Genomic DNA, 108,970 nt, shown 5'->3' with positions numbered 1-108,970 from the left:
GTCGTTCTTGCATTAGGACCAGACTGATAATCCATGGTCTATCACACAACTGTCAGATTGCCTCGTAACTACTTCACTTTAATATAGGGATTCAGGCGATTTTAAAGTGGTGGGTCGACTGGGACTTGAACCCAGAACCAATTGCTTAAAAGGCAACTGCTCTACCGATTGAGCTACCGACCCATTGGCCGTGTTTCCGCGATACGGATCCAGCGTAAAGTTGACTAAAAAGGAGCCGATCGAAGCCAAGCGCAAGCACAAATTTGAAACTAACACTACAATGCTCGATCCCTCACTCAACTAGGGTCAGCCTCAGGCTTGGGCTTGAACTTCGCTGCGGTTTTCGTCTGAATGTGAGTTTCACTCATGGTCTTCAATTTAAAGAAAATCCTGCGCGCGCTCCTGCTGTCGACTTCTGATCCGCTGTCTATTCGGGACATTCAAGCGGTTATCACCCGCTACCACCAGCAGGCCTCAGACGACCCAGAAGAGTCGCCAACCAACCCACCGCCCGGATCACGCCCGCCGTTTGAGCCCGAGCAAAGCGAGTTGAACGACATCATGGACCAGGTGCCGGCCCTCCTCACCGCCACACAAATTCGCGATGCCATGGACGCGATTTCCGCCGAGCTAATCGAAAAACGCGAGGTTTACCGCGTCGTTCAAGGCCCCGCGGGCTACCGCATCACCACCGCGCCCGATTACGCAGATTGGGTGCGCCTGCTGCGCAACGAAGCTCGCCCCATGCGCCTTTCACAGGCCGCCATGGAAACGCTCGCCATCGTCGCCTATCGTCAACCCGTTACCCGCGCTGAATTGGAAGCCATCCGTGGCGTCTCGGCCGATGGAGCCATCAATCGCCTCCTCGAGCACGAGCTGGTGGTCGTCACTGGCCGCGCGGACCTACCCGGTCGCCCGATTCAATACGGCAGCACGGACAAATTTCTAGAGTTCATCGGTATTCAATCGATTGAAGAACTCCCTGCCTCGGATGTGCTTTCGCCGAGCCAGATAACGGAGTGGATTCGCCAGGCAACTCAGGGAGAACAGGAAGTCACCGAGCAAGATGTCGGCCTGCCCAGTGAAGAACCACAGCAACAGCTGCCAGTGGATGACGGTGAGTTCGACGCGGAGCCGGAGCCCGCAGTCGCTGAAAGCGAAGCACCAGAGGATCCGGCCATCAATCCATCCGCAGAGGACGAAGCCCCGAAGCTCGCTTAGCACCCTGGCCTTTCCCTTCCCAAGCTAGCATTTGCATCAGGTGCAAATCTAACGGTCCAGCGGGACACTGGAGCCCCCCAGGGGGGGGGAGTAAATAGGCAGACCCTAAACTGTCAGAGAACAAGCAACCCGCCCAATCGCCGGCTTTGGGCGTAGGTCGGGCCATTGCGGTCCGTAGGCCACAATGTGGACGTCGCGCGGGCTTTCGCTTGCTGGCATAGACTGGCCATTGCTGCGGAGTGGAAGCGCGTCGCCGCGCATCGGTCCAGCCAAAGAACTTGGCTGGCCTGGGGGCGTCGTCCACCAACCGGCTGTCACCCGGCAGGCGTCGAATAAGCCCCGTCCAAGAACGCTTTTCCAAGCGCTCCAGCGGTCCACTGACAAAGGGCAGTCGCAAAGCGTCCACGCTGCGCGACTTAACTACGACGCCCCAGCTAAGGCGGCGTTTCAAACTGGCTGAGAGAGTGATTCATGGCGGTATTTGGCTTGGGAAAATGCTGCCACTCGGACAGTTAATACATAAACAAGAAAACACTAAACATTTGCGCCAATTCCGCAACCCAAAAAGTGAACGCGCGAGCATTTTTTTAAGACAAATTTAGCCTGCGCCTCGCAAGTTTGGAGTGCGCCAGCCCACTGGCGCTTTTAGCATTTTTCGAAAACGGAGAAGGTTCAAATCCGCACAGTTCCATCCTAAAGCGCCAGAGGACTGGCGCACTCCATAGCCCAGCAAGCGTGAGCCTGAGGCGTCAAAGCTCCTCATCCACGTTGACAAACCCGTCCAATGATAATACTGGTTATAATTCAATGGACGCGCCTCAATACCGACCGCCAACACCTCCCCGTTGCAAGCGGTGGGAACTGCCGCCATCGGCGCGTTTTCCGACTGGCCGAGAACGGGATCGGCGCACGGAACCGCGCAAAATGAGCTTCTGGAAGACCTTAGCGCAGATTGAATTCACCTTGGAGAGCATCCTTGGCATCACTGCCTATATCGTCGTTTCAATCGCTTTACTCTGCACCCACTGGATATGGGGCTTGGCAATGACGCTCGCTTTCGCGCTTGCCCTACTCGCCTACCGCACCCAAACACGGCGACGTAAGCGTTAGCGAGCCCACCGCCCCTGCCCTTTTTCCTTTAATCTTTGTCCTTTTTCCTATCTCCTCCACCGCATGTCGATCGAAGCACGCCTCACTGAACTTGGTTATGAACTGCCGGCCGCGCCGGCGCCTGCGGGCAGCTACGTGCCCTTCGTCCGCGTGGGCAACATCCTGCACCTCGCCGGTGCCATCTGCCTGCAAAAGGGCGAGATGACGCACACGGGCAAAGTCGGCAAGCTCCGCGACATCAAGTATGGCCAGGACGCCGCCGCCGTGTGCGTGCTCAATTCGCTCGCCGTGGTGAAGTCCGCCGTCGGCAGCCTGGATGCGATCAAGCAAGTGGTGATGGTCAACGGCTTCGTCAACGCCGACGAAGGCTTCACCGACAGTCCGGCCGTGATCAACGGCGCGTCCGACCTGCTGGTCTCGCTCCTGGGCGACAAGGGCAAGCACGCCCGCGCCGCCGTCGCCGTCAGCGGTTTGCCGAAGGACACGACCGTCGAGATCCAGATGATTGTCGAGGTGGAGTAAGAGGCACGCGGCTACTCAATAAAGGTCAAGTCATGAGACATGCTTACATACTTGTGATGTTGGCCTTAGTCTGCACTGGTTGCACCCAAGAATGGGGAAATTTGCCACCTTCCACATACTCTGGAATCGTTTATAATGAAGTAACCGACCAGCCAGTCGAAAATGCCACTGTCACCTTTGAGCGCTCAGCGCTCAAGTTCTCATGGTGGCCGATGGTAAAGAATGAGACTCTGGCAACGACAAAGACAAATTCCAGCGGAGAGTTCTTCGCAACGACCGAAACCGGCTACGCCCAATTCATCCGAGTAAATTCTGACAACGTAAAATATTGGGGAACGCTCGAAGTCGACTCCGACACCGAAGGGCCGCTGGCCATAGCAGTCAGGCCCTCATTCGCAACCAGTGACGTACGGATTTTTAATCGCGAAGAATCTCAAAAGCAATATGCCCTATTAGCTATCGCCACCAAGATCGTTCATTATCATGAAAAAAAGGGCGGCGCTTATCTCAGCTTGGCTGACTATCGCCAAAGAAATGTGATTAGTGAGGAAGATTATGAATTCATCTCAGAGAATTTTGATTTGTTTTCATTTCCTACAGAACCCGGATTTTCTAAAGTCTTTGTCATATGGGGCAATGGTCTGCCCGGAAGCGAGTATTTTGCTATCGACAGCATGACCTCTCCGATTCGCTTTACAACAGTCCCCAAGGACTTCACCTACCCTCCTAAAAAGCCTGAGTGAAACCTTTACAGCGCTGCGGCTTGTCTGGAGACTGCGCCCTACCTCTAGTCAGATGGCATCAAAAAAAGCCCGGCGCTTCCACCGGGCTTTAATTTTAAATTTGCTTACTTCAAACTCTTTCAGCGCGACGCGCTGAAAGCCGTTTAGCGCTCCTCCATCTTGACGTAAGGACGCTGCGTGTGGCCTTGGTAAATCTGGCGCGGGCGGTGGATGCGGGCGCCGCTCTCGGCGAGCTCCTTCCAGTTGGCGATCCAGCCCGGCATGCGACCGATGGCGAAGATAACCGTGATCAACGGCGCGTCCGACTTGCTGGTCTCGCTCCTGGGCGACAAGGGCAAGCACGCCCGCGCCGCCGTCGCCGTCAGCGGTTTGCCGAAGGACACGACCGTCGAGATCCAGATGATCGTCGAGGTGGAGTAAGAGGCAGCCCTACTGAAGGAAGCGTTGGAAATCAGCGTCCTGATCCCAACCATCGTAGTAGTATCGCACCGAAAAATCATCTGCCTTGACCAATGAAGCGATAAGATCAGAGCGAAGTAGTCTAGTTGCCGCCCGGAAACATGCCTGCCGAAACTCTAGTCTCATTTGATCCATAATTGCCTCTTTCTCGTAATACTCATCATCTTCGTAGCCTTTCGAATCCAACTCCACTTCGATGCGCTCAAACATAGCCAAGTGGTATCGGTTATAGTCGATAATTGATTGCTTTAGTCGCGTATCCATTGGATAGAAATCCCAATAGTCGAAAGACCATGGCCACTCATCATGACCATACATTGCAATGATTTCCTCATCAGATTTCTCGCCATGCCATTTCTGGTTTTGATTGCGAAATGACTCAGTCATCATTTCTAAACCACCTATGGTATTCAGACCGAGATTCAAATCCCAATCGGGCCCTTCATAAAAAAGCATTGAGCAAATCTCTTCGTCAGGATGTTTCGCCAAAAATGCGCCTAATTGAGCATCGAGAATATAAAATAAATTTTCTTCGATGATCGTCCAAACAATGTCAGTTGCGAACGTCCAAGACGCAACAGCATCAATCGAATTCAATTCACATTGATTCATCCGATCGCGACGAACCTGCTCTTCGCACTCGACACAATAGTAGGGCCCTGGCGATTTGCTTGAAACCCATGCCAAAGGGGCTGCACACCTTTCGCAGTTGGCTGCCGCCTTTTTACAGCGACCACAAAGCCCATCATTTACACGATGAGTCACTTCAAGAATCATTGCGCCGCATTTTATACAAGGTATTCGATCTGATGCCATATGTCAGTGAAATGTAATAGATTTCATGAGAATGGGAATCATACAAAACGCAAAAAAAGCCCGGCGCTTCCACCGGGCTTTAATTTTTAATTTGCTTACTTTAAACTCTTTCAGCGCGACGCGCTGAAAGCCGTTTAGCGCTCCTCCATCTTGACGTAAGGACGCTGCGTGTGGCCTTGGTAAATCTGGCGCGGGCGGTGGATGCGGGCGCCGCTCTCGGCGAGCTCCTTCCAGTTGGCGATCCAGCCCGGCATGCGGCCGATGGCAAAGATAACCGTGAACATGTCCAGCGGAATGCCGATCGCGCGCAGGATGATGCCGCTGTAGAAGTCGACGTTCGGGTAAAGGTTGCGGCTGACGAAGTAGTCGTCCTCGCGGGCCTTGGTTTCGAGGCGGCGGGCGATGTCGAGCAGCGGGTCATTGATGTTGAGCGCGGCGAGCACCTTTTCAGCCGAGGCGCCGAGGATCTTGGCGCGCGGGTCGTAGTTCTTATAAACACGGTGACCGAAGCCCATGAGACGGGTTTCGCCGGTCTTGGCGCCTTCGATGAACTTGGTGCCGTCGTCGCCGGAGTCGTAGATGTCCTGAAGCATCTTGACCACAGCCATGTTTGCGCCGCCATGCAGCGGGCCCCACAGGGCGCAGACGCCAGCGGACACGGAGGCAAAGAGGTTGGCGCCGCCGGAGGCCACCATGCGAACGGTGGAGGTGGAGCAGTTTTGCTCGTGGTCGGCGTGCAGGAGGAAGATCAGGTCGAGCGCCTTGGTCACGTCGTCGTGGAAGACATAGTCGTGATACGGCTCGGAGAACATCATGTGGAGGAAGTTCGCGCAGTAGCCGATGTTGTGCTTCGGGTAGATGAAGGGCTTGCCGGTCTTCATCCGGTAGGACATCGCGGTGACGGTGCGGACCTTGGCCAGCAGAGTCGCGGCGGCGTCGTCAAAGTTTTCGAGGTCCTTCTCGCGGTCGTTGGTGGCGAGCTCCGGGTAGTAGCTGCCGAGAGAGTTCAGCAGCGCGGAGAGAATCGCCATCGGGTGCGCGGTCGACGGGAAGCCGTTGAAGAGGTTCTTCATCCCCTCGTGAATCGGCGCGCCGCGCAGGATGCGACGGGAGTAGGTGCGAAGCTGCTCAGCGCTGGGCAGCTCGCCGTAAATGGTCAGGTAGGCGGACTCGATGAAGTTCGAGCTCTCGGCCAGCTCTTCGATCGGGTAGCCGCGGTAGCGCAGGATGCCTTTCTCGCCATCGATGAAGGTGATCTTGCTTTGGCAAGAGCCGGTGTTGCCGTAGCCCTCGTCGTAAGTCACATAGCCAGTCTGGGCGCGTAGCTTGCGCGTATCAATCGCGCGCTCGCCCTCGGTGCCTTCGAGAATGGGGAGGGTATAGTTTTCGTTTCCAATGCGAATAGTGGCGGTATCGTCCATAATAGAAATAAGCTGTGCTAACGGGAGCGAACAGAATCCACAAAGTTGCGATAGATTTGCAAGCCTTTGGATTGGCTTTTCTCCGGATGGAACTGCGTAGCGAAGCAATTGCCGCGCCGGACCGCGCTCACAAATCGCTCACCATACTCCGTTTCACCCCAAACCAGGTCGGCGTCGTCCGTCTCCACGCGATAGCTGTGGACGAAATAAAATTGATCGCCGTTTTCGACGCCAGAAACCGATTGATCCGCCGAATCCTTGAATTCAACGGCGTTCCAGCCCATGTGCGGAATTTTATACTCCGGCGGCAACTGGAATTTTTTTACCTTTCCGGAAAAAATTCCCAGCGCGGGCGAGTCGCCTTCTTCGCTGTATTCGAAGAGCGCCTGCATGCCCAAACAGATGCCAAAGTATGGCTTATCCGCATTAATCCATTCACTAATAGTTGTCGCAAAGCCGGTTTGGCGGAGCGCTTCCATGCAATGCGGCATGCCCCCCTGCCCCGGAAAAATGAGCGCAGCGGGGTCCCCGACCTTCTCCGGAGAGTCGGCCAGATAGACGTCCGCGCCCACGTGCTCCCACGCACGCATGACGCTGCGCAGGTTGCCCATGCCGGGGTCGATGATCGCAAGTTTCGGCGCCATAAATTATTGTCCAGAGTTCTGAGTTTTCAGTGCGCCAACGCGCCTGCGGGTAGGGACGGTTGCCCTCAACCGTCCGCTTTCCATTCTGATAAATGTAGGGCTCGCGCTTGCATGATGCCCGACATGACAACGCAGCGGACGGTTGAGGGCAACCGTCCCTACCCGCAGCATCAGAGAATTACTCCCCAGCTTCGTCATTACAAAGCTTCCTTCGTGCTGGGCAAGCGGTCGCCCAAGCGCGGATCGATCTGCGTCGCGACATCGATGGCGCGGGCAAAGCATTTAAAGAGCGACTCGGCGATGTGGTGCGGCTCCTCGCCGTATTCGAGCTTCATGTGCAGGTTAGCGCCCACGGCGTTGGTGAACGCCTGGAAGAACTCCTTGACCAGCGCGATGTTGAAGTCGCGGATCATCACATTGCTCGCCTCCACCTTGTAGCGGAAGATCGGGCGGTTGCTGAGGTCGATCGCCACCTGCGCGAGGCACTCGTCCATCGGCAGGATGAAGAACCCGTAGCGTTTCATGCCGCGCTTGTCGCCGACGGCCTGCTTGATCGCTTCGCCGAGCACGATGCCCACGTCTTCCACCGTGTGGTGGTAGTCGATCTCGATGTCGCCCGTGGCCTTGACCTGGAGGTCGAACAAGCCGTGGCGCGCGAACAGGTCGAGCATGTGGTCGAAGAACGGCACGCCCGTGTCAATGGACGACTCGCCCACACCATCAAGATTGATGGTGAGCTCGATCTGCGTTTCCTTCGTGTCGCGCTTGATGGTCGCGGTGCGCGCGGTGTTGGTTACTTCTTCTGCCATTGGTCCAAAATTTCGCCGAGGCGGTTCATTTCTTCAGCGCTGCCCACGCTGATACGGAGGAATGATTGAGTCAAGGCGTGGTTCGGAAACGCACGCACGAGGATTTTGTTGTCCGTGAGGAACTGGAAAAGGTACTGCGCGACGTCCTTGCCCGTCTCGCCCACCGCATTCTTCGGCTCCACAAAGTGAAAATTCGCCTCGGTGGGAAACGCATACCAGCCGCGCTGCGCGTAATCCGCCGTCGCCGCGTCGCGGAGCTGCTTGATCTCGGCGATCTTGCCGTGGTAATACGCCTGGTCGCCAATTGCCGCCACCGCCGCAGCCTGCGCCAAGCGGTCGAGGTTGTAGCTGTCGCGCACGCGGTCCAGCAGATCAATGACCTCGGGGCTCGCCATCGCGTAGCCCACCCGCATGCCCGCGAGCGCGTAAGCCTTGGAAAAGCTGCGGACGATTACCAAGCGCGGGTTGTCCGCGAGCAAGGACACGCAGTCCTCTTCCGCAAACGGCGCGTAGGTTTCATCGACCACGAGGATGCCAGGAAACTTGTCCAGCAGCGCCTTGACCTGCGCCGGCTTGAACGCGACGCCCGTGGGCGCATTCGGCGAAGTCAGGAAAAAGATGTTCGCGCCGGAGTTCGCAATGGCGTCCATCGGCAGCGCGAAGCTGCGGTCGAACTCGACCTCGATCATCTCCGCGCCCTGGATGTTGCGCAGCACCGTATATAAAGAATAGCTGGGCACGGTCATCCCGGCCGGATTCGTCTTGTCCACGAACACGCGCATCAGCAGGTTGAGCACGTCATCGCAGCCGTTACCGGCAAGCACCTGCTCCGGCGCGAGGCCATGATGCTCCGCGAGCGCCTTGCGCAGCGGCGCGCTGGTCGGGTTCGGGTAAAGCCGGAGGCCCTTGGCCGCATTGGCCAGCTCGGCCTGAATGCCCTCAATGACTTTCGGGCTCGGCGGGAAGGGATTCTCGTTCGTGTTGAGTTTTACCCAGCCGGAATCGGTCGGCTGCATACCGGGCACGTACGCGTGCATCGCCGCCACATGCGGCAGCGCCAGGGATTCGATGGAGACGTCGGAGTTCATGGAAAAACCCTGTGTCGTAGCCGGTTGCAGGCCCAGCGGCAAGAATATTGGGAGGTGGTAGGGACGGTTGCCCTCAACCGTCCGCCGCGTTAGCTGGGCCATGTAACTGAAACCGGACGGTTGAGGGCAACCGTCCCTACCCTTTGCAAGGCAAGTATGTGATCTAACTCAATTGCCTTCCTTTGGGCACAATATCGCTTCGCCCCAACCACTCGCCGTGCTCAGATATTGCCCGAAAACGCGTCGGCTCGACACCACCCGGCACGAGAGCGCGGTCACCGTTAAGGCACCGAAGCCCGCAAACGCAAAGTGCGCCGCCGTCAGCCAAGTCCACGGCGCACCAAACCCGAGGAACGTCGATCCACTGAGAAACACGCCCAGCCAGAATAAGCTACCCACCACGAAGACCCACGCCCCCGCGAGCGCAAACTCCTCGGGCAGGCGGGCGGGAAGCAAGATCGCACGCCTAAGCAGCAATGCCCCGGCCCCGATTGCCAACATGGTCGGCCACGCAAGCAGCAGAATGACGCTTAAATCTGACATAAATACAAAATGACAATTGCCCGCGCAAAAGCTTTTGTCCAGCCGCGTTGCGCTGGGCTCGGCAAGGTTTATTGGTAGCCTTCGAAAAGCGTTAAATCTTTCGCTTAAATCTCCGCTTCTTCTTTGCCGAAGCCAAAACCGCATCCACCTTCATAGTAAAATCGCCGTAGATATCGAGATCAGCATCATACCAACATTGCCGCTCACGGATGTAACTCAAAGCGTCAGAAACCGCCTCCCAAACTTCAATCAGAAACCGGCTTTCATTCTCTAGCTTGAAATCAATGAGAGAAATGAACGCACTGGCGGCGCCAGAATCATTCTGACTACGCTCACTCTTAAGGTAATTTATAAATGCCATGATGTAGAATTGAAATGGTTTCACCGGCATCCACATCAAGTCTTCCTTATAAATATGCGCGTTCTCTGCAAAAAGCTCTTCTGCCCTCTCCAATGAGCGACCATAGAAATGCTCCATCGCTCTTTCTTCATCCAGCGCAATGTCATTCCGGCCGTAGCCCCAGTCCCACTTATTTGGTATATCCATAAATTGAAAACGGAGAAAAACCGCTCCTCCCTTTAGCTCTTCCGGCCCTCGTCGTATTCGAAGTATTCGATCATGGTTTGGATTTCGTCGCGGTCGGCGAGGCCGCTCTCTGCTTTGCGGCGGGCGACGATTTCTGCGGCGGGATCGTTTTGACCACGCTTGCTTAAGTAGTCGTTCCAGATCGCGATATCGAGTTCGTTGAGCTCGCGGCCGGTGGCAAAACACCAGTCGAGCACGGCCTCGTCCGAGCCGCCGTCCAAAGTTTTGGCGACGAGTGCGTCATAGGGCACACGGAGAAAGCCCGCACAGCGTTCGTCGAAGCCTTTACCGAGGTTGTCGACGAAGTCTTCGCGCAGCTCGCCGCGCGCGTGCTTGCGGATCTTGTCCAGCATGCGCGGGAAGTAGATCATGCCCTTGGTCGTTTCGTATGCGGAGATCGGTGTTTCTTTCATGATGTTCTATTTTGGAAATTTCGTAATCGTATGCTGCGTAAACATTGCCCCTCAGCCCTTTCGCACAGTGTGCGAAACATCGGATGCAACGGCACGTTGCTGCTGCTGCCGCTGCCGGACGACGATGCCGCTGCCGGCAACGATAAGCGTGCTGCCCAGGATGATTGGCAGGCCGTAGGTTTCGTGGAAAAACGCCATGCCGCCCACCGCATTCATGATCGGCAAAATGAGTTGGATCGACGCGCCCTTGGCCACGGACAGGTGTTCGTAGGCAACGGTCATCGCCATCTGGCCGCCGGCCACCAGCACGCCGCCGCCAATCATCATCGCGACGTAACCATAGCCCGGCGCGAAGTCCGCCAACGCCATAAACGGCACAACCGTCAGCATGCCATAGACCGCCTGCGCCGCGTAGATGGTCGTGCTGCGCTCCGTCCGCACGAGCAGGCGAATCATCACGACCACGATCCCGGCAACCATCGCGCCAGCAATCGCAACCAGGTGGTAAACGCCCACGCCGTCCAGCGAGAAGCCGCACAAAATCGGGATCCCCGCAAACGCTACGACGAGGCCCACGATCTGCATGCGCCCGAGCCGCTCGCTCAGAAACAACGCCGCAAACAGCGCGGCCCAGAGCACGTAGGTGAGGTTGATCACGCTCGCGGTTCCGAGATCCATGTGGAAGACCGTGGTGTAAAACAAGGCCAGCCCAATGGCGCCCAGCACCCCGCGCACGATCAACAACGGCCGATGAAAAATCCGCAGCATCTGGCGCGAGTTGCCTCCGGCCAGCATCACGGCAAACGCCGTGCCCGCGACGCCGCGGTAGAAGTTGACCGCCCAAAAGGACACCTCGCCGCTCGCGCCCACGTATTTGACGATGAGGCAGTTCGCGCTGAAAAGCACGACGGACAGGAGCATCAGGGAGACGCCCTGCGCGTTGGCGCTCAGGTTAAGTGCGGGTATTCGTATGTGTTTTGCGATCATTGGTCGAGGAAGGCCCCGAACCGAACAGCTACTCTGAAAACACGCGTTTTGCAATCCACAGAGGCCATCCAGTTAAGGCCTCTGTTTGGTGTTCGTTAAACACGCACAACAGACGCCCCGTCGTTCCAAATTCGAACGACGACCATCCAAAGGTTGAGGTGTTTTGTGCTAAACATTGCAAGTTGGAGCATGGGAGCGGAGCGCTTCATGTCAATGCGTATTATTTTTTAGCCACGGATGGACGCGGATTAAACACGGATGCAAGTCAAACGCTTTGCTCTCTCACAAAGGCACGAAGACACAAAGAAATATTACATTCTTAAATCCTTCGTGTCTTCTTAAAAAATCCTAATCCTGCCTCACTGCATCCGCGTTTAATCCGCGTCCATCCGCGGCTAAAAATCGCGCCCTACAGCCTACAGCTTCGCCACGGCTTTCGCCATACGATCGAGCGCCTGCTCGAGGATCGAGCGCGGGCAGCCGAAGTTCAGGCGCAGGTAATTGCCGTCGGCAAAGTCCGAACCCGGCGAAAGGCCCACACCGTTTTCAACAAAGAATGCATGCGGGTTGGCAACGCCTTTGGCTTTCAAGCCTTCCACGTTCATCCACGCAAGATAGGTCGCCTCCATCTTTTGCTGGAACTCAATGCCCGGCAAACTTTGCGATACAAAGTTATAAAGGTAGTCGCGGTTCGAAGTCAGCTGTTCGATCAACGCCTGGCGCCACGGCTCGCCGTGGTTGTAGGCAGCGGCGCAGCCAGCGTAGCCAAATGGATTCACCTCGGTGATGAAGCCCCGCGCGGCGCGTTGGAACTTGGCGCGCAGTTCCGGGTTTTTAATGACCGCAAACGAGCACGCGAGGCCGGGGATGTTATACGTCTTGCTCGGCGCATTGAGGGTGACGGTCATGTCGTCAATCTCGTCGCTGAGCGTGGCCGTCATGCGGTGCTTTTTGCCGTCGTAAAGGAGGTCGCAGTGAATCTCGTCCGAGATCAAGATGAGGTCGTGGCGTTTGCAGAAATCCACCAGCGCTAGGAGCTCGTCGTCGCGATAAACGCGGCCCACCGGATTGTGCGGATTGCACAGGATGAAGGTGCGCGTCTTGGGCGTCACCTTGGCTTCGAGGTCTTCGAAATCAAAGGTCCACTCGCCATCGGTCAGCTTCAGGTGGCTGGTGATGCACTCCTTGCCTTGCCAGGGGCCACAGGAGAGGAACGGCGGGTAAACTGGCGTGCAGGTCAGGATCGCATCGCCGGGTTCGCCATAGGCACGGGCCGCTACGTTGAGCGCGGGCACCACGCCGGGCAGCCAATGTAGCCACTCGGCCTTGGCCTCGTAGCCATGCACGCGGGACAGGTAGCCCAGCACGGAGTCGACGACTTCGGCAAACGGCTTGGTGTAGCCCATCACGCCGTGGTTCACGCGATCGGTCAGCGCGCCGAGCACCTCGGGCGCGGACACGAAGTCCATGTCGGCCACCCACAGGGGCAGCACATCGCTGCCGGCATATTTGTCCCACTTGAGGGAGCCGGTGTTGGAGCGGTCGAGGATGCTGGTGAAGTCGTAAGCCATGACGAAAAGAGGAACAGCACACGCCGAAATTCAACTGCGGGCAAGCGTTTTCAGCGGGATTTGAAAGTGGCCAGCCTCGCACAATACCGACTCCAGGAAGCACGCTACCCCTCAACTGGCAGTTCCAGCAGAATCGCCCCAAAACATCGCCGTTTCGTCTACCGGGCGATGATTTGCAGAACGCCGGTTACGACGCTACGAAGCTGCTCAGCGACGGAGGCTTCCGAGGCTTTTTCAAACTGCGACAGTAAGCTGAAGGGCGGGCGCGTGGGGGCGCCATTGGCCTGCAAAATTGGTGATGAATACCCTCGGCTCTGGGTCTCATTGATGCCGGAGCCCACCGTGACGTGGCTCCAGTAGCCAGACGTTTTCCACGTCAATGCGCGCTCTAGGTAGCACAGCTGAAAACCGGTTAGCCGTTCTTCGGCGTCATACCATGCGGTGAATTCCAAACCGTCGCCGCCCCACCACCGGCGTTTGCCAGCCCCGGGTTCCTGCTTCACGTATTTGAATTCACGTAACATGATACCCGGTAAACTACCCATTAACACCCGCTAGAGCAATCCAGCTGTGATAACCCCACTCTTTTTTACAATTTCCTCACCACCAGCGTCCCGCTGGACCGTCGGATGCGTTGCATCCGGATTGGCGCATTGCGCCAATGGGGTTGAGGTCGGGCGAAGCTCGCCTTTGCCACTACAATGGAACTGCGGATCGAGGACGCGCCTGCGCTACCTCAGTCAGCTCGATTGGCCATTTGCCCACTGGGCAAATCCATGGATGCAACCGCAGGTTGCTAGCGGTCGAACTTGAAGATGAGTTCGCCTTCGCGGGAATAGCCGAGGCGTTCGCGGACGGCGCGCTCGACCATGTCGGGATTGCTCTGCAACTCCGCGAGGTAAGCTTGCTGCTCGGCATTGCGCTGTTTCAACTCGATGAGCTTGGCCTGGGCCTGCGCATTGCGGTCGTTGAAGGCATTGTATTCGCGCCAGGACTGCATCAAGATCACGCCAAAAATCGCGCAAGCGCCCGCCAAGGCGAAGGCCAAGGCTGGGAGGATCATCTGATATTTACGCATTTCGTTCATGGCGCGACAGGTTACGACAAGCAGACTTTGCAAAACAAAGCTCGGCATGCCAAGGAAAAAACCCTCGCCATCACGTAACATTTAGCTAGGTCTAGAGGCCTCGAAGGGCGCACGAATGCTGCTACTGGCCGTTTTCATGACGGTTACGCGCGCCTCAAAACGTCATCTGCTGGAAGTTTGAAAATTTTGGAAAAAAATTACGCGCTATTGTGCTCGGCGGATTCTTCCGCTTAAACAACCCTTCGATAAGCCACCGCGTGGCGACACTCCCAAGACCGTAACAGAATTTGTAAGCCAATCGATGTATCAGGATTTTTTCGGACTCAGCGAAATGCCGTTCAACGTGACGCCGGACCCGAAGTTTCTCTACTTGAGTCCCACTCACCAGGACGCGCTGGCCCACCTGCGCTACGGGATTCAGGAGAAGAAGGGCTTCATCGTGCTCACGGGCGAGGTCGGTTGCGGTAAGACCACCCTCTGCCGCACGCTGCTGGGTGAGCTCGACGAGAAGCCCGAAGTCGAAACGATCCTTATCCTCAACCCGCGCATCTCGGAGCAGCAGTTGCTGTTTAATATCCTGCACGAGTTGGGAGAAGAAATTCCGGAAAGCAGCCACATCGACCTGACGGCCCGGCTCAACGAAGCGCTGCTCAAGCGGATCCTCAACGGCAAGGAAATCGTCATGATTATCGACGAGGCGCAGAATTTATCGTTCGAGGTCATGGAGCAGTTGCGCTTGTTGTCCAACCTCGAAACGCACGACCAAAAGCTGCTGCAAATCATCCTCATGGGCCAACCGGAGCTCAACGAGAAGCTGCGCGAAAAGCGTTTGCGGCAGTTTCGGCAGCGGGTGCTGGTTTACTTCGATTTGCAACATCTTAACCGCGCGGAGTGCCAGGACTACATCCAGCATCGGCTGACCACCGCAGGCAGCAACGGCCGCCCGCGCTTCACTTTCTGGGCCCAGTGGCGCATCCACCGCTACACCCGCGGCACGCCGCGCCTGATCAACAATCTGTGTGACAAAGCGCTGCTGGCTGCCTATATTCGCGACTCCGAAGAAATCGGCTACGGCGATGTCGCCCGCGCCATTAAAGACCTTAAACGCCTTGGCTAAACTCAGCACTCTCTAGTCATGTCTCTCATCAACGAAGCACTGAAAAAGGCCCAGCGCGAGCGCGAGGGCGGCGATAAACCCGCCAAGCAGAACATCCCCAGCGTCGGTGGCTCCCACCCGCGCAAAAGCGGCAACCCAGCCGACAAGGGCAGCTTCAAGCTGATGCGCGCACTCGTGGTCGGCGGCATGGTGGCGGCAGTCTTCATTGCGGCGTTGGGTATCTTAATCAATGCGCTGAAGAAAAGTCCCGAGCCCGAGACGCCCGCGATCACCGAAGTGCCCGTCACGATTAAGCCCGCGAATGCGGAGTCCGCCCCGCAGCAAATTTCCTCCACGAAGCCCAGCGCGCCAACCGTGGCCAACGCCACTCCGCGCACCGCAGACCGCATTGCTTCCGAGCCTACGCCCGTCAGCCAAACCTTAGAAACACCTAGCGTGGCGCCACAAGTTGCTCCCGCGCCCAAACCAGCGCCAGCGCCGGACCCCACTCCTGCGCCTGTCGTTGCCCAAGCACCGGCACCCGTAATGCCTGAGCCAACTTTGCCTGAGCCCGCGCCGGAACCGGTCTCGCCCAAGCCATTGCCCAAACCAACTGTAGCCCAGGCAACACCCCCGGCTACCCAACCAGCAGCAACAACAGCGCCAACACCAAAGGTTGCTCAACCTGCACCCAAGCCTGTCGTGGCACAACCAACTCCCGAACCAGCAACCACTGCTGCACCCGCGCCAGTTTCAGTTGCATCAACACCCACACCAGCGCCACAGCCCGTGGCCCCTACTCCAACGCCAGCCAGCACTCCTGAGCCCGCAGCATCCGCACCGACCGTTTCCCAACCAGCGCCCGCCCCGGTCACGGCGCAACCAGCCACGACACCCGCTCCAAAGCCCGCGCCGGTCGTCATTCCGAACGAGCCAATGACCGTGAACCTGGACAACACGCCCGCGCCACAGCCCGCCATCCAGCCCATGCCACAGCAGCCGGTCACCACGCCGGAAACCACGGCGCCAACACCGGCGCCCACGCCAGCCACTCAAGGGGCCGATCCGAAAATCATTGCCTTTCTGCAAGCTTCCCGCATAACAGGCATCAAGGTTGCGGGCAGCAAAAGTCGCGTGCTGATGAACAATCAAGTGTTCAAAGTCGGCTCGATTGTTGAGGCGCAAAATCAATTGAAAATAACTGCTATTAATCCTAACGAAATTCAGTTCGTCGATGACTCAGGAGTCGAATACCGGAAGCAATTCCAGCGGTAAGCGTAAGCTGATTCTCCGCAAAAAGGGAGAGCCTGCACCAGCCACGTCACCCGCTGATTCCCCCGCCGAACAGCCCGCTGAGGAACCGGCGGAAAAGAAGCCCATTCGCATGAGCTTCAAGCGGTCCAGCGAAGAACCCGCGGAGGAAGCCACACCTGCCGCCGAGCCAGCAGCCTCAACCACGCCCCCCATTCCCACGCCACCGCCAGCTGCGGCCACGCCTCCCCCGGCTCCCGAGCCACAGGCCAACGAGTCAGAAAAGCCCAAGGTGCGCCTGGGCCTCAAACGTGGTTCGCAACCCGCTCAACCAAGCGATAGCGCCCCCACCTCTCCACCAGCCACGACTGAGCCTGAGCCGCCAGCGCCACCGGCGGCGGAGGCCCCTCAAGCTCCTTCGTCCGGGCCCGAAGAACCACCCCGTAAAAAGGTCAAACTCGGCCTAAAGCGCACCGCTTCCAGTGACGACGCGACCACCAGCGAGCAACCCAAAAGCGACATGAGCTGGGGCCTCTCTGAAGAGGAGCAAGCCACCAACAATACCTTTACCCCACCTCCACCAACAGGCGCGGCTCCGGCTGCGGCACCACCGCCGCCACCCCCCACAGGAGCCCCACCTCCACCGCCACTTGGCGGAGCGCAGGCTGGAGGTCCGCCACCTCCCCCCACTGCGGGTGGTCCACCACCAATTCCTGGCGCAAGCACACCGCCTCCTCCACCACCAGCAGGTGGCAGCATGCCACCCCCTCCTCCGACTGGCGGTACGAAAGCGCCACCCCCTGTCGGCAAACCGGCGCCCAAGCAAGATTTAGTCGGCGAAGAACTGGATAGCAAAAAGGGCCACGCCAAACACATCGTGATGGCAGTGGGCATCTTACTTGTGCTCATCGTGGGCATCGCCTTCGTGGGCATCATGCTCTTTACCGGGGGAGACCAAGAAGACCCCGCGCCACCACCAGCAACCGCAAGCGCCGAGCCCGAGTCTAAGCCCAAACCGACCAGCATTGCCGATATACCCAAGGAGTCCATCGACAAGGCCAAAGCCGCCGTTGCACAAGTGAATGAAAAATCGAACACGGATGAAATCCTTGGCGATTCCAAGCCAGCGGATTCAACTGCCGTAGTTGCGCCGCAGCCTGCACCCACGCCAACTGCTAAGCCCGCAGTAGTCGAAGGCCCACGCGCCGTCACCTATGGCCAGCAGGACCCGAACATTCTCGACTGGGTGGAGAATCTGCGCGGCATTCAAGTGGGTCGTGGTAAAATGATCCTCGATGGAACAACTTACCCAGCCGGTACCATTGTCAATCCCGAGCTAGGCATCCGCTGGATCGGTGAAGATAAGGCCCTCGGCCTGCTCTACTTCGAAGACGCCAACGGCGTGCGCTACGAAAAAGAATTCTAACTTCGTCGAGGTGAAGAAATGGAATGTTGACCACGAAGACGCGCTTCAAGGAAGGTCAATTGAGTTTTTAGAGAGCACTTTTCATCTAACTTGGCCGATCAGGCCGCAATGATTTTTCGTGTTCAGCAAGGCGGCTTGAGCGGCTGCGGGCTGTAAGTAAGTGCGTCAGAGAAAAGCCAACGAAGCTGACGCGGAAAAGCGCTCGGTTAAAGGCTTGGGGCCAGATTGGAAGGTCGCGGCGCTGGCATTTCAATCACGGGCTTACAGCCCGCTCAATCAATGCCGCCTTGCGCTGCTTACAATCTCATCCCCACCTGATTGGCCAAGTTAGATGAAAAGTGCCTTACAAGTGCGCCCTACCCGTTTCAGTTCGATAGGCCATTTCCGCAATGCGGAAATCCGGATGCAAGGCATCCGCCGGTCCAGCCGGAGGCTGGGGTTAGGGAGTATAGGGGCCGTTTTCGTTGAAGTACCAACGACCGAGGCCCGTCATGCTGCCAGCGCGGTAGTCGCGACCGTTGATGCGAACCATAATGTTCTGAATATTCTGCGCCACGATCATGATCGGACCATTGGCAGAGAAGGACACTTCTTCGCCGGCTTGCAGAGAACCGGACGCTTCGACAATGCGCTGATTGCCCTCCACCGTATTGACGACCACACTGGTGTCACCGAGCCCAACGAGGACCACATTCATCGATCCGGCGGTAGCAACCGTGGAATCCGTGTCGGTGGTGTCCGTGATGGCGGTGTCGGCAGGCGAATCATCCGGAGCATCGGAGTCACCGGGGAAAATCGACTGCACGAGCAGCGTCAGCAAAGTGAAAATAATGAAGACGCCCACGAAGATCGCGCCGATCTTCCAGTATAGCGAGGTGTCAGCCTGCTGCTCCATGCGCTCGGCTGGCTTGCCTTCGCCGCGATTGGGGCGGCTGCCTTCCTCGTCGTGGGTGCCAAAGGGCGGCGTGGACTCACTGCTGCCGAGCGGCGTGGTGCGCTCGGGCAAATCCATGCGGCCGAAAAATTCACGCGAATCACTGCGCTTTACCTTGCTGCGCCCGAGCATGACGGCCTCGAAGTCGGCCATGATTTTATCGGTGTCGAGCTTGAGGTAGCGGGCGTAGAGCTTGAGGAAGCCGCGCTTGTAAACATCGGGCAGATCGAAGTCGAAGTTATTACTCTCCAGACTCAGCAATAGGTCGCCACGGATTTTGGTAGCCTCAGAGGCCTCCCGTATCGATACCCCCTGACGCTTCCGCGCTTCCTCCAATCTGTCCCCGATGTTCGGCATTAACACCTAGAGTTGTTGGGAAATATTGGCAGGGCGCAAGACGGAATTAATCATACTCATGTTTACAGGGGATAAATTCGCGAACTTTTTAATGTTCCCCCCCGCCCCAAACCTATCCCACAGCGGATCAGCAGCTTGTGAGGTCGGCGCAGGTGCGCCGAAGATTAAAGGAAAAAGATTAAAAATTAAAGTTTCAGAGTGGTGGATTGAGCTGAGGACAATCGACAAAAGCCTGATACGCAACAGGCAGGCATCCCCACTTTTTCCTTTTTCCTTTAATCTTTTTCCTTCCACCTAATCCATCGGCTCGAGGATCTCGCGCGGGCTGGAGCCGTTGTCCGGGCCGACGATGCCTTCGTCCTCGAGGATTTCCATGATGCGGGCTGCGCGGTTGTAGCCGATCTTGAGCTTGCGCTGGAGGAAACTGGTCGAGGCGCGCTGATGCGTCTTGATGATGTTGATCGCCTCGGGGACGAGCTCGTCGTCGAAATCGCCCTCTGGGCCGCCACCACCATCGCCGTCCCCGGCCTCGATCTGCTGCTGCACTTCCTCGGCGTATTCGGGCTCGCCATTTTGCTCCTTCAAGTAATCGACAATGCTGTTGATTTCGTCGTCGGACACAAACGCGCCCTGCGCGCGGACGAGGTTGCTCGTGCCCGGCGGGATGAAGAGCATGTCGCCCTTGCCGATCAGCGAGTCCGCGCCCTGCTGGTCGAGGATCGTGCGGCTGTCCACCTTGGACGCCACCTTGAACGAAATACGCGTGGGCAAATTCGCCTTGATGACACCCGTAATGACGTTTACCGACGGGCGCTGCGTCGCGAGGATCAAGTGAATGCCGGCTGCGCGGGCGAGCTGCGCCAAGCGGGCGACGCCGGTTTCGATGTCCTGCGGGGCGACCATCATGAGGTCAGCCAACTCGTCGATAATACAGACGATGTAAGGTAGCTTCTTTTCTGGAATTTCGAACACGCCGTCGTCGCGGGGGACTTCCAATGTGGCTTGCGCGGCGCGCTCCTCGGGGGTCATATCGCCGCCCTGCTCACGCTCGAGCTGCTCCAGCTTGGCCTGCTCTTCCTTGTCCTTGGCGAGCTTCTTATTAAAGCCGGCAATGTTCCGGACGCCCACCTTGGCAAAAATCTGGTAGCGGCGCTCCATCTCGTTGATCAAATATTTCAGCGCGCCGGGCACCTTCTTCGGGTCCGTCACCACGGGGATCAACATATGCGGTAGGTCGTTGTAAACCTGCATTTCGACGACCTTCGGGTCGACCATGATGAAGCGCAAATCTTCCGGCCCCGCGTGGTAAAGCAGCGACGCAATAACTGCGTTGATACAGACCGTTTTACCCGAACCGGTGGAGCCCGCGATGAGCATGTGCGGCATCTTGGTGAGGTCCTCAACGATGGCCTTGCCGGTCACGTCCTTGCCGAGCACGACGGGGATTTCCGCCTTGGAATCAGCCCAGGACTTCGACTCGACAATCTCCTTCATGCAAACCGGCTTCGGGAAGCGGTTCGGCACCTCGACGCCCACTGTGCCCTTGCCGGGCACCGGCGCAATGATGCGCACCGCGTCCGCCTTGAGGCCAAGCGCGATGTTTTTATCCAGATTGAGAATTTTTTCCACGCGGACGCCGGGCGCCGGCGTGACTTCGTAACGCGTAATGACGGGGCCGGTGAGCACCTCGGCCGGCGCGACCTTCACGTTGAACTCTTCCAGGGTCTGGACCAGTTGGTTGGCCATCTCCTCGTAGTTCTGCGGGTCTTCGTGCGCATTGGAGGGCGGGTCGGCCAGCAGGTCAAGCGGCGGGAAAATGTAGTCGCCGCGACGATCCGGGCGATTTGAGTCGGCCTTTTCCGTTTTTTCACTTTCGACAATGGTAATGCCCGCCACGCGGCGCACGACCTTGCCGTCATCTTCGCCATTGGCCACTTTGCGGAACGGCGGTGTAGTCTTTTTGGCAAAAGGCGCATTCGTGCTGCCGTCCTTGTTTTTAAAGGGCGGCGTCGTGGAGTTCGGACGCGGCGGCAGCGAAAACGGCGTGCGAGTTTCGCCAGCTTTGGGCTTCGGCTTGGGCGGGGTAGGCGGCGCGTCGATGATCTCTTCTTCGATCTCAATCTCTTCTTCCTCCAGCGAAAATTGCTCCGCCTCCGGCACATAATCATCCACTGCCGGCTCCGGCTCACCCAAAATAGACGTCCCCAGAGCCAAGGGCTTACGCGGGTTTTTGGGACCATCGTCTGCGAGAATGGCCTTCTTAGTCGTCGGGGGCTTCTTCAGCGTCTTCTTCTTCTTTTCCTCTTGTTCGACAACACGCTTGGCCTCCAGCTCGTCACGCGCACGTTGCTTTTCGAACGCGGCCTTTTGCTTGGCCTTGGCATCGGCGCGGGCGGCGGCATTCACCTGCCGATTACGCAAGTAGGCCGATATGTTATCCGTAAAGAGGAACAGCGAGCTGAAGAACATTGTCGCCGCAAGTAAGAGCGCGTTGCCAAAACTGCCCAGGTATTGGACCGTGTAGCTGTTACACAAAACCTGCCCCAACAAGCCGCCCAGGCCCTGCGGATACGAACTAGACTCCGGCGCTTCAACGACCTTCGCCACCTGCACTCCAGTTGACGCGTCATCCGGCGGCACTGCGCCCCACTGCTCAAAGAGCATTGCGATGCCCGTTACCGACAGAAAAAACAACGCCATCGACAGATAAAGGCGCAGGCGAACCCGATGGGCGCGCTTAAAAATCAACAGATACGCCACCCAGATGAACGCCACCGGGACCAGCCAGGAAACCAGACCGAACATCCGCAGCATGAGGGCGCTGGTCTTCACACCGATTTCACCCGCAAGGTTCGTGGACCCCTCACCCACGTCGCCCACCACAAACTGGTCGGACTGTAGTGGCTCGAAGTCGATCATCGCCACCAACAAAAACAGCCCCACCAGCAGCAGGACGATGCCTAATAACGGGCGCGACTTCTCACGTGGTGCGAAGGACTTCTTTTGCGGTGCAGGTTGCTTTTTTTTGCCAGATCCGGCCATAGGTTAGTCGAAAGATAAGATACCGAGTAGGATTGCGAAAACAAGCCATTAGGCGAAAACGCTACAAACTATGGATAGCATGACCACCAAAGGCGAAAGAGAAAAAGCTTCTTTTTGCCTCCCACTGAATGATTTAGCCCACAAACTGACAGCGTCAGCCCCTGCAATCAACTGGAAATGTAAGGTAGCCACAAGCCCCCGGCAATTGCGCACCGGTTTCACTCGCAAGTAGCGCGCACCGCAAACGCCCTATTGACCCACTTGAGGACAGGGGTAAAGTCTAAGCTGAAATGCGATTCATTACCTTCCAGCCAATCTACCAGCAACGCGTTTGGGGCGGCCGAGGCCTCGAAGCAAAACTCGGGCGCACCCTCCCCGACAACGAGCCCTACGGCGAGTCGTGGGAAGTCGTTGACCGCCCCGAGGCCCAAAGCGTCCTTCAAGGCGCCGGCCTCGATGGCCTCACCATCCGCCAGGCCCTCGAAAAGAACGCTGCCCAGATCATGGGACCCCAATGGGACCCCGCCACCCCTTTCCCCATCCTCGTCAAGTGGCTAGACTGCCAGGAACGCCTGAGCCTCCAGGTTCACCCGCCGGCAGACATCGCACCGAGCCTCGGCGGCGAGCCCAAGACCGAAAATTGGTATGTCGCCGAAACTGATGGCGACGCCGGCATGATCGTGGGCCTCAAAAACGGCGTCACCCGCGACGAGTTTGAAGAGCGCCTCAAAAACGGCACGCTCGAGGAATGCGTCCACCGCATGTCTGTGCAGCCCGGCGAGTCGATGTTTGTCCGCAGCGGCCGCATGCACGCGATCGACGGCGGGAACCTCATCCTCGAAATCCAGCAGAATTCCGACACCACTTACCGCGTCTATGACTGGGGCCGCGTCGGCCTCGACGGCGTTCCGCGCCAGCTCCACATCGACGAGTCCCTCAAGTGCATCAACTTCGACGACTTCGAGCCGGAAACCATCAAGCCCGCCCCCGGCAAGCAAGACCTCGTCGAAAGCGAAATCTTCAACCTGACCAAGTTTGAGCTCAAGGCCGGCGAGCGCCTGGAATTTGCCGCCAACGAGCAGCCCCGCCTGCTCAGCGTCACCCAAGGCAGCGTTCGCGACCTCGAAGACGGGGCCAAGGTGGCCAAGGGCGCCAACGTCCTCCTGCCCTACGACACGGCCTTCACCTTTGTCGCCGCCGAAGACAGCGTGGTGCTGATCACCGACGCCTTCGCCGGAGCCTAATCCCACTTAGTTATAAAGAATAGATCGCCACAAGAAGGCGCAAAAGAGCGCAAGACCAGTAGGCAGCGCAGCAAGTATTTGTGTTTTTTGAGCCTTTTTGCGGCCATTTCCACCTCATGAACCTTCCTGAGGCGGTTCTAAATGAATTTAACGAAGTAGTCCTAAACCTTCCCACCGCGCTGGCCGAGCATGCCGGTTGGCGCGGTTTTTACCCGGCGGACAAACGATTCCCGCACGAAAAAGCTGGCCTGCCGACGCTTCAGCCACACACAATCTACCACACTGCATGGGCCTCTTTAAAATCGTTACCAAGCCGATCGGCTGCATCCTATCCCTCATTGGCGGGCTCGTCGTGCTGGCGGTATTGCTCATCATTGGCTTCGCCTGGGCCGTCGACGAAATGGCCCCGCAGATTGCCGAGTCCGCGATCACCGAGGCCACTGGCTTCCCGACCAGTGTTAAAGACGGCTCCGTCAGCTTCCGCAAACAGTCCTTCACCCTGAAGGACATCACCATCGACAACCCGGAAGACTTCGCCGACCGCGACTTCATGCGCATCGGTGAGCTGACCGTCGGCCTCGACCGCAAAAGCTGGGACGCCGACCACATTGCCCTCAGCGAGATCACGCTCATCATCGACGAGCTCAGCTTCAGCGAAGGCAACTTCGACATGTCCAACCTCGACGCCTTTATCGAGGCCGCCGAGGAAAACTGGGCCCTCGTCGTTCAGCAAATCCACGCCGCAGCCGCCGAGGAAAACCAAACCGTCCCCGAAAAGATCGTCATCAACCAGCTCAACTTCGCCCTCAAACGCGTGAAGCTCGTGGCCTCTGCTGGCGATGAAACCCTTTACCGCGCCATCGACCTCAACTACGACAAGTCGTTTGACAACGTCGACAGCCTGCGCCCGATCATCGAAGCCATCGCCGCCGACCTCAACCAAAGCGGCCTGCCCCAAGTGGCCGGCGACCTCGAAAAAGCCGCCTCCGAGATCGAAAACGACCTCACGCTCAAGCTCCTCCAAAAGCACCTCGAAGAACAATACAAAACCAGCAAAGACACGGAAAACTAAAGCTGCTCAAAGCGGTCGCATTGAAAGTTGTCTGCCACCAGACGACGTGAGAACAGACCAAGTAGAACCCCATTTGAGACTGGAGGGGGGGGGTAAAACCCGATTTTTTAACTAAGAAAGAACACTGCCCCGCCCGCCCGCTCGCCGCAAACGAGGCGCAGGTGGAACGCAGACGGCTTAGGGGCCATCGGCTGGAGCGCGCCGCAACTGGCGTCCGCTACGACAAAGGAAAAATTCCGAACGAAACAGCAGATCAGTTGGGACACGACTCACACGTCGACACGGCGCTGGACAGGCTGGCATAGAGCGTCACGCAAGGCAGCGGATGCGCACAAATCTGGGCGTCGGGCGCCTGCTTGCTGTCACCAAGGCAGGCGGCGAATGGGCCCGTTTGCAAGCGGCCGCCAAGCGCGCGGTCGGATGACCCCGCATGGCGTCGACTGGGATACCCGCAGCGCAAGGCTACGTCGGGCAGCGTGGAATATCAGTAGAGTCATTCATGGCGGTGGATGGGTTAAATGCGAGTGATTGATTGGAGCTCGCCGACCACAGAAGCGTGATCAATTTAACACTAGCAATTCCACGGCCGACGCCAAGCAAAAACATGAACGCGCGAGCATTTTTTTATATATTACACTGCGCCCGCTAACATAAAGTCGCCCTGCTGCATTGCATGGGCGGCGGGTTCCCGCTTTAGTAGACGCGATGGCTGAATTTTTCACCGCGCTGCTGATCTATGAGATCGTTGGTGTCGTCGTGTGCTACCTGCTGACGCGGGGGCGGAGCGCAGACGAGAATCCGCTCAGCATGATGCTGGATGGCGACAGGCTCTACCTGCTTGCTTTTTGCGCGGCGTGGCCGTTGTTGGCTGTTGGTTTGGCCCTGAAGCCATTAAAAAATCAGGCACCGCTCGTGGACCCCACCAAGGCTCAACCGCCCAGTGAATTGATTGGCAAAACCGGCACGGCAATCACGCCCATGCTGCCGATGGGCAAAGTGAGGCTCGATGAATGTCAGCAGATTATTACGGCCAAAAGCGAGCGAGGCGGCATCGATAAAGACCAGCGCGTGACGGTGACTCGCAACCGGACGGGGACTTACGAAGTCAGCGCCCAACGGTAGCGTAGCGCGTTGAAGGGGTGATGGAATAGGGCTGAGAGGCAACGTGGCGGCTTGTCTGGAGACTGCGCCCTACCTCACCACTCCAATGAGGTGCGGCGCGAGGACGCGCCTGCGCTACCCTGGAGTGATGGATTAGGGCTGAGAGGCAGCGTGGCGGCTTGTCTGGAGACTGCGCCCTACCTCACCACTCCAATGGGGTGCGGCGCGGGGACGCGCCTGCGCTACCTGGAGTGATGGATTAGGGCTGAGAGGCAGCGTGGCGGCTTGTCTGGAGACTGCGCCCTACCTTAGGCAGTTCGATTGGCCATTTGCCCATTGGGCAAATTTATGGATGCAACGGCACGTTGCCTAGCGGTCCAGCGGGACGCTGGGCCAGGACTTGGAGCGCGAGACGGCTTCGCGCCAGAGGGACATTTTTTCGAGCGCCTGCGCGCGCTCCATTTGGGGCTCGAAGGTGCGGTCAATTTTCCACTGGGCTGCGATGGCTTGCTCGTTCTTAAAGACATCCGTCGCGAGGCCCGCGAGGTAGGCCGCGCCGAGAGCGGTCGTCTCGGTATTTTGCGGGCGGACGACTGGCGCGCCAAGGAGGTCGGCTTGGAACTGCATGAGGAGATCGTTGTTGGAGGCACCGCCATCGACGCGCAGCTCCTTGAGCGGGATGCCGCTGTCGGCGTTCATGGCGTCGAGCAGCTCGGTGCTTTGGAAGGCGATGGACTCCAGCGCGGCCCGGCAAATGTGCGCGGCGGTCGTGCCACGGGTCAGGCCAACGATTGTGCCGCGGGCAGCGGGGTCCCAATGCGGGGCGCCGAGGCCGGTGAACGCGGGCACCAGCATCACGCCGCCGGTGTCTTTCACGCTGGCCGCGAGGGGCTCGCTTTCGCTGGCAGTGTGAATCATGCGCAGGCCGTCGCGCAGCCATTGGATCACCGCGCCGCCGACGAACACACTGCCTTCGATGGCGTATTTGCGGCGGCGGCCTTTGACCTGCCACGCTACCGTCGTGAGCAAATTATTCTCCGAAGCCACAGGCTTTTCACCGGTTTGCTGGAGCAGGAAACAGCCGGTGCCGTAGGTGTTCTTGGCCGTGCCTTTTTTGAAACACGTCTGGCCAAAGAGCGCGGCATGCTGGTCACCCGCGACACCAGCGATGGCGGCGGCGCCGAAGTCCGCGCATTGCCCGAAATCTCCCGACGACGGGCGCACCTCGGGGAGCATGGCGCGGGGCATGCCCAGCCACTTGAGCAGCTCGTCGTCCCACTCGCCGGTGTGGATGTTGAACAGCAGCGTGCGGCTGGCGTTGGAGGGGTCGGTTGCGTGGACCTCGCCACCGGTCAGGTTCCAGATCAGCCACGTATCAACGGTGCCAAAACAGAGGTCGCCACGCTCGGCGGCAGCGCGGGCACCATCGACGTTGTCCAGAATCCAACGCACCTTGGTGCCGGAAAAATACGGATCGAGCACGAGGCCGGTTTTCTCGAGAATGCCCTTGGCCTTGCCGGACTTTTTCAGCTTCGCGCAGAAGTCGGCGGTGCGGCGGTCTTGCCACACGATGGCGCGGTAGATCGGCTTGCCGGTTTGGCGGTCCCACACGATGGTGGTCTCGCGCTGGTTCGTGATGCCCACGCCGGCGAGGTCGCGCCCGCGAAGACCGGCCTGCCCGAGCGCCTCGGCGGCCACAGCGCTTTGCGAAGACCAGATTTCGAGCGGGTCGTGCTCTACCCAACCCGACTCCGGGAAGTATTGCGGGAACTCCTTTTGCGCGGAGGCAACGGCCTGGCCGTCGGCGTTAAAAACAATGGCTCGGGAACTGGTCGTTCCCTGATCGAGGGCAAGGAGGTAACGTTTCGGCATATCGGGGATAAGTTTGCCTACAGCCTATCCGCTTCCCCTAGCGTGTCAAATTCCGGCGACGTCGAAATCAGCCAATCAGCGCCTGATAAACCAAGCGTTTATAGACGTCCATGACGCCGGTGGGGACTTCTGCCCGGACCTGGATCATGATCATCACGACCATCTCTTCCTCAGGATTCATCCATACTTGCGTGCCCGCGGCGCCGCCCCAACCAAAGTCGCCCAGCGAACTCAGACAGCGCGTTTTGGCGACGTCGGTCACGACGGATACGCCGAGCCCAAAGCGAAATTGCTGGGTGCCGATTTGCAGGTCCGGATGCGCCTCGGGTAGGTGGTCGAGTGTCATCAGCTCCACGGTTTTCCGGCCAAGGATGCGCACGCCATCAAGCTCCCCCTGACGCAACAGCATCGTGGCGAAGCGCAGGTAATCGCGGGTGCTGGACACCAGGCCGCCGGCCGCGCTGTGGAATGTTTTTTCGCGCACAAAAAGACTGTCCGCCTCGTTGCCCATGATCGGGGTCAGCGAGCCGTCCTTGGCGTAACGGTAGCACACCGCGAGGCGCTCGCGTTTTTCCTCTGGCACGTCAAAGCCGGTGTCGACCATGTCGAGCGGGTCGAAGATGCGGTCGCGCAGGAAGTTGGCGAAAGGCTGCTCGCTGACGATCTCCACGATGCGCGCGAGGACGTCGGTCTGGTAGCCGTAGATCCACTTTTCGCCTGGCTGGGAAATGAGCGGGCGCGCGCCGAGCTCGTCAGCAAAGGTCGCCAGCGTGCGGTCGGACTCGATCAGTTTTTCCAGGTTGTAATCGTTGGGCAAGCCGCCGGTGTGGCGGAGCAGGTCGTAAATCGTGGTGGGGCGGTTGGCGGCGACGAGTGAGCCATCTTCGAGCTGCACCTGCTGGTCGGCAAAGGCAGGAATGTATTTGCTGACGGGATCGTTGAGATCGATCAGCCCCTCTTCGTAAACAATCATTGCCGCGACCGAGGTGATGATCTTCGTCATCGAATAAATGCGGAAGAGCGTGGTGTCGCTCATCGGCGTTTGCTTCTCGCGGTCGGCATAGCCCTGGACATTGAAGTGGCAGAGCTGGTCTTTGCGAGTGACGAGCGTGACCGCTCCGACGAGTTTGCCGTCCGCAATGAAGCGGGCGATGTGGGCATCCGCGCGTTGAAGGCGGGCGGAGCAAAGGCCGAGCGATTCGGGAATGACAGGTTTTGGATCAGACATGGCGTTGTTGGGGGATGGCTAAATTAACCCCCAGTCAAACGCGATTGGTCAAGCGCAAAGGGCATACACCAAGTCGTCGAAAATGATTTACGCAGGCGAGCATGCCTCGCAACCTGACATTTCGCATGGCCAAAAAATTATCCACCGACGCAGTCATCATCCTGAGCATCGTGCTGTTTGCCGCAGCGATGTTTGTCATGAAAATGCGGAGCATCGGCAACGCGAAGGCCTACCACGAACAGACCCTCATCTGCGAATACGAGAGCGGCGGTGTGGCGTGTATGCTCTCCATGACCGAGGGCCAGCTGACCTACGCTGTGCTGGTGACGGCCGAAGATTTCCGCCTCACCGACAGCTCCGGCAAGTGGCGGGAAAAGGACGACGCCCCGGCCGACTACACCGGCTATGTGCGCTTTCAAGCCGAGGGCGACCAGCTAAAGCACTTCGTGCCGATCAAGCGCCGTGGCGAGATTTCCATTGTCGCAGTTGACGGAGCGATCACCACTGCGCCCGACGCATTCGTGCTACCCAATGGCGCAACCAAGCTGGAGGACGGCCACTTCGACCTGGAGCGCTACCCGCAGTTCAAGGAAATCGCGGCTACTTTTGCGCATAGCCAACAGCCCAGCAAGCCAGCATCTGTTAACTGATCGTAAAAGGTTTCAGGGGGGCAAAAGCAGCATCGCCATTGCCAGAATGCTTTGGCGAAATGCGTTACCTAAAGTGATATATTGAAAACGCACTCAAATCCCCCTATGAGTCATTTCCTACCAAACTGCCACCACTGGCGGACGCATCTTTGCGTCGCCGCGCTGCTGTGTGCGTCATCCCTGATGCCTGCGGCCACGGTCCCAACGACCGATCCGACAATCGATCCCGCCGACTACGCGCCCTTTGATGACGCGCTGATCGGCGAGCATCCGCGCCTGTTGTTTGACGACATTGGGCTCGCCGAAATCCAGGCCAACCTCGGCAGTGAGCCACTGCTCACGCACTACAACAAGCTGCTCGGCTACCTCGGCGCATCGAAAGTTCCAGCGAGTTCCAGCTTCCAAACCGACGCCACCGAAGCCCAGCGCCAAGGGCTCTGGCGAATGCCCACCGTGGCCCTCCACTACGCGCTGACCGGCGACACGACCTCCCGCGACCGCACCCTCGCCTACATGCAGTGGCTCGACAGCTACACCGATTGGGAAACGGGCACGGAGGCGAACTCCGGCATGGCCGCGGCGAACATGATGATCGGCGCCGCCATTTGCTACGACCTCATGTATGACTACCTGGGCACGGCTGACCCGACTTTCCGTGAGCAGTTTCGCCAAAAGATTTTTTACCACGCACGCGCGCTGTATCACCTTGGGCACCTCGGCGGCCAAGGCGGCTACTGGCAGGTGGACCCGCAAAACAACCACCGCTGGCACCGCAATGCCGGGCTGGCATTGTGCATGCTCGCCGCCTACGAGGGCGACCCCGACGAAGAATGGCTGCTGCGCGAGGTCTTTGACGAGTTGGCCTTCGTGGCGGAGTATTTGCCCGACGATGGCACGTCCCACGAGTCGCCGAGCTACCAGGTTTTCGGCGGCACACACCTGACCCTCGCCCTCGATGCGGCGGACCGCTGCTTCGGCACCAACTACCTCGACCTGCCCTTCTATCAAAACGTCGTGTCATTCCAAATGCACACCATCGCGCCGGGCTTCGGGCATTACTTCATGTTTGGCGACGGCGGAGACAGCGCCGGCAACTATGGCCAATTTGAAATGCTTGCCGCCGCGCGCCACGGTCAGGCCGATCTGCAAAACGCCATCGACTACCACCTCACTCAAAACAGCAATGCCTACGCCTACGGCTGGATGGGCCTCATCTGGCGCGGCACGAGCGACCTGGGCGGCGATTATCACAACCTGCCACTCATTGCGCATTTCGAAGACCTCGGCCTCACCTACATGCGCGAGGGTTGGGATAACAACGACGCCGGCGCGATGTTCATTGCCCCCGTGTTCGGCGGCCTGCGGCTCAACGACTATCGCAACGCCAACGGAGGCGCCTACGTGAACGTCGCCCACGACGACCCCAACGCCAACAGCTTCATCCTCTTCAAAGAAGACGAGTGGGTCGCCGAAACCGACCGCTATTCATACAGCAAAAAATCCTCCAACCACAACACGATCCTCGTCGACGGCGTGGGCCAGCGTTCCCAGGGCCGCGCCGAGGGCATGACCTACACCCAGCCGGGAACCGGCGGCCAGGACATGACCGAGATGGCGCACATCACCTGGATCGAGGACAACGGCGATGTGGTCATTACCGAAGGCGAGGCCGAGGGCGGGTATCTCGGCGCGCTGAGCCGCTACCGGCGCTCCTTCATTTGGAAGCCCGGCGATTACGTGCTGGTGCTGGACGACATTCGCGCCGACGTCGACCGCCAGATCGACTGGCTGATTCAGTCCAGCGGCATCACCACCCGCGACGCCGCCAACCTGCAATATACGCTCGTGAAAAACGCTGCCAGTTGCGAGTTCGACATCGCGGCCACGGAATCTCTCAGCAGCGCGATCACGACCTCCACCGCTGACAACCGCAACAGCTCGCTCGGTTGGCAGCAGCTGCAACTAACCGCCGCCGCCACGCAAAACCTGCAACTGGCCAGCGTTTATGATTTGTGGGATCACGGCGCGCTGACCGTCACCCTGAGCAACGTCTCCGTCAGCGGCGCCACCGTGACCGTGTCTGGCAACGGCATCAGCGACGAGTGGAGCTGGGCTTTTGCGCCCGATGCCGCCACCGCCTCGGACATCGCTTTGAAAGCCGCGCCCACCATCTACGAAGACCCGACCGGCGGCGATGTCGGGGTCAACGAATCCGCCACGCTGACCGTGGCCCGCGGCGGGCTGGGCCCCGTCAACTACGAGTGGTATCAAGGCGCAGTCGGCGACACGAGCACGCCCGTGGGCGGCGATTCGCCAACACTCGACACGGGCTCACTCTCGGCCCCCTCCTCGTTTTGGGTGCGTATCACCAGCGACTACGGCTCGACCGACAGCGCGGCGTTTGTGGTCAATTTAACCAGCGGCTTCCTGCTGTGGGTCGACAACAACATCAGCGCCGGAGACACCGGTGAGGAAGGCGACCCCGACGGCGACGGCTTGGCCAACTTTCTCGAATACGCCCTGGGCATGGACCCCGCGCAGCCCACCCAACGGCGGCCAGACGTCACGACGAATGCAGGGCAGATAGAGCTGCAATTCTCCGTGCCAGAAACCGCCTTGATGGATGTGCTGTACGAAGTGCAAACTTCGCCCGCGCTCAATGGCGTCTGGACTACGGTGCTCACCAAAACCACCAACAGCGACTGGACCGGCAGCGCCAATTTCAGCGTGGACGCCCTTGCAGATGGCTATCGCCCGATCACGGTCGAGCTAGCGGCGGGTCAGTTTATCCGCCTGAAGGTTACGCGTATTTCCTACGAATAATACAGCCGGTATTGGGGCACAAAAAATCCCCAAAGAACCCGGGGAACGGCCAGGGGGAGAACAAGTCTCCCCCCGGCATGATTGCAGCAGCAATAATAGTTATAGTAGCGTCTATTATAGACTTAAGAATTGCACAGTATAGAAATCGGATCGATCTAAGCAAGAACGTATCAGCGCCTAGGGTGAATTCGCCGATTCTGCCGCCATACAGCCCTATTCAGATTTGAACCAGTGGATTGCTCTTTTTCTCGACGCCAACGGAAGTTGACGGCCCATGCCCCGGATAGAGTAAGGTATTGTCCGGTAGGGTGTATATTTCGTTGAGGAAAGTTTGACGCAGGACCTCTGTGCTCCCACCAGGCAGATCAGTGCGACCATAACTGCCAGCAAAAATCACATCGCCCACGAAGGCAGCAGCCTCATCAGCAAAGTAGAAAGTGACGTTGCCCGGGCAATGACCCGGCGTGTGGCGTACCTCGATTGAGTGGCCCAGCAACTCCAGCGGCTTGGTAACATCATACCAGTGGTCAACCTGCGGGACTTCCACCTTGCCCGGCATGCCAAACATCGCCATCTGCTGCGGCAGGTAGTTGAGCAGCTCTCGGTCGTCCTCGTGCGCGTAAACGGGGATGCCCTGTCGGTTAAACTCCGCAGCGCCGAGCACGTGGTCGAAGTGCCCGTGCGTGAGCAGCACCGCCTTGAGCGTGAGGCCGTCGCCATCGAGCCGCGGAGCAATCGTCTCCCAGGCAGAAAGCGGAGCGTCGATTAGAACGGCCTCGCCGCGGCTGGCGTCGCTGAGCAAGTAGGCATTGGTGCCGATGGGCGGAAGTTCGAAGACATCGATTTGCATGCCCCTTCCCTACCGCAAATTTCGCCATCGGAAAATTTTTTTCGTCGAAATTCGAATAAACCTCCGCCGCCGCTCGTTCAACCAGCGAACATCAACACCCAGCAAACCATGAAAAACATCCTGAAATTCGGAGCAACCTGCGCGCTCATCCTGGGCATCAGCGCCCTACCCGCCAAAGCCCGCGGCGGCCACCACAACCACAACGACGAAGCTCTGGCTGCCTTGGGCGGCTTCATCGGCGGCGTCATCCTTTCGGAGTCCCTCCACGATCACCAACCCGTGCGCGAGGAAGTCTATGTCCACTATGAGCAAGACCACGGCCGCTACGACCAGCATCGCAACCTTGACCGGGGCCCCAAGGACCGCTTTAGCAAATACTCCCCCCGCCCTGGCAAAAGCTACGACAAGCAATGCCGAAACAACCGTGGACACGAAAAATGCGGCTGTGGCGGCGGCCGCTGGAAAGTTGTCGAACGCCGTGTCTATGTGCCCGTCTCCTACACCTGGCGCTACAACTCCTGCGGCGTGAAGATCCGTGTCCGCCAAGGCGGCTGCTATAAGACTGTCCGCGAACGTATCTGGATCGGCCGCCACCGCAGCAACTGCCGCTTCGGCTGAGCCGCCGCTAGTTGCTTCCCCAAGTGACCACAAGGCGGGCGAAGGGAGACATCCTTTCGCCTCGCCTTTTTCTGTCATCCGCAGCTAACCTTTACCCTGATGAAAGACGCCGACGCACAATTGCTCATGCGCTTCTACGACGGGGAATGCTCCCCCGCCGAGGAGGACGCCGCCGGCCGTCTCATCCGCGAAGAGCCCGAGGCGATGCCGTGGCTCGACGCATTGGCCGCACAACAGGAGCGTTTTGAAAACCTGCCCCCCGTGCTGAGCGAGCTTGCCATCGAGCAGGATTGGCAATCGCTCAAAGAGCAGCTCGCGCCCACGGCCACACCGAGCCAACCCAAGAAATCGAACCTGGTCTGGCCACGCTTTTGGACGGCCAGCGCGGCGGCGGCCATCATTTTATTCGCCGCCATTGCCTTCCTGTTGCCCGGCAACGATGCGACTGCTCAGGCCGTAACGCCCAACATCGTGGACTCCGTGGAAACGGATATCGAGGGCGCGACACCGATCATTTACGTGGACCAGGAGTCCGGCTGGTCCGTGGTCTGGGTTGACGAAGCCGCTGCGACCGCGAGTTAAGCTCCCGACGCAAAGAGCTATTACTCACTTAGCCAATGGCACTAAGCATCTGCCGTTGAGCGGCAGGCACGCGCTGGATTTTTGCCCTGATCAGAATACTCCAATAGGCAAAAAACTTCATTCAGACAGTAAAAGCCTACCTGAATGCGCCCTGTTTTACGTATTTTTTCTTTGCATTCTATGATATTCGCATAGTCCTAGCTGTTGCTTAGATAAGCCCGGCTGCGATGCTATTTAACTCTTACGAATTCATACTCGCCTTTCTGCCATTGGCGGTGATCGGCTATTACCTGCTTGCGCGCTTTTTCAATAAAGAGACGGCGCAAAGCTGGCTGATCGCAGTGTCGCTGTTTTACTACGGTTGGTGGAACCCGATTTATCTGGGCCTCGTGTTGGGCTCGGCGCTCGTCAATTTCGGCATGGGCGCAGCGATTAGCTACTACACGCGCGGACGACGGCCGAACCTCTTGGTCACGCTGATCGGCGTGTTCATGAACCTCGCTCTGCTCGGCTATTTCAAATACGCGAACTTCTTCGTGGATAACATCAATGCCGTGCTCGAAGTCGGCTGGACGCTGGATAAAGTCATCCTGCCGCTGGCGATCTCGTTTTTCACCTTCCAACAAATTGCCTACCTGGTCGATTGCTACGAGGACAACGCGCCGCTGTATGAATTTCGCGAATACCTGCTGTTTGTGGTGTTTTTCCCGCAGCTAATCGCTGGCCCCATCGTCCACCACAAGGAGATGATGCCGCAATTTGAGCACGAAGACACTTATCGTCTGAAGTGGGATAACATTGCCATTGGCCTAACCTTTTTCGCCTTCGGGTTGTTCAAAAAAGTCGTCATCGCGGACGCCATTGGCGCACAGGCCAGCGAGGTCTTTGCCGCAGCGAACAACGGGCTGCCGCTCTACAGCTGGGAAGCCTGGGCCGGCGCGCTGGCCTACACGATGCAGATCTACTTCGACTTCTCCGGCTACACAGATATGGCCATCGGCCTGGCGCTACTCTTTGGCATTCGCCTGCCGCTGAATTTCCTCTCCCCCTACAAGGCTGCCAGCATCATCGACTTCTGGCGTCGCTGGCACATGACGCTTTCCCGCTTCCTGCGTGACTACGTTTACATCACCCTCGGTGGCAACCGCAAAGGCCCCGTCATGCGCGACGTGAATTTGATGGCAACGATGTTCCTGGGCGGCATCTGGCACGGCGCGGGTTGGACCTTCGTGCTCTGGGGTGTGCTTCACGGCGCTTTCCTCCTGATCAACCACCACTTCCGCCGTCTCCAGAGTAAGCTGCCCTTCACAGGCAAACTGGCAGGCGGCAAGTTCCCCGTTGGTAAGATTGCCGGAGTCGGCTTAACGTTCTTGTGCGTGGTGCTGGCTTGGGTGCTCTTCCGCGCGGAAGACTTTTTTGCCGCATCAGCAGTTTATCAGGCGATGTTTGGGCTGGCCGATGTCTCCGAGCACACCGCCTTGTTCAAGCCACAGATTTTCGGTTTCCTGGCCGCCTTGACCGCGTTCTGCTGGTTTAGCCCGAATCTCGCCCAACTGATGGCCAACTACTTCCAACCACCCGAGGGCGACAGCGCACCCAATGTTGAGCCAGCCAAGCTGGCCTGGCAACCCACGGTCATCTGGGCCGTGGTCACCGCGCTGCTCTTCCTGACGGCGTTCCTCTCCCTGTCCAACCGCAGTGAATTCCTCTACTACCAATTTTAGGACCGGCGATGAGTGAGCATAAGAAAACTTTTGGCAAATACCTGGCGACGCTCGCGATCGTGATCGTCACCGGGCTGCTCCTCGATGGCGGGATCAATTACTTCATCGATCCCTATGGCATCTTCGGCCAGAACAGCCTCGGCATTTACACCAGCCAGGACCGCCATACCAAGCCTCCGCTCTACCAGCAGGGTAACTTCAATGCGGTCCTGCTTGGCAACAGCAAACCAGGCATGATCCCCACGGAAAAGGTAAAAGGCTACAATGTATTCAATGCCAGCTTTGGCGGGGCAACCCCGGAAGAACTTTACTACTTTGCCGATCACTACATCGACAGCGGAGACGTCGCCATCCTGATGCTCGACTTCTGGAGCTTTCGCGAAACCGAGCCCCTCAAGCCAGACCCCTTTCAACCACCCGGCTTTACCGAGACGCTTGACCACATTTTCAGCATACAATCACTGGATGACTCTATTAAAACAATACGCCGCAACCTGCAGGGCTCCGATCCCACCTTCGCCCGCAATGGTGCCTTCATCGCAAACCGCTGGTTCGTCCAGAAGTCCACGCCCAATCCCGTCATGGCTGAGCGCGAGTTTAATAAGCACGCAGAATGGTTCAAGGACTTCGCCGTGCTTCCCGAGCGCATGACCTATCTGGCGCAGCTGGCTGAGTTCTTACACGGTCGCGGCATGGTGGCCATTGTCGTCTTCACTCCGATGCATGAGCAGAGCCTGGAGTTGATTGAAGATGCCGACATCCAGCCCGTGGTCGACCAATGGAAAGCTGACGTCAAAGCACTCTTTCCCTACACCATCGACTTAATGGACAGCAAATATTCTAAGCCGGATAAATTCTTTGCCGCTGACCCCACTCACTTCTTGCCGCAAACTGGCGTAGACATGCTCAACCACGATGTCCTTCCCGTCCTCCAGCCACCAATGAGGCGCGATGAATTAGCAACAGAGCCGGAGCTCTCCGTAGACTAGCCGCACCAGAGTTTATTTTTCAAGAGGCAGCACTGCCCCGCCGCCATTTGCCCAATGGGCAAATCTCTGGGTGGAGCCGCAGGCTCCTTTGAGAGTTGACCTAGCGCGTGTGGGCTTCTTAGTTGGCTGGTCACTACAGAAAACACACACTCGACTACCATGTCCGCACCCACGATTATCTACACGAAGACCGACGAGGCGCCCGCACTGGCGACTTACTCGTTCCTGCCTATTATCGAAGCTTACGCGAAGCCCGCTGGCGTCAATTTTGAGACGCGCGACATCTCGCTGGCTGGCCGCGTTTTGGCTGTCTTCCCCGAGTTCCTGACCGAAGAACAACGCATCGGCGACCACCTCGCCGAATTGGGCGCGATGACCCTCACCCCCGAGGCCAACATCATCAAGCTGCCGAATATTTCTGCTTCCGTGCCGCAGCTCAATGCGGTGATCAAGGAGCTTCAGGAAAAGGGCTACAAGCTGCCCGACTACCCGGCCACCGCCTCCACTGACGAGGAGAAGGACATCAAGGCCCGCTACGACAAGGTAAAGGGCTCCGCCGTGAACCCCGTCCTGCGTGAGGGCAATTCCGACCGCCGCGCGCCGAAGGCCGTGAAGGACTACGCCAAGAAGCACCCGCACTCCATGGGCGAGTGGACCAGCGCGTCCAAGACCCGCGTCGCCACTATGGGCGCGAACGACTTTTACTCCAACGAGCAGTCCGTCACCGTGCCAGCTGCGACCACCGTGGACATCGTTTTCGAAGGTGCCGACGGCTCCAAGGAAGTCCTCAAGGGCGGCCTCAAGCTCAAGGCTGGCGAAATGCTCGACGCCACCAAGATGAGTGTTGCCGCACTGGAAACCTTCCTCGCGGAGCAGGTTGCCGCGGCCAAGGCCGATGGCGTGCTCTTCTCCCTGCACATGAAGGCCACCATGATGAAGGTTTCCGACCCGATCATCTTCGGCCACTGCGTGAAGGTCTTCTTCAAGGACCTCCTCGCCAAGCATGCGGACACTTTTGCCGAGCTCGGCGTGAACCTGAACAACGGTTTCGGCGACCTCGTGGCCAAGATCGCCACCCTTCCCGCTGACAAGAAGGCGGAGATCGAAGCCGACATCGAGGCCGCTTACGCTGCGGGCCCCGAGCTGGCCATGGTCAACTCCGACAAGGGCATCACCGGCCTCCACGTCCCCAGCGACGTGATCATCGACGCCTCCATGCCCGCTATGATCCGTATCGGCGGCAAAATGTGGGACACCAAGGGCGGCACCCAGGACACCCTGGCAGTCATCCCGGACAGCTCCTACGCCGGCGTTTACCAAGCCACGATCGACTTCTGCAAGCAGAACGGCGCACTTGACCCGGCCACTATGGGCTCGGTGCCGAATGTGGGCCTCATGGCGCAAAAGGCCGAAGAATACGGCTCGCACGACAAGACTTTTGAAATCCCTGCTGCCGGTAAGGTAAAGGTCGTCGACGCCGACGGCTCGGTCCTCATCGAGCACGACGTGGAAGCCAACGACATCTGGCGCGCCTGCCAAACCAAGGACGACCCGATCCGCGACTGGGTGAAGTTGGCTGTGAACCGCGCGCGCGCCACCGGCGACCCCGCCGTCTTCTGGCTCGACGAAGCCCGCGCGCACGACGCCGGCCTCATCGCCAAGGTCAACGAATACCTGAAGGACCACGACACCAGCGGCCTCGAAATCCTGATCAAGAAGCCGGCCGACGCCTGCCAATACAGCCTAGAACGCATCGTAAAGGGCCAGGACACGATCTCCGTCACCGGTAACGTCCTCCGCGACTACCTGACCGACCTTTTCCCGATCCTCGAAGTCGGCACCTCGGCGAAGATGCTCTCCATCGTTCCTCTGATGAACGGCGGTGGCCTCTTCGAAACCGGCGCCGGCGGCTCGGCTCCGAAGCACGTCCAACAGTTTGTTGCTGAGAACTACCTGCGTTGGGACTCTCTGGGCGAATTCCTCGCACTGGCCGTTTCCCTCGAGCACCTCGGTGAGACCTTCAACAACGCCGAAGCCAAGGTGCTCGGCAAGGCCCTCGACGCTGCGACTGGCACGTTCCTCGAGAACGACAAGTCCCCGACGCGTCGCGTAGGCGGCATCGACAACCGCGGCTCGCACTTCTACCTCGCGCTTTACTGGGCGCAGGAGCTCGCTGCGCAAAACGACAATGCCGACATCAAGGCCGTCTTCACGCCCATCGCTGAAGAACTAGCCGCGAACGAAAAGGTCATCGTCGAAGAGCTGATCGCCGTGCAGGGCAAGCCCGTAGAAATCGGTGGCTACTTCCAGCCGAACGACGCCCTGGCCTCCACCGCCATGCGCCCGAGCGCCACGCTCAACACCATCCTCGGCAAGATCTAAGCGAGGCGTAGGAACATTGATTTAACCGAAAGGCCGTCCCAATGTGGGGCGGCCTTTTGTTATTGCTAACTGCAACGTGCTACAGTGGACATCAAACCCAATCGCAAATGATGCATCCCGGCTTAGACGCCCTCTGAGAACTTCTTCCGCCCCTCAAGCGCATTGCGGAGAGTTGCGGCGTCGGCGAAGACAATGCCCCCGCCGCTGGGCAGCCCGAAGCCGATGCGGCTAATCGAGATGTCGCCCCTGCCAGCCAGAATTTCGTCCTGAATAAAGTGGCAGGTCGCCTCGCCTTCGATGTCGTTCGAGAGCGCAAGGATGATTTCGTTGACCTCGCCGGCTTCGATGCGCTTGGACAACGGGCTAAAATTCAAATCGTTCGGGCCAATGCCATGCAATGGCGACAACTTGCCATGTAGCACGTGATAAACACCTCGGTAGGCGCCCGAGCGCTCGATGGCCATCAGATCGGGCACGGTCTCCACGACGCAGACGATCTCCTTGCGACGCGTGATGTCCGCATAGATTTCGCACACCTCTTCCTCAGTCAAGTTTCCGGTTATCGGGCAGCGATGAAGCTTCTCGGCCGCCTCTTCCAAAGCGTCGCACAGCGGCTGCAAACGCTCTGGTTTTTCCACAATGAGGTGCATCGCCACGCGCTCGGCGGAGCGGTGGCCCAATCCTGGCAACTGCTTGAGCAGTTGGTGAACTTTTTCGAAGGCCGGCGACATTAGAAACTTGCGCGCGGCAAGGCGCTTACATCATCCCCGGGAACTGGAAGCCCGCAGTGGCGTCGCCCATCTTCTCTTCGTTGAAAGCCTTGGACTTCGCGGCGGCTTCCTTGATCGCTTCAAGCAGCGTCTCTTCCACGAACTCGGCGTCTTCCTTCAGGAACTCCGGGTCAAGCTTGATGGACTGGAACTCGCCCGCGCCATTGATCTTGATTTGGATGGCGCCACCGCCGCTGGAAACGTCCAGCTCGGTCTGCGCGAGTTCTTCCTGCAGCGCTTCAATTTTGCGCTGCATTTTCTGTGCTTGTTTTAAAAGTTTACCGACTCCGGCCATAATCAACTAGCGTTTGCGAACCTTGCCCCAAGTCAAGCCAACGTCCCGTTGGATCGAAAGATTTCCCAGCGTCTCGCTGGACCGGAGAGTTTGCCCATTGGGCAAATGGCGAAACGGGCGATAACTTAACACGAGCTTACGGACTTTACAGCAGCCCTGCGTAGCCAGCTTTGAAATCTGGAAACTTCGGGGTCCAGCCGAGTTCGCGACGGAGCTTTTCGTTGGACACCCGGCGGTTCGGCAAGCTGCCTTGCGCGTTGGTGCGCATGGGACCACGGCGGCCTTGAGCGCTGGGGTCAAAGACCGGCTTCGGCGCGCCAATTTGCTCGGCCAGCCATTCAACGACATCGGCCTTCGTCGGGTAGTCGCCATCGACTACGTTGAACGCGCCACCCGGGGAATCCGCCGACGCAAATGCCGCCAGCACCGAACTCACGATGTCGTCGAGGTGAATGTAATTTAGATAGAAACCACCTTCGCCGGGGAAAGTGGTCGTCCCACGCTTGAGGGCATCCAGCAGGTGGTGACGGGTTGGGCCATAGATCGCGCCCAGGCGCAAAATGAAGGCGCGGTCCCACGAACCAGCGGGCGCGTTTTCGATCAGCTCTTCGGCTTCACGGAGCACATCGCCACTCGCGGTGAGGTCAGCTGGCACGTCTTCCTCGGTCACGATGCGTCCATCGCTGTGCGGGTAAACACTCGTCGCGCTGGTGTAGGCAAACGTGCCGATGGACTTACTCTGAGCCCAGGCAATGACCGACTCCATGCCACCAATATAGCTCTTGCGGTAGCCCTCCATGCCGTTGCCCGCCGAGCTCACGCAGTTGAGCACGAAGTCGTACTGCTCGGCTACCTGGCTATGCCATTCAGCGGAGTCGAGATCACAGCGGTAGACTTGCCGCGCAAACCCATTGGCTTCCGCTGCTCGGTCGACATTTCGGGTTAGCGCATCCACTTGAGCGCCAGCAGTGGCCAGCGCTTTGCCCACGGCTACTCCCACGTAGCCACAGCCTAAGATCAGTACTGAACTATCTTGAAAAACTTCACTTCCCATGCCTCGCCATTAGGGAGACGCAGCATGGGAGGTCAACCCTTAGCCGCAAAAGGCGCTGAGAGGGTGACTAGCATTCCTAGAAAGTCAGCGAGATGAATTTGAGAATGGAATATCGACCTCAAAGACGCTCACCAGCAAAGCTCAACTAAGATTTAAAACGCCCTCTTAGTTGTTACTGAATGAAGGCGGACGCTTAGGCTTTTTAAAAGAAGGCTTGGGAGCTGATGGAGCAGCTGGCTTGGAGTCGCGTGCAACAGAGAACTCTTCCTCTGCTTCCTTTTCCTTGGGAGCATCTACCGTAAAGGGCGACTTTGAAGCCTTGGCTGCTTTACCAAACGACGGCTTGAAAAGAATGCGGTCAGTGCGCGAAGACATCGTTTCCCACAACCCGTAGGTAATGCCCGCCAAGAGCACAAGGTCCAAAATATTCAGCGCAAAGTTATAGAAAGTCATGTTCTCGGTCAGGTGCGACAGCAAGTTGATCACCGGGTAAAGGAACCAGCCACCGATAATCATAAAGACCACAATCGACACCCCCTGCTTGAGCTTACCACGGAGTGCGCTGGCACCCTGCCCCAAAGTCATGAACAGCAGCATCGTTAGGCTGGCTGAAAACAGGAACGGGAAAACCGACAGCCCCAGTTGCTCCATGCGTCCACCCACCAGATGGGAGAGCCCGATGAAAAGGAAAATGCCGGAGCCGAGCCCAAACATCGTCAGGTATAACTTCTTGTCCTCCGCCGGCACTTTGATGATGCGCGAAATAACGTAGAAGAGCACCGGCGCAAACACCGCCCAGCAGAAACCGCGCAAACCGAGGCCCGGCTCCGCAGCTTCGCCACGTATGTAACCCGCGTAAGTCTTGCTCAAGATGAAGAACATGAAGCCGACGGCGATCAGCAGGCCGCCGTAAGTCGCCATCGAGACGAAACGCACCTTGGCTTTGTCTTTAAACGCTTTGCCAAACAGGAACAGGCCGATACAGCCCCATAAAATCGCATCGCCCAAAAAGGAATAATACGTCGCATGCGTGAAGGCGGTCGAGTGCATCCCAGGAGGCGGCGTCTCTTCAACCGCAGTTGCGGCGACGACATCATCTTTTTTCTCCGCAGTCTGAACTGGCGCAGCGGTCTTGGATTCGACCTTGGGAGTGGTCTTGACGCTGGATTGTTGCTTGGCGACTGAGGTCGTCGTAGATGACGGCGCGGGTGTGGTGGGTGTAGACGAAGAAGTTGACGCTGGGCTATTGCCCTTAGCAATAGGTGGCAACTTCTCTACGAGTGTTGATTTTTCGGCCATGGGTATTATACGAGTTGGAACCCTCGATCATCGTTAGATCAAACCAAAACGTAAAGAAAAATCCTCAAAGTGTGAGAGGTATTTCCTTGTTTCTCTAAGTCTCTCCACGTAAGGACTTTATTCGCCTGGAAATGTAAAATAACTCTTTATCCTCGGACTTCTTTAATCGCAAGAACAATGATAAGCGAACAGATTCCAATGCATCCCCAAGATCAGCTGTGCTTAGCGCCTGCCCCGGCAAAATAGGATCACCAAGCTGCATTTCCACCTCCGGTAGCTCGTGCTTGCCGTGGTGAAAATGGCGCCACACCGGTATCGCAGTCGCCTGAGGCGCGCGTTTTAAAATCGCCTCCAGCCCACCTTGCAGCGGTGCCTCGTCCCAGTCGGCCGTCAGCCGCCCCTGCGGGTAAATGATCAGGCAACGCCGCTCCGATTCCTCACTGAGCAAGCGCACAGCGTGCAGCAGCCCCTGCCCCCGCCCGCGAGCAGATTCCAGATCAACGCCGAACACGCCGCACTTCTGAAAGTAAGGAAAACGCTGAAGGTTCTTGGCCTCCATCATCACTCGCTGATCGATCCCAAAACTACGGGTCAGCGAAAAGTCGAGCAGCCCGTCCCACCACGTTTGGTGGTTGCCGAAAAACACCAGCGGAAACGGCATCTCCGAGCGCAACCATTCCTGCCAACCCGCAAACCCACCCACACGCACTGAATAGAAACGCTGACGATATTTTCGCCGCAGGTAAGCCGCTAGGAGAGCTTGGCGCCACACGCTTTTGGATTCGGGCATCATTGCCCTTGAACCAAATCAGCCCCGCGCCAAAAGGCAATGCTGCGCCGTGCGGTTATTATACCAGTCGCGCATGCGCGCAGAGAAATTGGCGGCTGAGCTGACTTTACCCATCAGAGTAAATCGGGCGTTTGCCTATTTCCACTCCTCGGTGGCCTCGTCAACTTCCTCGAACTTGCGGCGAGCGCGGAGTCGGGCACCGACAATCAGCGAGCCCTCGTAGAGTCCCCACAATGGCAGCGCGGTGACCATCAAGGTGAGTGGATCGCCGCCGGGTGTGATCAGCGCAGAAATGACCAAGATAATAAACATCGCGTAGCGACGCCCGGCCCTCAGCCGGTCCGCTGAAACGATATCCAAATAGATCAGCAAAATGATGACCAGCGGCGATTGAAACAGCATGCCCAACCCCAGTACGGTCCAAATCACAAGGCCGTAATATTTAACCGGGGTCCACAAAGAGGCAAAATTGAAAGCCTGCTCAAAACTCAGTGAGACATACAAATAAAATGGGAGCAGAAGAAAAAACGCCAACGCCACGCCAGAAATAAATAAAATTAAAATCGCGAGACATACCGGTTTAAGAATATTTTTTTCCTGATCCGTCAGACCCGGCGCAATGAAACTCACCGCGAAATATAACACGAAAGGCAGCGACAATCCCACCCCGCCAAAAAACGCCAGTTGCAGAATAAACGTGAAAACGTTCATCGGCCCGTCCGTCCGCAAAAGGATTTCACGGTCGGGATCGCCAATCAGCTTGAAGGCCTGTAGCAATGGCCATTGCAGGGCGTCCGCAAACCATACCCCGAAGCCCAGGACCAAACCGCAGGCAATCATCAGCACCACCATGCTCTTGATCAACACCCAGCGCAACTCCTCCACATGATCCCAAAATCCCATGATGCCCTCAGCGGTTTCCGAGGATTCTGTCGTGTCCAATTCGTCTTCGTCTGATGCCGAATCGTTATTCATTTTTTAGATGAGGTGCGTTACGTACGTGTATATCTCGCTCTGCTAGAGCGGCAAATCATTGACAGGGTTTGGAAAACCGCTTTTGTGTCACGTCTTTTCCGCTTCGTTACAAGCGATACAGCGGAGGAAATTCGCACAAAAGTAAACCCATATATCATCACACAGGATGGCAACAAAAACGAAGAAGGCGAAAAAGGCCGCGAAGAAAAAGGTCGCGAAAAAGGCCGTGAAAAAGGCGGTACAATACGTCTACGAGTTCGGTAGAAAAACTCAGGGCAATTCCAAGATGAAGGAACTGCTCGGCGGTAAGGGCGCCAACCTTGCTGAAATGGCGCGTATCAAGCTGCCCGTTCCTCCGGGCTTCACCATCACTACGGAAGTTTGCACGTATTTCTACGACAACAAGCTATCCTACCCCAAGACCCTCGAAGCGGAAGTTAAGCAAGCAGTTGCGAACATCGAAGCACAGACCAAAAAGAAGTTTGGCGACGAAGAAAACCCGCTCCTCTTCGGTGTTCGCTCCGGTGCCCGTGAGTCGATGCCCGGTATGATGGACACCATCCTCAACCTCGGCTTGAACGACAAGACTGTCGTCGCCCTGGCTGAAAAATCCGGCAACGAGCGTTTCGCTTACGACTGCTACCGCCGCTTCATCCAAATGTATGGTGACGTGGTTATGGGTGTGCAAGTCGACGACGAAGACGCGCACGAGCCTTTCGAAGAAGTTCTCCACGGCCTCAAGCAGGAACTCGGTGTCGAGATGGACAACGACCTGACCGCTGAAGACCTCAAGGAACTCATTAAGCGCTACCAAGCCCTCATTAAGAAGTTCACGAACTCCTCCTTCCCGCAGGACGTTTACGAACAGCTCTGGGGTGCAGTTGGCGCCGTGTTCTCCTCCTGGCAGAACGAGCGTGCGATCCTTTACCGTCAAAAGTACGGCATCCCTGCTGAGTGGGGCACCGCAGTTAACGTTCAGACTATGGTCTTCGGTAACATGGGTGACACCTCCGCTACCGGTGTTGCATTCACTCGTGACCCGGCCAACGGTGAGAACGTCTTCTACGGCGAATACCTCATCAACGCTCAGGGTGAAGACGTCGTGGCCGGTGTTCGCACCCCGCACGAAATTGCCAAGCTCGCTGAAGAAATGCCGAATGCTCACGCTGAACTCGAAGCAGTTCGCGCCAAGCTCGAGCAGCACTTCACTGACATGCAGGACTTCGAGTTCACCGTTGAAGACAACAAGCTTTACATGCTCCAGACCCGTAACGGTAAGCGCACCGGCCTCGCCGCTGTTCGCATCGCTTACGAAATGGTCAAGGAAAAGCTCATCGACGACGCCACCGCGGTTAAGCGTATCCCGGCTGACTCGATCTCCAGCCTCCTCGTGCCAATCTTCGACACCAAGGAACTCGCCAAGGCTAAGCCGCTGACCACTGGTCTGCCCGCAGGCCCCGGCGCTGCCGCTGGTCACATCGTTTACTCCGCAGCCGCTGCTGAAGCACAGGTTGCCAAGGGTAACAAGGTTGTCCTCTGCCGCGTTGAAACTTCCCCGGAAGACCTCCGTGGTATGATCGCTGCTGAAGGTATCCTGACCAGCCGTGGTGGTGTTTCCTCGCACGCTGCTCTCGTTGCCCGCCAAATGGGTAAGGTTTGCGTCTGCGGCGCCAACGAAGTCGTGATCGACTACGGCAAGAAGACCCTCACCGTCGGTAAGACCGTTCTGCGTGAAGGCGACTTCATCTCCATCGATGGCACCACCGGTGAAATCTACGCCGGCGCCATGGCGACCGCTCCGTCCGAAGTCTCTCAGGTGTTCAATGGCAAGCTGAAGCCGGCCAAGAGCTACACCTACAAGATGTTCGACCAGGTCATGAAGTGGGCTGACAAGTACCGCACCATGGGCGTTCGCACCAATGCCGACACCCCGGCTCAGTCCAAGCAGGCTGTTGCTCTGGGCGCTGAAGGTATCGGCCTCTGCCGCACCGAGCACATGTTCTTCGAAGGCGACCGCATCACGTTCATGCGTGAGATGATCCTCGCCACCGACGAAGACGGCCGTCGCAAAGCGCTTAAGAAGCTCCTTAAGTTCCAGCGCAACGACTTCAAGGGTCTCTTCAAGGCAATGGAAGGCCGCCCGGTAACCGTCCGCCTCCTCGACCCGCCCTTGCACGAATTCCTCCCGCACGACGACTCCGCTCGCCGCGCAATCGCCGAAGCACTCGACGTAACTCCGGAATTCATCAGCGAGCGCGTCAAGGCCCTGCACGAGCAGAACCCGATGCTTGGTCACCGTGGCTGCCGCCTCGGCATCACCTACCCGGAAATCACCGAGATGCAGGCCCGCGCGATCTTCGAGGCAGCCGCAGCTTGCTTGACCGCCAAGAAGAAGATCAAGGTTTCCCCGGAAATCATGATCCCGCTCGTCGGCTTCAAGAAGGAACTCGATCTCCAGGTTGAAGTGGTCCACCGCGTGGCTGCTGAAGTCATGGAAAAGAAGGGCATCAAGATTCCGTACATGGTCGGCACCATGATCGAAATCCCACGTGCTGCCTTGACCGCAGACCAAATCGCTGAGACCGCTGAGTTCTTCAGCTTCGGCACGAACGACCTGACCCAAACCACGCTCGGCATGAGCCGTGACGACGTCGGCACGTTCCTCCCGGACTATAAGGAGCTCGACATCCTGCCGCAGAATCCGTTCGACTCGATCGACCAAACCGGCGTTGGCCAGCTCGTGCAAATGGGCGCTGACAAGGGTAAGGCTACCCGCCCCGACATCAAGCTCGGCATCTGCGGTGAGCACGGCGGCGAACCGAACTCGGTTAAGTTCTGCCACCAGGTCGGCCTCAACTACGTGTCCTGCTCGCCGCCTCGCGTGCCGGTCGCCCGCCTCGCTGCCGCTCAGGCTGCGCTCGGCAAGTAAAGCTGCCTAGTCAACATTTTCAAAGTCCCGGTCGTTTGCGGCCGGGACTTTTTTGTACCCTCAAATTCCTGCTCAAAAAAAGCCTCTGAAAAATCGCCCACAACCTTGACCGATCGGTTTACTATGCTAAATTGACCGCATTGTGAAACCCGGACCCGACAAAAGCTTTGATCCCGATATCGCCTTGAGCGCCGCCACTGCGGTTTTCAAAGCGCATGGCTTCGAGGGCGCCAGCATGTCGGAGCTCACTGCCGCGATGGGCATCGGTAAGAAGAGTCTCTACGACACCTTCGGCAACAAGCGCGCTCTCTTTCAACAGTGTGTCCACGCCTACGCCGTTGAGAATGCCGCCAACTTCCGCGCGCTGCTCCTAGAGTCTGGTTCATCGCGCGAGAACCTCCGCAAGTTGCTGAGTAAATTCGTCGACATGCATGCTGACGATTGTAGCCACGGCTGTCTACTCGGGTCCTGCATGGCGGACTTCGATGCAAACGATGCGAACGAAGTCGAGTTCCTGAAATCAGCACTGGAGCAACTGGAAAACGTCTTCTTTGACGCCTTCGCCCAAGCCCGCAGCCAAGGCGAAATCTCCAACCAAGTCGACCCGCGTTCCGCCGCCCGACTGCTGATCTGCTTCACGCAGGGTGCCGCCCTCGTTGGGCGCACCGCCGTTGGGCGCGAATACCTGGCCCAATCCTACAAACAGCTGGAAGAAATCCTTCTCTAAATTTTTTTTGCCCACAACCTAGACCGATTGTTCTAACTTATGCCAAACAACCAAACCAACACCATGAATAAGATCCAAAACAAAACCGTCCTCATCACTGGTGCCAATCGCGGCATCGGCAAAGCACTCGTGACTGAGTTTATCAACGCAGGCGCAGCCAAAGTTTACGCTGCAGTCCGCAACGTGAAATCAGCCCAACCGCTCGTCGACGAATTCGGCGACCGTGTTGTGCCAATCTACGCCGACCTTTCCGATCTGGCATCAATCAAGCAGGCCGCCCAAACCGCAACCGACGTCGACGTGGTCATCAATAACGCAGGCATTATCAGCTCGCTGGACATCCTCGACGAATCCGCTTTAGGGGAGATTGACACCGTCTTCGACGTGAACGTGAAGGGCCTGCTCCGCGTCGCCCAAGCCTTCGCGCCAGTGCTCAAAGCCAACGGCGGTGGCACGCTTGTGCAGCTCAACTCAGTTGCGTCGCTCAAAGACTTCGATGGCCTCTCGACCTACTGCGCATCCAAGGCGGCGTCTTACTCCTTCACACAGGCGCTGCGCACCAAGTTGGCGGAACAAGGCACGCAGCTAGTGAGCGTTCACCCTGGCCCGATCGCGACGGATATGGGCGACGAAGCCGGTTTCACCGATGTCGCCGAACCGCCCTCGCTCGTCGCCACAGGCGTCATCCGAGCTCTGGAAAACAACGAGTTTTTCGTATTCCCCGACAGTGTGGCGCGACAGTTCCATGAGGCATACCAAGGCTTCGCCAAGACCTTTGTCACGCCGGAAGCCGTCGAGGCCTAAAACAGAAATCTACAGTTCACCAAGCCCTGGCTTAAACGCCAGGGCTTTTTCATTTTCACAAAATCACGTGTTGAGTCCATTCAAGCGCTCCTTCCCGCTATGGGTCGCGACTAGCCTTCTCGCCTGCATTCGATGATGCTCATTCTCATGACTCAAAACCTCATCTCCGAGCCGGCTCGCGAAATCCCCGTAGTCGGGGAATTTGACCTATGTGTTCTCGGCGGCTCCTGCACCGGCGTTTTTGCGGCGATTCGCGCCGCGCGCCTGGGATTATCCGTTGCCATCGTTGAGAAGATGGGCTGTTTTGGTGGCGTGGCCACCTTGTCATTGGTCAATGTTTGGCACACGCCGCTGGATGAAGTGTTCGAAAAACGCATCTTCGCCGGCCTGACACAGGAAGTCATCGACCGCCTAAAACGCCGTAACTCGGTCAAAGAAGACTTAGCCAACGCCAGCGTCGCGTGGGGCTTCAACTCCGCCGAAATGCAAATCGAGCTCGATGAGCTCATTACCGAAAACAATATCACGCCTTGGCTCCATACCTCGTTCGTAGCGCCTATCGTGCAGGACGGACAGCTCACTGCAATCGCCATCGAAAACAAGAACGGCCGTGAGGCCATCAAGGCGCGTTTCTTCATCGACGCTACCGGCGACGGCGATCTCTGCCAGCGCCTCGGACTAGACACTTATTTGGCCGCGCGCCGCCAGCCATCCACCACCTGCGCCACCTTCAGTGAATGGGACTCGCTTGGCAACGCCAACTGGGGAGCACTTATTCGCGAACACGCCGACGAATACGATCTGCCCGACGGCTTTGCTTGGGGCGGCAACATCCCCGGCTCCGACGTCTTCATGCTGGCCGGCACGCGGGTCTTTGAGAACTGCTCCACCGCCGAAGGCTTCACGAAGGCCGAGATTGAGGGCCGACGACAAGTCCGCGCTATTCAAGACATCCTCCGCAAATACGCGCCCGAGTCCAAGCTAGCCCTCCAAGCCCTACCCGCCCGCATCGGGATCCGCGAAACCCGTCATGTGCGCTGCCTACACCAACTGACCGGCGACGAAGTGCTTCACGGAAAACGCTTTGACGACGCCATTGCCAATGGCAGCTATCGCGTGGACATCCACCACGATGACAAGCCAGGCATCACCTTCCGCTATCTCGATGGGCGCGAAGTTTACACCCGCCCCGGCCTTCCTCATGAGAATGGACGTTGGCGCGAAGCAACGGCCCAAAGCCCAACCTTCTACCAGATTCCCTACCGCTCCCTCGTGCCGCAAGGCCCGTTTGGTAACGTGCTCGCTGCCGGTCGTTTCATCGACGCTGATACCGTTGCCCACGGTGCCATTCGCGTGATGGTCAACATGAACCAAACCGGTGAAGCCGCCGGTGTCGCCGCCTACCTGGCGCTCAAAAACGAATGCCCCGCCCGCGAAGTGAGCCCCGCCAAGCTACGAACCACCCTGGCCGATGGTGGCTCAATTATCCTTTAGCACCGGCACGGTGCTGCGATGGCGAAACGCCCCAAAACTTCCGGTACTGCCGTGAGAAAAACAACGGATCATTAAACCCGCACTCTCCGGCAATCTCCTTAACCGACAGGCTGCTTTCATGGAGCAAAAAACGCGCATGCCGCAGCCGGATTCGATTGAGCCGCGTCTGCATGCTCTCCCGGTAGGCCTCAGCAAACTGCCGTCGAAAATAGTCCGGGCTCAGCCTCAAGGTTTCATAGAATTCCGCAATCGCATCGGGCCGCGCAAAGTGCTCGCTGAGCCACTTTACTGCCCGGCGCACCTCGGGGTGCAAGGCATCGGCAAATTGCGTGTTCGCGAACACCGCCTCATGCAGCGCGTTCGCCGTAGGCCAGAAGCGGCCAAGCATTCCCTTAAGCTCGCCCTCAAGTTCTAACAATCGACGGCTGCCATCATCAGCCTGACTTTGAATCAAAGCATCACGCATCCGGTCCATAGCACAGCATTCGAGTGGAATGTTATTCGCGTCACGCCAAAACAAAGTCAGCGGACTCGCGTCCAGGTGCTTGACGGCAAAGTCGACGTAGTAAATTTCACAGCCCTGCGACGTGCGCCACGTGCGCCTCACCCAATTGGGCACCAAAAGCTGCTTACCAGCCGTCATCCGCTTTTTCTTTCGCTCAACCTGGTAGTTCAGCGCCCCTTTTACGACCAAGATCAGTCGGTTAGTCATCAAGACCTCATCGCGAATGACCGTGCCCGATGCATGTTGCTTGCGCTCAATTTCCACCACATCCAAAGGCACCCGCAACATAGCGGCAATGAATTCATCTGGCGGCGACAGTTCCTGGCTCATAAAACAAAAAACGCGCAACCGTATCAACCGTCACGCGTTGAGTCTATGCTCAAATTAGATACCCGGCGCCGCCTAGCCCGGAATCAAAATTGCCTGACCACCATCGGGTATGATGTCGACATAGCCATAGCGTGCCCCGTCATGCTCGACAACGCGCGTGTTCAGCTCGGGCCCATCTCCTTGCCTGGCGCGGAAGCCACTCCAGTCATCCGGCAGACGCACTTTAACCGTCAGCGGGTGGTTAAAATATTCGTCCTTCATCCAATCGCTCAAACTGAGGACTATACGCTGATTCGAGTTTTCCAAGACTTCGAGATTCGAGGTGTCGCGAGACTGCGCATACTTCGCCGCATCAGAAAAAGAAGCGCACCAAAAGGCATCACGATTACTGTAATAGAAGTCCATTTGCTCACGCGTTTTATCCATATTCTCCCCCTTGATGTAGTGGTAGATAAAGACACCCCATCCACGATAGGCCTTCGTGTCCGCCGGGTCGATCAGGCGCGAGCAATCACTGAAACTCGCCTTGGGATTATCGCCAATATTGGGCCGACTCATCGCATTGATGCTCATGTAATTGAGCCCACGCGCCCCATTGATCGTGCCACGCGTGCCACGGGCAGCGATGTATATTCCTTGAGCCACCTCGGGATCGTTTTTAGCAGAGTTGCCCCCACCGGGATACGCGAGCGCAGTCGCGGAGTTGCCTGCGACATTGGCATCAATAGCCTGCTTGGAGTCGCCATATTCCCACTCAATGCCCTGCCACTCCGGCTTACTCGCGCCACTGAGATGCGTTACCGTGTGCGATTCGATCGAATGCCCCGCATCATAAACCGCCTGCCACTGCGACCACTCGCCGTTCATCTTGGGGTTGGAGTTGCTAATGCCTCCAGTGACGAGAAACCACGTCAACTTCATATCCCGCTGGCCTGCCTCGGCGAGCCACCAATCAATGTTCATCGCGCAGTTATCATCAATGGTGTAGCTGATTGCCGCCGCTTTGTCGTCCTTCCAAAGACAAACGGCAGCCTCCCCGGGATTCTCCGGCCATACATACTCAACCGGCACATTCATGCGCTCTTCTTTCGGAATCCCAGCGAGATTGAGCAGCTGCTTTTCACCAGCAAAAAGCGCCGTCGTTGCAATCAAGGGAAACAAGCAAAGTGAATACCTCATGCCTAGACGCTCGCCTATCTATCGCTTTAGGTCAATGGTCTAATCTTCGTTTTCGCTCTGCTCCCTAAAGCCCGCAAAAGCTGCACTGAACCCAATAAATCAGTTACATAAAAAACATCATGCATGACGTCATTATTTTTGGCGGAGGTCCTGCTGGCTACCCCACCGCCATCCAAGCTGCCCGCATGGAGGCCAAAACACTTCTCGTTGACAAAAGGCTCACTACTCGGCTGAGCCACAACACGCAACCGCATCGCCTTCCCCGGCCTATTTCATGCCTGGAAACGGCAAATCATCGCTGGTATCGGCTGGGATCTGGTCCGCAGAACGGTCGAACTGGAGAGGCGGAAGTTGCCGGATTTCACATAGATCCCTGATGCGCACTGGATGCACCAGGGAAATCGACCGCTTCCTCGCCGCCGGGCACTGTATTTCCGGCGACCAATTGGCCAACTCCGCCTATCGCGTTCAGGCCTCAGCCATGACCATGAGACAAGCACTGGAAGCCGACGGCGCGATAGTGGCACGCCAATAGCCATGATGCCTGTGAGCGAAAGACAACGAGTATTAGCAGATGATTACACTTTCAATCTTGCGCTCAATGTAAGATTTTGCCGAATAATGCATGACAATACGTTGCGAAAAGTGATATCAGCCTAACTCATTATGTTCAAAATCCCCCAAATAACTTCCGTCCTTGCCGTTGGTGTGGCGTTTTCCTCCACACTCTGTGCCGAAATGGCCACCGAAGTCAGCCAATACGGCATCACCTGGACTTTCGACAAGCCCCAAGAGGTCGGGCAATACGTATCCGGCGACTACTGGGTCGTGGGCCCGGTCAACGTAGTAAGCGTGACCCCACAGCCCGGACCATCATTATCAGACGCCAAGGACAGCAGCAAAAGTATTTATGGAGCCACTGCCAACGTAGACGACAAGAGCATGCGCAACGGCTCAATGGTCAACCCTGGCGTCCAGAAAAGTCTGAGAAGCCAAGGGCTCGACTCACGCTCCAAGAGCTATGATGCGTCACTGAGTGTGGCTTTTCCAGTAGTGCTGAATCCCGGCGACATCCTGCTGTCATCCGTCAGCAGTGAGCAATACGGTGCCAAGGATAAGCTGGCGACACCCGATGTATTGGGCCAACAACGCATCTTCTACAAGAAGCCCACTGGCGACTACGTCGTCGAATCCGCTGCCTTGCTGACCTGTGTTACTGAGGCGCCAGCCGAGGACGCATTTCGCCCTCCCTACGCTGGCACCGCTCGCCCCGCTTATTACGCACGTAACATTCAATGGGACAAGCTTCCCAGCCTGCCTGCCCCCGCGTCCATGCCTCAGTGGGAAACATTCGAGCGTGTGCACGAACGCCCTTGGCTGGAGATCCCACGTAGCTGGCTGGTTCAATACTTTGGCCCGTCGCTGAATGGCAATGGCTATGGCCGCGAAGTTTCCCGCATGGGCAACATCGCCACGCTGATGCTCATGACGGATGCTCCCAGAGAGCAAAAAGAAAAACTCATGTATGAGATCATCCAGTGGGGCATCGACCTCCGCTCCGTTATCGACAGCGGTGAAATGTTCTTCTCCGATGGTGGATGGTGGCAGGGACGGAAGTGGCCCATCATGTTCACCAGCATCATGCTCGACGAACCAGCTATGATCGACTGGCCCGCCATCCCAGCAAGTGACAAGCGCGTGATGCCCAGCGCGGCAGCCCCACACCCCACATTCGTCTTTCAGGAAGACCTCGACACCTACTACGGCCAAGGTGCCGAAGGCCAGGACACGCTCTGGCAAATGTGCTGGCACACCGGCCCCAAGCCCCCCTACCAAGAGAAGCCCAAAAGCGAGTGGACCAAGATGGATAAAAAGTCCAACAACTACTGCTTCATCAATTCTTCCACCTACGTAGGCACCGCGCTGTCCGCACTCCTCATGGGAGCAAAGGCTGACTGGAATCACGACGCGTTCTTTGACTATGTCGATTATTGGATGAGCGATGAAAACTTCCAAGAAATGCCGAAATGGATTCCCGGAAAACGTACGGCGGACCCCTTCGTGGAAGACATGTGGGCTATGTATCGCGACCAAGTTCCCAGCCAGGACAACGGCAAGGACAACTGGAAATTCATCTGGACTGACATGCATCAACGCACTGGCGAATGGGTCGAAAATCCCAAGCCCGCAGCCATTCCGTAATAGGAATGACAGAGCGCTGAAGCTGAATCGATCCACCAAAGGCTAACTGTCCTTATAAAGGTGAAAGCACAAATCCATTGATGCCCCCTGACGCCAGGCAAGGGGATTATCAGCGTATGCAATCAATTACGTGGGAAAGAAGACATCCACGCATGAGCCAAATGCCATTTACCCGTCCGATGCGTTCATGAAGAGGACTTAAGGTTGCCCTGATCCGAACTCTGCTGCCGCCGCTGGCAGAAAACGTATGGCACCCTCACCCACAGAATTAGATTCCTCCCCCACCCCGGAAAGCAGAGCGGTTTCAGAATCGCTCTCCCCCAGAAATGCCTGCACCGAATCATCTGCTGAGAATGCCAAAGATTTACTGGCTGAAAGATCAACCATGCGCTCCTGATAAACGCTGCCCTGACTGCCGATATTAGTTGAACCAACGGCGAGTCCCGACTCCATTGACGCCTCATCCCGATTCGCGCCCGTATGGAATTGCATTCCCATATCATCAATCACCTGCGGGGATTTTGCCTTGTCCGATTCCTGTAGCTCACTCTCGTACGCCAGGTAGCCGCCAATCAGCGAAACCGGTGCAACAAGCATCAACAGTTTCACCCACAGCGGCAAGGGGTCGCCAGCAGCACGTCGAGACATAGGGCCCAATGACACGGCATAATGTCAGTCGGTTCCCAAAAAACTAACATTTTTTATTGAGGGCATTCAGCCCAGGCGCCCCTCATCGAGCTCGATCATATCCGCCACCGACTTCACTTCCGTCTCCCAATCCAGGCAGCCCATTTTCTCCAACGACTCGCGAATGAACTCGCGTCCCGCCTCCGTCATGCCCTTTTGGACGACTTCGCGATTCCACTTCGCCGCCTGCACATCATCAGGAAACAGCTCCAGTAAACGACGGTCCATCTCGGCGTCATCGGCGCTTTCGCAAACAATCGTTTCCACATCTGCGGGCTCGACGCCCAGGTGCATGCAAAGGAAACGATCGAAGCCGCGCTTGTAATTCTTGCGGTAGCTTTTGGGCAGCTCACCGTGTTTTTGCGTGTAGCGGATCTTTGCAATGAAGCGCGGCAAATGCAGCAGGCCGGACGCCCCATGCGGAAGATACGGCGATGGCAGCTCGGTCAACACTTCACCAGTGGAGCCGGGAATGGGACGGGATTTCATGCGCTCGAGCTAAACAGATGCCTCCCCAAGCGAAAAGTGCGAAACGCAATTTTTTGAACATCCAATGGCGCGGATGAACGCAGATGCCAGCGAAATGAATATGAACAGAAGGTAGCAAAGGCAAGAAAGGCCATTATCAATGAAATCTTTGCTCTCTTTGCTGTCTTCTGTTCAAAATAACTACGCCTCGCTGGCGCTTAGCCATTGCCCCAACAACTGGCAGGCGTGGGCGCGGTGACTGATGCGGTCCTTCACTGCGCCGCCGAGTTGGGCGAAGGTTTCTTCGTAGCCATCGGGCGCAAAGAGCGGATCGTAGCCGAAGCCGGCGTCACCCGAAGGCACTTCGAGGATTTGCCCGGGGCAATGCCCGGCAAAGGTTTCGTCCACGCCATCGCCCAACAACACCAGCGTGCAGGTAAACCGAGCGCCGCGCTCATGCGGCGGTTTGCCCGCTAATGCATTGAGCAGCTTCGCGTTGTTATCGGCGTCGGTGGCGTCCGGGCCGGCATAGCGGGCTGAATAAATACCCGGCGCACCGTCGAGCGCCTCAACCTCCAGACCGCTGTCATCGGCGAGCACCCAGTTGGCGGCACCATCCAAGCCCTGCGCCAAGACTTTGTCTCGCAAAGCTTCTGCCTTCAGACGCGCATTGCCCGCAAAGGTGTCGGCGTTTTCCTCGACCTCGGGCATGCCGCCAACAGCCTTGGCGCTGACCACTTCGATCTGCATGCCCGCGCGGGCAAGGGCAGCGGCGATTTCATCGGTTTTGTGGGCGTTGCCCGTGGCGACTATGATACGTGGCTGGCTCATTCGACTGGATAAATAAAGTGACCGCGGGTCAGGACGTCTTCCCCCAAAAGCGCATGCTGCGCGTCGCGGAGGATAATCGCGTCGGCCATCTCGTCAGTATTCAGGCCACGAAACGCGGGCAGCGCGTGGTCATCGGCCAGCAGCTTTGGCGCGCGGTAGCAGATCAGGTAGTTGATCAGGCACTCTGAAAGCATGTCGCTGAGCAGACCGCAACCACCCTCTACCAGCACGCCGATAAGACCGGCCTGCATGCATTTCTTTTGGAGCATGCTGTAAAAGATATGTGGCGGCTCGGAGGGAATTTCCCAGCACTGCACACCGGTGGCCTGCACGCGGGCCAAGCGCGCGCGGTCACATTCCGTCCGGGTAATGTAGATTGTATTGGCCCGGTGCTCATCCGTGAAGACCCGGCGATTCAGGTGATCGGCCAGCAGCAAACCGCGGTCGAAGATTAGCCGTGTGGGGCAGAAGACTGGCTCGCCTTCACGACGCGACGTCAGCGATGGGTCGTCCTCAATGACGGTCCGCGCGCCCACGGCAATGGCCGGAAACAGCCGGCGCCACTGCTGGACATCGGCGCGGGATTCCTCCCCCGTCACCCACTTGGAGTGGTTCGTGCGCGTGGCAATTTTGCCATCGAGCGTCATGGCAACCTTGGCCGCGATGAAGGGCGTCTCGTGCACGATGCTGTGGTTAAAGATTAAGTTCAGGTCGGCGCATTCGTCGGCCAACACCCCCTCGACCACCTCGATGTCCGCCGCGCGCAGAATCTCGATGCCGCGCCCGGCATGCTTGGGATTCGGGTCCAGCGCGCCGATCACCACACGGGCAAACCCACGTTGGATAATCGCCTCCGTGCACGGCCCCGTGCGCCCATGAGTGGAGCAAGGCTCCAGCGTCACGTAAAGCGTGGCGTCATAGCGGGGACGATGCCCCAGGGCCTTGATCGCCGCCACTTCCGCATGATCGCCACCCGCGCGCGCATGCCAACCTTCCGCCACCACGCGGTCGCGCTCGACAATGATCGCGCCAACCATCGGATTCGGATGGGTGTCGCCCCATGCGCGCTTGGCCACGGCAATAGCGTGTCGCATGAAGTGTTCGTCGGTTTCCAATTCCTGGGGCATAAAAGATAATTAAAAGACATTTGCGCAGCGATGAATAATTACTAAGGCTCTGGGTTATGCTGCGCTGCCATCTGCTACGAGTGATATTTCTGTGCCTGTTCTTCGGTATGGCCGGTTTGGCCAATGCCGCAGATTTGTTCCGCGGTATGACGGAGGATGAGGTGATTGCCGTTTTGGGCAACCCCAATTCCAGCATGGGACGGTCCAATAAATTAATTCTCATGTATGGCGATGCCGAAGTCGAGTTGCGCGCTGGGCGACTCTACACCGCCAGAGGCCGCGATATGGACTACCTCGCGCCCGACGGACAATCCCAGTTTGCCTACGCCAGCGGGCGCGGGTGGACGCTCAACGGGCAACCAGTCCCCCTGAGCTATCGCTACACCGTGGCCAACCAAACTGTCGAGCAAGCCATCGAGCCCACCGTCGAGGCGCCACCTGAGCCAGAACCCGAAACCGTAGAGCCCGTAGCCGAGCCCACCGTTGAGCCAGAGATGGACTACGACGAGTATGACGACTACGAATACGACGAGTTCGATGAGTTCTATGATGAAGAGCTATACGCAGATTATGAACCTACCACAATGGAACTGACGATAGCCGTCGCGCTACGTTTTCTCATCGAATTCATCATTACGTTAATCGTCGTAAAAATATCTTTCGAGCAAAAGGGCTTCCCCGTGCTGATGCCACAGTTGTTCATGCTAAGCTTAGCTCAAGGCTTTATTTCATTCCTGCTCGACTGTGGCTTCATCGCCCTGAATTTCCATAACTGGATGATTGAGCAAGGCATCGAGTTCGTCACCCTGTCTACGCTGATTTACCTAATAACCGACGTCACGCAATCAATCACAGCCATGACGATTGCAGCGATCGCCCGCCCCTTGACCTTCTTCGCCTACTGGGTGGCGGTCTTAGGCCTGGCCTATGCCGGCATCAATCTCGGCGGCTTCTATTGAAAACCTAGATAAATTTCGTTTTGCCTCCGACCGCGTAAAGCGCACAAAGTGGGCGCAACGATGAAACCCTTCACGTTCATTTGCGGCGACGACGACTTCCTGGTCACCCGGGAGGGGCAAGCCGTGTTTGCCGAAAAGGCCAAGGACATCACGGACGATTTCTCCAAGGAAACCATCGATGGCGCCGCCCAGAACATGGGCGATGTCGAAACCGCGCTCAATCAGTTCCGCGCCGCCACCCAGACGCTGTCCATGTTTGGCGACAAGAAGGTCGTCTGGCTCAAAGACGTCAGCTTCTTCGCCGATAGCGTGACCGGCCGCGCCGAAGGCACCAAGAAACTCGTCACCGAATGGCAGGAGGAACTCGCCAAGCTCGACCCCAGCGCCGTGGATGTGCTCATCACCGCGCACCCTGTCGACCGCCGGCGCAAGGAGTTTAAGTGGTTCTCCAAAAACTCCGAATACACCGACCTCAAGTCCGGCAGTAACGACGACTTCCTGCTCGACCTCGTCTTCACCGAGAGCAAGCGCCTGAAAACCACTTTTACCACCGGCGCTTCGCAGGCGTTGATTGGCCTCGTCGGCGGCAATACCCGCCTCGTCCTGGAGGAAACCCGCAAGCTCTGCACCTACGTCGGCGAGGAAGGCGAAGTCACGGACGAGATCGTTATCCAGATGGTGCCGCACTTTGGCGAAGGTGATTTCTTCGAGCCCGTGGAAGCGTTTTTCTCGCTGGACCTGAATTGGACCCTCGATGCGCTGCGCCGCTATTTCTTTATCCACAAGGAGGCGCGCCCACTGATCGTCAACCTGCAAGGCCGCAACCGCCTGATGATCCAGCTCCGCGTGCTGATGGACTCCGGCGAAATCACCCTCGGCCCACGTGGCTTCTCCAAGCCAACCTTCGAGGCCGCTCAGCGCAAATACGCGCAGCACTTCGGGGGCTTCGACGACAAGAGCAACTTCAACGTCTTCACCCAAAACCTCTGGTATCTGGGCAACAAAGTCGCCCCGCCCTGCCGCCAACTCAAGCTCAAGCAGTTGGTTGATTTCCAGGTGTCGTTCACCAAGGCCTTCGAAGACCTGATGCGCAAACCGCAGGACCAGGACGCCGTCATGCGCGACCTCGCCATCGCCTGCCTCGGCTAGCCGACGAGACGTAGTTTTCGAACGACGGATCGCGCAGATGAGCCCAGATCTTTTTTAACCGGAAGATCGAAAAGAACGGGAAGGATATTTGAACAGAAGGCAGCAAAGGTAGGAAAGCTGTCCTACGAAATCCACTTTGCTCTCTTTGCTGCCTTCTGTTCAAAATACCGTTTTAGTTTGATCCGGCGTCAAATGCGGGTTTGCTGGGGGACTTTTATGGCGACACTTCTGGATAAGATGGACAAGCGTTTCGGACGCTTTGCGATCCCTAACCTGACCTTCTGGATCATGATTGGTCAGATCGCCACGCTCGGCTTTGGCATGTTTACGACGTTCCCCGTCGACAGCCTGTTACTGATTCCCGACCAGGTGCTCCAGGGACAAGTCTGGCGCGTATTCACCTTCATCTGGGAGCCACCGGGCCTCAGCCTGATCTGGCTCATTTTCTACTTCTGGCTGTTCTACATTTTTGGCTCTGCGCTGGAAGAGCACTGGGGGGAGTTTCGCTACAACGTCTTTATCCTGATCGGCATGGCCTGCACTGTCATCGCGGCGCTGACCATTTGGTTCCTAAAACCCGCCGATATGAAACCCCTCTATTATGCCACCAACTGGTATCTGATGTCGTCGGTGACCTTCGCCTTTGCGATCCTTTATCCCAACTTCGAGCTGCGCGTGTATTTCGTGCTGCCGGTTAAGATCAAATGGATCGCCATTCTCACGGTCTGCCTGTGGGTCTTCAACGCAAGAGGCATCGCGGACTGGATGCTCATGCTTGCCGCCGTGACGAACGTGACACTCTTTTTTGGCCGCAGCTTCTTCCAAGGCGCCAAGGCGCGCCAACGCCGCGTCGCCTATCAGCGTGAGCAAAAGCAGGTCGAAGAAACCGCCTTCCACACCTGCGTGGTATGCGGCAAGACCGACCAGAGCCACCCCGACATGGAATTCGCCTACCTCGACGGCGAAGGCTTTTGCGAAGAGCATTGGGCCGAAATGGACAAGCGCGAGGCCGCCAAGAATGACGCTTAGCGCGCCGCTCATGCGTTGGCCTGCACGATACGCAGCTTCCGCCTCAAACCTGCCCGTGTGTTGACTCATCCCTAAGGCTGTGTCGCCTCAACCCCCGAGGGTGTGTTGGTATTTACGTCCATGGACGTAGATAGGCTACGTCTACCAACGTAAGGGAGCTACGTCCCGGGACGTAAAAGGCCTACGTCCATGGACGTAACCACTAACACAAGGGCAGGTGTTCGCCTAACAACCGCTTGGGTTTAAGCCACAACCAGCCTGGATTCAGGTAGGACATGCCCGGTTAAAAACTACTACGCGGCGGGTAACTTGGCCCGCAAAGCTGCTTCCTCAATTCCCTCTACGGCAACGACTTTCCGACGGCTCCCCTCCCCACTCACGAGCCAAATGTTGCGCTTGGGCACGCCGAGGAATTTCGCCAGGAACTTCACCAGTTCGGCGTTGGCTTTGCCGTCAACGGGCGGCGCCGCAACGCGGACTTTCAGCGCCCCCTCCTGCCAGCCCACGACTTCGCTGCGGGACGCCTTGGGCGTGGCGAGAATAGCGATTTTGACGGACATGCCCTACAGTTGAAAATCCGACGCCCGCAAGTCAATCGGCGAGCCGTCCCAATCGAAGAAACGTACAATCGTTTCGCCGTTTTCCTCGACGATGACGTAGCCGCCCGGCCGCGCGTCGTTGGGCGGCATGGGAGAGTAGTCCGAACTATTTTCCTTCAATGCGGGCAACGCCACGGTCTGAAATTGCTCCGCCAAATTCTCGTTGGTGAGCTCCACACCAGCTTCGAACATAGCCAACTGACTCACGGCGAAGTATTCACGTAAAAGCCAATGATAACTACGCGGCAGCTCCTCAGCATCGGTAATATCCGTGCTCAGATAGTTCACGCCAAAGGTCAAAGCCGCCGCTACAATCCAACCATACAGACAGACCTTTACCTGTGCGCGACGCGGGCGCACGCGGCGGCGAGACTCAACAATCGCCACGACCAAAAACAATGCCGAGCCCGCGATGACGGCGAACCGAATGCCACGGTCCCTAGCCGCTTCGTGCGAGTAGTAGACCTTGCGAACATATTTAGCGGGGCCGATCTCCAGCTCGATATCCGTAGCCATCGCCTCCCGGTCAAAAACGCCGCTTAGCCGTGTCAACTGCACGCCATTCCACAGCAGTGGAAGCATCTCTGGCCAACCAATCGAAGTATTACCGTTGCGCGCCCGGAAGACCGGTGGGGCGTCGGAACCCCAATACCTTTCATTATTTTTAATTGGCCCAAAGAAAGCGCTCGACTCTTCCAGCGACATTTCGCGCGGCGCAACCGGCGTGCCATCAGCCGCGACAAACAACTCCAAGCGCATCTTGTCCGCGTTGAGCGCCGTCAACCGCATTGGGTAAACGGCCTGCTCCGCCGGGAAATCCATCCGCAGCGGATGTGGCGCGAGCACCTCGCCCGAGTCCGTGGCGCGCCGCAACTTGGTCGCCACAAACACCCAGCCTTCGCGGAGGTAATCATCCACAATCGGCGCGGCCTCAGGCGGCAACTCGGCAAAGCCATTCTCCTTCAGCCAATGATGCAGCGGCGCCGCGTTTTCTCCGCTCAGCACGACCACCTGATAACTCCCCACCTGCGCCTCGTGCTCAACCACGACGCCCGATACCCCAATGCCACGCGCGCTTCCCGCGGAAACGCCCATCACCATCACCAGCAATACGATGATGCCTAACAAGAAAACGAGCACCTCCGGCCGTGAGCTTCTCATCTTCGGCGGACACAAAAAATGCGCACCCAAGAACAGCAATACAAAGCACACATACCCGCCCAATAATCCCAGCCCTTCGTTCGATACATTGACCCGTGGCGCGACGGCCTGTTTGAGCACGTCGAACACGCCTGGGGACACGGCCTCGAAGTTGGTCGGTTTCGCGGGGACGGGGACCACCCAGCCAAACTCCGCGCCCTCGCCGTCGATCGACGATTGGATGATCAGCGTTTCCACGCCGTCGCGGTGCGCGATGAACGCCTCTTGGAACGGGATGTCCGGGTAGGCGCGCACGCCCTCCGGCGGAATCTTCATGCCGTCGGCCATACTTTGCGTTGCAAAGTTTAACCACAACGCCGCCCAGCCGAGCCAGCGCAGCCAAGTGGTGATTTTCCGCGGACAACAAGAACTCATGCAGACTATGTATATCACCTATAGGCAGGCAACGTGCCGCCTTGGGGTGAGCTTGTCGAATCCCTGCACCCAGAGCTTGGCGCATTGCACCAATTCCATCCTTCAGGGGATCTCGTCTGAATGTAGGGCTCGCGCGCTTGCGCTACATTACTAATGGAACTGCCCGTTAAGGATAACGGGCTCTACCTTGCCACTCCAGCGCGGCGGCTTGTCTGGAGACTGCGCCCTACCTTTTGCGTGAGCGGATGAAACTGCGGATCGAGACGATCCGCGCCACCTTTGCCACTCCGATGGGGTGCGGCGCGAGGACGCGCCTGCGCCACCTAAGCCAGTTGGATCAGCCAATTGCCAATGGGCAAATAGCTGGATGCAACGGCACGTTGCCAGCTCGATTGGCCATTGGCGCTGTGCGCCAATCCGGATGCAACGCATCCGACGGTCCAGCGGGACGCTGGGATGCAATGCATCTGACGGTGCAGCGGGACGCTGGGGTGTGTAGCATCCGCCGGTGCAGCGGGACGCTGCTTAGAATTCGACGATGACGGAGCCTTGGATGCGTTGGCTGTCGGCGGTGGAGCTGCCCTGGTAGCCGGTCATCAGGTAGCTGTATTCGCCGGCGATGGTCAGGTAGGGCGTGAGCTTGTAATAGACCGAGGTAGTCGCGGTGCTGTTAAAGCGACGCATGCCGGCACTGAGATCGGCGTCGTTGGGGTCATCGTAGCCGAAGCCGATGTTCCAATTGAGGTCTTCCCAGGGGAACGTTTGGAGCTGCACCCAGCCACCCCAGGCATCGACCGTCGTGCCCTTGGCGAGATTGACCGTTTGGCCGACGCCGCCATTGAAGCTGCCCAAATCCGTACCCGACCAAATCGCGCCGAGAAGTTTGGCGTGACCCTTCCAATCGAGGATGCCCGTGAACATGCCCACGTAAGCATCGTAGTCAACTTCGCCAACGCCGGCCTTATCGAACGCTTCCTGGCCATACATGCCACTGACGGCGGTGGTGAGAGTTAAGTCCTTGGCCAAATCGATGTCGTAAGCAATGGCGAGCTCGGTATTGGGGATGCCGGAGTCCTTGCCGTCGGGCGTGCCGCCGCCATCGATGTCGCCGCTAACCGCCGCCGCGATGGCGCCGGTGACCTTTAAATTGCCGGGGCCAACTTCGCCTTCGTAAATGCCCTTGAGCAGCGGACGGCGCGACCACAAGGCACCCTGGTAGGCGAAGGAGCCGCAGTTGACCGTGCGCGGCAGGGCGACGGTAATTGCATCCCAGTCCTGCCCGGCGCGAACGGTCCACGTGCCGTCGGTCATTTCGGCATAGGCCAGGCGCATGCGCAGCACAGGTGTCGAGCTGCTGTAGTTCCCATAAAAATCGGTTTCGACGCGGGCTCCAGGCGTCCAACCATCCCACTCGGGGCCATGAATCTTGAGGCCCAGGCGGGTTTCGCGCGCGGTAAGGCTCAGCTGGCTATCGCTATTGGGCTCTTCGGGGTATACGTAGCGCACGAAATCGCCGTTGAACACACGATGGGTATCGTAGGCAATGTCGGCCTTGACGAAGCCGTAGACCTCGAAGCGCCAATCCTTGTGCTTAAAGCTCAATGCCGGATCGACGACCGGCTCTGCTTTTGGCACGAGGAGTTGCTCATTGGCAATGGCTTCCGCACTCGGGTTAGTCGGTGCGTCCATCGCCACGTAGCCTTCGCGCACGGTTTTCAACTCACCCCTTAACGTCGTGACTTCATTCTTGAGTTCGCCAATGATCTGCTGCTGCGCCTCCAGCATGGCGCGCAACTCTGCCATTTCTTTAGCACTGACGCCCTCGCCCCCATCCGCAGACAGGCGACCAGCAGCGCCCAGCGAAATGAGCCCGAGCATGACTGTTGTAAAGATTCGCCAATTTCCCATGACGCAAAAAACTAAGCTTATCGTGCGCCACTTAAAGTTAACTTTTTCTTATTCTACAACTTGTAGGAAAGCTACCCCATCAGATCAGCGAAACTAATCAATAGCCCTTCAGTTATTAGTTTTCAAACAGGGAGAACGGAAAGTTTCTCGCTGCTTACCGTTCTTTCCGATCTTCCGGTTAAATCCCCCGTATCCTGGGTTGATTTTAGGTTGAAAGACCTGATTCAGCGAGCACTTACGTATCCATCAACCATCTATCAACGCCCGAAAAGCCGCTTCGTCCAACACAGTCACACCGAGCTTCTCGGCCTTGGCGAGCTTGCTGCCGGCGGCTTCGCCCGCGAGCACGTAGTCGGTTTTCTTACTGACCGAGCCGCTGGTTTTACCTCCGGCTTTTTCAATCAGCTCCGTCGCTTCGTTGCGCGTCAGCGTCGGCAGCGTGCCAGTGAGCACCACCGTCTTGCCAGCCAGCACGGCGCCTTCAGCCACCGGCGTCGGCTTCTCGGATTCCGCCAATGCGAAGTTCAGCCCATACTCGCGTAAACGCAGAATCAGCGCACGGTTGTTTTCATCCGCAAAAAAGTCAACAATGGCTTGCGCCATGATGCCGCCCACGCCATCGACTGCTTCGAGCGTCTCCGGGTCGGCCTCCATCAACGCATCGAGCGAGCCGAAGTGCTGCGTAATGTCCTTCGCGCTTTGCTTGCCCACGTGCGGAATGCCAAGCGCGTGGACCAGCCGCCACAGCTCTGCTTGTTTGCTGTCTGCGATTGCTTTGATCAGATTGTCCGCGGACTTCTCGCCAAAGCGTTCCAGCCCCATGAGTTGCTCTTGGGTCAGCACATAGAGGTCGGCCGGATCGGAGACGAGCTCTGCGCCAACCAACTGATCCACCACTGCTTCGCCGAGGTTCTCAATGTCCAGGCATTGCTTCGAACCGTAGTGCGTGAGGCGGCGGCGCTGCTGGATGGGATCATCCTGCCCGGTGAGTCGCCACGCGGCTTGGCCTGGCACGCGCTCGGCCACGATGCCGCGCTCTTGCAGGAACGTCGCAAAGTCAAAGGGCTGACTGTCGGCCGGGCGTTTGGCGAGGACTACGCTTAATACCTGTGGAATGATCTCGCCGGCTTTTTGCACGAGCACGGTGTCGCCCGGGCGGATGTCCTTGCGCTTGATCTCGTCTTCGTTGTGCAACGTGGCTCGGGAAACGGTGGTGCCCGCAAGCTGAACCGGCGCGAGGTGCGCAACCGGAGTCACCGCGCCGGTGCGGCCGATCTGCACATCGATCTTTTCGAGCAAGGTCTCGGCCTGCTCTGCTTCGAACTTATAGGCAATCGCCCAGCGCGGAGCCTTACTGGTCATACCGGCTTCACTTTGCATTGCAAAGCTATTGAGCTTCACCACGGCACCGTCGGTCGCGTAGGCAAACTCATGGCGCAGCTGGTCGAGCTCCTCGATGGCATTCCATGCGGCGTCGATGCCCGTGACCTTCCAATATTTTTCTATGGTCGGCAGCTGCCACTTGCGGATGGCTTCATGCAGGTCACTTTGCATTGCAAAGCGTTCGTCCGAGCAATAGCCGATGCCATAGAGCACGATGGACAAACGGCGCCCGACCACGCCATTGAGCTGCTTGATGGTGCCCGCGGTTAGGTTGCGCGGGTTGGCAAACTCAGGCAACCCGGCGGCTTCGCGCTCTGCATTGATGCGAAGAAACTCCTCTGCCATCATGTAAATCTCGCCCCGTATTTCGACAATGTCCGGCGCATCAGCCAGCTCGCGCGGGAGGTCGGGCACGCCTTCGATCAAGTTGCGCGTAATGTCGTCGCCCTCGGCGCCATTGCCCCGCGTGATGGCCTGCGTGAGCTTACCCTTTTCGTAAGTCACACACACGGCCACGCCGTCGATTTTCGGCTCCACCACGTATTCCAGCTCGGCGCCTTCGTCGTAAAGCTTGGCTAGGCGGGTGTGGAAGGCGCGCAACTCCTCCTCGTTGTAAGTGTTGTCGAGCGAGAGCATCGGCTGGCGATGCTTAACCTTGCGAAAGCCCTCGGTGCGGTCGTCGCCCACGGTCTTGGTCGGCGAGGCCTCGGCTTCCACGCCGGCCTCGCGCTCCAGCTTGGCCAACTCCTCCTTGAGCGCATCGTATTCGCGGTCGGAAATCTCCTGGGTGCCATCGCGGTAGTATAGCTCGTCGTGGCGGCGAATGGTCTCGCGCAATTCCTGAATGCGGGTTTCCGGTAAGAGGTTGCTCATGGCGAAAAAGCATGCGGCTTCCGCCAGAGTCGGCAAGCCCGAGAGCGCCAAAAATTGTTAATTTCTCCCGATCCTAACCACGGTGCCGCTCGGCGGACCATTTTTGGAAAACAGCTTCTTCGGCAATGAACACATCTGGCGCATCGATGGGGCGCAGCAGCCCAGGCGTGGTCAGCACCGGCGCGCAATCCGCCATCTGCGGGGCCCACTCCTGCGCGTGGCTTGGCGCGGGTTTCCAGCTCTTGCGCTGACGGAAATAAATCAGCGGCTCGGGCACATCGGCCAGCGCGGCGTCCTCGACGGCAATCACCGTTTCAGCGCCAGCGGTGAGCAGATTCCAACGTCCGTGGCGGAATTCGGAAATTGCATTCACCGGCGCTCCGCCATGCGCAGCTTGATAGGCGGCCGCGACAAACTGCAAACTGCCGTAGGCCCAGACAGGCTTGTCCGCATAGGCTGGCAAGGTGCGCCAAGTGCGAATCGCCATAGCCGATAAACGAATGCCTAAAATCGAACCCGGGCCTTCGGCATGCACAAAGCCTCCGAGGTCAGCCAGCGTAAGCTTTGCATCGCAAAGTATCTGCTCCACGCCCGCAAAAAGTCCTTCCAGCGCCGGCGTCTCCGGCGAAGCATTGGCGAGCCATGCGCCGCTTTGCCAGATACCCACGAAGCAGCGCGGCGAGGCGGCATCGATCACAAGCAAAGGCTGTTCAGGCAGAGTCATGGGCGGCAAATTTATCTTTCCACCTCACGCCAGTTCGCGCGCAGCAGGCGCTTGGCGTCGCCCTCTGCCAGGATTTCCCACAGGTCGAGCACGTGGTCCAGCTCCACATTACTCATCTCTCGCAGTGGCTGTTTTTTATCGTCGGCTTCGAGCTGAATCAGGCCACTTGGATAGACGGATAGCGTCCATCCGGTTTCCAAGTGCGTCAGCCAAACCTCCGGCGCCGAATCGTCTGCATCAGCATCCTTAAGCGAACGCAAAATCTCCCGCATGCGCGCGGGGGTTGGGTTCAGCTCGGTCAGGCCGTTTCTGTCGGTGGTGTGGTAGATGAGAGGTGAAGGTTTAAAGTGTTAAGAGTTACGTTTTAAGATGCGAATTAGCTGAAGCGCCGCCAGAGCGCGGGTGAGAAGAGAACGAGCACGGCGTAGAGCTCGAGGCGGCCGAGGATCATCAGCAGACTGAGCACGAGCTTCGTCGGCTCGCGCAGGAAGGCGTAATTTTGCGCGGGGCCGACTTCCGCCAAGCCGGGACCGATGTTAAAAAGACAGGCGAACACGGATGTGACCTGCGCCGTGAAGCCAAGGCGGTGTTCCAGCAGCGCAATAATCATGATACCCGCTGCGAGCACGAGGAAGAGCATCAACAGCCACGTAATGATGCTGTCCTGGTCGTCCTTGTCGAGGACCTTGCCATTCATGTGCAACGGGCGCACGACACGGGTGCGGTAGGCTTTCTCAATCTGTAGTCGGCAGACCTTGAAGGCCACTACAATGCGCACCACTTTAGCGCCGCCACCAGTCGAACCGGAGCAGCCACCGATCACCATCAGGATGAGCAGGATGATGTGGCCCACGGGCAGCCATTGCTGGAAGTCGACCGTGGAAAAACCAGTCGTGGTCATGATGGAAACCGTCTGAAACGCCGCTGCGCGGAGCGAGGGTTCGAACTGGTCGGCTTGCCCGAGCTCGGTCATCAACATGGCCGTGAGCAGGAACGTGGAAATTAAAATGATGACGTAATAAGCGATGACTTCGGTGTTCTCCGTCAACGAACGCAGCCGCCCTTGCAACACGCGCAGCAGGAAGAAAAAGCTGGTGCCGCCAAGGGCCATAAACACGATGACCGCCCATTGAATCCACGGGCTTTGGAAGGCACCCAAGCTGGAGTTATACACGCCGAAGCCGCCAGTGGAGAGCGTGGCGAACATGTGGCAAATCGCATCGTACCAGCCCATGCCCAGCACTTTATAGGTGAGCATGCAGGCGACAGAAAGCCCAAGGTAAAGGTAGGCAATGTGGATAACGCCCTGCTGAATGCGGCCCGACTCGATGTCCGTCGATGCGGCGCTGGATTCGTTGGAATACAAAATTTTGGCGCCCGCGCCCAGGAAGGACAAAATCGCCACGAAGAACACCACGACGCCCAGACCGCCAATCCATTGGCTTAAACAACGCCAAAAAAGCAGGCCGCGCGGAAAGACATTCAAGTCGCCAAACACCGAGGCACCTGTCGTCGTAAGGCCAGAAGCAGACTCAAAAATACCGTCGGCAAACGAACTATCCGGCATGATCAGGTAGTAGGGAATCGCGCCAACGACACTGGCTAGAATCCAGCCAAGGCCGATGGTGGCGAGTGCTTCCTTGCGAAACATTTTCGGCTTCGCCTTGCGCCCCAGGAAGGCGAGTACGATGGCCAGCACCAGCGCAATGCTAATGCTAATCAGCCACTCCTCGCGCGCCAATTTATCAAGCTCGCCATAGAAGAACTCTCCCACGAGAAAACTCGCGAGGAAAGCCAGCGCCACGGTCGACATGATCACGCTGAGCAATTTGGCGATGATCGGATAGTTCACGTCAGCAACTTGATGAGTTCTTTTTCGCGATCTTCGCGCACGACGACCACCACGCGGTCGCCGGAGAGAATTCTGTCATCGGCGCCTGGCACCTTGGCCTGGAATTTATGCAACAGCACCACGATCACCGCGCCCTTCGGGAAAGAGATTTCGCGAATCGTTTTGTTGATGACCGGACTGTCTGGCGACACCCGGATTTCCAAAATTTTCGCGGGTCCTTCGGGCAGGCTGGCGAGTTCGGTAAAGGGCTCGGTGGAAATGTAGCGCATGATCTCGGCCACCGTTGCCTGGCGCGGCGCCACGGCCAGCTCAACACCAAGTGTCGTGCGCAGGGTATCAAGGATTTCTTCGTAGTCGGGCTTGTTGATGACGAGTTGCACATGCTTGGCGCCGAGTTGGCGCGCCTGGAGGCACGTCATGATGTTGTCTTCATCGTCTTTGGTGCAGGCCACAAAATAATCCGCCGCGCCGACCTGCTCTTCTTCCATCAATCGCAGCGAAGTGGCCGTGCCATGGATAACGGTGATGTGCGGAAAGCGCTCGGCAAGGCTTTGGCACATCTTCATATCCTGCTCGATCAGGCGGATTTTAAAGCGCGGATTTTTTAACAGACGCACCAGCGCAATCGCCGTTTCCGAACCGCCAAAGAGAACAATGCGCAGCAGCTCGGTCTTCTTCTCAGGCGAGAGTTGCTCCTTGGTCTGGCCGAGTGCTTCAGGCGGGCCAACGAGCGTCACGCATTGCTCCATTTGCAAGACGCTGTCTGCGGTCGGCACCTCGGAGCTGTCGCCATCCTGAATCAAGCCGATGCGGACCCCAGTAGGCAGGCGCACATCTTTGAGCTGCTTGCCGTTGAGCTTGGACTTCGGACTGATGCGGATCTGCTGCACCTCAATCTCGCCACGGGCAAAATTCTCCACCGCCACGCGACTGGGGTTGCGGATCGACTTCGCCAGCTCTACCGCCGAGAGCGCCTCGGGGTTGAGCAAAAAGTCGATGCCAAAATGGATCTGATAATTGACGATAGAGTTGTCGCTGTAGGTCTGGTCGTGGATGCGCGCAATAGTTGTCTTCGCGCCGAGCGCCTTAGCCAGCGAACAGGCAATGAGGTTCGTGCGGTCATCGCTGGTCATCGCCAGGAAAAAGTGACAAGTGCCAGCGCCGCTCTTTTTGAGGACGGCCGCCGAGGCACCGTGATCTTCCACCACCCGCACGTCGAGCGACTCATCCACCTCCTGGGCAATATCGGGGTCGCTCTCGATCACGGTTACATCGTGACCGGTTAGGCTAAGCGTTTCACAGAGATAACGACCGACCTCGCCGGCGCCAACCACCAGAATTTTCATGATAGCAAATGTTCCCCCCGGCACATGCCTAGCCCGGCAGCGGACTCTGGCGACGCATCGTGGTTTGGGCGCGAGACCGCGCGGTTAGTGTGCAAAACAGCATTTAGAGGCCTATCTTCGCAAGTTGCATTCCGGAAGTGAAGGGTAAATTACTGCACCCGGGAAATCTCAAAACCAGCGTCTTTGAGCAGCTTCGGCACCCCGTTGGTCCCATAAAGATGCGCCGCGCCAATTGCGAAAAAGTAAGACTTCGACGGGTTGGCCTGTAGGCGCATTTCGATGCGTTTCGCCATCAACTCGTTGCGATCGGTGATGAACAGCTTCTCAAATTTTTGCTGTAGGGCACTGTCTCCCATTTCGTAGGAGGCCATCATTTCCTCGATTTTTTGCAGGTCGCCGCTCAGGTAAGCCTCCACCAGATCATCGGTGTAGCTGCCGCCTGCTTCGCGAATTTCCTTCATGTAGCCCAGCATGGAGTCCATGAGCTCGATTTGCTCGGCCTCGCTAAAGGCCTCAAACAACGCCAGCTGTTCTTCTGGGTTTTCAATGCCGCCCACGCGCTTGCCCGCCTCTTTCGCGCCCGAGTAAAGCGCGAGGTCCATGGCATTGAGCCCGGGATTTTTCATCTGCGTTTCGAGCGTCAGCAGCATTGTCGCGGCGGCCCAAACTTTCAGGCGCATGTAGGGCGTCGCGCTGAACTCCGGGTGGATCGCGTGCAGCTCGCGTTCAAAGCCCTCCAGCGTTTCCGCGGGCAAAATATCCTCCAGCGAGCGGCCGTCGGTGAGCATCATGGCCTGCGCGGCGCCGAGCATCATTTCCGGCTCCATCGGGATTTCCGTAAAAACGCCATCGGCTGCCCGAAACTTCTCCAACACCATTTCTGGCAGCTGCGTCACGCGTTTGTCCGGCAGGTGGATCGTTCCAAACAGGTAGCTTGTGGCGTAGCCCTGCTTGTCGAGCGCGAACAGATACGTCCCCACCTGGTTCTGAGCCTGGAGGCAGCTCGTGCTCATCAACGCCACGGCGAGCAGCAGCGTCACCCTGCGAAGCAATGTTTGGAATGTCATGCCCGCGATTCTCAGTTGTCAGTGGCCAAATTTCAATTTTCAATTACAGCATGGTTTAGGCTCGGAAATTCAGCCAACTCCCCCTCTCATGGCTCGCGGATCAACGGCCATTGAAAACTGACCACCGATAACTGAAACTTGAAAATTAATTAGACACATGGCGAAAAAAGGCAAACAAGCAACCTGGGGCGGACGCTTTACCAGCGGTCCCGCCGAGCTCATGCAAGTATTCAGCGAAAGCGTTTCATTTGACGCGCGCCTGGCCCCCTTCGATGTGCAAGGCAGTAAGGCCCACGCCGCCATGCTCGCCCACGTCGGCATCATTTCCAAAAAGGAATGCCGCGAAATCCGCAAAGGCCTCGACGCGATCCTGAAAGACATCGAGGCGGGCAACTTCACCTGGGACATCGCCAGCGAAGACGTCCACATGAACATCGAGCAGGAGCTGACCAAGCGCGTCCCCGCCGCCGCCAAACTCCACACCGCGCGCTCCCGCAACGACCAGGTGGCCACCGATATGCGCTTGTTCTTCAAGCACGCCTGCGAGGAAGTCGACGCTGCCCTCGGCCGCGCCATGAGTGCCCTGCTCGCCCTGGCCAAGGACGCCAAGGAAATTTACATCCCCGGCTACACCCACCTGCAGCGCGCGCAGCCGGTGTCCGTCGCCCACCACCTGCTGGCCTACATTGAAATGTTTGGCCGCGACCGCGACCGCTTTGCCGGCATTGCCGACCGCGCCAACTGGTGCCCCCTCGGCAGCGGGGCCATCGCGGGCACCACCCTGCCCATCGACCGCGAATTCACCGCCGTCGAGCTCGGCTTCACCGACGTCAAGGGCAAGCCACGCTGCACGCCCAACAGTATGGACGCCGTGTCCGACCGCGACCTCTTTATCGAGTTCGCCAGCGCCTGCGCGATGTGCGGCGTCCACTGGTCGCGCCTCTCCGAGGACATGATTCTCTGGAACAGCGCCGAGTTCGGCTTCATCAAGCTCCCGGACAGCTTCACCACCGGCTCCTCACTGATGCCGCAAAAGAAAAACCCGGACAGCTTCGAGCTCCTACGTGGCAAAGCCGCCCGCCTACAGGGTCACGTGACCGCGCTCATGGCGATGGTCAAGGGCCTCCCGCTCACTTACAACCGCGACCTCCAGGAAGACAAGCCGCCCGTTTTCGACGCCTTTGATCAGACCATCATGTGCCTCGACGTCATTGCTGGCTCCCTCGATGGCGCTGCGTTCAACGAGCAAAAATGCGCTGCCGCCGTCAGCGACCCGGCCCTGCTCGCCACCGACCTCGTGGACTACCTGGTCGTGCGCGGCGTCCCCTTCCGCGACGCCCACCACGTGATCGGCGCCTTGGTCGGCCTCTCCGAAGAGCAGGAGCTGCCGCTCAACGAGCTTTCCCTGAAGGACGTCCAAAAGATCAACAAGAAGTTCGACGCCGACTGGGTCGAGGTCTTCGACGTCCCCGCCGCCCTCCGCAAACGCGAAAAAACCGGCATGCCCGGCCCCAAGGAAGTCAAAAAGCAACTCTCCAAGTGGTCCAAAGCCCTCTAGCCCAGCGTCCCGCGGACCGTCGGATGCATGCGCATCCGGGCAACGTGCCGTTGCATCCATGAATTTGCCCATTGGAGCAAATGGCCAATCCAACTGACTAAGGTAGCGCGCAGCTTACAAGCAAGCCGCATTCCTGTCTCCCTGCATTACACCAACGCTCAGAGGTAGCGATTACCTTTGGACATTTGCTCAAATCTCCCTGCCCTAAGACGTGATACTCAACTGAGCTCCCACCCCTGATCCTATTACCTTGCTGGAAATTCTAGAGAATTAGCCCCCATTAATTCTCTATTAACATACAGGATGCTATAGTAGGCCCGACATGTATAAAATATTGGTAATCGAACCGGACAAAGCCTCCCGCCTAACTCTCCAAAATCTACTGTCTTTCATGGGTTACGACGAAGTAGCCGCCGCCAACTGTCAGGAAGCGCTGGAAATCGCCGCTACCGAACATGTCGACATGATCCTCGTAAACTCGTTGGTCCCCTCCGCTGAATGCCAAAACATGCGCGAGCTCCTCTTCGCAGCCGGCGTCGAGCCCCGCGTGGTCGCCTACGCCGACGCGATTGGCACAAACAACATCGCCCAACACGTAGACGACTACTTGGAATCGCCCTACATCGCCAGCGCACTCAATCAAAAAATCCGGCTCGCCGTCTAGCCAGACAACAGTTGGACCGTCGGATGCGCGACATCCAGATTGACTCAGAGATCAAATAGTCGCGCATGTAAAACAAGGTTACGCGTAGTCTCTAAGAGGGCGTCTAAAAAGTCAGATCGAGTCGGCGAGATGTATTCGAGAGGCAAAATTTCGGCTTCTGAATCGAGGCGAAACCAGTTTCGTCGAGATGAAGAAATGATATTTTGACCCCGAAGACTCTCTCCGGCGAAGACCAATTGAGTTTTTAGACGCCCTCTAAACTGTCACTACAAGGTAGCGCTCCAAAAAATTTTTATTTAAATCGAAAAACCTATTGACCGACCGGTCGGTTTGTGGCTTATTAGGCATCATGTCCAACAGCACTCCAGCCAAAACCAAGCGAGACGAGATTCTCGAGGTAGCTTCCAAGCTCTTCTACGAGCAGGGCTACAATCAGGCCGGTGTGCAACAAATCATCAAGGAAGCCGACACTGCCAAAGGCACCTTTTATACCCACTTTAAGTCAAAGGAAGAACTCGGTGTCGCCTGGCTTCGCGCCCGCCACGTCACTTGGAATGGCTGGCTCAAGGCCGCCATCGCCACCAAGGAGACACCACGAGACAAGCTCCTCGCCGCCTTCGACTTCCTTGGCAACTGGATGGCCGACTGCAACTACCGCGGCTGCGCCTTCGTCAACACCCTCTGCGAAACACCGCAATGCGACAGTCCCCTCCGCCAGGAGATCGCCGAGCATAAGCGCGAGCTACTAGAGCTCTTTCGCAGCCTCTGCCGCCAGCACTTCACCGAGCAACCACCCATCACTGCCGACCAGACTGGCACGGTCATTTACCTCCTCTTCGAAGGTGCCCTTCTGGAGATGCAGAACTTCTGCGAGCCCTGGCCACTCGACACCGCCAAGCAGCACCTCGAATCACTCCTTTAAAGTTAGCTTTTTCTTTAACCCACAACAGACCGACCGGTCTGTCTCAAACAAAACCAACAACACACATCAAAAAATGAGCAGAATCAGCACCCTCGAACCGGCCGACGCGCCGCAATCCATCGCCGGTCTCTACGACGCCGTTAACAAAAAGCTCGGGCTCGTCCCGAACATGGTTAAGACGCTCGGCCACAGTAACGCAGCCCTCCAGGGCTACCTCGGCTTCAGCGGCGCCGTCTCCAGCGGCCGCCTCAGCCCATCCACCCGCGAAAAGCTCGCCCTGCTCGTTGCCGAGCGCAACGGCTGTGACTACTGCCTGAGCGCCCACACCGCGATCAGCGGCTTGCTCAAGATTCCGGCGCAAGACGTCCAGGCCGCCCGCGAAGGCAAGTCCCCGATCCGCAAGGAGCAGGCGATCCTCGATCTGGCCGCCGAGATCCTCGCCAACAAGGGCGTCGTCTCCGACGAAGTTTACGCCGACGCCATCGCCCAGGGCGTCACGCCGGAGGAAGCGCTCGAAGTCGTGGCCAACGTCGCCGTGAACATCCTCACGAACTACGTGAACAACTTCGCGGAGCCGGAAATCGACTTCCCGCGCGTGGCCGTCAGTGCCGCTTAACGCGCCCTTTCCAACCATCCAATCCACCACCACCGGGGCCGGCGGCGTCCACCCGCTGCCGGCCTCCCACCCACTTTCCACCATGACCACCACCACCCATGCCTGCTACTGCGGTTGCGCGGTCCCCAAGCCGCAACACCTCCCGCTGCCGCCCTTCACCGAGGAAACCGCCCGCGAAAAAGTCCAGCTCGCCGAAGACGCCTGGAACTCCCAGGACCCCGTCCGCGTGTCTCTCGCCTACACTGAGGACTCCGAGTGGCGCAACCGCTCCGAGTTCATCAATGGCCGCGCCGAGATCGTCGACTTCCTGACCCGTAAGTGGCAGCGCGAGCACGAATACAAGCTCAAGAAAACCCTGTGGGCCTTTTCCGACAACCGCATCGCCGTGCGCTTCGAGTATGAATGGCGCGACGATTCCGGCCAATGGTTCCGCGCCCACGGCAACGAAAACTGGGAGTACAACGCCGACGGCTTCATGGCCAAGCGCTACGCCTCCATCAACGACGAGCGCATCTTCATCGAAGACCGCCGCCTGTAATTTCCATCAACCAACCCGCCTCGCCTTCGCTCCGGCGAAGGCGGGCAAAACACCCACATCCAAATCCACACTCACCATGACTACGAAAACTGACCTCACCACACGCCCGCCGCGCAGCCCGCGTGTCCGCCTTGGCGGCTTCGCCCACCTGCCGCGCCTCATCGACAAGGCGCGCGCCCAAACCGCTGGCACGATCGGCGACTACGAATACGGCAACGACAGCCTGCTCGACCGCGAGTTCTTCCGCTTCACCGGCATCTCTGCCGACGCCCTCCTGGCCGAAGTAGCCCGCGGCGGCGGCGACCTCGCCATCCTGCAATGGGTCCACGCCAATACCGCCCGCCCGCTGCTTCCACACGAGATCGCGGCCTGGAGCAATTGGCTGGAAAACGTCCCGGGCCTCAGCACCGAAGCCCGCGCCTGGTTCGCCGAATACGCGGAGTCGCTCACACCCCCGCGCCCGGATATCAGCACCCTCTTTGAATACTTGGACGTCGACGACTACGTCCGCTACGGCGGCGCGGCCTGATCTACATCTAGCTTCATGGGTAGGGACGGTTGCCCCCAACCGTCCGCGTTCCAACTGAACAGGCGAAAGACAACGCGACGGACGGTTGAGGGCAACCGTCCCTACCTTGAGAACCCACAGAAACATTCAACACACCCAAACTTTCCGAAACCACCAACAACCAACATCCATCCAAACAACCAACCATACCACGACCATGAAAATCAACTGGATCAAAGCACTCCTCGCCGGCGTCATTGGGACGCTACTGTTCGACGTCACCGGCTTCCTCTTCACCTCTACCTGGTGGGACATCCCCAACGTGCTCGCAAGCGCCATCGGCGTCCCCCTGCCCGTGGCCCTCGTCATGCACTTTGGCAACGGCGTTGCCCTGGCGGCGATCTATGCCGCGCTGGTGCCATCGTTGCCAGGCCCGGGCTGGTTCCGCGCCCTGTGCTTCACCACGCTGGAGACGATTATGCTCGTCTGGTTCCTGCTGTTCCCGCTCCTGGGCTTGGGCATCGCAGGGCTCGAAGGCGGGATCATCTTCCCAATCCTCTCCATGAGCCGTCACTGGCTTTACGCGATTCCGCTGGCGTATTACTTCCCAGTCAACCGCGAGCAGGAGCACGCCTCGGAATCAACTCCGACCGCCATCCCCTGCCCCTAACCTGCCTGCGGCTGGACCCATAGATTTGGCCAATGGGCAAATGGCAGCATTCTGCTGCACCGGAAAAGTTTGCGATACGGCAACGAAAGCCAACGAAGCTGCGGATCGACAAGGTCCGCAGCTTTTTAGTCCACACAAAAAAAAAGAAGCGACGGCTTAAAAACAAACCGTCGCTTCCATTGTTTGGGGCAGTAGAATAGAAGCTAGCGCTGACGCCGACGGATAAGAACCGCGCCTAAAGCCAACACGCCCATTCCGGCTACGGTAGTTCCCGGCTCCGGCACAAAGTTAATGGCACCTACGCTAGAAAAAGTGCCCGGGTCTGCTGGAACGACCGGCGAGAAATTATCCGCAGTGAAAGAAAATTCGTTCGTTGAGCTTGTTAACGCGCCCACTTCAGCCAGGAAGTCAGCACCAGCAACCGTCGCCTCAGCCAGATAGCCTGAACCCGCTCCAACTGCAGAAAAATCTGAGTTGTTATCCACCTCGGTTACGAAACTGGTAATATAGCCAGAGGCCCACAGATCGCCGTCGTAGAAGAAGTTCAGGTTGTATGGAGCAGTGCCAGAAGCATCATCATAGCGATAGTCTTCAAAACCAGGAGTGGCTACCCCAGGTGACAGCGTTAAGGTCCCCGCCCCTTGATACAGAGACATGGAGCCAATTTCCCAAGTCAGCAGGGTAATGTCCAGATTGCCACCAGTTGGCTCAAATAGGTCAAATCCGCTGGAGGAAAAACCAGTGGCACCACTCACATCGGGAGCCCCGGCGTAGTTACTGATAATATCCAAAAACATCACACTACCACTCACCCAGCTGGGGCCCGAGGCGTTAGAAGTATTGGTAATACCGTCTTGATAGGTAATGAATGCCGCAGTCGCACTGAGCGAAGACAGCCCTAATAATGAATAACATAGCAGTTTCATAGTAGGTCAGATACTAGATTTCACACCCTAATGTGGCAAGTGAAAATTAACCACCTCTGAGAAGTATTCCCTAGTCTTGTGCTACGCGATGACCACTCAGGTGCACCACCAACAGCAATCCGCTGAGCAAGCTACCAGGTAATAAAAGGAGCCAGGGAGCGTTGGTCAGGTAGGCTTGATTCTGCCGGAGCATGGCGCCTAGCTCTGGAAAATCCGGGTCGCCGATCAGCCCCAAAAACGCCAAGCCACTCAGTTCCAGAGCACACAGCGCAAAGATCAAGCGAGCCAAGGCCACAACATCGGGCGCGAGATTCGGCCACAATGTCCGCCGGAAAAATCCCCAGCCGCTCGCGCCCATCGTTTCGCTGGCCTCCACATAGGGTGCCCGGATCTGCTCGCGCCAGCTAATCCGCAATTGCCGGTAGCTGATCGAGGCATTGCCCAAGGCAACGGCCAGCACGAGCGTCGCTCCACCTGGTGGCAGAAAGACGAGCAAAATCAAACTTAGGAAAATGACCGGCAACCCCAGCCAGACCGAGGCAACCAGCGGGACGAACGTGCGGCCAATGCGGCCCGTTGTTTCCTCTACGGTCAGCATCGCTGCCGCGACCACGAAGTTCAACCCAAGCGCCAAAAGGCTAAGGCCCGCCGTGTTCCCCAAACCGCGCCAAAGCCGACTCAGCACATCGCGCCCTAGGCCATCCACGCCAAGCCAATGCGCCGCGCCAAAGCCAGCGAGCCGCAGCTCTCGGAAGTCTTGCGCCAAAGGGTCATAAGGCGTCCAGACCAGCCCCACCGCAGCAATCGCCGCCACCCCCGCAAGCAGCCAATTAACGCGCACTGCCGTCTCCTTCCATCTGCGCAAGCCTGGGATTGAGCGCCACGGCGAGCATCTCCGCCAGCCAGACCACGACGAAGATTAAAAACATCACCAGTAGCAATGCGTATTGAATGATAAATACATCGCGGTCGAGCACTGCGCCAACCAAATAGCGTCCCATGCCCGGCCAGGCAAAGACCGTCTCCGTCAACACCGAACCACCGAGCAGCAGCCCAAAGCTCGTCCCGAGCGCAATGATTAACGGCGCGCCCAACAGCCTTAGCCCATGACGCAGCCAGATCGACGTGGGCGATAGCCCCTTCGCCCGCAAGGCAATGATCAGCCGTTGCCAGCGCGGCTCCCGCATGCGCGCACGCAGCAGGCCACTGACCACTGCCGCCGGGAAAAATGACAAACAAAACGCAGGCAGCGCCAGGTGATGCAACGCACTGCCCAAGGCCTCCCAATCACCGGCAGCCAGCGAATCGATCACCAAAAAACCGGTGCCTGTCGGTCGCTCAAGGATGAAGTCAAAGCGACCCGAAACCGGAAACCAGCCCAGCCACGCGGCACCCAGAATGATAAACACCAAGCCAAGCCAGAAGATGGGCACTGTCAACCCGAGCGCTCCCAACGCCTCCGGTAACCGCCGGGCCCAACGCCAAGGCGCGGCCTCCGCCAGCAGCGTTGTCCCCACACCGATGAGCAAGCCGATCACGAGCGCAGAAAGGCTAAGCTCCAGCGTCGCAGGCAGTCTATTTTTCACCTCATCCGCGACGGAACGTTGATTTAAAAGACTCGCACCCCACTGGCCACTCAGGAAGTTGCTCAAGTAGCTAACGTACTGCACGGGCCACGGTTGATGCAAACCCAACGCCGCTTCGATCTCTGCCGCGCGCTCCGGGTCGGGAGCCTTCTGCGCCAAGAGTACACCATCACCCAGCGCCAGTCGCGACGCCACGAACAGCAGCGCGCTCGCCGTCAAAAACAACGCCAGTAGCAGCAAAGACTTACGAACCGCAAACGCGATCATCCCTCCATGCCATCCACCCCCACCCCCATGTCAAGGGCAAGCAACGTGCCGTTGCATCCAAAGTTTTGCCCTGTGGCCAAGCCAAGTGCCGTTGCATCGGGTGTTTTGGCAACGTTCCGTTGCGCAAAAGCTGAGGGGCAGGCGTTTTGGGGCGGAGAGGCAGGGCGATGTTGTCAGCGACAGCCAAGTCACCGAAGTCGGCAGCATGTGTTGATTAGCGGGCTAATGCATTTTTCGGCGTGCCTTTAGCCCAAAAAACGGGATGCTTGTCGCATGCCTGTTCCAGTCAAAGCAGTCTTGGTAACGATGTTTGAACCCGAAAGCGGACAAGCTGGCGAGCTAACGCCCTATCGGAAAGCCTTCGGATTGGAGCCATTTGAGCTGCCAGGTAGTGGCCTGGACCACCTGTTCGCCAATCACGACCACTCGCTCCTGGCCATCGTCGCAGGCGTCGGCACCGCCAACACCGCCGTCTCCACTATGGCGCTGGGGCTTTGTGGCCAATATGACTTGAGTAACGCGCACTGGCTCATCAGCGGTATTGCGGGCGTGAACCCCAACGAAGCCAGCCTCGGCAGCGTTTATTGGGCGGACTGGGTCGTCGATGGAGATCTCGGCCACGAAGTCGACTTGCGCAGCGCACCGGCAAATTGGCCCATTGGTATTTTCCCCCTCGGCGCCAAAAAACCCTACGGGCCCAGCACCCTGGAAAGCGGGCTTTTTGGCCGCCCCTACCAGCGCTTTCAGCTCAACCCCGACCTACTGGCCTGGGCCATGCACGAAACCACCGCGCTGGAGCTGGCCAACCCACCAGAACTCCAGGCTGAGCAAAAAGACTTTGCCTCCTTCCCCAAGACTACAGCGGCGCCCTGCGTCGAAGTCGGCGGATCGCTCTCAGCCGCAAGGTTCTGGCATGGCGAGCATCATAACGAATGGGCCGAGCAATGGATGCGCTACTGGACCGATGGCCAATCACGCTTCGTCACCTCCGCCATGGAAGACACGGGCACGCTGCACGCCATTGCTCAACTAGAGCGCATGGAGCGCGCCCGCCTGGACCAGACGCTCGTGCTCCGCGCCGGCAGTAACTTTACCATGCCTCCGCCCGGCAAATGCGCGGTGCAAAATCTTGTGGGAGAATCTGAGCCAAACTATCCCGGCATGCTCGCGGCGCTTGAGAATGCAGGTCGCGTGGGCGGGCATATCCTCCAGCAGTGGCTCCAATAACCCACCTGTTATCGAGGTGAAAGATGCTCTCTAATCAGCATCGATATCATCTGGCAGCACATCTGCCATTGCTGACACCAGCTCCTCGTGCTTGTAAGGTTTGAGCAACACCGAGATGCGCGGGTCCTGCTCAATCACATCCGCCTGCACTTCGTCCATGTTTCCAGTAACCAAGACGCAAGGCAACTGTTCCGCGAGCTGGTGCAACTCCTTAATCAAGGCCACGCCATTCATTCGCGGCATGCTATAATCGCAAAGCGCGATATCATAGGCCGAGGGATTTTCCTGAAAGCACTCCAGCGCCTGCAAGGGATCGTGAAAGGCATCTACCTGATAGCCACGAATCGTCAGCAACGCCCGAGTCACTTCTACCAGCGGTGCCTCATCATCCACCAGTAAGGCACGCAGCGTACTGGGAGACTCCGTTGCTGCCGAAATGGGCACCGAGGCCGGTGGACTGTCCTGACATTTGGGCAGGATCACGCAGAAGCACGCGCCCTGCCGACTGCTATCCAACTCCAGCTTGCCCCCATGTGAATTGATAATGCCCAACGAGGTCGCCAAACCCAGACCATTGCCTTCATCTCGAGGCTTGGTGCTGAAAAAGGGATCGAAAATGCGCTCACGAATTTTCTCGGGAACGCCCGGCCCATCGTCCTCCACCTGAACGACAAAGGTTTTGCCCGCCATCTGAGGGCTACAATCTTCGGCCGAAGCAACGTTCGCTGAAAATACCCGCACTTGGATCGCCCCTTCCCGCCCCTTCATCGCATAGGCCGCATTGCTCAACAAATTGGTGATGACCTGGCTAATCTGGCCCGCGTCGGCACTGATAATCGCTGAATCGATCTCATATTCAGTCAGTAATTGAACATCTGGCGGCACCACTGCCCGGATAAATCCGACCGCTTCATCCACCAGCGAAACCAAGTCCACCTGCTCAATTTCCGTCTCCCCACGGCGGGTAAAAAGCAGGATTTGCTTAATGATATGCCGCGCTCGCTGCGTGGCCCGTTCGATGTATTTCGCATTCGCCAAAACGCTCTCTTCGTTGGAGGGGTGGCGCATGGTCAGCTCGTTGTAGCCGATAATCGACGCGAGGACATTATTGAAGTCATGGGCAATGCCGCCCACCATAGCGCCCAGCGTATCGAGCCCCTGAATGTGACGCAGCTGCTCCTCCATTTCCTGGATGTTAATGCGGTCCGTAACGTCGTGCAGCGAGCAGACCGCGCGCAAGGGCTCAGCCTTGCCGGCCGCACTAACCTGAATGGCCTGACACTCAATCCAACGTGAGCCAACATTGGGGTTTTCGAGCCGAAACAGCGTCTCGAAATCCGGACCATGCCCCTTATGCTGCAAGAAGCTCCGCCAACGCCGAATAAACCCGCCAAAATCTTCCGGATGAATCGAGAGAAACAACTTCTTCAAGGGAACCGGATTCGCGGGTAAATCGGCACCCGAAACCTTGCGCCAACGCTCGTCAACAATCGCGGTTTCCTCCGCGAGGTTGATATCCCACACGGCAATTCCGGCCGAGCGGATCGCCAAATTCAGCCGTTCCTCACTTTCCTTCAATTGACGCTCAGCCGCCTTCAATTCCCGCTGGCCAGCCACGTGACGCAGCGTGCGCTCCACGGCTGACTGCAGGTGCTCGACGAAGTCCGCATCTTTGGTTATGTAGTCTTCGGCACCGAGCTTCATCAGCTTCACCGCCACTCGCTCATCGCCAAAACCGGTCAGCACGATGAAGGGCGGGTTCCCCAGCCGCTCCCAGTGCTCCGCCACAATATTTTCGGCATTGGAGTCGGGCAGTAAATAATCCAGCAGCACCAAATCGAAATCATTTTCCGGATCACTCAGCGCCTTCAGCGCCTCTTCCGCGCTGCCCACTGCCGTCACCTCCATGCCTTGGCCACGCAAACGCCGACTAACGATAAGGCGCATGCCTGAATTATCCTCGATGACGAGGATGTGGTAATTCTTCGTTTCAGTACTCATCGTTATTGCGTTGGGGGGAAAATATTGTCTGACAGGAAACGCCCAAGGTCCTGAAGGACTTTTGCAAACTCATCAGAATCGACGGGCTTGGTCACGTAGCGACAGCAGCCCAGCTCATGACAACGCCTCATTTCCAACGGGTCGTCTGTGGTGGTAACCATGATCACGGGAATGGGATCCAGAACGGGATCGCTCTTCAGTTCTTGCAAGACTTCCACTCCAGACATTTTCGGCATACGAATATCCAAAAGGATAACGTAGCGTTCAGCCATTGGCGTTGCAGATTTTCGGGACTCTGCCAAATACTCCAACAACGCCAAACCGTGCTCGAACTCGATGACCTCGCTGGCGACCTGGAGACGTTTTAAACTGCGCTTCACGAGATGCCGGTGCCCGGCGTCATCATCCACCAGGAGTATGATCACATTGCGACAAAGGCTACTCATTGGCAGAATGCAGTGGTTGGGCTAGACTCATACTATTGATCAGCAGTTGGGGCTTGGCATAGGTTTGCAGATCAAGAGGCAATTCGACGTAAAACTTGGCCCCCACATCTGGCTCAGGATCGATCATGATGTCGCCACGCATACGGCGTGCAACAAGATAACAGATAGATAATCCCAATCCGTCCCCTTCCGTAAGATCAGGATGCAAACGATGAAACACCTCAAACACCTTCTCCTGAAACTTGGGTTTGATGCCCAGACCATTGTCCGCCACAACATATCGAATGCGACTGCCGACGACCTCCGAGCTCACCCGGATTTCCAGTGGTCGCTCCGTTGAGCGATACTTGATGGCGTTGTCGATCAGGTTCCCGAAGAGCTGTGTGACCAAGGTGAGATCACCACAACAATTGTCCAACTCGCCAAGCGTGATGCGAGCATCTACCTCCTTCAGTTGAAAGGCAAAATCCTCGACCAAATCTCCCATGAGACGGTTCATGTCCAAGTGCTGGGCGGTGATTTCATAGCGCCCGAGACGGGAGTACTGTAGCAGGCCTTTTAACAAGCGATCCATCCGCCTGGCGCTTTCGTGGATGAAGTGCAGCATCTCCGGCAGGTCATCGCCCCAAATTCCGTTCACCGCCCACTGTGCCGGATTACTGTCGCACAGTCGTTGATCAAGCTCCTTCAAGGTAGCCTCGAGCTCGGTGCTGAAGCCAATGATATTGACCAGCGGCGAACGCAAATCGTGAGAGACCACATAAATGATCTGCTGCAATTCATTGGACTTCTGCTCCAACTCGCGAATCAACGAATCCTGCTGCATCAGCAGTTCCCTCTGCGGGGTAATGTCCACGATCTGCGAAATGAAATACTGCGGTTTGTCGTCACGCCGAATCAGCACCACGCTCAGCAGCGCATAAACGATCTCGCCTGCCCGGTTGAAATAACGCTTCTCCATCGAATACTCATCGATCTCGCCAGCCAGCGTGCGTTCCAGCAAGGCCAGGTCAGCATCCAAGTCATCGGGGTGCGTCAGCTGCTGAAAATCTTTCTGTAGCAACTCATCTTCACGGTAACCAAAGACCTCACAAAGTTTCTCATTCACGCTGATCCAGGCACCGTCCAGCCCCACAATTGCCTGCCCTATCGGCGCATGCCTCATGGCCGTTCGAAATAGATTCGCGCGGGCTAATTGCTCCTCTACATCAAGGCCGAGCACCGCCTCTTTGGGTAGCGCGCCCTTCGCTGACGACCCTGCAATTTGCGGCAGAACTCTGGTCATGCCCACCATCACGACGATTAAAAATGCAAGCCCCGCCAACACTTTCATCACCACCAAAATCTGATAGCCCGGCCACCAATAGCTGAGCGCCTCCAGCAGGTGAGTCACGCCGCTGAGGAGGATCAGCCCCATCAACAGGCAATACAGGCTGCGATGCTTCATTGCCGGGCGCTTCCACAGCACAAACGCCAGCGCAAGAGCGACTGCGGCAAATGCCAGCCAGATAAATAAATCTACCAGCACGTGTGTCCACACATGTGCGTCATCCCAGCCATGCCCCGCTGAAAAAACAAACAAATCCCCCACAACCGTAAACGGCCGAAGATCAAAAAATGATGCATATAACCCAGATGTAGAGGTGGACACGATAAAGCAGGTGCGAAAGACGACTCAGTCTTTTACAAGATTACGCATCCTCTTAGCATACATTTACTTCGCAATCCATCACCTGATGCAAAAATACATTACAAACTGCACTCGCAGTCAGAAAAACACCTAGAGTATCTTCATCTAAATTGGACGATCAGCCACAGTGTTTTTTCGTGTCCAGCAAGGCGGCTTGAGCACGGCAGGCTGTGAGCGAAAAGCCAACGCCGCTGGTGCGGGAATGCACTCGACTCAAGGCAAAGCAGAGTCCTGTCACAGCCATCAAAGCTGCCTCAAGCCAGCCGTCAGCACCTCGACAGTTCGACCGATATCAGCATCACTGTGCGCCGTGCTGATGAAGCAGGTCTCGTAGGCCGATGGCGGCAGGTAAACCCCGTTCTCCAGCGCGTAATGGAAGACCTTATTGAACATCTCCTTGTCGCTGGCCAACGCCCGCTCAAAGTGCGTCACCGGTTCGGGCGTAAAGAACATGGCAAACATCGAGCCGACCTGCGGCACGTGCAGCGGCAGACCCTTTTCCTTGGCCGCTCCTTCCAACGCATCGCGGATCTGCGCGCCCATCGAGTCGAGCCGCGCATAGGGATCTTCGGACTTGAGCAGCTCCAACGCGGCAATGCCGGCCGCCATGGCCAGCGGGTTGCCACTCAGCGTGCCGGCCTGATACACCGGCCCTTCCGGCGCCAGCATGTCCATGATCTCGGCCTTGCCGCCAAAGGCGCCCACGGGCAAACCGCCGCCAATGATTTTACCCATCGCAGTCAAGTCCGGTGTGATGCCGGTGCGCTCCTGCACGCCTCCCTTGGCCACGCGGAAGCCCGTCATGACTTCGTCAAAAATCAACACCACGCCATGCTTGTCGCAGAGGCGGCGCATTTCCTCAAGGTAGCCGGGCAATGGCAAAATCAAGCCGCAGTTCGCGGGATACGGCTCCACGATGACCGCTGCGATGTCCGACCCGCGGGCCGAAAACGCGGCCTCCAGCGCGCCCGCATTGTTGTAGGGCAGCACAATGGTTTCAGAGGCAAAAGCGGGCGGCACGCCAGCGCTGTCAGGCGTGCCCAGAGTCAACGCGCCCGAGCCCGCGGCCACGAGCAAGGCGTCGACATGACCGTGATAACAGCCAGCAAATTTTATGATTTTGTGGCGTCCGGTGTAGCCCCGCGCCAGGCGAATGGCAGACATCGTCGCCTCGGTGCCACTGTTGACCATGCGCACCTTTTCCACGGATGGCACCAGCTCCACCACGGCCTCAGCCATCGCGACCTCGTAAGGATTTGGCGTGCCAAAACTCGTGCCCTTGGCCAAGGCGCCCGCAATGGCGTCACGCACTTCGGCGCGGTTGTGGCCGTGGATCGCCGGCCCCCAGGTGCACACGTAGTCGATCAGCTCCTGGCCGTCAGCCGTCGTCAACCGACTCCCCTGCGCAGACTTCGTGAAGAACGGCGCGCCGCCCACGGAGCGAAACGCCCGAACGGGGGAGTTCACGCCCCCGGGGATCAGTTTGCGCGCACGCTCAAGTAATTCTGCGGAAGAAGCCTGTTCGATGGGAGTTGCCATGAGCCACAGGCTGTCGCATCCGCCCACGGGGTTGAAGCATAAAGTGAATCTCAAAATCCGAATAAGAACATTTTTTATTAGCCAACGCGAAGGAACCGTTTTTTAATCGCGCTGCCTAATGTAACAGAAACTGTGTTGCCATCCTGATCCCTAATGAAGCCCCATTGGCTGATATTCCTCGCCGCCCCAGTCGCCATTGCCGCTGGTTGGTTGGCCCGTGGCGCCTGGGAAGCCTCCAACCCGCTTGCGCAACAAGCCGCCGCCCAAGCCAAAGCTAACGCATCTACCGGTCACGATCTGCCCGTCGAAAGCACCACCGAAGCCGACGCCACGAAGACGACCGAACCAAAGGTGGAGGAAGCCCCGCTGCCCAACAACGTTCAGGACCGCTGGGACGAGCTCGCCCTGCTCGCCAAGGACAGCTCCCTCGAAGCCCAACTGCGCAAGCACCGCATCCTCGAGCAAATGTCGAGCGCCGAGCTCAAGCAGTTCATCGAGGCAAACCCCACTCACCGCATGCGGGGCGAAGTCATCGGGCTCTGGATCAGCCGAAACCCCGAGGCCGCACTTCAGGAAATGCTCGAAGGCGGCGACCGCAAGAACTTCAATGTACACAACATCTTTGGACACCTTGGCAAAGACAACCCACGCAACGCCATTCGCTTGGCCGAGAAGCTCTCCGGCCACGAAAAGCGCTGGGCAATCAGCGCCGTCATCCGCGCGGTCGCAGCCGAGAGCCCCCAACGCGCCCTGAAAATCGTAGAAAGCTTCGAGGGGCAAAAAATGCAAGGCCAGCTCTATCAAAACTTGTTTTCCAACTGGTGCTGGCAAGATGCCGAGGCCGCCAAAGCCGCCGCCGAGGCGCTGCCCGAAGGCAAAGCCAGTGAGCAGGCCTGGCGAGGTTTCCTCCAGAGCTACGGCTACCAGAACCCGCAGGAAGCCTGGAGGCTTGGCATGGAGCTCCCCCCCAACCACTCCCGCTACGACGTGCTCCGCAACGCCTTCCAGCATTGGCAGCGCGAAGACCCCGACGCCGCCATCAATGCCCTGGCCAGCATCGAGTCTCCCCTCCTCCGCGGCAACCTGCTCCAGCGCATGTCCTGGACGCTCCCCAAGGATGACCCGCTGGCCGTGGTTGATATGTTTGCCGAATTGTCCGACGGCCAGTTGCAGGACCGCGCCACCAGTGACTACTTGCGGAACCTGGCCCAGGAAAACCCCGAGGCCGCTGCCGCCGTCATCGAGCAAATGCACTATGGCCGGGCCTATCAGGACTCCATGCGCAACGTCGTCTCTCAGTGGAGCGAGAGCGATCCCCATGCGGCGCTCCAGTGGCTCCTGACACAGCCCCAGGACGAGGAAACCCGCCACACCTACTCCACCGTCATGAGCAACCTCGCCCAACAGGAACCCAACGCCGCCATCGATATTTATTTTAGCACGGATTTCGGCGATCAGCAGGACAACATCGGTCGCAGCATGATGTACAATCTCGCCAAGACCGACCCCGAGGCCGCCTTCAGCATGACGCGCCTCGTCGAGGATGCAAAGCTCCGCGAACGCATGGAGCGAAACCTCATCAGCTCGATGGCCAATCAGGATTACCTCGCGGCATTTGAGTTCATGGAAAAACATGAATTGCCGCTAGACTCCAGCAACGCTGGCAACCTCGCCAGTAACTGGGCCAAGAGCCACCCAGAGGAAGCCGCCGCCTGGGCCCTCTCTCTGGAAGACCCCGAACAGCAGAAAAACGCCGTCCGGCAAGTAGCCGACAGCTGGCTCAAGCATGATCCCTTTGCCGCCTCCACTTGGGTTGACGAGCTTCCCGAGGGCGAAATGCGCAACGCCGCCATCGAATCAATCGCCAACAACACCCGCCGCTACGAGCCCGAAACCGCCTTCAACTGGGCCCTCGACATCAGCGACGACAATAAGCGCATTCGCTCCCTCGGCTACACCCTGCGTGAATGGAAAAAGAACGACCCCGAAGCCGCCCTGAAGGCCGTTGAAAAGAGCGGCCTATCCGATGAGCAGATCGAAAAACTCAAGGAGGATTACCTGCAATGAAGTACGCGCTCATCCTGCTCCTACTGGTCGGCGCGTTTGGCCTCGGCTGGGTCCTCAATCCCCCCGCGACTCCCATTCAGCGACCCGGCGTCACTGCATCCAACCAGGTCGACGAAGCCGCCAACGCCCGCTGGCGCGCCAAAACCAAGCACCTCACCGAACGCCAAACCGCCGAAGCCATCTACCGGGGCGAGCTCGAAACCAGCGCCGCCGAGCGCATCAATTACTTAAAGAATTACAATTTCCGCAACATTGAGCTGGGCCAGCGCATCAGCATCGAGTTCATCGTCCTCTCCCTCAATGAACAGGAGGTCCTCGACGCCATCGAGTCCCTCGGAGACGACCGCAAGCGCCACTACCTGCGCGGCCTCCTGCTTCGCCGCTGGGTCGACCTCAACCCCGAAGCCGCCCGCGCCAAATTCCTCCAGAACCCCACTGATAAAGAAAACGCCACACTGGGTCATTATGTAATCAGCAGCTGGGCCAAGGAAGACCTCTACGGTGCCGTCGCCGCCATCCAGCAACTGCCAGCGGAGACGCGCAAGCAGCGCATGAACACCCTCATCTACAACACCATGAGGGACGACCCGCTCAAAGCCCTGGAGCTCCAGCAGGCCTACGGATCGGGCAACGACTACACCTACAAAAACATCTTCGTCAACCTCACCGAGCTCGACCCCGAAGTCGCCTGGACCACGCTTTCCAGCCTCACTTACAAGCCCTACAAACGCGCCATCGAGGGCTACTTCGAAGTCCTCAAGCAAAACGACCTCCCCGGCGCCTTTGCCCTCGTGGACTCCATCAAGGGCCACGACACGCAAAACAACATTCGCCGACAACTCTACACCGAGTGGTTTAAGCAAGACAGCCAGGCCGCCCTCGCCGCCATTGGCCAAGAGCGCCACCCCGACCGCATGCTCAGCCTCTGGAACCTCCCGCCGGAGAAATCCGTCGAAGTCATCGAGTGGGCCACCGCATCTCTTGACGGCTTAAATCAGGACCAAATCATCACCCAGGCCATCCAACAACTCATCAGCCAGGACAACGAAGCCGCCGAGGACTACATCGCTCAACTCCCCTACGGATACCAATACCGCAATGCGATGAGTCAGCTCATTTCCCACCAATATGATGAAGACCCCCAGGGCGCCATCGCCCGCGTCCAGGCCATGCCCAACGGCCAGGAAAAACGCGACTACCTCCGCAGCATCCTCAATAAAATGGTCCAACACGACTGGGAGACCGCCAAGGAATTCTACGCCACACTCGACCCGCAAACCCAGAAAGACTCAAGCTACGCCTTCGTCAACCCCGCCATCGAAGAAGGTGCCGAAGCCATCATCGCCATCCTCGAAGACCCCACGACAGTCGAAGGTGACGAGGAAATGCAAAATCAACTCAAGAACAACTGGGCCAACCAGGACCCCTGGTCTTTCTTTGACTACCTCGGCCCCCAGGGATTTGCCGATCTGGGAGACAATCAGCAGAAAAATTACATCCGTAACTTCGCCCGGCAATCCCCCGCCGAAGCCGCTGCCTGGCTCGACAATGTCGACAAAGAACGCCTGCCCGACCTAGTCGACTCCGTCTCCGACGCCTGGCTCGACCACGATCCCTACGAGGCCTCCATCTGGATCGCCGACCTCCCCAAGGGCGAGGCCCGCGACCGCGCCTACGAAAACCTCGCCAACGACATCCGCAAAAGCGACCCCGCCGCCGCCTTCGATTGGGCCACCGGCATCGGCGACGATAGCATGCGCGAAAAATCCGTGCGCCAAGTCCTCCGCGAGTGGAAGGACCCAGAGCTCGCCCGCGCCACCCTTGCCGCCAGCGACCTTTCCCCCGAGGAAATCGCCAAGCTCATGAAATACGTCAAGGATGACTAAACCGCCCGGCAAAGCCACCCCCGCCACCCCCTTGGCCCTCCTCGGCGTCACCCTCCTGGCCACCGCCGCCGGCTGGCTCACTCGCCAATCTCTCAACCCCAGCGAGCCGCATCGCGCTGCTGAAAATCATTTTCGAAAAGCAATAACCAACCCAAAGACTCCTCTGCTATGAAATACCAAGCCTTTGCCCTGCTGGCGCTCATTGTTAGTGGCCTCTCCGCCCATGCGCTCGACACCGCCGACGCCGCCACCTTTGATCGCCGCGTGATCACCGAGGACGAAGTGCACTTCCACGAGGACGAAACCACACTCAAGCCGACCGTGGCGTTCATTGAAGTCGTCAACTACCGCGCCATGAGCGCCCCATCCGGCGCCCGGTTCTTCATGGTCACCCTGAAAAACCAGATGGACGGCCGCCAAGTCATCCAGCCAAGGAACTTCGTGGGCATCTTCGCCGACGGCAAGCGCGTCAACCCCAGTTTCCGCAGCATCCTGCTCGAATCCCGCGAAACCCGCACCGTCGTCCTCAGTTTCGGCGATTACCAATTCCCACTTGTCAAACTGCTCATCGACAACGAATCGTAGGGCGCGCCTCCGCCCGGGCAGACCTGCGCACCGAATCTTCCCGCGCTTTTTTGCTCTGAGCATGCCGCAGAGCCGGCCTTTCGGTAAAAAACGCGCTTCTTCTCGGCACCTGGCCGCCAAAAGTTTGCTTTAGATGCCATAGAACGGCCCCATTTTGGCCAGAAAAGTGCATAAAAGTATTGGTTTGGCGCGTAAAATCGACAAGAAAGTTACGCATAACACTGCTGAAGAACGACTTAAAAAACATCAGCCATCTTCACGCCTAAAGAACGCCTGAATCAGCCGAATTTGCTATTGACGGGCGTGCTGGCGCTGTCCATTTTCTCCACTTTTCCCGAATAACGGAACCACCAAACACCTTTCACCATGGCACAACCAAAACGTAAGCAATCCAAGCAGCGCAGTGGCCTTCGTCGCGGCGCAAACCGTTTCAAGGCGCCTCTTCTCGCCAAGGACAGCACCGACGGCACCACCTTCAAGCCGCACCATGTCAACCCGGCCAACGGGATGTATCGCGGTCGCCAAGTCGTCGAAGTCGAGCTGTAGTCTGCGCGATTCGCACCATTTTTCCAACCCGGCTCATTACGGCCGGGTTTTTTTATGTCCTACGGCAGCCATCTCCGCATGCATTTCCTAACTGCCTGTGATTCGCAGCTTGACCCACGCCCGTTGTATCACAGCCTCAAGCGCCAATGAGCACCGCTTCTTCCAGCGATCACCCTATCGCAGTTGACGCCATGGGCGGGGACCTGGGACCGGCCGAAGTTGTTGCGGCCACCCGCATGGCCCTGGACGAGGTTAAGTCCCTGCAAAACGTCATCCTTGTCGGACCTGAAGACACCCTGCAGCCCCTCCTCGATGAGTGTGGTCTGGGCAACGACCCCCGCGTGCGCATCCACCATGCGCCGGACGTCATCAGCATGGACGACAAACCCAAGGACAGCTACAAAAAGAAGGGCTCGTCCATGATTTCCGCGCTCAAGCTCGTCCAGGATGGCGAAGCTGGCGCGGCCGTCAGCTGCGGCAACACCGGTAGCCTGATGTTTGCCGCCACCCTCATGCTGCGCAAGCTGCCCGGCATCGAGCGACCGGCCTTGGCGACCATTATCCCCAGCCGCGACCACCACTTTTTGCTGATCGACGCCGGCGCCCAGCCCGAAACGTCGTCCACCCAACTCGCGCACAACGCCATCCTCGGCTCGGCTTACTACGCCTCTGCCACCGGCAAGGAAAACCCGCGCGTTGGCCTGATGACCATCGGCACCGAAGAGGGCAAGGGCACCAAGCGCATCATGGAAGCGCATGAGTATTTGAAGGACATTGGCGACGCGGGCATGATCAATTACATCGGCCCGGTCGAAGGCTTTGACACGTTTAAGAACGTCGTCGATGTGGTTGTTTGCGACGGCTTTACGGGCAACATCCTGCTCAAGACCCTGGAGTCCTGCTACAGCACTTTGAAGGGCACGCTCAAGGACGAGCTCATGGCCTCACCGATCCGCAAGCTCGGTGCCCTGCTTTCCCAAGGTGCCTTCAAGGCAATGAAGAAGACCTTCTCGCCGGACAACTTCTCGGGCGCGCCGCTGCTCGGGCTCAATCACCTGGTGCTGAAAACGCACGGCTCGAGCGACCGTTATTTCATCCGCAGCGCCATCCGAATCGCCTTGGAAACGCTCCGCCACGACATGGAGGAGCAGGTGCAAAAAGACATTGAAAAAGGCAACGGCATCATGAAAGCTCGCGCCGTCGCCTCAACTCCGGCGGATAACTCCTAATGTAAACGCGCGCCTCCCAACAGCCGGCGCTCCCCCGACTAAGACGCACCTTTACGAATGACGATTTTCCACTGGCTCCCCCGCTTGGCGGCATTAGAGCACTTTTCATATAACTTGGCCGACCAGGCCGCTGTGATTTTTCGTGTCCAGCAAGGCGGCTTGAGCGTTACAGGCTGGAAGCCTGTGAGCGAAAAGCCAACGCTGCTGGCGCGGAAAAGCACTCGGTTACTCGCTTGGGGACAGATTGGAAGTTCGCTATGTTGGCATTTCAATCACGGGCTTCCAGCCCGCTCAATCAATGCCGCCTTGCGCTGCATCCAATCTTATCCCCACCTGATCGGCCAAGTTAAATGAAAAGTGCTCTAGCCCTCGGGGGTAGTTTATTTTTTTGTAGCGCACACGGAGCAACGCCTCAGGCGACCGCCCTCGCGCCACTGCTCAACGAGCAATTCGACCAGATGGAAAATTGGGAAGCGCTGACCTTCCCGCTGCAAACCGACACCGCCTACAGCATCACGCCCGAAGGCTACCTTTGCGCCAGTTCCAACGACTCCGTGTCCGCCATTGTCCTTGCCAAGAAGTTTCAACCGGCGACGACGCCCATCCTCACCTGGCGCTGGAATGTGGACAACACGCTCTCCAAGGGCGACGCCCAGCAAAAGGACGGCGACGACTTTCCCCTGCGCGTGAGTGTTTGCTTCAAGTTCGACCCGAAAAGCGTCTCCGCCTCCGAGCGCCGCTGGTTCAAGATGCAAAAGCTCGTTTGGGGCGACTACCCGCCCTACCGCGTGCTGCACTACGTGTTTGCCAATCGCAGTGACCTGCCGGAGAACATTCTTCCTTGCCCTTACTCCGATCGCGCGCGCATCATCGTTAAACGTTCCGGCTCCGGCGATTTGAAGCAGTGGCATCAGGAGCGCGCCAACATTTTAGAGGACTTCCGAGCCGCCTTTGGCGAGGAGCCGCCCGCCGACGCCGTGATCAGCATCATGGCCGACAGCGACAACACTCACGAGTCGTCCACCGCCTACGTGGACTGGTTACAAGTTTCTTCTCAATAATACCATGACCGCATCTTCGGTTATCATCTCCGGTCTCGGGACCAGCATTCCAGATAAGGTCGTCACCAATGACGATCTCTCCAAAGTCATCGACACCTCCGATGACTGGATTCGCTCGCGCTCCGGCATCGGTGAACGTCGCCTAGCCGGCGAAAACGAAACCGCCTCCAGCCTCGGCGCCGCAGCCGCCCGCGCCGCCATCGCCGACGCTGGTATTAGCAAAGACGAGGTCGACCTCGTCATTGTCGGCACGATGAGCCCGGACATGCCTTTCCCCTCCACCGCCTGCCTCGTCCAAGCCGAGCTCGGCCTGGGCACCGTGGCCGCCTTTGACGTCGTCGCGGCCTGTAGCGGCTTCCTTTACATCCTCGAAGTCGGCGCCAAGCTGATGAAGTCCGGCGCCTACCGCAATGCGCTGATCATCGGTGCCGAAAAGATGTCCAGCATCCTCGATTGGCAAGACCGCACCACCTGCGTGCTCTTCGGCGATGGTGCCGGCGCCGCCGTGCTTTCCCTTTCCGACCAAGCCAACACCGGCGTGGGCGAGATCATCCTGCGCGCCGACGGCTCGAAGATGGACCTGCTCAACATGCCCGGCGGCGGCGCCCGCATGCCCGCCAGTGCTGAGTCCGTCTCCGCCCGCCAGCACTTCCTGAAGATGAACGGCAAGGAAGTCTTCAAAAACGCCGTGCGCGAGATGGGCGACATCACCTTGGAAACCATTGAAAAAAACGGCCTCGTCCCTGACGACATCAAGTGCTTCATCCCGCACCAGGCCAACATCCGCATCATCGAGTCGCTCGCCAAGCGCCTGCAGGTGGACATGAGCCGCGTCTATGTGAACATCGACCGCTACGGCAACACCTCTGCGGCCTCGGTCCCGATCGCCATGTGGGAAGCCCGCCAAAAGGGCTACTTTGGCCCCGGCGACAACATTTTGCTGACCGCCTTTGGCGCCGGCCTTACCTGGGGCGGAGCCGTGGTGCGCTGGCCTGAGTAGGCGGCCAGATAGCCCATTGGTCATTTTTCATTTTAGATTGATCATTCGCCAAAGGCGCCTCACCCCAGATTGCGCCATTCAACTGGAAAATCGCAAATCGCAGATGACCAATGACAAATCCTTTGGGAATTCGGCTTGCTAGAGCCCGCCAAGGCCTCTTTAGATTAAACCGTGGCAGCTATGAAACACCTTCAGTTCGCAAGCATTGTATCGGCCCTGACGATTTCCGTATCCGTCGCTCAGGCAAAATTGATTTGGACGCCGGAGCAAGGCTGGCGGATGGAAGGCGGCGCAACCGAGGCCCTGTTTGGCAACAAGCTGGAAGATGCGCCCACTGGCACCGCGCTGGAGCTAATGAACGAAGCCCGCGCCAAGCAGGAAGATGGTAGCCGTGGTGGCGCACTCGACCTCTACGAAGACGTCATCGACGACTACCCGGAGTCCATCTACGCGCCCGAAGCTCACTATCAGCGCGGCAAGCTCTACACGCAGCGCAACCAATTCGAAAGCGCCCAGGAGGAATTCCAAGCCATCCTCACGCGCTACCCGAACTACGACAATTTCAATGCCGTCATCGAGGCCATGTATCAACTGGCCGAAGAAGTACAGGACGGTGCCATCCCCTACCTCTGGGGCACGATTCCGTGGTTCCCGGACCCCGAAATCGGCATCGAAGTTTATGAAGAAATCGTGGCCGCAGCTCCCTTCAGCGAATACGCGCCATTATCGCTGATGAACATCGCCCTCATGGGCCGCGACAACGACAAGCCGGAAGACGCCATCGACGCGCTCGACCGTCTGATCAACAATTACCCGTCCAGCGTCCTCACACCCGACGCCTATCTACAGCTAGCCGACGTTTACGCATCTCTCGTCCAAGGGCCATCCTGGGACCAAGGTGCCACGCGCGAGGCCGTTAGTTTTTATCAGGACTACTTGCTGCTTTACCCAGATAGCACTGGCTCATTCGAAGCCGAAGCCGGACTCTACTACATGCGAGAAACACTCGCCGAAAGTAAGTTTGAAGTCGGAGACTTTTACTGGAAGTACCGCAACAACCCACGCGCGGCCCGCGTGATGTATTCCGAAGCGATCACCGTATCTCCGCAATCTGCCATTGCCACCAAGGCTCAGGAAATGATTGCCAAGATCGACTCCGGTGCCCAGCCGCCCAAGACGCCGGTTGATTGGATTTTCGGCCGCTACCAGCGCCCAAGCTACGCCGCTTACGAAGACCAGTCGAAAATTGACGCCCTTCAAGACCAGGAATTCCAAATCGAGCAAACCGACGCCTTCCTTGAAACACCTGGTGCCGAAGCGCTGGAAGAATTCGACGGCGACGACGTGAAGGAATACGAGGGCGTGAGCGCGCCAATCGACGATTACTTTGTAGATCCGGAAACCGGGGTCCTTGAGCCAGTTCCGATCGAACCACTCGATCCAGACGAGATGATTCCTTACAACCCACCTGGCCCGGACACCAAGCAGCAAAAGGAAATCAACCAGTTCCAGCAGGATCAGGCCCAAAGCCAGGACGTGCCCGCCGGAGGCAACTAAGTCATGCAATTGCGAAACAACGCCATGCGCCTGCTCGCACTTGTGCCCGCCCTGCTCTGCCTTTGGCTGGCAGCGGGCTGCGCGAATTACCAACTCGGCGACAACGTAGAGCTGCCTTTCAAGACGGTTTACGTCGAGCCGATCGTTAACAAGTCCTTCGCACCACAGGCCGAAGTTACCCTGGCCAATCAACTCATCGCCGATCTCAACAAAAGCGGCCAGGTGAAGATTGCCGACAAGGGCGCAGACACCACTCTGAAGGTCGTCCTCATCGACTACCAAAAGGGCGTTGCAGCGACTCAGGCTAACGACACCCAAGTCGCCCGCGCATTCACCTTGATGCTCACAGCGCAAGTCACCTTGACCAACAACAAGACCGGCGAAGTTTATATCCAAAAGCGTGAGCTCATGGCCACGCAGCAAGCCTTCACCAACGGAGGCTTCATTCAGTCGGAGTACCAGGCAATGCCAGTGCTGACGCGGAGTCTCGCCGAGAAGATTGCGAATCAGGTTCTCGGAGCCTGGTAATCAATGCGCCTCAGAGCGCTTTTTAATTTCAAGCTGCTGATGGATTTGTTCAATCCATCAGCAGCTTTGTTTATAAATACGCGTTAGATCATATGCTTGATAGTTTGCCATTGACGCGAAGCATCAAGCCCATGATATGACATCAATGTCCCAACATGTCACCGCAGCCAAGGACAAAGTCCCCTTTATAGAAAAACTGATGTATGGTGCCGGTTCCGGCAGCTTCCAGATGGCCAATGATGGCGTCAAGGGGTTGGCGTATCCGATTTTCAACATCACCCTAGGCCTGGACCCGAGTAAAATCGGGCTCGTTCTGATGATCTCCCGCATCGTGGATGCCTTTACGGACCCGATCATGGGGAAAATCTCGGATGATACCGATACCCGTTGGGGCCGTCGCCGGCCATACATTTTCCTTGGCACCTTCCTGGTCGCGATCGCCTTCGTTTCAATATGGATGGTCCCTGAAAGCTGGAGCGATACCGCGATATTCGTCTGGTACATGTGCGCCATGCTGATCTTCTATCTATGCGCCACGATCCAGACGGTCCCTTACCACACACTGGGGCTGGAGATGACACCCGACTACCATGAGCGAACGTCGGTCTCCAGCTTCAAGATGTTCTTCAGCTTTGTGTTCGCTTTCTGCATCCCCTGGATATTTCCGCTCGCACAAGCATCGGTATTTGGCGGAACGCTACATGGGATGAGGTTCATCAGTTGGTATGTCGCCATTGCAATCATCATTGGGGGGCTACTGCCCGCAATCTTCGTCAAAGAGCGCTATTTCCACATCGCGAAAAAATCCAAAAAGTTCCCCTTTTGGCAGAGTATAAAGCTCACCTTCCAGAATAGGCCTTTCCTCATCCTGACCGCCATTCTCCTGACGACTGGCATCGGCGGCAACATGGTTGGCGCGATGGGCCCATACATCATCTATTACTACATATTCGGCGGCGACGTAGAGACCGGCTCCTACCTTTGGGCCAAGGCCTCAAACGCCTTTACCGTCGGCGCCATCCTCTCGCTGTTTCTCATCAACTGGATGGGGAAGAGCTGGGGCAAGCTCTTTACAATGCGCTGCATGGTGGTACTCGGTTTCGTTGGGGCCGTGAGCAAATTCTGGCTATTCAACAAGGACTACCCCAACCTGCTCTTCGTCTCCCAGCTGATGATGGCCCCGCTCGCCGCCGGTTTCTGGACGATTACCACCTCCATGAAGGCCGATATCTGTGATGACGACGAGCTGCGCAATGGCTCCCGCCGTGAGGGAATGTTTGGCTCCGTGGGCGGTTGGATTACCAAAGTGACCATGGCGTCTACGTTCTTCCTGGCGGGCATGATGCTCGAAGTAACCGGCTTCGATATCGATCTCGGGGGAGACCAGGACCCGGACACCATCTTCATGATGCGTGTCTTGTTCGCGACCATTCCCGCAATCTCCAATGTCATAGCGTTCGTAATGCTCTGGTATTACCCACTCAACGAAAAGCGTATGAGAGAAATTCGCGCCCAGTTGGAAGCTCGCCGCGGTGAAGCCGACGACACCGAGCACGCGGTTTAATCGATCATTCTGTTTTTCAAAGAACACGCAACATGGCAACATGGCAACGTGGCAACGTGGCAACGTGCCGTTGCATCCAAAGATTTTTGCTGAGCAAAAATGGCAACCGTGCGCCCGGAGGGGGCGGGGGGGGGGTAAGCTAAATGCGAATCGCACTTTCCCCTGCCCGCTTCTTGCAACTTGGGCAAAGCAAAGCCAAGGGGGGGCAACGTGCCGACTCCGGGGGGGGAGGTCCGTGGCTAGTCGAAGGAATTACGGCACCAGCTGATCACGCATCGACTGCGCGCCTCGCTGGCATTCCGCCATCCGACTTCCGTCCTCAGACCTCAGACCTCCGCCATCCGCTCCTAATAGTCGCTTTCGACGATGGCGCCGACGCGGCGGCAGATCTCGCGACCGAAGTCCGTCCACTCGCCTTGACCCCAATAGCGGTAGCAGCTGGTCTGCGAGCTCATGAGGTGGAACAGGGCGTTGCGGTAGCGGGTTTCGTCGGTCGGCATGCCGGGCTTGAGCACCTTCTCGTGGAAGATGGAGCTGGCTTCTTCCATCGGCCCAAGCACGTTGTCGTAGCCGTTGACCCAGGAGATGTTATCCGTCCAGGAACCGCCGTCCATGTGGAACTGATGGTCCTCGGCCTTGCAGTCTTCAATTGCTTTTTCGAGCTTCTTGGGGCCACAGCCGGGCTTTACCTTGTCCCAGATTTTCTTCTGGTGGACGGGCTGGCAGACCGGGAAGTCCGTGACCTTGATGCCCATGCCGAAGAGCTTGTCCAGGTATTCGGACACGTTCATCAGCGGGGTGTTGGTGTGGGAGGCGTTGTGGACGACTTCCTTAAACTTGCCCGGGAATTCGTTCATCATCACACCGCCGTTTTCACCGTCGGCAATCTGGGTAACGATCGGCGGAACCTGCTTACCGGCGAGTTCCCAGCGGTCGAGGCTTTGCGCTTCGTAGTAAGGCTGCATTTGGGCGACGAGCTTGGTGTCGCTGCCCTGCGTCTTGATGATCGCGATGATGCTGACTTCGTCGCCATTGCTGTTGCGGACGACCAAACGGTGCGGGAGGTGGCGGGCTTGCGGGCCGTGGCCGGTCTCGGGCAGCTCGATGGTGTGCTCCTGGACGAGGACCCACTCGAAACCGCAGTCCACGAGGGTCTTCACAAATTCGTAAGCGACGTCGGGCTGGTTCGGCAGCGCCATTTCAGACGGGGAGAAACCACGGACGCGGCCGAGAGCTTCCAGGCCAAAGATAGAGGCAAAGTGCTGCTGAAACGCCTTTACATGCAGGCGGTAATCCTGGACCGGAGTCGACGGCGCGACAGCATGGCCCCACGGCATTCCGAGCCACTCAATACAGCGCCAGTAGTCGGGGTTCATCGTGATGCCCTGGAGGGACTCGATGACGTCGTTAAGGCCCATGTCGCGGAGGCCGTGGAACAGTGTGCCGGAGTATTCCAGCATGCAGCGCGGCTCCTTGCCGGCGCCCACCAGCTCGGGGACGAATTCACCCATGCGCTTGTAGCACCAGGCGAAGGCTTGCCAGTTGTGGTTGTCTCCTTCGCTGGGGTGCTCGCGCATGTGGCGAAGGTTGCTGATGAGGGGGGCTGTTTGGAGGTTGCCCGTGCGCTGAGGGATCAGCGGTTGGTGCTGGTGCAGCGCGATGGCCGCAGCAGCTTTGATATGATCGAAGTTGATCGAGTTGTCGCCCGCGTAGGGGGAGCGCTTCGCCGCTTCGGCGATGGTCTCTTCGATCAGGGTTTCAGCGCCAGCCACGTTGGGTAGGCCGTCGATGTATTCGGGTATGTCGGTAACGGTGCTCATGATATAGTAAATTGAATTTTAGCAGCTGTCAAAGGTGAGGAAATTAACGGTTTCTGAGCCGACGGCAAGCAGCAGAGCGAAGTATGAATTCTTTTCACATAAGTGTCGATTCAGTGAAAATATATCTTCTACCCTACTCCTGACTATCGATTTCTCAGGTAGTTTACCATCGAGCGCCATTTTGCACAATGACTCAGCTGGCTACACAGGCTACGTTGGTTATATGGGCTGCATGGGCCACTTTTTCTGCATTATGTCTAGTTTACGGCGCCACTCAATAATAGTGAGTAGCTCTGGCTAATGGTGAGTGGCTCTCACTCGTGCTGACTAATAGCAAAAACCGGGCACCAGCCCCCAGGGCGTGAATCCACGGACAACTTTTTTGCTTTTTCTCGCGGCTTCCGATTATTTGTTTGCGCGGATACTGACAGCGGGAATGCTAATAATCCACCGGCAAACACATTTTGCTACGCAGTTTGCCGCATTTAAATTGCTACTAATAGAGATATGTTTGGGGTATTTAGAACGATTTTAGCCTTAGCAGTCGTCATCGGGCATCTACACGGTCCTTCGCAATTCGGCATTTATGCGGTTTTCGGTTTCTATATTCTCAGCGGCTATTTGATGACCTACATCATGCACGAGAGCTACGGCTACTCACTCAAAGGCCGCTACCGCTTTGCGCTCAACCGCTTCCTCCGCATTTACCCCACCTACTGGGTGGCCATCGGCATCTCCCTGGCGCTACTCATCGCGTATGGTGCCAAGGTGACCGACTACCACGCCGCCATCACCATGCCAGACTCCCTCAAAACCTGGCTGGAAAACATTTTCATCGTGCTCTCGACCGAAGACCCGATCCGCCTCTCGCCCCCGACTTGGGCCTTGAGCGTGGAGCTGTTTAACTACATTCTGATCGGCATCGGCATTTCCAAGTTCAAGCGCGGTGCCGTCCTGTGGCTCATCGCAAGCATCTTCTACACGGCCTACCTACTGATAACCAATTTCGAAAACTGGGCGATACGCTACTACACAGTCTGGGCCAGCAGCCTCCCCTTCGCGCTTGGCGCATGCACCTACCACTACCGCGAACAGCTGCTCGGCTACTTCAACCGCTTGCCGATCCGGGCACCCTACTTTTGGCTGGGCCTCACCGGCTTCAACTTTGTGGCCACGTTCGTCATCAACTACAAGATCCTCGATGGCTGGATCTACAACGGGGGCTTCTACATCAACCTCGTGCTGATCTTCATCTGCGTGCTCGCATTCGCCCAATACAAGCCGAAGTGGTATTCCAGCAAAATAGATAACTACATCGGCAACTACAGCTACCCGATCTACCTCGTCCATTGGCAGGCTGGCGCACTGGTGCTCTGCTTGTCCGGGGGTAAGCTACACTACGGCTACCTGCAGCCAACCGGCATCCTTTTCATGGTGGTGGGCGCGATCACCTCAATCATCATCTCCGCCATCATCGTCCACCTGGTGGATGAGCCGATCCAGAAACTCCGCAAGCGTATCAAGCGCAACAACGGCTCGAAATCGAGCCCAAGCGGAGTCCCTGCTCAGGCTCAGGCGGTTTGCGTCAACGAAGAGGTCAGAGCAGAGAGCAACTAGAGATAACATGAAGTTGCCGGGTTGAGCAAGGGCTGGACCCGGGCAACTTCATATTATCTCTAGGCCCTACATCATCTCCTCCGAACTCATTGCGGGCTCGGCGGCTTCGGCGGGGGTATTGCCTTGGGCGGCGGCGGATTCTTTTTCCAAAGTTTCTGCCTGCTCCTTTTTCACTTCTTCCAAGGGGCGCTCGAATACTTCCTCGTCATTGATCCAGAGCATCATCTTGTCGTAGTCATTGCGGTCCTTCAGGAAGCGAATGTTGAGCGCGCCGCGGCTCGTCCCGCCGCCACTGCCCTGCGCGCGAAATTTTACCACGCCCTCGTCGGTATTATAAATCGTGATGAGGTAGCCTTCGTCCATCTGCGATTCGTCGAAGTAATACTCCTTGGTAAAAAAGATCGGTGCGATGTCCTCGGCTTCGCTGGTCTTGATCGGGTAAGGCAGGCCAATGAAGCGCTGCTTTTCCTGCTCCCAAGTCGGCTGAATACGATCCGGTTCGACAAGCTCAGGCTCGTGCAGGGAAATTTGATCCAGCGGTGCCAGTTGCCCAACACTGACCACAATCGGCTTCTTGTCCTTGCGTGAAATGGTCACCTGATCTCCCGTAAAGCGCGTGGACGTGCCGACATCGAGGAAGCCCTGGCGCGACATCCAGCCACGCGAGCCGTTACCATATGTCGGGATCGCCATGACGCGGCGGAGCTTAAGCGTCACGGGCAGGTTATTGATTTTGTTGAGCGTGCCCATGAGCAGCAGCTCGTTTTCTTTGAGCTGGTAGGTGTATTCGCGGGGCACGGGCGAAAGCTTTTCCTGCCGATTGAGAATCTCGATTTTGCCGGGCTCAAGCACGCAGTTGTATTCTTCGAGCAATTGGTCATCTGCCTGAATGAGGAACTTGTTGCGCGCAATGGTGATGATCAGCGGGTCCAGTTTTGGCACATCAATGCGCTCCATGAGAAAGCCCAGGTTGAGCGAACGCAGCTGTGCTTCGACGATTTTCTGCTCCGGCGGCTCCTGAAAGACAACCTGCCAGCGACCAAGCAATTCCTGATCGTAACGCTGGGCGTGAAGTGGGGCGCAAAGTGCGAGAAAAACAAGCAGAAGGGCGGTGCGGATCATGGGCAATCAGGGAATAACGTTCAACACATCGAAGCAGGTCTGTGCGTAAACCTGTAACCCCATAAAACCACAATCGTTACAGAAATCAAGCGGTCGCTGCCCCGACAAAGCTGATTTCGAAGGTGGGGCTTCTGACTGCTAACACACATTCATTTTGTATCTTGATTGCTACTAACACTGCCCCGTTGAGGCAGTGTTACTGAATATTGATTGTCCGTGGCCCTTGCCAACACACATGACAGTCTACGCCAACACTCGCTAAAGCTTCGCGTTCCTAAACAAAACGCCCGCTGGCTTCGAACCGGCGGGCGTTGTTTTGAAAACGTATTTGCGTGGGCGCTTAGCGCATTTCCTTGCCAGACTCGGCGTCGAGAATGCGGAAGTTTTCCACGTGGTAGGCCGGATCGGCGCGGAATGAAAGCTGCACGTTATAGGCATGCTCGATGTCCACGAGGTGCTGGGCGTCCTCACGGCGGAGGCGTTCCAGATTCGTCGGGTGGATGAGCACGCGGAGGCTCAGCTGGAGGCCCTGCTTGCGCTCGTCGGCGCGGACGTGGCGGATGATCGACACCAGGCGACGCTGGATCTCCACACTCATGCTGCGCGGGCTCTTGACGATGCCCTTGCCGGAGCAATATGGGCAGCCTTCATAGATGCCGGAGCTGTGGCTTTCCGAGTGGCGCTGACGCGTCATCTGCATGATGCCCAGCGGGCTGATCGGCAAGATGTGGTTCTTGGCCTTATCGAGCGCCATCTCCTTGCGCATGCGGTTGAGCACGGCGTTGCGGTCCTTCTTGGCCTTCATGTCGATGAAGTCCATGATGATCAGGCCGCCAATGTTGCGCAGGCGCACCTGGCGGGCGATCTCAGATGCGGCCTCCAGGTTGACGTTGACGATGTAATTCTTGCCGTCCTTGTCCTTGCCACGGTGACCGCCGGTATTGACGTCGATAGCGACGAGGGCTTCGGTTTCCTCAATGACGATTTCGCCGCCGCTGGGCAGCGGAACCCGCCGCTGGAAGGTCTGCTCGATCTGGCGCTCGATGTTGAAGCGTTCGAAGATCGGGATGTCGTCCGAGAAATGAGCGATCTTGCGGCGCGAACGTGGCGAGATCTGGTTGACGGACTCGATCATCGCCTTGTGGCGCTGGTCGCTGTCGACGAGCACGCGGTCGATATTCTCGGTGAGGAAGTCGCGAACGGTGCGCTCGATGATGTCGGGCTCCTGGTAGAGCATGCACGGCGCGTCCTGCGTCTTGAGGCGATGCTGAATTTCCTCCCACTTTTTGAGGAGCATATAGAGGTCGCGCACGAAGTAACGCGTCTTCTTGCCTTCGCCGGCGGTGCGAATGATGACGCCCATACCCTCGGGGATCTTCAGCCCGCGAAGGATGCCCTTGAGGCGGTCGCGCTCTTCCTTGTTTTCAATTTTGCGGGATACGCCACACTGTCCGGAGAACGGCATGAGCACGAGGAAACGACCGGGGATAGCGAGGTTCGTCGTGGTGCGCGGGCCCTTGGAGCCGATTTGGCCCTTGGTGATCTGGAGGATGATTTCCGTGCCGATCGGGAACATCTTGGGGATGTCCTTGAGGTTAGGCTTCTCGACCTTCTTGCCTCGCTTTTCCTCGGAACGGGTGTCGCGGACGACTTCGATGGAGTTGTCTTCCTGCGCGCCGGGCACGATATCCCAGTAGTGGAGGAATGCGTTCTTGGGTTGACCAATATCGACGAAGGCGGCCTTGAGGCCGTTTTCCAAATTCTGAATCTTGCCTTTGAAGATAGCGCCGACCATGCGTTGCTCGCCGGTGCGCTCGACTTCGAACTTGTCCAGAACGCCGTCGACGAGCAGAGCTACGCGCGTCTCCAGCGGTTCAGCGTTGATGATTAGTTCGCGGTAGGGTTCGTGCTTTTGAGCAGACAAGGCGCGGGCTATTTTTTGGAGGATGGGTTGTTTCTTGGCGCGGTTGCGTGATTCTTTCTTCAGCTTTTCCGCAGGAATGTGTTCAATAATTTCTTCTTTGGGTGGTTTTTGGAGTTCTTCGTGAGTTTGGGGGTCTATCGTATCAGTGTTCTTGGTTGATTGAGTCATTGTTGGCTATGCCTAATGGTTTGGGCATCGGCCAGCAGCTCCAAGATCGTAAACGGCGGCGCCCGAGGCATAATGCGCGCTCGGGGGAAAAAGCAGGTTCATTATCAGGAGAAATCCCGACGATAGCGATACACGCTTTGAATGAGACCTTGCAGGATGCAGCAGCTTAAAACAAAGGAACCACCGTAACTGAGGAACGGCAGGGGTAGCCCAGTAATGGGCATCAAGCCGATCGTCATGCCGATGTTGATGAATACATGGATCATTAATATTACAGAAACTCCGACGGCTAAAAGAGCGCCGAAGCGGTCGCGCGCCATCCCGGCGATTCGGATGCCATTTGCGACCAGTACGAAAAAGAGGGTTAATACAATTAAAGCGCCGACGTATCCTGACTCCTCTGCCAGGACCGCGAAAATGAAGTCGTTTGTCGCCACCGTTGGCGGCAGGTAGCCGAGCTTAGCCTGGGTGCCTTCACCCAAACCCTTGCCCGTCAGCCCGCCTCCGGCGACGGCGTAAAGTGATTGATTGAGATTCCAGGCCACTCCGGTGCCCTTGGGGTCAACGACCGCAGGCGCCGCAAAGCCGAGAATCCGGTTGCGCTGGTAATCCTTCAGCGGCAGCAGCGAATGCTCTTCAAACCGCCCAGCATCCTTTTGAAAATCAAGGCTGTTGGCGTGCATGAAGTCCTGATACCGGTACACATCCACAGCTACCAAAGCCATTGCCAGGAGGAAGAGTCCGAAAACCGTGGCAAAAAACTTCTCCGATAACTTAGATACGTAAAGCAGGCTGAAAACCATTGGAGGGAAAACCAGCGAAGACCCTAAGTCGGGCTGCAGGAAAATCAGAAACACTGGTATTGAAAATGCTATCCCAACTTTTATCAAGACCTTAATCGACTCCCGAAAGGTCCCGACCTCTGAACGGGCGAGCAGGCTGGCGACCATCAACAACGCGCCAATCTTAGCGATTTCCGAAGGCTGAATCGATATCGGCCCAAAGTCGATCCATCTTGTTGATCCCCAACGAGTTTCGACCAGAGGAATCTTAATCTCCAAACCAACGCTATAGAGCATTGCCTGGAGCGCCAACGGTGCCAGCAAGGCCACACAAAACCAATAAAATATGTGGGCATTCTCCAAGTAAAACTTGTAGTTTACTAAAGATACCACCATGTAGGCCACCGCACCCAACACAAGCCAGATAATCTGCATTTTCCAAGCGCTACCACCCAAATATTTTTGAGCAGAATAGATGAAAAATACGCCCATGATCCCCAGCAGAGCCATGCACAGCGGGCTCACCCAGTCGCTGCGATGCTCCTCGCCGAACTGCATGAAGCGGCGCAGGGGAAATTGACGAAAGAGCTCCGTCAGCGTGAGTAAAATTGGAGGCATTAAAATTATCGGACGCCTTTTGCGGCGAAGCGTTCAGTGAAACTTAGGAAACAAAGGCCATTTATGCCTCGCCGCAAGCCTTTGCACCCGGAATTAAGCCGCCGGAAGATTCTTTATCAATAGATTTAACCCGTGCGAATAATTCTGCTGGGCGCGCTTCGCAGAATAATATAAGGGTACAAAATGCTAACTGATAAGGGGCCGACCGTTCTACATTTTGTCGGGTCCGGCTGGGATGTTGGAGGCACCCTCTCCTACATCCGGTCGGTGACTCGGCAAAATGGCGCGCGCAACATCCTGATCGTCCAAGAAGGCTTCGAGCAAACGCGTCACCCCCACATGAAGCTCCTGCGCATTAGCAAGGGAGACTACAGTAGGCTGCTGTCGCCCATGGCGATATGGGACAGCCTTAAACAAGTCGCTTGGCTCCGGCGCAAACTCGTGCGACGCCATAATCTTATATTTCACGGGCACTCCCGCGGCGGCGTGCTACTAGGCATCATCCTTTCGCTGCTCGGGCATCAAAGAGTGGTTGTCACCGTACACCTGAACAACCCGCAACGCTGGTTTTACCGCTTGGGACACGCCGTGATGCGCGACCGCATGATCTTCCTGTGCCCCTCAATGAAGCGCTACTACGGCTTGCCCGCTGAAAACTGGCGCGACTGCATTCCGGGCAGCGTTCCACCCAGTCTTCGCCGCCCCGGCAAAACCATCCCACCCTTCTTCGGACCCGAAACCGAGCGCACCCTGACCATCGGCGGCTGCGGCATCATCGTTGACTGGAAGCGCTGGGAAATCATCCTCGAAGCACTCGGCTGGCTACCGACTGAGATCCGACGACGCGTGAAATTCATCCACATCGGCGACCCGCTCGACGAAAACATTTCCCAGGACTACTCTCAGCTCCTGCGCGACCTAGTCCACGAACACCACCTTCACGAAATCGTGGAATGGCGCGGCCACCAGAATGACGTGAAGGCGTTTTTCAGCGAAATCGATCTCCTCGTCCACCCCGCCGAAAATGAACCGTTTGGCCTCGCGGTAGTGGAATCCCTGTTTGCCGGAGTCCCCGTGATCGCCAGTGACACTGTGGGAGCCGCCGACCTGTTTGCCCCACCCGAAAACGGTCTCAAATTTCCCACTAACAACTCGCGCGCCCTGGCAACCATGATCGCCGAGCTGATCGAGGGCAAACGCGCCTTCCCCCAAGTCAACCGCCGGAGCCTGCGCCCTCTGGAACCCGACTACCTCAACGCCCGCTGGGCCGAAATCTACCTGAAGCTTTTCGAAGACAACGACATACGCGCCACCCGCACCCGCTACGGAGGCGAAGGCTACTCGCTCGGCAACTCGACCCGCACCCGGTAGAAGCAGTTTCCCGTCGGCACCAAGCTCACGGCTATATTCTCAACAGCGTCTGCGGTGTAGCTCGTAAGCGGAGCCCACTCCACGAGGTCCGGGGAGCAATCCACCCAATAGCGACGCCCTGGCAACATCTGCCATCTGAGCTCCAGCGCCTCACCATCCCAAGCCTGACGGGCCCA

Annotated in this window: 98 protein-coding genes, 1 tRNA gene and 1 pseudogene (1 of these 100 only partly in view); 47 read left to right on the top strand and 53 right to left on the bottom strand. The window is 57.7% G+C overall.

Features of this window, described 5'->3' with window-relative positions:
- Positions 1–107: 107 nt before the first annotated feature.
- Positions 108–183 (bottom strand) — tRNA-Lys (locus RBB62_RS08425).
- A gap of 183 nt (positions 184–366) precedes the next feature.
- Here RBB62_RS08425 and scpB point away from each other — a divergent pair.
- The 3 genes from scpB to RBB62_RS08410 all read left to right on the top strand — a co-directional run bounded on the left by scpB (position 367) and on the right by RBB62_RS08410 (position 3,596).
- Positions 367–1,221: an SMC-Scp complex subunit ScpB gene (gene scpB / locus RBB62_RS08420; RefSeq protein WP_309398300.1), complete on the top strand. Its 855-nt coding sequence runs from the start codon at positions 367–369 to the stop codon at positions 1,219–1,221.
- A 1,173-nt stretch (positions 1,222–2,394) separates the two neighbouring features.
- On the top strand, positions 2,395–2,853 hold the full coding sequence (locus RBB62_RS08415; protein WP_309398299.1) for a RidA family protein: 459 nt from the start codon (positions 2,395–2,397) through the stop codon (positions 2,851–2,853).
- A gap of 32 nt (positions 2,854–2,885) precedes the next feature.
- Positions 2,886–3,596 carry a hypothetical protein gene (locus tag RBB62_RS08410; RefSeq protein ID WP_309398298.1) on the top strand — a complete coding sequence of 237 codons (711 nt, stop codon included), beginning with the start codon at positions 2,886–2,888 and terminating at the stop codon, positions 3,594–3,596.
- 143 nt (positions 3,597–3,739) lie between these two features.
- On the opposite strand, the gene RBB62_RS20210 is transcribed toward RBB62_RS08410, so the two are convergent.
- Positions 3,740–3,859, bottom strand: coding sequence for a hypothetical protein (locus tag RBB62_RS20210; RefSeq protein WP_343219080.1), 120 nt, complete (start codon positions 3,857–3,859; stop codon positions 3,740–3,742).
- 22 nt (positions 3,860–3,881) lie between these two features.
- Between RBB62_RS20210 and RBB62_RS08405 the strand changes: the two are divergent.
- Positions 3,882–4,016, top strand: a pseudogene (locus tag RBB62_RS08405) (RidA family protein); the annotation flags it as partial.
- A 9-nt stretch (positions 4,017–4,025) separates the two neighbouring features.
- On the opposite strand, the gene RBB62_RS08400 reads toward RBB62_RS08405, so the two are convergent.
- The 12 genes from RBB62_RS08400 to RBB62_RS08345 all read right to left on the bottom strand — a co-directional run bounded on the left by RBB62_RS08400 (position 4,026) and on the right by RBB62_RS08345 (position 14,068).
- Positions 4,026–4,832: a hypothetical protein gene (locus RBB62_RS08400; protein WP_309398295.1), complete on the bottom strand. Its 807-nt coding sequence runs from the start codon at positions 4,830–4,832 to the stop codon at positions 4,026–4,028.
- Positions 4,833–5,005: 173 nt separating this feature from the next.
- Entirely contained in the window at positions 5,006–6,292 is a 1,287-nt protein-coding gene (locus RBB62_RS08395) for a citrate synthase (protein ID WP_309398294.1), read from the bottom strand.
- Between the two features lie 17 nt (positions 6,293–6,309).
- Positions 6,310–6,936, bottom strand: a complete 627-nt coding sequence (gene hisH / locus RBB62_RS08390; RefSeq protein WP_309398293.1) for an imidazole glycerol phosphate synthase subunit HisH — start codon at positions 6,934–6,936, stop codon at positions 6,310–6,312.
- A 197-nt stretch (positions 6,937–7,133) separates the two neighbouring features.
- The gene (gene hisB, locus RBB62_RS08385; RefSeq protein ID WP_309398292.1) at positions 7,134–7,745 is read right to left on the bottom strand and encodes an imidazoleglycerol-phosphate dehydratase HisB; all 612 of its coding nucleotides are present in this window, start codon (positions 7,743–7,745) and stop codon (positions 7,134–7,136) included.
- Positions 7,730–8,935, bottom strand: a complete 1,206-nt coding sequence (hisC, locus tag RBB62_RS08380; RefSeq protein ID WP_309398291.1) for a histidinol-phosphate transaminase — start codon at positions 8,933–8,935, stop codon at positions 7,730–7,732. Before hisC ends, hisB begins: the two co-directional genes overlap by 16 nt.
- Positions 8,936–9,001: 66 nt before the next feature.
- Positions 9,002–9,376 (bottom strand): YndJ family transporter, encoded by a 375-nt coding sequence (locus RBB62_RS08375; protein ID WP_309398290.1) that lies wholly within the window; start codon positions 9,374–9,376, stop codon positions 9,002–9,004.
- A 91-nt stretch (positions 9,377–9,467) separates the two neighbouring features.
- The gene (locus RBB62_RS08370) at positions 9,468–9,923 is read right to left on the bottom strand and encodes a hypothetical protein (protein WP_309398289.1); all 456 of its coding nucleotides are present in this window, start codon (positions 9,921–9,923) and stop codon (positions 9,468–9,470) included.
- 32 nt (positions 9,924–9,955) lie between these two features.
- Entirely contained in the window at positions 9,956–10,375 is a 420-nt protein-coding gene (locus RBB62_RS08365) for a DUF5069 domain-containing protein (RefSeq protein ID WP_309398288.1), read from the bottom strand.
- 51 nt (positions 10,376–10,426) lie between these two features.
- Positions 10,427–11,362, bottom strand: coding sequence for a DMT family transporter (locus tag RBB62_RS08360; RefSeq protein ID WP_309398287.1), 936 nt, complete (start codon positions 11,360–11,362; stop codon positions 10,427–10,429).
- Between the two features lie 416 nt (positions 11,363–11,778).
- Positions 11,779–12,933 carry a MalY/PatB family protein gene (locus RBB62_RS08355; protein WP_309398286.1) on the bottom strand — a complete coding sequence of 385 codons (1,155 nt, stop codon included), beginning with the start codon at positions 12,931–12,933 and terminating at the stop codon, positions 11,779–11,781.
- Positions 12,934–13,091: 158 nt separating this feature from the next.
- Positions 13,092–13,457 carry a hypothetical protein gene (locus RBB62_RS08350; protein ID WP_309398285.1) on the bottom strand — a complete coding sequence of 122 codons (366 nt, stop codon included), beginning with the start codon at positions 13,455–13,457 and terminating at the stop codon, positions 13,092–13,094.
- 272 nt (positions 13,458–13,729) lie between these two features.
- Positions 13,730–14,068 (bottom strand): FtsB family cell division protein, encoded by a 339-nt coding sequence (locus RBB62_RS08345; protein WP_309398284.1) that lies wholly within the window; start codon positions 14,066–14,068, stop codon positions 13,730–13,732.
- A gap of 253 nt (positions 14,069–14,321) precedes the next feature.
- Here RBB62_RS08345 and RBB62_RS08340 point away from each other — a divergent pair, with 253 nt between their 5' ends.
- The 3 genes from RBB62_RS08340 to RBB62_RS08330 are packed head-to-tail and all read left to right on the top strand — an operon-like array spanning position 14,322 to position 17,793.
- Complete coding sequence (locus tag RBB62_RS08340; RefSeq protein ID WP_309398283.1) at positions 14,322–15,137, top strand: ExeA family protein; 816 nt, start codon at positions 14,322–14,324, stop codon at positions 15,135–15,137.
- Positions 15,138–15,155: 18 nt separating this feature from the next.
- The gene (locus RBB62_RS08335) at positions 15,156–16,391 is read left to right on the top strand and encodes a hypothetical protein (RefSeq protein WP_309398282.1); all 1,236 of its coding nucleotides are present in this window, start codon (positions 15,156–15,158) and stop codon (positions 16,389–16,391) included.
- The gene (locus tag RBB62_RS08330) at positions 16,351–17,793 is read left to right on the top strand and encodes a hypothetical protein (RefSeq protein ID WP_309398281.1); all 1,443 of its coding nucleotides are present in this window, start codon (positions 16,351–16,353) and stop codon (positions 17,791–17,793) included. Before RBB62_RS08335 ends, RBB62_RS08330 begins: the two co-directional genes overlap by 41 nt.
- A 439-nt stretch (positions 17,794–18,232) precedes the next feature.
- Here RBB62_RS08330 and RBB62_RS08325 read toward each other — a convergent pair whose 3' ends face one another.
- From RBB62_RS08325 to RBB62_RS08315, 3 genes are read right to left on the bottom strand one after another with little or no spacing between them, the layout of a single operon-like run.
- Positions 18,233–19,084 carry a helix-turn-helix domain-containing protein gene (locus RBB62_RS08325; RefSeq protein WP_309398280.1) on the bottom strand — a complete coding sequence of 284 codons (852 nt, stop codon included), beginning with the start codon at positions 19,082–19,084 and terminating at the stop codon, positions 18,233–18,235.
- Positions 19,085–19,090: 6 nt separating this feature from the next.
- Positions 19,091–19,378 (bottom strand): hypothetical protein, encoded by a 288-nt coding sequence (locus RBB62_RS08320; protein WP_309398279.1) that lies wholly within the window; start codon positions 19,376–19,378, stop codon positions 19,091–19,093.
- The gene (locus RBB62_RS08315; RefSeq protein ID WP_309398278.1) at positions 19,379–22,126 is read right to left on the bottom strand and encodes an FtsK/SpoIIIE family DNA translocase; all 2,748 of its coding nucleotides are present in this window, start codon (positions 22,124–22,126) and stop codon (positions 19,379–19,381) included.
- Between the two features lie 290 nt (positions 22,127–22,416).
- Here RBB62_RS08315 and RBB62_RS08310 point away from each other — a divergent pair, with 290 nt between their 5' ends.
- The 3 genes from RBB62_RS08310 to RBB62_RS08300 all read left to right on the top strand — a co-directional run bounded on the left by RBB62_RS08310 (position 22,417) and on the right by RBB62_RS08300 (position 25,564).
- Complete coding sequence (locus RBB62_RS08310; RefSeq protein WP_309398277.1) at positions 22,417–23,370, top strand: type I phosphomannose isomerase catalytic subunit; 954 nt, start codon at positions 22,417–22,419, stop codon at positions 23,368–23,370.
- Between the two features lie 286 nt (positions 23,371–23,656).
- Positions 23,657–24,442: an AsmA family protein gene (locus RBB62_RS08305; RefSeq protein WP_309398276.1), complete on the top strand. Its 786-nt coding sequence runs from the start codon at positions 23,657–23,659 to the stop codon at positions 24,440–24,442.
- Between the two features lie 705 nt (positions 24,443–25,147).
- Positions 25,148–25,564 carry an NfeD family protein gene (locus tag RBB62_RS08300; RefSeq protein ID WP_309398275.1) on the top strand — a complete coding sequence of 139 codons (417 nt, stop codon included), beginning with the start codon at positions 25,148–25,150 and terminating at the stop codon, positions 25,562–25,564.
- 348 nt (positions 25,565–25,912) lie between these two features.
- Here RBB62_RS08300 and glpK read toward each other — a convergent pair whose 3' ends face one another.
- Positions 25,913–27,415 (bottom strand): glycerol kinase GlpK, encoded by a 1,503-nt coding sequence (gene glpK, locus RBB62_RS08295; protein ID WP_309398274.1) that lies wholly within the window; start codon positions 27,413–27,415, stop codon positions 25,913–25,915.
- A 67-nt stretch (positions 27,416–27,482) separates the two neighbouring features.
- Entirely contained in the window at positions 27,483–28,643 is a 1,161-nt protein-coding gene (locus RBB62_RS08290; RefSeq protein WP_309398273.1) for a serine hydrolase domain-containing protein, read from the bottom strand.
- A gap of 125 nt (positions 28,644–28,768) precedes the next feature.
- On the opposite strand from RBB62_RS08290, the gene RBB62_RS08285 reads away from it, so the two are divergent.
- Entirely contained in the window at positions 28,769–29,293 is a 525-nt protein-coding gene (locus RBB62_RS08285; protein ID WP_309398272.1) for a hypothetical protein, read from the top strand.
- 105 nt (positions 29,294–29,398) lie between these two features.
- The gene (locus RBB62_RS08280) at positions 29,399–32,116 is read left to right on the top strand and encodes a heparinase II/III domain-containing protein (RefSeq protein ID WP_309398271.1); all 2,718 of its coding nucleotides are present in this window, start codon (positions 29,399–29,401) and stop codon (positions 32,114–32,116) included.
- Between the two features lie 217 nt (positions 32,117–32,333).
- Here RBB62_RS08280 and RBB62_RS08275 read toward each other — a convergent pair whose 3' ends face one another.
- Positions 32,334–32,966, bottom strand: coding sequence for an MBL fold metallo-hydrolase (locus RBB62_RS08275; protein ID WP_309398270.1), 633 nt, complete (start codon positions 32,964–32,966; stop codon positions 32,334–32,336).
- Between the two features lie 108 nt (positions 32,967–33,074).
- On the opposite strand from RBB62_RS08275, the gene RBB62_RS08270 reads away from it, so the two are divergent.
- The 5 genes from RBB62_RS08270 (at position 33,075) to RBB62_RS08250 (ending at position 39,261) form a co-directional block, all read left to right on the top strand.
- The gene (locus RBB62_RS08270; protein ID WP_309398269.1) at positions 33,075–33,584 is read left to right on the top strand and encodes a hypothetical protein; all 510 of its coding nucleotides are present in this window, start codon (positions 33,075–33,077) and stop codon (positions 33,582–33,584) included.
- Between the two features lie 99 nt (positions 33,585–33,683).
- Complete coding sequence (locus tag RBB62_RS08265; RefSeq protein WP_309398268.1) at positions 33,684–34,166, top strand: hypothetical protein; 483 nt, start codon at positions 33,684–33,686, stop codon at positions 34,164–34,166.
- A gap of 227 nt (positions 34,167–34,393) precedes the next feature.
- Positions 34,394–35,890: an MBOAT family O-acyltransferase gene (locus RBB62_RS08260; protein WP_309398267.1), complete on the top strand. Its 1,497-nt coding sequence runs from the start codon at positions 34,394–34,396 to the stop codon at positions 35,888–35,890.
- 8 nt (positions 35,891–35,898) lie between these two features.
- Complete coding sequence (locus RBB62_RS08255; RefSeq protein ID WP_309398266.1) at positions 35,899–36,879, top strand: hypothetical protein; 981 nt, start codon at positions 35,899–35,901, stop codon at positions 36,877–36,879.
- A gap of 159 nt (positions 36,880–37,038) precedes the next feature.
- Positions 37,039–39,261, top strand: coding sequence for an NADP-dependent isocitrate dehydrogenase (locus RBB62_RS08250; protein ID WP_309398265.1), 2,223 nt, complete (start codon positions 37,039–37,041; stop codon positions 39,259–39,261).
- 122 nt (positions 39,262–39,383) lie between these two features.
- On the opposite strand, the gene recR is transcribed toward RBB62_RS08250, so the two are convergent.
- The 6 genes from recR to tatC form a co-directional block, all read right to left on the bottom strand.
- Entirely contained in the window at positions 39,384–39,992 is a 609-nt protein-coding gene (gene recR, locus RBB62_RS08245) for a recombination mediator RecR (protein WP_309398264.1), read from the bottom strand.
- Positions 39,993–40,017: 25 nt separating this feature from the next.
- Positions 40,018–40,326, bottom strand: a complete 309-nt coding sequence (locus tag RBB62_RS08240) for a YbaB/EbfC family nucleoid-associated protein (RefSeq protein ID WP_309398263.1) — start codon at positions 40,324–40,326, stop codon at positions 40,018–40,020.
- Between the two features lie 145 nt (positions 40,327–40,471).
- Positions 40,472–41,380, bottom strand: coding sequence for an NAD-dependent epimerase/dehydratase family protein (locus RBB62_RS08235; RefSeq protein ID WP_309398262.1), 909 nt, complete (start codon positions 41,378–41,380; stop codon positions 40,472–40,474).
- A gap of 165 nt (positions 41,381–41,545) precedes the next feature.
- Positions 41,546–42,679: a hypothetical protein gene (locus RBB62_RS08230; RefSeq protein WP_309398261.1), complete on the bottom strand. Its 1,134-nt coding sequence runs from the start codon at positions 42,677–42,679 to the stop codon at positions 41,546–41,548.
- Between the two features lie 94 nt (positions 42,680–42,773).
- On the bottom strand, positions 42,774–43,472 hold the full coding sequence (locus tag RBB62_RS08225) for a lysophospholipid acyltransferase family protein (RefSeq protein ID WP_309398260.1): 699 nt from the start codon (positions 43,470–43,472) through the stop codon (positions 42,774–42,776).
- A 132-nt stretch (positions 43,473–43,604) separates the two neighbouring features.
- Positions 43,605–44,354, bottom strand: a complete 750-nt coding sequence (gene tatC / locus RBB62_RS08220; protein ID WP_309398259.1) for a twin-arginine translocase subunit TatC — start codon at positions 44,352–44,354, stop codon at positions 43,605–43,607.
- Between the two features lie 256 nt (positions 44,355–44,610).
- On the opposite strand from tatC, the gene ppdK reads away from it, so the two are divergent.
- The 4 genes from ppdK to RBB62_RS08200 all read left to right on the top strand — a co-directional run bounded on the left by ppdK (position 44,611) and on the right by RBB62_RS08200 (position 50,398).
- Entirely contained in the window at positions 44,611–47,373 is a 2,763-nt protein-coding gene (gene ppdK / locus RBB62_RS08215; protein WP_309398258.1) for a pyruvate, phosphate dikinase, read from the top strand.
- A gap of 142 nt (positions 47,374–47,515) precedes the next feature.
- Complete coding sequence (locus tag RBB62_RS08210; RefSeq protein ID WP_309398257.1) at positions 47,516–48,100, top strand: TetR/AcrR family transcriptional regulator; 585 nt, start codon at positions 47,516–47,518, stop codon at positions 48,098–48,100.
- A 63-nt stretch (positions 48,101–48,163) separates the two neighbouring features.
- Positions 48,164–48,904: an SDR family oxidoreductase gene (locus RBB62_RS08205; RefSeq protein WP_309398256.1), complete on the top strand. Its 741-nt coding sequence runs from the start codon at positions 48,164–48,166 to the stop codon at positions 48,902–48,904.
- Positions 48,905–49,051: 147 nt separating this feature from the next.
- The gene (locus RBB62_RS08200; RefSeq protein ID WP_309398255.1) at positions 49,052–50,398 is read left to right on the top strand and encodes an FAD-dependent oxidoreductase; all 1,347 of its coding nucleotides are present in this window, start codon (positions 49,052–49,054) and stop codon (positions 50,396–50,398) included.
- On the opposite strand, the gene RBB62_RS08195 is transcribed toward RBB62_RS08200, so the two are convergent.
- Positions 50,388–51,233 carry a helix-turn-helix domain-containing protein gene (locus RBB62_RS08195; protein ID WP_309398254.1) on the bottom strand — a complete coding sequence of 282 codons (846 nt, stop codon included), beginning with the start codon at positions 51,231–51,233 and terminating at the stop codon, positions 50,388–50,390. The genes RBB62_RS08200 and RBB62_RS08195 overlap by 11 nt on opposite strands.
- Before the next feature lie 72 nt (positions 51,234–51,305).
- Entirely contained in the window at positions 51,306–52,394 is a 1,089-nt protein-coding gene (locus tag RBB62_RS08190; protein ID WP_309398253.1) for a polysaccharide deacetylase family protein, read from the bottom strand.
- 137 nt (positions 52,395–52,531) lie between these two features.
- Between RBB62_RS08190 and RBB62_RS20265 the strand changes: the two genes are divergently transcribed.
- From RBB62_RS20265 to RBB62_RS08180, 3 genes are all read left to right on the top strand, one after another.
- Positions 52,532–52,789, top strand: a complete 258-nt coding sequence (locus tag RBB62_RS20265) for an FAD-dependent oxidoreductase (protein WP_425499886.1) — start codon at positions 52,532–52,534, stop codon at positions 52,787–52,789.
- Positions 52,687–52,947 carry an FAD-dependent oxidoreductase gene (locus RBB62_RS08185; protein ID WP_309398252.1) on the top strand — a complete coding sequence of 87 codons (261 nt, stop codon included), beginning with the start codon at positions 52,687–52,689 and terminating at the stop codon, positions 52,945–52,947. The genes RBB62_RS20265 and RBB62_RS08185 overlap by 103 nt, the downstream gene beginning before the upstream one ends.
- Before the next feature lie 131 nt (positions 52,948–53,078).
- The gene (locus RBB62_RS08180; protein WP_309398251.1) at positions 53,079–54,614 is read left to right on the top strand and encodes a hypothetical protein; all 1,536 of its coding nucleotides are present in this window, start codon (positions 53,079–53,081) and stop codon (positions 54,612–54,614) included.
- Positions 54,615–54,812: 198 nt separating this feature from the next.
- On the opposite strand, the gene RBB62_RS08175 is transcribed toward RBB62_RS08180, so the two are convergent.
- The 4 genes from RBB62_RS08175 to ribD all read right to left on the bottom strand — a co-directional run bounded on the left by RBB62_RS08175 (position 54,813) and on the right by ribD (position 57,727).
- Complete coding sequence (locus RBB62_RS08175) at positions 54,813–55,262, bottom strand: hypothetical protein (RefSeq protein WP_309398250.1); 450 nt, start codon at positions 55,260–55,262, stop codon at positions 54,813–54,815.
- Between the two features lie 66 nt (positions 55,263–55,328).
- Positions 55,329–55,790: a DUF5069 domain-containing protein gene (locus RBB62_RS08170; protein ID WP_309398249.1), complete on the bottom strand. Its 462-nt coding sequence runs from the start codon at positions 55,788–55,790 to the stop codon at positions 55,329–55,331.
- A gap of 180 nt (positions 55,791–55,970) precedes the next feature.
- A complete protein-coding gene (gene rdgB / locus RBB62_RS08165) occupies positions 55,971–56,600 on the bottom strand; it encodes an RdgB/HAM1 family non-canonical purine NTP pyrophosphatase (protein WP_309398248.1) in 630 nt (209 codons plus the stop codon).
- The gene (gene ribD, locus RBB62_RS08160) at positions 56,597–57,727 is read right to left on the bottom strand and encodes a bifunctional diaminohydroxyphosphoribosylaminopyrimidine deaminase/5-amino-6-(5-phosphoribosylamino)uracil reductase RibD (RefSeq protein WP_309398247.1); all 1,131 of its coding nucleotides are present in this window, start codon (positions 57,725–57,727) and stop codon (positions 56,597–56,599) included. Before ribD ends, rdgB begins: the two co-directional genes overlap by 4 nt.
- A gap of 107 nt (positions 57,728–57,834) precedes the next feature.
- Here ribD and RBB62_RS08155 point away from each other — a divergent pair, with 107 nt between their 5' ends.
- The 3 genes from RBB62_RS08155 to RBB62_RS08145 all read left to right on the top strand — a co-directional run bounded on the left by RBB62_RS08155 (position 57,835) and on the right by RBB62_RS08145 (position 60,864).
- The gene (locus tag RBB62_RS08155; protein ID WP_309398246.1) at positions 57,835–58,686 is read left to right on the top strand and encodes a hypothetical protein; all 852 of its coding nucleotides are present in this window, start codon (positions 57,835–57,837) and stop codon (positions 58,684–58,686) included.
- A gap of 60 nt (positions 58,687–58,746) precedes the next feature.
- Positions 58,747–59,835, top strand: coding sequence for a DNA polymerase III subunit delta (holA, locus tag RBB62_RS08150; protein ID WP_309398245.1), 1,089 nt, complete (start codon positions 58,747–58,749; stop codon positions 59,833–59,835).
- 216 nt (positions 59,836–60,051) lie between these two features.
- The gene (locus RBB62_RS08145; protein ID WP_309398244.1) at positions 60,052–60,864 is read left to right on the top strand and encodes a hypothetical protein; all 813 of its coding nucleotides are present in this window, start codon (positions 60,052–60,054) and stop codon (positions 60,862–60,864) included.
- A gap of 293 nt (positions 60,865–61,157) precedes the next feature.
- Here RBB62_RS08145 and RBB62_RS08140 read toward each other — a convergent pair whose 3' ends face one another.
- From RBB62_RS08140 to RBB62_RS08100, 9 genes are all read right to left on the bottom strand, one after another.
- Positions 61,158–61,424 (bottom strand): DUF167 domain-containing protein, encoded by a 267-nt coding sequence (locus RBB62_RS08140; RefSeq protein WP_309398243.1) that lies wholly within the window; start codon positions 61,422–61,424, stop codon positions 61,158–61,160.
- Positions 61,425–61,427: 3 nt separating this feature from the next.
- A complete protein-coding gene (locus tag RBB62_RS08135; protein WP_309398242.1) occupies positions 61,428–63,038 on the bottom strand; it encodes a DUF2330 domain-containing protein in 1,611 nt (536 codons plus the stop codon).
- A gap of 525 nt (positions 63,039–63,563) precedes the next feature.
- Positions 63,564–64,946, bottom strand: coding sequence for a hypothetical protein (locus RBB62_RS08130; protein ID WP_309398241.1), 1,383 nt, complete (start codon positions 64,944–64,946; stop codon positions 63,564–63,566).
- Positions 64,947–65,192: 246 nt separating this feature from the next.
- On the bottom strand, positions 65,193–67,202 hold the full coding sequence (ligA, locus tag RBB62_RS08125; RefSeq protein WP_309398240.1) for an NAD-dependent DNA ligase LigA: 2,010 nt from the start codon (positions 67,200–67,202) through the stop codon (positions 65,193–65,195).
- Positions 67,203–67,275: 73 nt separating this feature from the next.
- On the bottom strand, positions 67,276–67,926 hold the full coding sequence (locus RBB62_RS08120) for a hypothetical protein (RefSeq protein ID WP_309398239.1): 651 nt from the start codon (positions 67,924–67,926) through the stop codon (positions 67,276–67,278).
- Positions 67,927–67,937: 11 nt separating this feature from the next.
- A complete protein-coding gene (locus tag RBB62_RS08115; RefSeq protein ID WP_309398238.1) occupies positions 67,938–68,198 on the bottom strand; it encodes a hypothetical protein in 261 nt (86 codons plus the stop codon).
- A 104-nt stretch (positions 68,199–68,302) separates the two neighbouring features.
- On the bottom strand, positions 68,303–69,778 hold the full coding sequence (locus RBB62_RS08110; protein ID WP_309398237.1) for a TrkH family potassium uptake protein: 1,476 nt from the start codon (positions 69,776–69,778) through the stop codon (positions 68,303–68,305).
- Positions 69,775–71,124, bottom strand: a complete 1,350-nt coding sequence (trkA, locus tag RBB62_RS08105) for a Trk system potassium transporter TrkA (RefSeq protein ID WP_309398236.1) — start codon at positions 71,122–71,124, stop codon at positions 69,775–69,777. The genes RBB62_RS08110 and trkA overlap by 4 nt, the downstream gene beginning before the upstream one ends.
- Before the next feature lie 149 nt (positions 71,125–71,273).
- Complete coding sequence (locus RBB62_RS08100; protein WP_309398235.1) at positions 71,274–72,191, bottom strand: TraB/GumN family protein; 918 nt, start codon at positions 72,189–72,191, stop codon at positions 71,274–71,276.
- Between the two features lie 157 nt (positions 72,192–72,348).
- Here RBB62_RS08100 and argH point away from each other — a divergent pair, with 157 nt between their 5' ends.
- From argH to RBB62_RS08065, 7 genes are all read left to right on the top strand, one after another.
- Positions 72,349–73,749: an argininosuccinate lyase gene (argH, locus tag RBB62_RS08095; RefSeq protein ID WP_309398234.1), complete on the top strand. Its 1,401-nt coding sequence runs from the start codon at positions 72,349–72,351 to the stop codon at positions 73,747–73,749.
- A gap of 322 nt (positions 73,750–74,071) precedes the next feature.
- Positions 74,072–74,413: a response regulator gene (locus tag RBB62_RS08090; protein ID WP_309398233.1), complete on the top strand. Its 342-nt coding sequence runs from the start codon at positions 74,072–74,074 to the stop codon at positions 74,411–74,413.
- A 349-nt stretch (positions 74,414–74,762) separates the two neighbouring features.
- A complete protein-coding gene (locus tag RBB62_RS08085; RefSeq protein ID WP_309398232.1) occupies positions 74,763–75,335 on the top strand; it encodes a TetR/AcrR family transcriptional regulator in 573 nt (190 codons plus the stop codon).
- 73 nt (positions 75,336–75,408) lie between these two features.
- Positions 75,409–75,951, top strand: coding sequence for a carboxymuconolactone decarboxylase family protein (locus tag RBB62_RS08080; RefSeq protein WP_309398231.1), 543 nt, complete (start codon positions 75,409–75,411; stop codon positions 75,949–75,951).
- 82 nt (positions 75,952–76,033) lie between these two features.
- Positions 76,034–76,489: a DUF1348 family protein gene (locus RBB62_RS08075; RefSeq protein WP_309398230.1), complete on the top strand. Its 456-nt coding sequence runs from the start codon at positions 76,034–76,036 to the stop codon at positions 76,487–76,489.
- 76 nt (positions 76,490–76,565) lie between these two features.
- Positions 76,566–77,018: a DUF5069 domain-containing protein gene (locus tag RBB62_RS08070; RefSeq protein ID WP_309398229.1), complete on the top strand. Its 453-nt coding sequence runs from the start codon at positions 76,566–76,568 to the stop codon at positions 77,016–77,018.
- 196 nt (positions 77,019–77,214) lie between these two features.
- The gene (locus tag RBB62_RS08065) at positions 77,215–77,667 is read left to right on the top strand and encodes a hypothetical protein (RefSeq protein ID WP_309398228.1); all 453 of its coding nucleotides are present in this window, start codon (positions 77,215–77,217) and stop codon (positions 77,665–77,667) included.
- A gap of 203 nt (positions 77,668–77,870) precedes the next feature.
- Here RBB62_RS08065 and RBB62_RS08060 read toward each other — a convergent pair whose 3' ends face one another.
- From RBB62_RS08060 to RBB62_RS08050, 3 genes are all read right to left on the bottom strand, one after another.
- Positions 77,871–78,593 (bottom strand): PEP-CTERM sorting domain-containing protein, encoded by a 723-nt coding sequence (locus RBB62_RS08060; RefSeq protein WP_309398227.1) that lies wholly within the window; start codon positions 78,591–78,593, stop codon positions 77,871–77,873.
- Between the two features lie 70 nt (positions 78,594–78,663).
- Positions 78,664–79,434: an ABC transporter permease gene (locus tag RBB62_RS08055; protein WP_309398226.1), complete on the bottom strand. Its 771-nt coding sequence runs from the start codon at positions 79,432–79,434 to the stop codon at positions 78,664–78,666.
- The gene (locus RBB62_RS08050) at positions 79,424–80,446 is read right to left on the bottom strand and encodes an ABC transporter permease (protein ID WP_309398225.1); all 1,023 of its coding nucleotides are present in this window, start codon (positions 80,444–80,446) and stop codon (positions 79,424–79,426) included. The genes RBB62_RS08055 and RBB62_RS08050 overlap by 11 nt, the downstream gene beginning before the upstream one ends.
- Positions 80,447–80,719: 273 nt before the next feature.
- Between RBB62_RS08050 and RBB62_RS08045 the strand changes: the two genes are divergently transcribed.
- Entirely contained in the window at positions 80,720–81,673 is a 954-nt protein-coding gene (locus RBB62_RS08045) for a purine nucleoside permease (RefSeq protein ID WP_309398224.1), read from the top strand.
- A 30-nt stretch (positions 81,674–81,703) separates the two neighbouring features.
- Here RBB62_RS08045 and RBB62_RS08040 read toward each other — a convergent pair whose 3' ends face one another.
- The 4 genes from RBB62_RS08040 to hemL form a co-directional block, all read right to left on the bottom strand.
- The gene (locus RBB62_RS08040; RefSeq protein WP_309398223.1) at positions 81,704–83,674 is read right to left on the bottom strand and encodes a hybrid sensor histidine kinase/response regulator; all 1,971 of its coding nucleotides are present in this window, start codon (positions 83,672–83,674) and stop codon (positions 81,704–81,706) included.
- A gap of 2 nt (positions 83,675–83,676) precedes the next feature.
- A complete protein-coding gene (locus RBB62_RS08035; RefSeq protein ID WP_309398222.1) occupies positions 83,677–84,120 on the bottom strand; it encodes a response regulator in 444 nt (147 codons plus the stop codon).
- Positions 84,113–85,771 carry a sensor histidine kinase gene (locus tag RBB62_RS08030; protein ID WP_309398221.1) on the bottom strand — a complete coding sequence of 553 codons (1,659 nt, stop codon included), beginning with the start codon at positions 85,769–85,771 and terminating at the stop codon, positions 84,113–84,115. The genes RBB62_RS08035 and RBB62_RS08030 overlap by 8 nt, the downstream gene beginning before the upstream one ends.
- 282 nt (positions 85,772–86,053) lie before the next feature.
- A complete protein-coding gene (gene hemL, locus RBB62_RS08025; RefSeq protein WP_309398220.1) occupies positions 86,054–87,349 on the bottom strand; it encodes a glutamate-1-semialdehyde 2,1-aminomutase in 1,296 nt (431 codons plus the stop codon).
- A 153-nt stretch (positions 87,350–87,502) separates the two neighbouring features.
- Here hemL and RBB62_RS08020 point away from each other — a divergent pair, with 153 nt between their 5' ends.
- The 10 genes from RBB62_RS08020 to RBB62_RS07975 all read left to right on the top strand — a co-directional run bounded on the left by RBB62_RS08020 (position 87,503) and on the right by RBB62_RS07975 (position 99,372).
- The gene (locus RBB62_RS08020; RefSeq protein ID WP_309398219.1) at positions 87,503–89,416 is read left to right on the top strand and encodes a hypothetical protein; all 1,914 of its coding nucleotides are present in this window, start codon (positions 87,503–87,505) and stop codon (positions 89,414–89,416) included.
- Complete coding sequence (locus RBB62_RS08015; RefSeq protein ID WP_309398218.1) at positions 89,413–91,302, top strand: hypothetical protein; 1,890 nt, start codon at positions 89,413–89,415, stop codon at positions 91,300–91,302. Before RBB62_RS08020 ends, RBB62_RS08015 begins: the two co-directional genes overlap by 4 nt.
- A gap of 168 nt (positions 91,303–91,470) precedes the next feature.
- Complete coding sequence (locus RBB62_RS08010) at positions 91,471–91,887, top strand: hypothetical protein (protein ID WP_309398217.1); 417 nt, start codon at positions 91,471–91,473, stop codon at positions 91,885–91,887.
- Positions 91,888–92,253: 366 nt separating this feature from the next.
- Entirely contained in the window at positions 92,254–92,433 is a 180-nt protein-coding gene (gene rpmF, locus RBB62_RS08005) for a 50S ribosomal protein L32 (protein WP_309398216.1), read from the top strand.
- 146 nt (positions 92,434–92,579) lie between these two features.
- The gene (plsX, locus tag RBB62_RS08000; protein WP_309398215.1) at positions 92,580–93,662 is read left to right on the top strand and encodes a phosphate acyltransferase PlsX; all 1,083 of its coding nucleotides are present in this window, start codon (positions 92,580–92,582) and stop codon (positions 93,660–93,662) included.
- A gap of 350 nt (positions 93,663–94,012) precedes the next feature.
- Positions 94,013–94,723 carry a DUF3047 domain-containing protein gene (locus tag RBB62_RS07995; protein ID WP_309398214.1) on the top strand — a complete coding sequence of 237 codons (711 nt, stop codon included), beginning with the start codon at positions 94,013–94,015 and terminating at the stop codon, positions 94,721–94,723.
- A gap of 4 nt (positions 94,724–94,727) precedes the next feature.
- A complete protein-coding gene (locus RBB62_RS07990; RefSeq protein ID WP_309398213.1) occupies positions 94,728–95,723 on the top strand; it encodes a beta-ketoacyl-ACP synthase III in 996 nt (331 codons plus the stop codon).
- A 180-nt stretch (positions 95,724–95,903) separates the two neighbouring features.
- Positions 95,904–97,280: a tetratricopeptide repeat protein gene (locus RBB62_RS07985; RefSeq protein ID WP_309398212.1), complete on the top strand. Its 1,377-nt coding sequence runs from the start codon at positions 95,904–95,906 to the stop codon at positions 97,278–97,280.
- 3 nt (positions 97,281–97,283) lie between these two features.
- Complete coding sequence (lptE, locus tag RBB62_RS07980; RefSeq protein ID WP_309398211.1) at positions 97,284–97,808, top strand: LPS assembly lipoprotein LptE; 525 nt, start codon at positions 97,284–97,286, stop codon at positions 97,806–97,808.
- 145 nt (positions 97,809–97,953) lie between these two features.
- Positions 97,954–99,372, top strand: a complete 1,419-nt coding sequence (locus RBB62_RS07975; RefSeq protein WP_309398210.1) for an MFS transporter — start codon at positions 97,954–97,956, stop codon at positions 99,370–99,372.
- A gap of 347 nt (positions 99,373–99,719) precedes the next feature.
- Here RBB62_RS07975 and RBB62_RS07970 read toward each other — a convergent pair whose 3' ends face one another.
- A complete protein-coding gene (locus tag RBB62_RS07970) occupies positions 99,720–101,192 on the bottom strand; it encodes a hypothetical protein (protein ID WP_309398209.1) in 1,473 nt (490 codons plus the stop codon).
- A gap of 507 nt (positions 101,193–101,699) precedes the next feature.
- Between RBB62_RS07970 and RBB62_RS07965 the strand changes: the two genes are divergently transcribed.
- A complete protein-coding gene (locus tag RBB62_RS07965; RefSeq protein WP_309398208.1) occupies positions 101,700–102,809 on the top strand; it encodes an acyltransferase family protein in 1,110 nt (369 codons plus the stop codon).
- A gap of 66 nt (positions 102,810–102,875) precedes the next feature.
- Here the strand turns inward: RBB62_RS07965 and RBB62_RS07960 are convergent, their stop codons facing one another.
- The 3 genes from RBB62_RS07960 to RBB62_RS07950 all read right to left on the bottom strand — a co-directional run bounded on the left by RBB62_RS07960 (position 102,876) and on the right by RBB62_RS07950 (position 107,423).
- Complete coding sequence (locus RBB62_RS07960) at positions 102,876–103,931, bottom strand: hypothetical protein (protein WP_309398207.1); 1,056 nt, start codon at positions 103,929–103,931, stop codon at positions 102,876–102,878.
- 340 nt (positions 103,932–104,271) lie between these two features.
- Positions 104,272–106,023, bottom strand: coding sequence for an Rne/Rng family ribonuclease (locus tag RBB62_RS07955; RefSeq protein WP_309398206.1), 1,752 nt, complete (start codon positions 106,021–106,023; stop codon positions 104,272–104,274).
- Between the two features lie 104 nt (positions 106,024–106,127).
- On the bottom strand, positions 106,128–107,423 hold the full coding sequence (locus tag RBB62_RS07950; protein WP_309398205.1) for an FtsW/RodA/SpoVE family cell cycle protein: 1,296 nt from the start codon (positions 107,421–107,423) through the stop codon (positions 106,128–106,130).
- Positions 107,424–107,606: 183 nt separating this feature from the next.
- Here RBB62_RS07950 and RBB62_RS07945 point away from each other — a divergent pair, with 183 nt between their 5' ends.
- Positions 107,607–108,794 carry a glycosyltransferase family 4 protein gene (locus RBB62_RS07945; RefSeq protein WP_309398204.1) on the top strand — a complete coding sequence of 396 codons (1,188 nt, stop codon included), beginning with the start codon at positions 107,607–107,609 and terminating at the stop codon, positions 108,792–108,794.
- Here the strand turns inward: RBB62_RS07945 and RBB62_RS07940 are convergent.
- A protein-coding gene (locus RBB62_RS07940; protein WP_309398203.1) for a hypothetical protein crosses the window boundary here: on the bottom strand, positions 108,761–108,970 show its 3' portion. The gene runs 2,712 nt beyond the window's last position; 210 of the gene's 2,922 nt are visible here — the last part of the coding sequence; its start codon lies beyond the right edge, outside the window; the stop codon is at positions 108,761–108,763. The two genes, RBB62_RS07945 and RBB62_RS07940, sit on opposite strands and share 34 nt — an antisense overlap.

This window comes from Cerasicoccus maritimus (assembly GCA_031296935.1).
GTDB lineage: Bacteria > Verrucomicrobiota > Verrucomicrobiia > Opitutales > Cerasicoccaceae > Cerasicoccus > Cerasicoccus maritimus.
The sequence above is the reverse complement of the archived record's forward strand: the minus strand, read 5'-3'. Positions and strand labels throughout refer to the sequence as shown.

Coding starts and splice junctions, on each gene's coding strand:
- scpB (WP_309398300.1), top strand. CDS start 367: ATGGTCTTCAATTTAAAGAAAATCCTGCGCGCGCTCCTGCTGTCGACT.
- RBB62_RS08415 (WP_309398299.1), top strand. CDS start 2,395: ATGTCGATCGAAGCACGCCTCACTGAACTTGGTTATGAACTGCCGGCC.
- RBB62_RS08410 (WP_309398298.1), top strand. CDS start 2,886: ATGAGACATGCTTACATACTTGTGATGTTGGCCTTAGTCTGCACTGGT.
- RBB62_RS20210 (WP_343219080.1), bottom strand. CDS start 3,859: ATGCCGGGCTGGATCGCCAACTGGAAGGAGCTCGCCGAGAGCGGCGCC.
- RBB62_RS08400 (WP_309398295.1), bottom strand. CDS start 4,832: ATGATTCTTGAAGTGACTCATCGTGTAAATGATGGGCTTTGTGGTCGC.
- RBB62_RS08395 (WP_309398294.1), bottom strand. CDS start 6,292: ATGGACGATACCGCCACTATTCGCATTGGAAACGAAAACTATACCCTC.
- hisH (WP_309398293.1), bottom strand. CDS start 6,936: ATGGCGCCGAAACTTGCGATCATCGACCCCGGCATGGGCAACCTGCGC.
- hisB (WP_309398292.1), bottom strand. CDS start 7,745: ATGGCAGAAGAAGTAACCAACACCGCGCGCACCGCGACCATCAAGCGC.
- hisC (WP_309398291.1), bottom strand. CDS start 8,935: ATGGCCCAGCTAACGCGGCGGACGGTTGAGGGCAACCGTCCCTACCAC.
- RBB62_RS08375 (WP_309398290.1), bottom strand. CDS start 9,376: ATGTCAGATTTAAGCGTCATTCTGCTGCTTGCGTGGCCGACCATGTTG.
- RBB62_RS08370 (WP_309398289.1), bottom strand. CDS start 9,923: ATGGATATACCAAATAAGTGGGACTGGGGCTACGGCCGGAATGACATT.
- RBB62_RS08365 (WP_309398288.1), bottom strand. CDS start 10,375: ATGAAAGAAACACCGATCTCCGCATACGAAACGACCAAGGGCATGATC.
- RBB62_RS08360 (WP_309398287.1), bottom strand. CDS start 11,362: ATGATCGCAAAACACATACGAATACCCGCACTTAACCTGAGCGCCAAC.
- RBB62_RS08355 (WP_309398286.1), bottom strand. CDS start 12,933: ATGGCTTACGACTTCACCAGCATCCTCGACCGCTCCAACACCGGCTCC.
- RBB62_RS08350 (WP_309398285.1), bottom strand. CDS start 13,457: ATGTTACGTGAATTCAAATACGTGAAGCAGGAACCCGGGGCTGGCAAA.
- RBB62_RS08345 (WP_309398284.1), bottom strand. CDS start 14,068: ATGCCGAGCTTTGTTTTGCAAAGTCTGCTTGTCGTAACCTGTCGCGCC.
- RBB62_RS08340 (WP_309398283.1), top strand. CDS start 14,322: ATGTATCAGGATTTTTTCGGACTCAGCGAAATGCCGTTCAACGTGACG.
- RBB62_RS08335 (WP_309398282.1), top strand. CDS start 15,156: ATGTCTCTCATCAACGAAGCACTGAAAAAGGCCCAGCGCGAGCGCGAG.
- RBB62_RS08330 (WP_309398281.1), top strand. CDS start 16,351: ATGACTCAGGAGTCGAATACCGGAAGCAATTCCAGCGGTAAGCGTAAG.
- RBB62_RS08325 (WP_309398280.1), bottom strand. CDS start 19,084: ATGCCGAACATCGGGGACAGATTGGAGGAAGCGCGGAAGCGTCAGGGG.
- RBB62_RS08315 (WP_309398278.1), bottom strand. CDS start 22,126: ATGGCCGGATCTGGCAAAAAAAAGCAACCTGCACCGCAAAAGAAGTCC.
- RBB62_RS08310 (WP_309398277.1), top strand. CDS start 22,417: ATGCGATTCATTACCTTCCAGCCAATCTACCAGCAACGCGTTTGGGGC.
- RBB62_RS08305 (WP_309398276.1), top strand. CDS start 23,657: ATGGGCCTCTTTAAAATCGTTACCAAGCCGATCGGCTGCATCCTATCC.
- RBB62_RS08300 (WP_309398275.1), top strand. CDS start 25,148: ATGGCTGAATTTTTCACCGCGCTGCTGATCTATGAGATCGTTGGTGTC.
- glpK (WP_309398274.1), bottom strand. CDS start 27,415: ATGCCGAAACGTTACCTCCTTGCCCTCGATCAGGGAACGACCAGTTCC.
- RBB62_RS08290 (WP_309398273.1), bottom strand. CDS start 28,643: ATGTCTGATCCAAAACCTGTCATTCCCGAATCGCTCGGCCTTTGCTCC.
- RBB62_RS08285 (WP_309398272.1), top strand. CDS start 28,769: ATGGCCAAAAAATTATCCACCGACGCAGTCATCATCCTGAGCATCGTG.
- RBB62_RS08280 (WP_309398271.1), top strand. CDS start 29,399: ATGAGTCATTTCCTACCAAACTGCCACCACTGGCGGACGCATCTTTGC.
- RBB62_RS08275 (WP_309398270.1), bottom strand. CDS start 32,966: ATGCAAATCGATGTCTTCGAACTTCCGCCCATCGGCACCAATGCCTAC.
- RBB62_RS08270 (WP_309398269.1), top strand. CDS start 33,075: ATGAAAAACATCCTGAAATTCGGAGCAACCTGCGCGCTCATCCTGGGC.
- RBB62_RS08265 (WP_309398268.1), top strand. CDS start 33,684: ATGAAAGACGCCGACGCACAATTGCTCATGCGCTTCTACGACGGGGAA.
- RBB62_RS08260 (WP_309398267.1), top strand. CDS start 34,394: ATGCTATTTAACTCTTACGAATTCATACTCGCCTTTCTGCCATTGGCG.
- RBB62_RS08255 (WP_309398266.1), top strand. CDS start 35,899: ATGAGTGAGCATAAGAAAACTTTTGGCAAATACCTGGCGACGCTCGCG.
- RBB62_RS08250 (WP_309398265.1), top strand. CDS start 37,039: ATGTCCGCACCCACGATTATCTACACGAAGACCGACGAGGCGCCCGCA.
- recR (WP_309398264.1), bottom strand. CDS start 39,992: ATGTCGCCGGCCTTCGAAAAAGTTCACCAACTGCTCAAGCAGTTGCCA.
- RBB62_RS08240 (WP_309398263.1), bottom strand. CDS start 40,326: ATGGCCGGAGTCGGTAAACTTTTAAAACAAGCACAGAAAATGCAGCGC.
- RBB62_RS08235 (WP_309398262.1), bottom strand. CDS start 41,380: ATGGGAAGTGAAGTTTTTCAAGATAGTTCAGTACTGATCTTAGGCTGT.
- RBB62_RS08230 (WP_309398261.1), bottom strand. CDS start 42,679: ATGGCCGAAAAATCAACACTCGTAGAGAAGTTGCCACCTATTGCTAAG.
- RBB62_RS08225 (WP_309398260.1), bottom strand. CDS start 43,472: ATGATGCCCGAATCCAAAAGCGTGTGGCGCCAAGCTCTCCTAGCGGCT.
- ppdK (WP_309398258.1), top strand. CDS start 44,611: ATGGCAACAAAAACGAAGAAGGCGAAAAAGGCCGCGAAGAAAAAGGTC.
- RBB62_RS08205 (WP_309398256.1), top strand. CDS start 48,164: ATGAATAAGATCCAAAACAAAACCGTCCTCATCACTGGTGCCAATCGC.
- RBB62_RS08200 (WP_309398255.1), top strand. CDS start 49,052: ATGACTCAAAACCTCATCTCCGAGCCGGCTCGCGAAATCCCCGTAGTC.
- RBB62_RS08195 (WP_309398254.1), bottom strand. CDS start 51,233: ATGAGCCAGGAACTGTCGCCGCCAGATGAATTCATTGCCGCTATGTTG.
- RBB62_RS20265 (WP_425499886.1), top strand. CDS start 52,532: ATGCATGACGTCATTATTTTTGGCGGAGGTCCTGCTGGCTACCCCACC.
- RBB62_RS08185 (WP_309398252.1), top strand. CDS start 52,687: ATGCCTGGAAACGGCAAATCATCGCTGGTATCGGCTGGGATCTGGTCC.
- RBB62_RS08180 (WP_309398251.1), top strand. CDS start 53,079: ATGTTCAAAATCCCCCAAATAACTTCCGTCCTTGCCGTTGGTGTGGCG.
- RBB62_RS08175 (WP_309398250.1), bottom strand. CDS start 55,262: ATGTCTCGACGTGCTGCTGGCGACCCCTTGCCGCTGTGGGTGAAACTG.
- RBB62_RS08170 (WP_309398249.1), bottom strand. CDS start 55,790: ATGAAATCCCGTCCCATTCCCGGCTCCACTGGTGAAGTGTTGACCGAG.
- rdgB (WP_309398248.1), bottom strand. CDS start 56,600: ATGAGCCAGCCACGTATCATAGTCGCCACGGGCAACGCCCACAAAACC.
- ribD (WP_309398247.1), bottom strand. CDS start 57,727: ATGCCCCAGGAATTGGAAACCGACGAACACTTCATGCGACACGCTATT.
- RBB62_RS08155 (WP_309398246.1), top strand. CDS start 57,835: ATGGCCGGTTTGGCCAATGCCGCAGATTTGTTCCGCGGTATGACGGAG.
- holA (WP_309398245.1), top strand. CDS start 58,747: ATGAAACCCTTCACGTTCATTTGCGGCGACGACGACTTCCTGGTCACC.
- RBB62_RS08145 (WP_309398244.1), top strand. CDS start 60,052: ATGGCGACACTTCTGGATAAGATGGACAAGCGTTTCGGACGCTTTGCG.
- RBB62_RS08140 (WP_309398243.1), bottom strand. CDS start 61,424: ATGTCCGTCAAAATCGCTATTCTCGCCACGCCCAAGGCGTCCCGCAGC.
- RBB62_RS08135 (WP_309398242.1), bottom strand. CDS start 63,038: ATGAGTTCTTGTTGTCCGCGGAAAATCACCACTTGGCTGCGCTGGCTC.
- RBB62_RS08130 (WP_309398241.1), bottom strand. CDS start 64,946: ATGGGAAATTGGCGAATCTTTACAACAGTCATGCTCGGGCTCATTTCG.
- ligA (WP_309398240.1), bottom strand. CDS start 67,202: ATGAGCAACCTCTTACCGGAAACCCGCATTCAGGAATTGCGCGAGACC.
- RBB62_RS08120 (WP_309398239.1), bottom strand. CDS start 67,926: ATGACTCTGCCTGAACAGCCTTTGCTTGTGATCGATGCCGCCTCGCCG.
- RBB62_RS08115 (WP_309398238.1), bottom strand. CDS start 68,198: ATGCGGGAGATTTTGCGTTCGCTTAAGGATGCTGATGCAGACGATTCG.
- trkA (WP_309398236.1), bottom strand. CDS start 71,124: ATGAAAATTCTGGTGGTTGGCGCCGGCGAGGTCGGTCGTTATCTCTGT.
- RBB62_RS08100 (WP_309398235.1), bottom strand. CDS start 72,191: ATGACATTCCAAACATTGCTTCGCAGGGTGACGCTGCTGCTCGCCGTG.
- argH (WP_309398234.1), top strand. CDS start 72,349: ATGGCGAAAAAAGGCAAACAAGCAACCTGGGGCGGACGCTTTACCAGC.
- RBB62_RS08090 (WP_309398233.1), top strand. CDS start 74,072: ATGTATAAAATATTGGTAATCGAACCGGACAAAGCCTCCCGCCTAACT.
- RBB62_RS08085 (WP_309398232.1), top strand. CDS start 74,763: ATGTCCAACAGCACTCCAGCCAAAACCAAGCGAGACGAGATTCTCGAG.
- RBB62_RS08080 (WP_309398231.1), top strand. CDS start 75,409: ATGAGCAGAATCAGCACCCTCGAACCGGCCGACGCGCCGCAATCCATC.
- RBB62_RS08075 (WP_309398230.1), top strand. CDS start 76,034: ATGACCACCACCACCCATGCCTGCTACTGCGGTTGCGCGGTCCCCAAG.
- RBB62_RS08070 (WP_309398229.1), top strand. CDS start 76,566: ATGACTACGAAAACTGACCTCACCACACGCCCGCCGCGCAGCCCGCGT.
- RBB62_RS08065 (WP_309398228.1), top strand. CDS start 77,215: ATGAAAATCAACTGGATCAAAGCACTCCTCGCCGGCGTCATTGGGACG.
- RBB62_RS08060 (WP_309398227.1), bottom strand. CDS start 78,593: ATGAAACTGCTATGTTATTCATTATTAGGGCTGTCTTCGCTCAGTGCG.
- RBB62_RS08050 (WP_309398225.1), bottom strand. CDS start 80,446: ATGATCGCGTTTGCGGTTCGTAAGTCTTTGCTGCTACTGGCGTTGTTT.
- RBB62_RS08045 (WP_309398224.1), top strand. CDS start 80,720: ATGCCTGTTCCAGTCAAAGCAGTCTTGGTAACGATGTTTGAACCCGAA.
- RBB62_RS08040 (WP_309398223.1), bottom strand. CDS start 83,674: ATGAGTACTGAAACGAAGAATTACCACATCCTCGTCATCGAGGATAAT.
- RBB62_RS08035 (WP_309398222.1), bottom strand. CDS start 84,120: ATGAGTAGCCTTTGTCGCAATGTGATCATACTCCTGGTGGATGATGAC.
- hemL (WP_309398220.1), bottom strand. CDS start 87,349: ATGGCAACTCCCATCGAACAGGCTTCTTCCGCAGAATTACTTGAGCGT.
- RBB62_RS08020 (WP_309398219.1), top strand. CDS start 87,503: ATGAAGCCCCATTGGCTGATATTCCTCGCCGCCCCAGTCGCCATTGCC.
- RBB62_RS08015 (WP_309398218.1), top strand. CDS start 89,413: ATGAAGTACGCGCTCATCCTGCTCCTACTGGTCGGCGCGTTTGGCCTC.
- RBB62_RS08010 (WP_309398217.1), top strand. CDS start 91,471: ATGAAATACCAAGCCTTTGCCCTGCTGGCGCTCATTGTTAGTGGCCTC.
- rpmF (WP_309398216.1), top strand. CDS start 92,254: ATGGCACAACCAAAACGTAAGCAATCCAAGCAGCGCAGTGGCCTTCGT.
- plsX (WP_309398215.1), top strand. CDS start 92,580: ATGAGCACCGCTTCTTCCAGCGATCACCCTATCGCAGTTGACGCCATG.
- RBB62_RS07995 (WP_309398214.1), top strand. CDS start 94,013: ATGAAAAGTGCTCTAGCCCTCGGGGGTAGTTTATTTTTTTGTAGCGCA.
- RBB62_RS07990 (WP_309398213.1), top strand. CDS start 94,728: ATGACCGCATCTTCGGTTATCATCTCCGGTCTCGGGACCAGCATTCCA.
- RBB62_RS07985 (WP_309398212.1), top strand. CDS start 95,904: ATGAAACACCTTCAGTTCGCAAGCATTGTATCGGCCCTGACGATTTCC.
- lptE (WP_309398211.1), top strand. CDS start 97,284: ATGCAATTGCGAAACAACGCCATGCGCCTGCTCGCACTTGTGCCCGCC.
- RBB62_RS07975 (WP_309398210.1), top strand. CDS start 97,954: ATGTCCCAACATGTCACCGCAGCCAAGGACAAAGTCCCCTTTATAGAA.
- RBB62_RS07970 (WP_309398209.1), bottom strand. CDS start 101,192: ATGAGCACCGTTACCGACATACCCGAATACATCGACGGCCTACCCAAC.
- RBB62_RS07965 (WP_309398208.1), top strand. CDS start 101,700: ATGTTTGGGGTATTTAGAACGATTTTAGCCTTAGCAGTCGTCATCGGG.
- RBB62_RS07960 (WP_309398207.1), bottom strand. CDS start 103,931: ATGATCCGCACCGCCCTTCTGCTTGTTTTTCTCGCACTTTGCGCCCCA.
- RBB62_RS07955 (WP_309398206.1), bottom strand. CDS start 106,023: ATGACTCAATCAACCAAGAACACTGATACGATAGACCCCCAAACTCAC.
- RBB62_RS07950 (WP_309398205.1), bottom strand. CDS start 107,423: ATGCCTCCAATTTTACTCACGCTGACGGAGCTCTTTCGTCAATTTCCC.
- RBB62_RS07945 (WP_309398204.1), top strand. CDS start 107,607: ATGCTAACTGATAAGGGGCCGACCGTTCTACATTTTGTCGGGTCCGGC.